The sequence below is a fragment of the Pengzhenrongella frigida genome, from assembly GCF_004168625.1.
Lineage (GTDB): Bacteria > Actinomycetota > Actinomycetes > Actinomycetales > Cellulomonadaceae > Pengzhenrongella > Pengzhenrongella frigida.
The window spans coordinates 1-114,858 of sequence record NZ_SDWW01000002.1 but is presented as its reverse complement, the minus strand read 5'-3'; the positions used below and the strand labels follow the sequence as shown (position 1 = coordinate 114,858).

At 70.7% G+C, this 114,858-nt stretch carries 104 protein-coding genes, 4 tRNA genes and 3 pseudogenes (1 of these 111 only partly in view); 47 read left to right on the top strand and 64 right to left on the bottom strand.

The window, feature by feature from the left end:
• The 11 genes from EUA98_RS01325 to EUA98_RS01275 all read right to left on the bottom strand — a co-directional run.
• Window positions 1-465, bottom strand: partial view of a GspE/PulE family protein gene (locus EUA98_RS01325; RefSeq protein ID WP_130100855.1) — the 5' end (the start) only. 1,215 nt of this gene lie to the left of the window's left edge; the window shows 465 of its 1,680 coding nt (coding positions 1-465); the start codon lies at window positions 463-465; the stop codon falls past the left edge of the window.
• 155 nt (window positions 466-620) lie between these two features.
• Window positions 621-1,076 (bottom strand): hypothetical protein, encoded by a 456-nt coding sequence (locus tag EUA98_RS01320; protein WP_130100854.1) that lies wholly within the window; start codon window positions 1,074-1,076, stop codon window positions 621-623.
• A 110-nt stretch (window positions 1,077-1,186) separates the two neighbouring features.
• Window positions 1,187-2,149, bottom strand: coding sequence for a shikimate dehydrogenase (locus tag EUA98_RS01315; protein WP_242511190.1), 963 nt, complete (start codon window positions 2,147-2,149; stop codon window positions 1,187-1,189).
• Window positions 2,125-3,273 (bottom strand): endolytic transglycosylase MltG, encoded by a 1,149-nt coding sequence (mltG, locus tag EUA98_RS01310; protein WP_242511189.1) that lies wholly within the window; start codon window positions 3,271-3,273, stop codon window positions 2,125-2,127. The genes EUA98_RS01315 and mltG overlap by 25 nt, the downstream gene beginning before the upstream one ends.
• Before the next feature lie 77 nt (window positions 3,274-3,350).
• Window positions 3,351-3,872 carry a Holliday junction resolvase RuvX gene (gene ruvX / locus EUA98_RS01305; protein WP_130100896.1) on the bottom strand — a complete coding sequence of 174 codons (522 nt, stop codon included), beginning with the start codon at window positions 3,870-3,872 and terminating at the stop codon, window positions 3,351-3,353.
• Between the two features lie 49 nt (window positions 3,873-3,921).
• Entirely contained in the window at window positions 3,922-6,600 is a 2,679-nt protein-coding gene (gene alaS, locus EUA98_RS01300; RefSeq protein ID WP_130100852.1) for an alanine--tRNA ligase, read from the bottom strand.
• 53 nt (window positions 6,601-6,653) lie between these two features.
• The gene (locus EUA98_RS01295; protein WP_130100851.1) at window positions 6,654-7,064 is read right to left on the bottom strand and encodes a hypothetical protein; all 411 of its coding nucleotides are present in this window, start codon (window positions 7,062-7,064) and stop codon (window positions 6,654-6,656) included.
• A complete protein-coding gene (locus tag EUA98_RS01290) occupies window positions 7,061-7,429 on the bottom strand; it encodes a DUF948 domain-containing protein (RefSeq protein WP_130100850.1) in 369 nt (122 codons plus the stop codon). Before EUA98_RS01290 ends, EUA98_RS01295 begins: the two co-directional genes overlap by 4 nt.
• A 136-nt stretch (window positions 7,430-7,565) precedes the next feature.
• On the bottom strand, window positions 7,566-8,192 hold the full coding sequence (gene rpsD, locus EUA98_RS01285) for a 30S ribosomal protein S4 (protein WP_130100849.1): 627 nt from the start codon (window positions 8,190-8,192) through the stop codon (window positions 7,566-7,568).
• 197 nt (window positions 8,193-8,389) lie between these two features.
• The gene (locus EUA98_RS01280) at window positions 8,390-10,222 is read right to left on the bottom strand and encodes a putative bifunctional diguanylate cyclase/phosphodiesterase (protein ID WP_130100848.1); all 1,833 of its coding nucleotides are present in this window, start codon (window positions 10,220-10,222) and stop codon (window positions 8,390-8,392) included.
• 81 nt (window positions 10,223-10,303) lie between these two features.
• Window positions 10,304-11,701 (bottom strand): replication-associated recombination protein A, encoded by a 1,398-nt coding sequence (locus EUA98_RS01275; protein WP_130100847.1) that lies wholly within the window; start codon window positions 11,699-11,701, stop codon window positions 10,304-10,306.
• A gap of 143 nt (window positions 11,702-11,844) precedes the next feature.
• Between EUA98_RS01275 and EUA98_RS01270 the strand changes: the two genes are divergently transcribed.
• The 3 genes from EUA98_RS01270 (at window position 11,845) to EUA98_RS01260 (ending at window position 15,980) form a co-directional block, all read left to right on the top strand.
• On the top strand, window positions 11,845-14,031 hold the full coding sequence (locus tag EUA98_RS01270) for an MMPL family transporter (protein ID WP_350339474.1): 2,187 nt from the start codon (window positions 11,845-11,847) through the stop codon (window positions 14,029-14,031).
• A 75-nt stretch (window positions 14,032-14,106) separates the two neighbouring features.
• Entirely contained in the window at window positions 14,107-15,291 is a 1,185-nt protein-coding gene (locus tag EUA98_RS01265; protein ID WP_130100894.1) for an LLM class flavin-dependent oxidoreductase, read from the top strand.
• Between the two features lie 35 nt (window positions 15,292-15,326).
• Window positions 15,327-15,980, top strand: coding sequence for an FMN reductase (locus EUA98_RS01260; protein WP_130100846.1), 654 nt, complete (start codon window positions 15,327-15,329; stop codon window positions 15,978-15,980).
• Between the two features lie 366 nt (window positions 15,981-16,346).
• On the opposite strand, the gene aspS is transcribed toward EUA98_RS01260, so the two are convergent.
• Entirely contained in the window at window positions 16,347-18,137 is a 1,791-nt protein-coding gene (gene aspS / locus EUA98_RS01255; protein WP_130100845.1) for an aspartate--tRNA ligase, read from the bottom strand.
• Between the two features lie 284 nt (window positions 18,138-18,421).
• Between aspS and EUA98_RS01250 the strand changes: the two genes are divergently transcribed.
• The gene (locus EUA98_RS01250; RefSeq protein WP_130100844.1) at window positions 18,422-21,193 is read left to right on the top strand and encodes a cation-translocating P-type ATPase; all 2,772 of its coding nucleotides are present in this window, start codon (window positions 18,422-18,424) and stop codon (window positions 21,191-21,193) included.
• A gap of 1 nt (window position 21,194) precedes the next feature.
• Here EUA98_RS01250 and EUA98_RS01245 read toward each other — a convergent pair whose 3' ends face one another.
• Window positions 21,195-22,952, bottom strand: a complete 1,758-nt coding sequence (locus EUA98_RS01245) for a GMC family oxidoreductase (RefSeq protein ID WP_130100843.1) — start codon at window positions 22,950-22,952, stop codon at window positions 21,195-21,197.
• A 65-nt stretch (window positions 22,953-23,017) separates the two neighbouring features.
• Between EUA98_RS01245 and EUA98_RS01240 the strand changes: the two genes are divergently transcribed.
• A complete protein-coding gene (locus EUA98_RS01240) occupies window positions 23,018-23,584 on the top strand; it encodes a GNAT family N-acetyltransferase (RefSeq protein ID WP_130100842.1) in 567 nt (188 codons plus the stop codon).
• 18 nt (window positions 23,585-23,602) lie between these two features.
• On the opposite strand, the gene hisS is transcribed toward EUA98_RS01240, so the two are convergent.
• Both hisS and EUA98_RS01230 read right to left on the bottom strand, forming a co-directional pair.
• Window positions 23,603-25,030, bottom strand: coding sequence for a histidine--tRNA ligase (gene hisS, locus EUA98_RS01235; protein WP_130100841.1), 1,428 nt, complete (start codon window positions 25,028-25,030; stop codon window positions 23,603-23,605).
• A 6-nt stretch (window positions 25,031-25,036) separates the two neighbouring features.
• Complete coding sequence (locus tag EUA98_RS01230) at window positions 25,037-25,858, bottom strand: MBL fold metallo-hydrolase (RefSeq protein ID WP_130100840.1); 822 nt, start codon at window positions 25,856-25,858, stop codon at window positions 25,037-25,039.
• Window positions 25,859-26,041: 183 nt separating this feature from the next.
• Here EUA98_RS01230 and EUA98_RS01225 point away from each other — a divergent pair, with 183 nt between their 5' ends.
• From EUA98_RS01225 to EUA98_RS01215, 3 genes are all read left to right on the top strand, one after another.
• Window positions 26,042-26,809, top strand: coding sequence for a peptidylprolyl isomerase (locus EUA98_RS01225; protein ID WP_130100839.1), 768 nt, complete (start codon window positions 26,042-26,044; stop codon window positions 26,807-26,809).
• Window positions 26,806-28,494 (top strand): DUF349 domain-containing protein, encoded by a 1,689-nt coding sequence (locus tag EUA98_RS01220; RefSeq protein WP_165372677.1) that lies wholly within the window; start codon window positions 26,806-26,808, stop codon window positions 28,492-28,494. Before EUA98_RS01225 ends, EUA98_RS01220 begins: the two co-directional genes overlap by 4 nt.
• Before the next feature lie 173 nt (window positions 28,495-28,667).
• On the top strand, window positions 28,668-29,324 hold the full coding sequence (locus EUA98_RS01215; RefSeq protein ID WP_130100838.1) for a type IV toxin-antitoxin system AbiEi family antitoxin: 657 nt from the start codon (window positions 28,668-28,670) through the stop codon (window positions 29,322-29,324).
• Between the two features lie 16 nt (window positions 29,325-29,340).
• Here EUA98_RS01215 and EUA98_RS01210 read toward each other — a convergent pair whose 3' ends face one another.
• The 19 genes from EUA98_RS01210 to EUA98_RS01120 form a co-directional block, all read right to left on the bottom strand.
• On the bottom strand, window positions 29,341-31,692 hold the full coding sequence (locus EUA98_RS01210) for a RelA/SpoT family protein (RefSeq protein WP_130100837.1): 2,352 nt from the start codon (window positions 31,690-31,692) through the stop codon (window positions 29,341-29,343).
• Window positions 31,693-31,920: 228 nt separating this feature from the next.
• Window positions 31,921-32,451, bottom strand: a complete 531-nt coding sequence (locus tag EUA98_RS01205; RefSeq protein WP_130100892.1) for an adenine phosphoribosyltransferase — start codon at window positions 32,449-32,451, stop codon at window positions 31,921-31,923.
• A gap of 52 nt (window positions 32,452-32,503) precedes the next feature.
• Window positions 32,504-33,610 carry a protein translocase subunit SecF gene (gene secF / locus EUA98_RS01200; protein WP_130100836.1) on the bottom strand — a complete coding sequence of 369 codons (1,107 nt, stop codon included), beginning with the start codon at window positions 33,608-33,610 and terminating at the stop codon, window positions 32,504-32,506.
• Complete coding sequence (secD, locus tag EUA98_RS01195) at window positions 33,610-35,484, bottom strand: protein translocase subunit SecD (protein WP_434063463.1); 1,875 nt, start codon at window positions 35,482-35,484, stop codon at window positions 33,610-33,612. Before secD ends, secF begins: the two co-directional genes overlap by 1 nt.
• Window positions 35,485-35,588: 104 nt before the next feature.
• On the bottom strand, window positions 35,589-36,068 hold the full coding sequence (yajC, locus tag EUA98_RS01190; protein ID WP_130100834.1) for a preprotein translocase subunit YajC: 480 nt from the start codon (window positions 36,066-36,068) through the stop codon (window positions 35,589-35,591).
• Between the two features lie 139 nt (window positions 36,069-36,207).
• Window positions 36,208-37,254, bottom strand: a complete 1,047-nt coding sequence (ruvB, locus tag EUA98_RS01185) for a Holliday junction branch migration DNA helicase RuvB (RefSeq protein ID WP_130100891.1) — start codon at window positions 37,252-37,254, stop codon at window positions 36,208-36,210.
• A gap of 40 nt (window positions 37,255-37,294) precedes the next feature.
• Window positions 37,295-37,924: a Holliday junction branch migration protein RuvA gene (gene ruvA, locus EUA98_RS01180; protein ID WP_130100833.1), complete on the bottom strand. Its 630-nt coding sequence runs from the start codon at window positions 37,922-37,924 to the stop codon at window positions 37,295-37,297.
• 172 nt (window positions 37,925-38,096) lie between these two features.
• On the bottom strand, window positions 38,097-38,669 hold the full coding sequence (gene ruvC, locus EUA98_RS01175; protein ID WP_130100832.1) for a crossover junction endodeoxyribonuclease RuvC: 573 nt from the start codon (window positions 38,667-38,669) through the stop codon (window positions 38,097-38,099).
• Window positions 38,670-38,760: 91 nt separating this feature from the next.
• A complete protein-coding gene (locus tag EUA98_RS01170; protein ID WP_130100831.1) occupies window positions 38,761-39,516 on the bottom strand; it encodes a YebC/PmpR family DNA-binding transcriptional regulator in 756 nt (251 codons plus the stop codon).
• A gap of 3 nt (window positions 39,517-39,519) precedes the next feature.
• A complete protein-coding gene (pdxT, locus tag EUA98_RS01165) occupies window positions 39,520-40,188 on the bottom strand; it encodes a pyridoxal 5'-phosphate synthase glutaminase subunit PdxT (protein WP_130100830.1) in 669 nt (222 codons plus the stop codon).
• 54 nt (window positions 40,189-40,242) lie between these two features.
• Window positions 40,243-40,848, bottom strand: a complete 606-nt coding sequence (locus EUA98_RS01160) for an NUDIX hydrolase (protein WP_130100829.1) — start codon at window positions 40,846-40,848, stop codon at window positions 40,243-40,245.
• A gap of 37 nt (window positions 40,849-40,885) precedes the next feature.
• Window positions 40,886-41,818: a pyridoxal 5'-phosphate synthase lyase subunit PdxS gene (pdxS, locus tag EUA98_RS01155; protein WP_130100828.1), complete on the bottom strand. Its 933-nt coding sequence runs from the start codon at window positions 41,816-41,818 to the stop codon at window positions 40,886-40,888.
• A gap of 79 nt (window positions 41,819-41,897) precedes the next feature.
• Entirely contained in the window at window positions 41,898-42,611 is a 714-nt protein-coding gene (locus EUA98_RS01150; RefSeq protein WP_130100827.1) for a hypothetical protein, read from the bottom strand.
• Complete coding sequence (locus tag EUA98_RS01145; RefSeq protein WP_130100890.1) at window positions 42,608-43,846, bottom strand: glycosyltransferase family 4 protein; 1,239 nt, start codon at window positions 43,844-43,846, stop codon at window positions 42,608-42,610. The genes EUA98_RS01150 and EUA98_RS01145 overlap by 4 nt, the downstream gene beginning before the upstream one ends.
• Window positions 43,846-44,811: a phosphatidylinositol mannoside acyltransferase gene (locus tag EUA98_RS01140; RefSeq protein WP_130100826.1), complete on the bottom strand. Its 966-nt coding sequence runs from the start codon at window positions 44,809-44,811 to the stop codon at window positions 43,846-43,848. The genes EUA98_RS01145 and EUA98_RS01140 overlap by 1 nt, the downstream gene beginning before the upstream one ends.
• Window positions 44,808-45,416: a phosphatidylinositol phosphate synthase gene (gene pgsA / locus EUA98_RS01135; protein WP_130100825.1), complete on the bottom strand. Its 609-nt coding sequence runs from the start codon at window positions 45,414-45,416 to the stop codon at window positions 44,808-44,810. Before pgsA ends, EUA98_RS01140 begins: the two co-directional genes overlap by 4 nt.
• Before the next feature lie 7 nt (window positions 45,417-45,423).
• Window positions 45,424-46,020 carry an HIT family protein gene (locus tag EUA98_RS01130; protein WP_434063465.1) on the bottom strand — a complete coding sequence of 199 codons (597 nt, stop codon included), beginning with the start codon at window positions 46,018-46,020 and terminating at the stop codon, window positions 45,424-45,426.
• A 10-nt stretch (window positions 46,021-46,030) separates the two neighbouring features.
• Complete coding sequence (gene thrS / locus EUA98_RS01125) at window positions 46,031-48,046, bottom strand: threonine--tRNA ligase (RefSeq protein ID WP_434063462.1); 2,016 nt, start codon at window positions 48,044-48,046, stop codon at window positions 46,031-46,033.
• Window positions 48,047-48,274: 228 nt separating this feature from the next.
• Window positions 48,275-48,349, bottom strand: a tRNA-Val gene (locus EUA98_RS01120).
• Between the two features lie 176 nt (window positions 48,350-48,525).
• On the opposite strand from EUA98_RS01120, the gene EUA98_RS01115 reads away from it, so the two are divergent.
• On the top strand, window positions 48,526-48,954 hold the full coding sequence (locus EUA98_RS01115; RefSeq protein WP_130100823.1) for an SsgA family sporulation/cell division regulator: 429 nt from the start codon (window positions 48,526-48,528) through the stop codon (window positions 48,952-48,954).
• 10 nt (window positions 48,955-48,964) lie between these two features.
• Here the strand turns inward: EUA98_RS01115 and EUA98_RS01110 are convergent, their stop codons facing one another.
• A complete protein-coding gene (locus tag EUA98_RS01110) occupies window positions 48,965-49,840 on the bottom strand; it encodes an aminotransferase class IV (protein WP_130100822.1) in 876 nt (291 codons plus the stop codon).
• 101 nt (window positions 49,841-49,941) lie between these two features.
• Window positions 49,942-51,114: a chorismate-binding protein gene (locus tag EUA98_RS01105; protein WP_434063464.1), complete on the bottom strand. Its 1,173-nt coding sequence runs from the start codon at window positions 51,112-51,114 to the stop codon at window positions 49,942-49,944.
• Between the two features lie 155 nt (window positions 51,115-51,269).
• Between EUA98_RS01105 and EUA98_RS01100 the strand changes: the two genes are divergently transcribed.
• From EUA98_RS01100 to EUA98_RS01080, 5 genes are all read left to right on the top strand, one after another.
• Window positions 51,270-51,341, top strand: a tRNA-Gly gene (locus tag EUA98_RS01100).
• 56 nt (window positions 51,342-51,397) lie between these two features.
• Window positions 51,398-51,468: transfer RNA gene (locus tag EUA98_RS01095), tRNA-Cys, on the top strand.
• A gap of 26 nt (window positions 51,469-51,494) precedes the next feature.
• Window positions 51,495-51,569 (top strand) — tRNA-Val (locus EUA98_RS01090).
• 609 nt (window positions 51,570-52,178) lie between these two features.
• Window positions 52,179-52,631, top strand: a complete 453-nt coding sequence (locus tag EUA98_RS01085; RefSeq protein ID WP_130100821.1) for a GNAT family N-acetyltransferase — start codon at window positions 52,179-52,181, stop codon at window positions 52,629-52,631.
• 273 nt (window positions 52,632-52,904) lie between these two features.
• Window positions 52,905-53,309 (top strand): ribosomal maturation YjgA family protein, encoded by a 405-nt coding sequence (locus EUA98_RS01080; RefSeq protein ID WP_165372676.1) that lies wholly within the window; start codon window positions 52,905-52,907, stop codon window positions 53,307-53,309.
• Window positions 53,310-53,509: 200 nt separating this feature from the next.
• Here the strand turns inward: EUA98_RS01080 and EUA98_RS01075 are convergent, their stop codons facing one another.
• Window positions 53,510-54,190, bottom strand: a complete 681-nt coding sequence (locus EUA98_RS01075; RefSeq protein ID WP_130100819.1) for a TetR/AcrR family transcriptional regulator — start codon at window positions 54,188-54,190, stop codon at window positions 53,510-53,512.
• A 151-nt stretch (window positions 54,191-54,341) separates the two neighbouring features.
• Here EUA98_RS01075 and EUA98_RS01070 point away from each other — a divergent pair, with 151 nt between their 5' ends.
• The 3 genes and pseudogenes from EUA98_RS01070 to EUA98_RS19990 all read left to right on the top strand — a co-directional run bounded on the left by EUA98_RS01070 (window position 54,342) and on the right by EUA98_RS19990 (window position 56,009).
• Window positions 54,342-55,055: a DUF4386 family protein gene (locus EUA98_RS01070; protein ID WP_130100818.1), complete on the top strand. Its 714-nt coding sequence runs from the start codon at window positions 54,342-54,344 to the stop codon at window positions 55,053-55,055.
• Between the two features lie 259 nt (window positions 55,056-55,314).
• Window positions 55,315-55,728: pseudogene (locus EUA98_RS20510) on the top strand (nucleotidyl transferase AbiEii/AbiGii toxin family protein); the annotation flags it as partial.
• A gap of 95 nt (window positions 55,729-55,823) precedes the next feature.
• On the top strand, window positions 55,824-56,009 hold the full coding sequence (locus EUA98_RS19990) for a hypothetical protein (protein WP_207218923.1): 186 nt from the start codon (window positions 55,824-55,826) through the stop codon (window positions 56,007-56,009).
• A gap of 1,233 nt (window positions 56,010-57,242) precedes the next feature.
• On the opposite strand, the gene EUA98_RS01060 is transcribed toward EUA98_RS19990, so the two are convergent.
• Complete coding sequence (locus tag EUA98_RS01060) at window positions 57,243-57,608, bottom strand: VOC family protein (RefSeq protein WP_130100817.1); 366 nt, start codon at window positions 57,606-57,608, stop codon at window positions 57,243-57,245.
• A gap of 76 nt (window positions 57,609-57,684) precedes the next feature.
• Here EUA98_RS01060 and EUA98_RS01055 point away from each other — a divergent pair, with 76 nt between their 5' ends.
• The 5 genes and pseudogenes from EUA98_RS01055 (at window position 57,685) to EUA98_RS01040 (ending at window position 62,694) form a co-directional block, all read left to right on the top strand.
• Window positions 57,685-58,752: a helix-turn-helix transcriptional regulator gene (locus EUA98_RS01055; protein ID WP_350339473.1), complete on the top strand. Its 1,068-nt coding sequence runs from the start codon at window positions 57,685-57,687 to the stop codon at window positions 58,750-58,752.
• Window positions 58,753-58,894: 142 nt separating this feature from the next.
• A pseudogene (locus EUA98_RS20640) lies at window positions 58,895-59,278 on the top strand (putative immunity protein); the annotation flags it as partial.
• Window positions 59,279-59,395: 117 nt separating this feature from the next.
• Window positions 59,396-59,848 (top strand): NAD(+)--rifampin ADP-ribosyltransferase, encoded by a 453-nt coding sequence (gene arr / locus EUA98_RS20635; RefSeq protein ID WP_242511198.1) that lies wholly within the window; start codon window positions 59,396-59,398, stop codon window positions 59,846-59,848.
• A gap of 239 nt (window positions 59,849-60,087) precedes the next feature.
• Complete coding sequence (locus EUA98_RS01045; RefSeq protein WP_165372675.1) at window positions 60,088-61,578, top strand: outer membrane protein assembly factor BamB family protein; 1,491 nt, start codon at window positions 60,088-60,090, stop codon at window positions 61,576-61,578.
• Between the two features lie 360 nt (window positions 61,579-61,938).
• Complete coding sequence (locus EUA98_RS01040) at window positions 61,939-62,694, top strand: class II glutamine amidotransferase (RefSeq protein ID WP_350339472.1); 756 nt, start codon at window positions 61,939-61,941, stop codon at window positions 62,692-62,694.
• A 337-nt stretch (window positions 62,695-63,031) separates the two neighbouring features.
• Here the strand turns inward: EUA98_RS01040 and EUA98_RS01035 are convergent, their stop codons facing one another.
• Both EUA98_RS01035 and EUA98_RS01030 read right to left on the bottom strand, forming a co-directional pair.
• Complete coding sequence (locus tag EUA98_RS01035) at window positions 63,032-63,271, bottom strand: transcriptional regulator (protein WP_207218922.1); 240 nt, start codon at window positions 63,269-63,271, stop codon at window positions 63,032-63,034.
• Between the two features lie 47 nt (window positions 63,272-63,318).
• Window positions 63,319-63,888, bottom strand: coding sequence for a hypothetical protein (locus EUA98_RS01030; RefSeq protein ID WP_130100813.1), 570 nt, complete (start codon window positions 63,886-63,888; stop codon window positions 63,319-63,321).
• A gap of 141 nt (window positions 63,889-64,029) precedes the next feature.
• On the opposite strand from EUA98_RS01030, the gene EUA98_RS01025 reads away from it, so the two are divergent.
• Complete coding sequence (locus EUA98_RS01025) at window positions 64,030-64,857, top strand: VOC family protein (protein WP_130100812.1); 828 nt, start codon at window positions 64,030-64,032, stop codon at window positions 64,855-64,857.
• A 146-nt stretch (window positions 64,858-65,003) separates the two neighbouring features.
• Here EUA98_RS01025 and EUA98_RS01020 read toward each other — a convergent pair.
• A pseudogene (locus EUA98_RS01020) lies at window positions 65,004-65,822 on the bottom strand (EamA family transporter); the annotation flags it as partial.
• Window positions 65,823-65,907: 85 nt separating this feature from the next.
• Here EUA98_RS01020 and EUA98_RS01015 point away from each other — a divergent pair.
• Window positions 65,908-66,405: a MarR family winged helix-turn-helix transcriptional regulator gene (locus tag EUA98_RS01015; protein WP_130100811.1), complete on the top strand. Its 498-nt coding sequence runs from the start codon at window positions 65,908-65,910 to the stop codon at window positions 66,403-66,405.
• A gap of 182 nt (window positions 66,406-66,587) precedes the next feature.
• Window positions 66,588-67,205 carry an FMN-binding negative transcriptional regulator gene (locus EUA98_RS01010; RefSeq protein ID WP_130100810.1) on the top strand — a complete coding sequence of 206 codons (618 nt, stop codon included), beginning with the start codon at window positions 66,588-66,590 and terminating at the stop codon, window positions 67,203-67,205.
• A 58-nt stretch (window positions 67,206-67,263) separates the two neighbouring features.
• Here EUA98_RS01010 and EUA98_RS01005 read toward each other — a convergent pair whose 3' ends face one another.
• From EUA98_RS01005 to EUA98_RS00975, 7 genes are all read right to left on the bottom strand, one after another.
• Window positions 67,264-67,782: a GNAT family N-acetyltransferase gene (locus EUA98_RS01005; RefSeq protein ID WP_130100809.1), complete on the bottom strand. Its 519-nt coding sequence runs from the start codon at window positions 67,780-67,782 to the stop codon at window positions 67,264-67,266.
• Between the two features lie 88 nt (window positions 67,783-67,870).
• Window positions 67,871-68,761 (bottom strand): tetratricopeptide repeat protein, encoded by an 891-nt coding sequence (locus tag EUA98_RS01000; protein ID WP_130100808.1) that lies wholly within the window; start codon window positions 68,759-68,761, stop codon window positions 67,871-67,873.
• The gene (locus tag EUA98_RS00995) at window positions 68,758-69,864 is read right to left on the bottom strand and encodes a VWA domain-containing protein (protein WP_130100807.1); all 1,107 of its coding nucleotides are present in this window, start codon (window positions 69,862-69,864) and stop codon (window positions 68,758-68,760) included. The genes EUA98_RS01000 and EUA98_RS00995 overlap by 4 nt, the downstream gene beginning before the upstream one ends.
• Window positions 69,861-70,877: a vWA domain-containing protein gene (locus tag EUA98_RS00990; RefSeq protein ID WP_130100806.1), complete on the bottom strand. Its 1,017-nt coding sequence runs from the start codon at window positions 70,875-70,877 to the stop codon at window positions 69,861-69,863. Before EUA98_RS00990 ends, EUA98_RS00995 begins: the two co-directional genes overlap by 4 nt.
• A complete protein-coding gene (locus EUA98_RS00985; RefSeq protein ID WP_130100805.1) occupies window positions 70,874-71,368 on the bottom strand; it encodes a hypothetical protein in 495 nt (164 codons plus the stop codon). The genes EUA98_RS00990 and EUA98_RS00985 overlap by 4 nt, the downstream gene beginning before the upstream one ends.
• On the bottom strand, window positions 71,355-72,188 hold the full coding sequence (locus EUA98_RS00980; RefSeq protein ID WP_255424251.1) for a DUF58 domain-containing protein: 834 nt from the start codon (window positions 72,186-72,188) through the stop codon (window positions 71,355-71,357). Before EUA98_RS00980 ends, EUA98_RS00985 begins: the two co-directional genes overlap by 14 nt.
• 62 nt (window positions 72,189-72,250) lie before the next feature.
• Window positions 72,251-73,252, bottom strand: a complete 1,002-nt coding sequence (locus EUA98_RS00975) for an AAA family ATPase (RefSeq protein WP_130100803.1) — start codon at window positions 73,250-73,252, stop codon at window positions 72,251-72,253.
• A 139-nt stretch (window positions 73,253-73,391) separates the two neighbouring features.
• Between EUA98_RS00975 and EUA98_RS00970 the strand changes: the two genes are divergently transcribed.
• Window positions 73,392-73,841 carry a MarR family winged helix-turn-helix transcriptional regulator gene (locus EUA98_RS00970; RefSeq protein WP_130100802.1) on the top strand — a complete coding sequence of 150 codons (450 nt, stop codon included), beginning with the start codon at window positions 73,392-73,394 and terminating at the stop codon, window positions 73,839-73,841.
• Window positions 73,838-74,821 carry an alcohol dehydrogenase catalytic domain-containing protein gene (locus tag EUA98_RS00965; protein WP_130100801.1) on the top strand — a complete coding sequence of 328 codons (984 nt, stop codon included), beginning with the start codon at window positions 73,838-73,840 and terminating at the stop codon, window positions 74,819-74,821. Before EUA98_RS00970 ends, EUA98_RS00965 begins: the two co-directional genes overlap by 4 nt.
• 42 nt (window positions 74,822-74,863) lie before the next feature.
• On the opposite strand, the gene EUA98_RS00960 is transcribed toward EUA98_RS00965, so the two are convergent.
• Entirely contained in the window at window positions 74,864-76,471 is a 1,608-nt protein-coding gene (locus tag EUA98_RS00960; protein WP_165372674.1) for a tetratricopeptide repeat-containing diguanylate cyclase, read from the bottom strand.
• A gap of 62 nt (window positions 76,472-76,533) precedes the next feature.
• The gene (locus EUA98_RS00955) at window positions 76,534-78,390 is read right to left on the bottom strand and encodes a diguanylate cyclase domain-containing protein (RefSeq protein ID WP_130100799.1); all 1,857 of its coding nucleotides are present in this window, start codon (window positions 78,388-78,390) and stop codon (window positions 76,534-76,536) included.
• 405 nt (window positions 78,391-78,795) lie between these two features.
• On the opposite strand from EUA98_RS00955, the gene EUA98_RS00950 reads away from it, so the two are divergent.
• The 11 genes from EUA98_RS00950 to EUA98_RS00905 all read left to right on the top strand — a co-directional run bounded on the left by EUA98_RS00950 (window position 78,796) and on the right by EUA98_RS00905 (window position 90,107).
• Window positions 78,796-81,213, top strand: a complete 2,418-nt coding sequence (locus EUA98_RS00950; RefSeq protein ID WP_130100798.1) for a PAS domain S-box protein — start codon at window positions 78,796-78,798, stop codon at window positions 81,211-81,213.
• 118 nt (window positions 81,214-81,331) lie between these two features.
• A complete protein-coding gene (locus tag EUA98_RS00945; RefSeq protein WP_165372672.1) occupies window positions 81,332-83,146 on the top strand; it encodes a putative bifunctional diguanylate cyclase/phosphodiesterase in 1,815 nt (604 codons plus the stop codon).
• Between the two features lie 54 nt (window positions 83,147-83,200).
• On the top strand, window positions 83,201-83,818 hold the full coding sequence (locus EUA98_RS00940; protein WP_130100796.1) for a dihydrofolate reductase family protein: 618 nt from the start codon (window positions 83,201-83,203) through the stop codon (window positions 83,816-83,818).
• A gap of 63 nt (window positions 83,819-83,881) precedes the next feature.
• Entirely contained in the window at window positions 83,882-84,049 is a 168-nt protein-coding gene (locus EUA98_RS20135) for a hypothetical protein (protein ID WP_350339475.1), read from the top strand.
• A gap of 81 nt (window positions 84,050-84,130) precedes the next feature.
• Window positions 84,131-84,355 (top strand): hypothetical protein, encoded by a 225-nt coding sequence (locus EUA98_RS00935; RefSeq protein WP_130100795.1) that lies wholly within the window; start codon window positions 84,131-84,133, stop codon window positions 84,353-84,355.
• Window positions 84,356-84,644: 289 nt separating this feature from the next.
• A complete protein-coding gene (locus tag EUA98_RS00930; RefSeq protein ID WP_130100794.1) occupies window positions 84,645-85,688 on the top strand; it encodes a serine hydrolase domain-containing protein in 1,044 nt (347 codons plus the stop codon).
• A gap of 123 nt (window positions 85,689-85,811) precedes the next feature.
• Window positions 85,812-86,741, top strand: a complete 930-nt coding sequence (locus EUA98_RS00925; RefSeq protein WP_130100793.1) for an ABC transporter ATP-binding protein — start codon at window positions 85,812-85,814, stop codon at window positions 86,739-86,741.
• Window positions 86,738-88,363 (top strand): ABC transporter permease, encoded by a 1,626-nt coding sequence (locus EUA98_RS00920; RefSeq protein ID WP_130100792.1) that lies wholly within the window; start codon window positions 86,738-86,740, stop codon window positions 88,361-88,363. The genes EUA98_RS00925 and EUA98_RS00920 overlap by 4 nt, the downstream gene beginning before the upstream one ends.
• A gap of 250 nt (window positions 88,364-88,613) precedes the next feature.
• A complete protein-coding gene (locus tag EUA98_RS00915) occupies window positions 88,614-89,120 on the top strand; it encodes a hypothetical protein (RefSeq protein ID WP_130100791.1) in 507 nt (168 codons plus the stop codon).
• 138 nt (window positions 89,121-89,258) lie between these two features.
• Entirely contained in the window at window positions 89,259-89,507 is a 249-nt protein-coding gene (locus EUA98_RS00910) for a WhiB family transcriptional regulator (protein WP_130100790.1), read from the top strand.
• Between the two features lie 174 nt (window positions 89,508-89,681).
• Complete coding sequence (locus tag EUA98_RS00905; RefSeq protein ID WP_130100789.1) at window positions 89,682-90,107, top strand: CBS domain-containing protein; 426 nt, start codon at window positions 89,682-89,684, stop codon at window positions 90,105-90,107.
• A gap of 109 nt (window positions 90,108-90,216) precedes the next feature.
• Here EUA98_RS00905 and EUA98_RS00900 read toward each other — a convergent pair whose 3' ends face one another.
• The 4 genes from EUA98_RS00900 to EUA98_RS00885 all read right to left on the bottom strand — a co-directional run bounded on the left by EUA98_RS00900 (window position 90,217) and on the right by EUA98_RS00885 (window position 96,168).
• Window positions 90,217-90,855, bottom strand: coding sequence for a YrhK family protein (locus EUA98_RS00900; protein ID WP_242511183.1), 639 nt, complete (start codon window positions 90,853-90,855; stop codon window positions 90,217-90,219).
• Window positions 90,852-92,252 (bottom strand): glutamate decarboxylase, encoded by a 1,401-nt coding sequence (gene gad / locus EUA98_RS00895; RefSeq protein ID WP_130100788.1) that lies wholly within the window; start codon window positions 92,250-92,252, stop codon window positions 90,852-90,854. The genes EUA98_RS00900 and gad overlap by 4 nt, the downstream gene beginning before the upstream one ends.
• Complete coding sequence (locus EUA98_RS00890) at window positions 92,239-93,594, bottom strand: anaerobic sulfatase maturase (RefSeq protein WP_207218921.1); 1,356 nt, start codon at window positions 93,592-93,594, stop codon at window positions 92,239-92,241. Before EUA98_RS00890 ends, gad begins: the two co-directional genes overlap by 14 nt.
• 222 nt (window positions 93,595-93,816) lie before the next feature.
• Window positions 93,817-96,168: an arylsulfatase gene (locus EUA98_RS00885; protein ID WP_130100787.1), complete on the bottom strand. Its 2,352-nt coding sequence runs from the start codon at window positions 96,166-96,168 to the stop codon at window positions 93,817-93,819.
• A 250-nt stretch (window positions 96,169-96,418) separates the two neighbouring features.
• Between EUA98_RS00885 and EUA98_RS00880 the strand changes: the two genes are divergently transcribed.
• From EUA98_RS00880 to EUA98_RS00870, 3 genes are read left to right on the top strand one after another with little or no spacing between them, the layout of a single operon-like run.
• Window positions 96,419-97,105 carry a histidine phosphatase family protein gene (locus EUA98_RS00880; protein WP_130100786.1) on the top strand — a complete coding sequence of 229 codons (687 nt, stop codon included), beginning with the start codon at window positions 96,419-96,421 and terminating at the stop codon, window positions 97,103-97,105.
• Window positions 97,102-98,172 carry a serine hydrolase domain-containing protein gene (locus EUA98_RS00875; protein ID WP_130100785.1) on the top strand — a complete coding sequence of 357 codons (1,071 nt, stop codon included), beginning with the start codon at window positions 97,102-97,104 and terminating at the stop codon, window positions 98,170-98,172. The genes EUA98_RS00880 and EUA98_RS00875 overlap by 4 nt, the downstream gene beginning before the upstream one ends.
• A 53-nt stretch (window positions 98,173-98,225) precedes the next feature.
• On the top strand, window positions 98,226-99,113 hold the full coding sequence (locus EUA98_RS00870) for an aminoglycoside phosphotransferase family protein (RefSeq protein WP_130100784.1): 888 nt from the start codon (window positions 98,226-98,228) through the stop codon (window positions 99,111-99,113).
• 69 nt (window positions 99,114-99,182) lie between these two features.
• Here EUA98_RS00870 and EUA98_RS00865 read toward each other — a convergent pair whose 3' ends face one another.
• The gene (locus tag EUA98_RS00865; protein ID WP_130100783.1) at window positions 99,183-99,551 is read right to left on the bottom strand and encodes a VOC family protein; all 369 of its coding nucleotides are present in this window, start codon (window positions 99,549-99,551) and stop codon (window positions 99,183-99,185) included.
• A 60-nt stretch (window positions 99,552-99,611) separates the two neighbouring features.
• On the opposite strand from EUA98_RS00865, the gene EUA98_RS00860 reads away from it, so the two are divergent.
• The gene (locus EUA98_RS00860) at window positions 99,612-100,061 is read left to right on the top strand and encodes a MarR family winged helix-turn-helix transcriptional regulator (RefSeq protein WP_130100782.1); all 450 of its coding nucleotides are present in this window, start codon (window positions 99,612-99,614) and stop codon (window positions 100,059-100,061) included.
• A gap of 9 nt (window positions 100,062-100,070) precedes the next feature.
• Here the strand turns inward: EUA98_RS00860 and EUA98_RS00855 are convergent, their stop codons facing one another.
• Window positions 100,071-100,922 (bottom strand): helix-turn-helix transcriptional regulator, encoded by an 852-nt coding sequence (locus EUA98_RS00855; protein ID WP_130100781.1) that lies wholly within the window; start codon window positions 100,920-100,922, stop codon window positions 100,071-100,073.
• Between the two features lie 100 nt (window positions 100,923-101,022).
• On the opposite strand from EUA98_RS00855, the gene EUA98_RS00850 reads away from it, so the two are divergent.
• Window positions 101,023-101,829: an SDR family oxidoreductase gene (locus tag EUA98_RS00850; protein ID WP_130100780.1), complete on the top strand. Its 807-nt coding sequence runs from the start codon at window positions 101,023-101,025 to the stop codon at window positions 101,827-101,829.
• A 24-nt stretch (window positions 101,830-101,853) separates the two neighbouring features.
• Here EUA98_RS00850 and EUA98_RS00845 read toward each other — a convergent pair whose 3' ends face one another.
• From EUA98_RS00845 to EUA98_RS00830, 4 genes are all read right to left on the bottom strand, one after another.
• Window positions 101,854-102,132: an HPr family phosphocarrier protein gene (locus tag EUA98_RS00845; protein WP_130100779.1), complete on the bottom strand. Its 279-nt coding sequence runs from the start codon at window positions 102,130-102,132 to the stop codon at window positions 101,854-101,856.
• A 45-nt stretch (window positions 102,133-102,177) separates the two neighbouring features.
• On the bottom strand, window positions 102,178-103,860 hold the full coding sequence (ptsP, locus tag EUA98_RS00840; protein ID WP_130100883.1) for a phosphoenolpyruvate--protein phosphotransferase: 1,683 nt from the start codon (window positions 103,858-103,860) through the stop codon (window positions 102,178-102,180).
• A gap of 117 nt (window positions 103,861-103,977) precedes the next feature.
• A complete protein-coding gene (locus EUA98_RS00835) occupies window positions 103,978-104,814 on the bottom strand; it encodes a PRD domain-containing protein (RefSeq protein WP_130100778.1) in 837 nt (278 codons plus the stop codon).
• A gap of 48 nt (window positions 104,815-104,862) precedes the next feature.
• Window positions 104,863-106,905, bottom strand: a complete 2,043-nt coding sequence (locus tag EUA98_RS00830) for a glucose PTS transporter subunit IIA (protein ID WP_130100777.1) — start codon at window positions 106,903-106,905, stop codon at window positions 104,863-104,865.
• A gap of 209 nt (window positions 106,906-107,114) precedes the next feature.
• On the opposite strand from EUA98_RS00830, the gene EUA98_RS00825 reads away from it, so the two are divergent.
• The 3 genes from EUA98_RS00825 to EUA98_RS00815 are packed head-to-tail and all read left to right on the top strand — an operon-like array spanning window position 107,115 to window position 109,080.
• Complete coding sequence (locus EUA98_RS00825; protein ID WP_130100776.1) at window positions 107,115-107,846, top strand: VOC family protein; 732 nt, start codon at window positions 107,115-107,117, stop codon at window positions 107,844-107,846.
• Window positions 107,847-107,849: 3 nt separating this feature from the next.
• The gene (locus tag EUA98_RS00820; RefSeq protein WP_130100775.1) at window positions 107,850-108,122 is read left to right on the top strand and encodes a DUF1272 domain-containing protein; all 273 of its coding nucleotides are present in this window, start codon (window positions 107,850-107,852) and stop codon (window positions 108,120-108,122) included.
• Window positions 108,123-108,168: 46 nt separating this feature from the next.
• Entirely contained in the window at window positions 108,169-109,080 is a 912-nt protein-coding gene (locus EUA98_RS00815; RefSeq protein ID WP_130100774.1) for a carbohydrate kinase family protein, read from the top strand.
• Between the two features lie 44 nt (window positions 109,081-109,124).
• On the opposite strand, the gene EUA98_RS00810 is transcribed toward EUA98_RS00815, so the two are convergent.
• The 3 genes from EUA98_RS00810 to EUA98_RS00800 all read right to left on the bottom strand — a co-directional run bounded on the left by EUA98_RS00810 (window position 109,125) and on the right by EUA98_RS00800 (window position 113,573).
• Window positions 109,125-109,862 carry a GAF and ANTAR domain-containing protein gene (locus EUA98_RS00810; protein ID WP_130100773.1) on the bottom strand — a complete coding sequence of 246 codons (738 nt, stop codon included), beginning with the start codon at window positions 109,860-109,862 and terminating at the stop codon, window positions 109,125-109,127.
• A 57-nt stretch (window positions 109,863-109,919) separates the two neighbouring features.
• Window positions 109,920-110,687 carry a DUF4386 domain-containing protein gene (locus EUA98_RS00805; protein ID WP_242511181.1) on the bottom strand — a complete coding sequence of 256 codons (768 nt, stop codon included), beginning with the start codon at window positions 110,685-110,687 and terminating at the stop codon, window positions 109,920-109,922.
• 102 nt (window positions 110,688-110,789) lie between these two features.
• Window positions 110,790-113,573, bottom strand: coding sequence for a winged helix-turn-helix domain-containing protein (locus EUA98_RS00800; protein ID WP_207218920.1), 2,784 nt, complete (start codon window positions 113,571-113,573; stop codon window positions 110,790-110,792).
• 315 nt (window positions 113,574-113,888) lie between these two features.
• On the opposite strand from EUA98_RS00800, the gene EUA98_RS00795 reads away from it, so the two are divergent.
• Window positions 113,889-114,629: a DUF4386 family protein gene (locus EUA98_RS00795; protein WP_130100772.1), complete on the top strand. Its 741-nt coding sequence runs from the start codon at window positions 113,889-113,891 to the stop codon at window positions 114,627-114,629.
• 25 nt (window positions 114,630-114,654) lie between these two features.
• On the opposite strand, the gene EUA98_RS00790 is transcribed toward EUA98_RS00795, so the two are convergent.
• A partial coding sequence (locus EUA98_RS00790) for an ANTAR domain-containing protein (protein ID WP_130100771.1) occupies window positions 114,655-114,858 on the bottom strand: 204 nt, incomplete at its 5' end.

Genomic DNA, 114,858 nt, shown 5'->3' with positions numbered 1-114,858 from the left:
GGCCTCGCCCTCGAACGCCGAGGACAGGCCCTCCATCTCGTCGTCGGCCCGGCAGAAGCGGTCGATGGCGCGCATGAGGTTCTCGTGTGTGGCCACAACCGTCCGCACCGGCATGCCGGACATGGTCCGCACGTCGTCGACGGCGACGACGTTGCCCGGGTTCGCCGTCGCGAGGACGAGGATCCCGCTCTCGAGCGCGATCGGCAGCACCACGTGGCGCTTGCACAGCGACGCCGGTACCCGGGCCACCGCGAGCCGGTCCACCGCGTACTCGTCGAGGTCGATGAAGTCCATGCCGACCTGGCTCGCGAGTGCTCGGACGAGCTGCCCCTCGGACAGCACGCCGATCTCCACGAGCGTCCGACCGAGGGAGTGCCCGCCGATCTGCTGCTCGTCGAGGGCCGCCATGAGCTGGCCCTCGGTGATGACTCGCTGATCGAGGAGGATCTCGCCGAGCTGCTTCATGAAAGTCCAGTCCTCTCGGTGACACGGTCGTCATTCGTCTCATCGGCAGGATCGGCCGACGAAGTTAGGAAATGAACGGTCCGGACGGCTGCCGAGCGGTCCGTGGACACTCCGTCGATGCCCACCTGGGGCTCACCCGACGCCGCGGTCCACGCTCAGTCGACGGCAGCCAGGAGAGTGAGGGTCGAGCCACTGGTGCGCACCGGCGGGTCCGGCAGCAACGTGGGATTCGCCGAGATCAGCACGACGTCCCCGCGGTACCAGCCGGAGACCGAACAGCTCGGGACGGTCAGCTGCGGGAGCGGCTCCCCGCATCTCTCGGTGAGGTCCTGCACGCCGAGCGCGCCGAGGAGCCCGGCGATGCCGTCGAGCGCGTCCTGACCTTCGGCCGGCGTCGTCCAGCACCGCACGCCGGTGGCGGGCTCACACCCCTCGGTCGCCGGTGGCGGCAGGACAATCGCCTGCGCGAGCTCCCGGGTCGCGGTCCGGGCGGCCTCGTTCCGTGCCGCCATGAACCGCGGCACGGTGAGCGCCAGGACGGCCGCCACCAGCGCGACCGCCAGCGCGATCACGAGCCACGGACGAGCGGTACCGAATCTCCAGGTGGTCACCTGTCCCCCATCGGCAGGTCGCACCCGGTCCTGGACCCATATCCCCTGAGACATCGGAACTTCCCAGAGGAATCCGAGCGAGATCCGCACCAGATCCTTGGGAAACCGAACTACGCCTTGAGCGCCCCAGCGAGCGCGCGCTCCATCGCGTCCACCGGGGCGGGCAGGCCGGTCATCAGGCGCACCTGTTCGACAGCCTGGTGCAGGAGCATCCGCTCGCCGCCGACTGCAACGCCCCCGGCTCGCGTCCACGCGAGCGACAGCGCCGTCGGCCGCGGCTCGTAGGCCACGTCCAGGAGCACGCCGCCGAGCGCCGCAGTCGCGCCGAGCGCCGCCGCCACCTCGTCGGCCGCGTGGGCCGGGAGCGTCGACACCACCAGGTCGAACGTCGCAAGCTCCTCGGCTGCGGTGGGCAGCAGCGCGTACCGCGGCTCCACCCCCATCCGGTGCGCGGCCCGCATCAGGGAACCGATCCGGCCGAGCGAACGAACGTAGACGACCGGCGTCGGGCACCCCAGCTGGGCGAGCGCGGCCAGGGTGGACGCCGCGGTCGCCCCGGCACCGAGCACGGCGGCGGACCGGGCCGGTGCACCCGCCGGGGCGGAGCCGGCGCCCGCTCCCCCACGAACCTCGGGCACCCCGCCCTGCCGATCCAACCCCGCGCGCCGATCCAACCCCTCGCGCAGCGCCGCGACGATCCCGTACACGTCCGTGTTCGCGCCCACCAGCACGCGCCGCACCCCCGTGCCCTGGATCAGCACCGTGTTCACGGCGCCGACCACGTCGGCGAGCGGCTCGATGTGGTCGAGCAGCGGCAGCACGGTCTGCTTGAGCGGCATGGTCAGGCTGAGGCCCGCCCAGGTGCCGTCGAGGCCCGCGACGAACTCCGCGAGCTGGTCGGAGGTGACGTCGACGGCGTCGTACCGCCAGTCGGTCAGCCCCAATGCCGCGTAGGCGGCCCGGTGCAGCGTCGGCGAGAGCGAATGGCCCACCGGGTGCCCGAGCACCGCCGCGCGACGGAGCCCGGCACCACCCCCCCGCGCGTCGCTCACCCGGGGTTCGCGGCCTGCCACGCGCGCAGCTTGGCCACGTTCTCGTCATGGTCGGCGAGGTTGTTCGCGAACAGCGTCTCCCCGGTGTCGAGGTTGATCGCGACCCAGAACAGCCAGTCCCCCGGGGTCGGGTTGAGCACCGCCGTGATCGACTCCTCGCCCGGCGAGGCGATCGGGGTCGGCGGCAGACCGGTGACCCGGTACAGGTTGAACGGGCTGTCGCTCTCCTTGTCGGCGTTCGTCAGGCCGGTCCCGGGCTTGCCGAGGCCGTACGCGAGGGACGCGTCGATGTCGAGCTTCATCTCGCGGCCGAGCCGGTTCTCGATCGCCTGCGCGATCTTGGCGCGGTCCTCGGCGGAGCGACCTTCACGTTCGACCAGCGAGGCCTTGATGAGCACCGCCTGGCGCTGCTCGACGGGCACGCCCGCCGTGTCGAAGACCGCGACCGTCTGGGCGATCATCTGCGTGAGCACGCTCGTCGCGGTGGAGCCGGGCTCGAACGAGTAGGTGGCCGGGAACAACCAGCCCTCGATGTTGCCGCCGGCCTCGGCCGGCAGACCGATCGCGGGATCCGCGGCCGCGGCCGCAAGATCGGCCACCGGGATGGTCGTGATCGCCGAGACCCGCTCATAGATCTGGTCCGCGGTGAGCCCCTCGGGCACGGTCACCTTGTAGGAGACCCGGCGGGCGGGGTCGAGCAGCGCCACGACGGCGTCCGCTCCGCTCATCTCCAGCAGCAGGTCGTAGGAGCCGGGCTGGATCGAGGGCGCATCCACGTTCACGCGGTAGGCGTCGGAGAACGCCTTCTGGGTCGCGACCACGCCCGCCTCGGCCAGCGTGGCGCCGATCGCGGTGCCGGTGTCGCCCGGGTTCACCACGACCTGGACCGAGCCGTGGCCGGGACCCGGGTAGTCGGCGATCTCCTCGGTCGAGTCGCCGGAGAACAGCGGGGCGAGGAAGTCGACCACCACGTACGCGCCCCCGGCGAGCAGGAGCGCCGCGATGACGATCAGCACGGTGCTGCGGCGACGGCGACGACGCTTGGCGGCCTTGCCGGCGGTCCGACGGCGCGACCGCGAGGGCTGTGCCGGGGCAGCGTCGTGGGACTCCCCGGCCGACTCCTCGGCCGCGAAGATCTCGCCCACGGCGGTCCTCCCTCCGACCTGGACAGCCGGCCATTGCATGCCGATCGGCTCGTCGCCCGGTTCCTCGCTGTGCACTCTCACCGCTCCGTTGCCTCGCCGATTCCTGACGGATGACCGTTCGCCCCGGCAGGGTCGCCCGCGACCGGTTCCCCGGCGCGTGCCCCCGTGACGCGTTCCTTCTCCAGCGCGGACTGCAAGATCACGACGGCGGCCGCCTGATCGACGACCTGCCGGTGACTGCGACCCGCTCGGCCCGACTCGTGCAGGGCCCGATGAGCCGAAACGGTACTCATCCGCTCGTCCACGAGCCGCACCGCGACCGGTGCCACAGCCGACGCCAGCGCCCCAGCGTAGTTCCGCGCGGCCTCAGATGCCGAACCTTCCGCTCCGGACAGGTGCACCGGCAGGCCGACATAGACGATGACGGCGCCCCGGTCGGCCACCTCGCGCACGATCCGCGCGAGCGACTTCGGCCGCCGCAGGGTGTCGATCGGGGTGGCGATCATCCCGTCGGGGTCGCTGGTCGCGAGGCCGACGCGGACCGAGCCGACGTCGACCCCGAGCCGCACACCGCGGTCGACCCGCGTCGTCGCGGACACCGACACCGGTGCGAAGTCTGCGGGGCGCGAGGCTGCGTCGTCCGCCAACTCAGGCCCCGACCTCGGCCGCGATCCCCGCCAGCGCCGCGCCGAGGGCCGTCACGTCGGTGCCGCCGCCCTGGGCCATGTCGTCCTTGCCGCCACCGCCGCCGCCGAGCACCTTCGACGCGGTGCGCACGAGCGCCCCGGCCCGGATGCCGGCGGCCCGCGCCGGCGCGTTGGTCACCACGATCACGAGCGGGCGCTCCTTGCTGGCACCGCCGACGGCGACCACCACCGGCGCCTCCTCGCCCAGGCGGCTGCGCAGGTCGAGCGCGAGCGCGCGCAGGTCGTCCGCGGAGGCGACCTCGCCGGCGTCGAACGTGACCACTCGGGTGCCGTCGGACGTCGTCGCTGCGGCAGCCGCGAGCTCCCCTGCGGCGGCGAGCAGCTTGGCCTGGCCGAGCTGCGCGAGCTGCTTTTCGGCGTCGCGCAGCCGGTTCACCAGGGCGCTGACCCGATCGGGCAGCTCGTCGGTGCGCACGTTCAACAGCCCGGTGAGCTGGCCGACCAGGGCGTGCTCCTTCGCCTGGAACCCGTACGCCCCGGCCCCGACCAGCGCGTCGACCCGACGGACCCCCGACCCGATCGACCCCTCGCCGAGCAGCGTCACCAGGCCGAGCTGCCCCGAGCGCGCCACGTGGGTGCCCGCGCACAGCTCACGCGACCACGCCCCGCCGATCGAGACGACCCGGACGCGGTCGCCGTACTTCTCCCCGAACAGCGCCATCGCACCCGAGGCACGGGCGGCGTCGAGCGTCATGATCTCCTCGGTCACCTCGAGGTCCTCGGCGAGCTGGCTGTTGACCCGCTCCTCGATCTCGATCAGCGCGCCGGCGGGCAGGCCGGTGCCGTGACGGAAGTCGAACCGGATCCGGCTCGGCGCGTTCTCCGAGCCGGCCTGGGTCGCGGTCTCGCCGAGCGTCTCGCGCAGCGCCTTGTGCACCATGTGGGTCGCCGAGTGCGCACGGCTGATCGCCTTGCGGCGCGCACCATCGATCTCGCCGATGCCCTTGTCACCGATCGTCACGGTGCCCTCGATCAGGCGGCCGCGGTGCACGGACATGCCCTTGATCGGCGCCTGCACGTCGGCGATCTCGATCGTCGCGCCGGAGTCGAGCAGGATCGTGCCCTGGTCGGCGAGCTGGCCACCGGCCTCGGCGTAGAACGGCGTGCGGTCGAGCACCAGCTCGACGTCGGCCGGTGCGGTCGCGGTGAGTGCCGGGACGCCGTCGACCAGGAGGGCCTCGACGCGCACCTGCGCGGAGGTCTGGGTGTAGCCGAGGAACTCGACCGGCGCGGCGAGCTCGCTCTGGAGCTTGCGGTACGCGTCGGTGCCGGCGACCCCGGTCTTCTTCGCCATCGCGTCCGCGCGGGCCCGCTGGCGCTGCTCCTGCATGAGGGTGCGGAACGCCTTCTCATCGACGGCGACGCCCTGCTCGGCGGCCATCTCGAGGGTGAGGTCGATCGGGAAGCCGTAGGTGTCGTGCAGCGTGAACGCCGCCTCGCCCGACAGGGTCGGCGCGGTAGGCGACGCGGCCTTGACCCCGGCGACGGCCGTGTCGAGGATCGTCGTGCCCGATGCGAGGGTGCGGCGGAACGCCTCCTCCTCCGCGTACGCGACCTTGCTGATCCGCGCGAAGTCGGTGCCGACCTCCGGGTAGGAGCTCTGCATCGCGTCGCGCGAGACCGGGAACAGCTCCGGGAAGGTGCGCGCCTCGACGCCGAGCAGGCGCATGGAGCGCACCGTGCGGCGCAGCAGCCGCCGCAGCACGTAGCCGCGGCCCTCGTTCGACGGCACGATCCCGTCACTGATGAGCATGAGCGCCGAGCGCACGTGGTCGGCCACGACCCGCATGCGCACGTCGTCGTCGTGGTTCTCGCCGTAGGTGCGACCGGAGATCTTCTGCGCGGCGAGGATGACCGGGAAGACCTCGTCGATCTCGTACATGTTGTCGACGCCCTGCAGCAGGAACGCGACCCGCTCGAGGCCCATGCCGGTGTCGATGTTCTTCTGGGTCAGCTCGCGGACGATCCGGAAGTCCTCCTTGCCGCGGACGTCGTCGATCGCGTACTGCATGAACACGAGGTTCCAGATCTCGAGGTACCGCTCCTCGTCGACGATCGGACCGCCGTCGGCCCCGAACTCCGGGCCGCGGTCGATGTAGATCTCCGAGCAGGGGCCCGCGGGGCCGGCCGCACCGGTGTGCCAGAAGTTGTCCTTCTTGCCGCGGCGCTGGATGCGCTCGTCGGGCAGCCCGGCGATCGACTTCCACAGCGCCAGCGCCTCGTCGTCGTCCTGGTAGACGGTGACCCAGATGACCTCGGGGTCGAAGCCGTAGCCGCCCTGGTCCTGCGGGGTGGTGATCAGCTCCCACGCGAACCGGATCGCCCCCTCCTTGAAGTAGTCACCGAAGGAGAAGTTGCCGTTCATCTGGAAGAACGTGCCGTGCCGGGTGGTCTTGCCGACCTCCTCGATGTCGAGGGTGCGCACGCACTTCTGCACGCTGGTGGCGCGCTGCCACGGCGGGGTGCGCTCGCCGACCATGTACGGGATGAACGGCACCATGCCGGCCACCGTGAACAGCAGCGACGGGTCCTCGGAGATCAACGAGGCGGAGGGCACGACGGCGTGGCCTCGGCTCGAGAAGAAGTCGAGCCAACGCTGGCGGATCTCGGCGGTGCGCATCTATACCTCAAGGTCGGTCGGGTCGTGCGTGTTCCGGACGAAGTGCGAAAGGGCTAGAAGAACGAGTAGCCGAGCTCGCCGTCGCTGGGGTCTTGGGCCAGCTCGGAGTCGTCGGCGTGGCGCCCCGGGCGGCCGGCCCGGTCCGACGACTCGGACGACGACGCGGTGCGGTCGGGGCTGGTGGCGCGCTTGGCGTGCCGCTCGGCTCGCCACGACTCGGTCCGGCTGCGGGCCGCGTCGAGGTCGACGTCGCCGAGCAGGTCGCGACGCAGCTCGGCCTCGCGCTCGGCCAGGCCCGCGGAGAACTCGCTGCGGGCGGAGCGCAGCGCGCCGCTCAGACCGCCGACGACGCCGGCTGCCTGCGTCACCCCGGCGGGCACGTGCTCGTCGACGAGGCTGCGAACCTTGCGGATCACGACCACCGTCGCCACGGCGCCCACGCCGATCCAGAACAGACGCCTCATCGGCCGGACTTCCCCTGGCCGCTCAGGCCGCCGAACGCGCGGCGGACCGCGTAGGAGAACGCGGCGACCTTGACCATCGGGCCGCCGACGGTCGCGGCGAACAGCGACGTCAGCGCGGAGACGTTCTCGCTCACGGAGACCGCGGCGGTGGTGATCGTGTCGACCCGGGTCAGCTGGACGTTGGTCGACGCGACGGTCGCGGCGGTCTCGTCGAGGATCGGGACCGAGTGGTCGGTGAGCTCCTTGACGGACAGCCGGGCCTCGTCGAGCACCCGGCCGAGCTTGACGAGCGGTACCGCGAGCACGCCCACGAGCAGGACGAACGCGATCGCCGCGATCAGTCCAGCGATGTCTCCGACGGACATGTTCTGCTCCTCCACCACCGTTGAACGCCGCCGGCCCCGAGCACCGGAGCAAGCCGTCTGAAACCTTACCTGGATACGCAAACACCCCGTTCGCTGCCCGCGAGGGCGGCGAACGGGGCGCTGCGATGGAGGTAGATCAGCGGGCGTAGTACTCGACGACCAGCTGGACCTCGCAGGTCACGGGGACCTCGACGCGCTTCGGGCGACGCGAGAGCACCGAGGTCAGCTTCTCGAGCTGAACCTCCAGGTACCCCGGCACGGCCGGAAGGACGTCGCGGTGCGCGCCGGCGGCGGCAACCTGGAACGGAACCATGCCCTGGCTCTTCGCCTTGACCTGGATCGTCTGGCCGGGCTTCACGCGGAACGACGGGCGGTCCACGATCTCGCCGTCGACGAGGATGTGACGGTGCACGACGTCCTGGCGGGCCTGGAGGATCGTGCGGGCGAAGCCGGAGCGCAGCACGAGAGCGTCGAGACGCATCTCGAGCAGCTCGACCAGCGACTCACCGGTCAGGCCCTTCTCCTTGCGAGCGTCTTCGAACGCACGGGCCATCTGCTTCTCGCGGATGCCGTACTGGGCGCGCAGACGCTGCTTCTCCCGCAGACGGACGGCGTAGTCCGACTCGGTGCGGCGACGAGCGCGGCCGTGCTCGCCGGGCGGGTAGGGGCGCTTCTCGAAGTGCTTGACGGCCTTCGGCGTGAGGGCAAGCCCCAGCGCACGGGAGAGCCGCACCTGACGGCGCGAACGGGTCACACTGCTCACTAGCGATACTTCCTGTCGTTGTAGACGTCACACCCGCATGCGGAGTGGTTCCGGCGGGCGTGGGGCCGACCTGATGCACGATCTCTCGCGCGGCTAAGGCCCCAGGGCGGTCCGTCAGGCCGAACGCGAAACGCGCAGCCTTCCGGACAACCCGAGAATCTTACCGCACCCCCGGCGCACGTCCCGTCGCGGGCCGCTCAGGCGTTGATCCCGCTCAGGCGGGGCTGGGCGAACAGGTCCTGGGTGCTCGTGGGCTCGGCGTACAGGAACCCCTGCCCGAGATCGCATCCGATGCTGACCACCTCGTCGTGCTGCCGACCGGTCTCGATCCCCTCGGCGGTGACCTCCATGTCGAGCAGGTGGGCCAGGTTGGTCACCGACGCCGCGATCGCGGACGCCGTCGTCTGGGGTCCCAGCCTGGACACGAAGGACTGGTCGATCTTCACGATGTCGATCGGGAACCGTTGCAGGTAGCTCAGCGAGCAGTAGCCGGTCCCGAAGTCGTCCAGCGCCAACCGCACCCCGAGCCGTTTGAGGTCGCCGAGCACGCGCATCGCCCGGTCGCCGTCCTCGATCAGGATGCCCTCGGTGACCTCGAGGACCAGTGCGGCCGGGTCCATCGCGGTCACGCCGAGCACGGCCGAGACCGACGTGACGAAGCCCGGTGTCATCAGCTGGCGGGGCGAGACGTTCACCGACAGGTCGAGCGGCTGGCCGGGGTGCTCGACGAGCCAGCTGGTGCGGTCCCGGCACGCCCGTTCCAGCACCCACGCGCCGAGCCGGGTGATCAGCCCGGACTGCTCCGCGACGGCGATCGCGGCCTCCGCCGGCACCGCGCCGCGCGCGGGGTGCGTCCACCGGAGCAGCGCCTCCACCCCGACGACCGACCCGTCCACCATCCGCACGATCGGCTGGTAGGCGAGGTCGAGCTCGCTGCGGGCCAGGGCGACCCGCAGCTCCTGCTCGAGCTCGTGCCGGTCGCGGGAGTCGCCCGCGGTCCGCAGGTCGACGATCTGATGGGTCCCGCCGCCGCGGCGCTTGGCCTGGTACATCGCGATGTCGGCGTCGAGCACGAGACTGTCCGTGACGGCCTCGCCCGGACCCGCGTAGGCGATGCCCACGCTCGCGGTGACCGAGACCTCGGCGCCGGGAAGCACGAACGGCGCGGTGAACGCCTCCCCGATGCGGCTGGCCAGCACCTCGACGTCGGACGAGTGCAGCAGGTCCTCGCACAGGAACGCGAACTCGTCCCCGGAGAGCCGCGCGAGGGTGTCCCCCGGGCGGACCAGCGCGGCCAGCCGGTGCCCGACGGCGATCAAGAGCTCGTCCCCGACCCGGTGGCCGAAGTCGTCGTTCACCCGCTTGAAATGGTCCAGATCGACGAACAGGACCCCCACCGACATGTGCGACCGGCGCGCGCGCTGGGCGGCGTGATCGATCCGCTCCTGCAGCAGGACACGGTTGGCCAGGCCGGTGAGGGGGTCGTGCAGGGCGCGGTCCCGGAACCACTCCGCCGCCTGCAGCGCCTCCTCACGCGCCTGGGCGTTGATCAGGTAGGCGGCCGCGACGTCGGCCAGGGTCTGGGCCACGGACCGGGCCCGCCCGCTGAGCGGACCCGGCACGTCCCGGTACAGGTCGAGCGACCCCAGGCAGCCGTCGCGGTGCCGCAGCGGGAAGGTGAACACCGCGGCCATGCCCTCGGCAACCGCGGCCGGACCGAACGCGGGATACCGCCCGTCGGCTGCGACGTCGGGCATGAAGACCGGCTCGCCGGTGGTGAACGACGTCAGGCACGGCCCCTGGCCGAGGTCCGTCTGGACGCGTTCGAACCGCATCGCGGTCGCATCCGACGCGGCGATGTACCGCGGCGACAGCCCGGGGGCGATGAGGGTGACGCCCGCACCGGTGACCGGCAGGACGTCGACGATCCGCTCGACCAGGTGATCGAGGATCTTCTGGATCGGAAAGTCGGTGAGCATCACCCGAGCGAACTCGCTGAGCACCGAGGACAACGTGCTCTCCTGGACCATCTTCCCTCCCGTTGCCGGCACGCCAACGTGTGATTGCCACGCTACGCGGGGGACGGCCGGCTCGGGGGATGCCGGGGTCACTCAGTTCGAGTCGAGGATCGCGCGGATCTTCTCGAGGCGTTCGGAGACCTGACGTTCGAAGCCGCGGTCGGACGGCTCGTAGTACCGCGTGCCGGCCAGCTCGTCCGGCAGGTACTGCTGCGCGGCCACCGCGGCGGGCTCGTCGTGCGCGTACCGGTACGACTGGCCGTGCCCCAGACCTTTCGCGCCCGCGTAGTGCGCGTCGCGCAGGTGCGGCGGGACCGTGCCGATCTTGCCCGCGCGCACGTCCGCGAGCGCGGCGTCGATCCCCCGGTAGGAAGCGTTCGACTTCGGTGCGGTCGCGACGTGCACCACCGCCTCCGCCAGGATGATCCGTCCCTCGGGCATCCCGATCAGGGCGACCGCCTGCGCGGCGGCCACGGCCGTCTGCAGCGCACTCGGGTCGGCCATGCCGACCTCCTCGGCGGCGGCGATCACGATCCGGCGGGCGATGAACCGCGGGTCCTCGCCCGCGGAGATCATCCGCGCGAGGTAGTGCAGCGACGCATCGACGTCCGATCCCCGCATCGACTTGATGAAGGCGCTGATCACGTCGTAGTGCTGATCGCCATCGCGGTCGTACCGCACCGCGGCGACGTCGATCGCGCGCTCCATGGTCGCCAGCCCGACGACGACCGGGTGCCCGGCCTCGTCGGAGTCGTGGCCGACCGGCTCCGGGACGCCGTCCGACAGCGCCGCGCCGGCGGCCGCCTCGAGGATGGTCAGGGCCTTGCGTGCGTCCCCGCCGGCGAGCCGCAGCAGGTGCGCCTCGGCGGCGTCCTCCAGCACGATCGACCCGGCGAGCCCCCGCTCGTCGGTCACGGCGCGGCGCACCAGGGCGCGCACGTCCTCGATCTCGAGCGAGCGCAGCGTGAGCAGCAACGACCGGGACAGCAGCGGCGAGATCACCGAGAAGCTCGGGTTCTCGGTCGTCGCGGCCACCAGGGTCACCCACCGGTTCTCCACCGCCGGCAGCAGCGCGTCCTGCTGCGCCTTGGTGAACCGGTGCACCTCGTCGATGAACAGCACCGTCTCGCCGCCCGCGGTCGCGAGCCGTCGTCGGGCATCCTCGATCACGAGCCGCAGGTCCTTGACCCCGGCGGTCACGGCCGACAGCTCGACGAACCGTCGACCCGAGGTCGCCGCGATGAGGTAGGCGAGCGTCGTCTTGCCCGTCCCGGGGGGCCCCCAGAGCACGACCGACGTCGGGGCCGCGCGCCGGGAGCCGTCGTCCGCGGGCTCGACCAGGCGGCGCAGCGGGGAGCCGGCCACGAGCAGGTGGGCCTGCCCGGCGACCTCCGACAGGGTCGCCGGTCGCATCCGCACCGCGAGCGGAGCGTTCGAGGGGACGGACGGCAATCCGGCCGCAGTGGTGGTGGCGGCGTCGAACAGGTCCATGCGCCGAGCGTACGCACGCTGGGAGGATCACCCGACCCGCACCGGGCAGCCGATCGCACCCACCCGCGCCACCTGCGATGATCACCCGCGTGTTCGAAAGCCTCGGTCGTCTCATAGTCCGCCATCCCCGCCGAACGATCGGCGTGTGGATCGCCTTGACCGCGCTCGGCTTCGGCCTGGCGATCTTCGGGGTCACCGGGACGAACCTGTTCGACCGCCTGACCACGGGCGAGCCCAACGTGCCCGGCTCCGACAGCCAGCTCGCGAGCCAGCTCGTCAGCGACGCCTCGATCAAGGGCGCGCAGCTCACGCTCGTGCTCGACGGCGTCCCGGTGGACGCGGCTGGCGTCGCCGAGGCGATGGCACCGGCGCACGAGGAGCTCGCCGCGATCCCCGGCGTCGCGACCGTCATCGACCCGCTCGTGCTGCCCGACGGCCCCGCCAACCCGGCCGCGGCCCCGCTGATCGCCACCGACGGCAACGGCTTCCTGGTGATCGTCGAGCTCGACGCCGCGCTCGACGAGGACGCGGAGGCGACCGCCCTGACCGCCGTCGAGCACCGGTTGGCGGACATCCCCGCCGATCTCGCCGACGTGGCGCCGGACGCGCGCGGGATCGTCGGCGGCGAGACGCTCATCATCGAGACCATCACCGAGCAGGTGGAGAAGGACCTCACCACCGGCGAGGCCATCGCCCTGCCGATCGCCCTGCTCGTGATGGTGTTCGTGTTCGGCGGCTTCCTGGCCGCGTCGATCCCGATGGCCGGCGCGATCGCGTCGATCGGCGGCGGGCTCGGCGTGCTGCTCGGCTTCTCCTACTTCATGGACCTCGAGGCCTCGGTCGTCAACATCGTGACGATCCTCGGCCTGGGCCTGTCGATCGACTACGGGCTGCTGATCGTGTCGCGGTTCCGCGAGGAGCTGCACCGGCTCGTGGACGGTGAGGAGGCGCCCGTCGGGAACGGTCGGCGCCGCCGCGGTGACCGCGCGGTCACCACCGCCCTCATGAACACGATGGCCACCGCCGGGCGCACCGTGGCGTTCTCCGCGCTCACCGTCGCGATCGCGATCTCCGGCCTGCTCGTGTTCCAGCCCCAGATCCTGCGCTCGTTCGGGTTGGCGAGCGTCGCGGTCATCCTCATCGCGATCGGGACCGCGCTCACCCTCGTGCCCGCGATGCTCGCGGTCTTCGGGCGCAAGCTCATCAAGCCGGGGTTCATCAGCCGGATCCCGGGGCTGCGATCCGTCCTGGCCCGCACCGCCGACGTGGAGTCCGAGGAGGGGATCTTCTCCTCGCTCACCGCCCGCGTCCAGCGCCGGCCGTGGTGGGTGCTCGGCGGGGTCCTGCTCGCGCTCGGGGTGCTCACGATCCCGCTGACGCACCTGGAGCTGCGCAACTCGACCACCGAGCTGTTGCCCGGGGGCAGCGTGCAGCGCGACTACATCGGCGCCCTGGTGGAGAACTACCCGGCCGCGACGTCCCCCGCCGTCGTCGTCGTGGCGCAGACCACGCTCGAGAACGCCACCGCCTGGTCCGCCGAGCTGGCCACGCTCGACAACGTCGCGTCGGTCGAGGCGCCGATCCCGCTGGGCTCGGACGTGCTGATCGGCATCCGGCCCGACACGCTCGACGCGGGCAGCAAGATCGCGCGCGACGTCGTGCTGGAGGTGCGCGACCTCGACCCGGGTTTCCAGACCCTCGTCGGCGGTCAGGCGGCCGGGCAGATCGACTTCGCCGATGCGCTCGTCGACCGCGCGCCGTGGGCCGCCGGGATCGTCATCCTGGCGACCTTCGTGCTCCTGTTCCTCATGACCGGATCGGTGGTCATCCCGATCAAGGCGCTGCTCACGAACGTGCTGTCGCTCGCCGCGTCGCTCGGCGTGCTGGTGTGGGTGTTCCAGGACGGAAACCTGTCCGGGGTGCTGGGGTTCATCTCGACCGGCGGGATCGAGACGTACGTCGTGGCGCTCGTCATCGCGTTCGCGTTCGGGCTCGCGATGGACTACGAGGTGTTCCTGCTCTCGCGGATCAAGGAGCTGCACGACGCGGGGTACTCGAACAACGACTCCGTGCGGCTCGGCCTGCAGCGCTCGGGCCGGATCATCACGTCGGCCGCCACGATCATCGTCGTGGTGTTCACCGGCTTCGTCTTCGGCGAGCTGCTCGTGATCAAGGAGGTCGGGTTCTCGCTCGCGGTGGCCGTCTTCATCGACGCGACGCTGGTGCGGCTGCTGCTCGTGCCGGCGACCATGACGCTGCTCGGTTCGTGGAACTGGTGGGCGCCGACGTTCATGACGCGCATCTACGAGAAGCTGGCGATCACGCACTGACCGGAATACTGCCGCGACCCCCTCGGTTACGCTCGATGTACATGCAGACGCATGGATCTAGCTGAGGAGCACAACATGCAGTTCGGCATCTTCTCCGTCGGGGACGTGACCACCGATCCCACCACCGGCCGCACACCCACCGAGGTCGAGCGCATCCGGGCGATGGTGACCATCGCGCAGAAGGCCGAGGAGGTCGGGCTCGACGTCTTCGCGACCGGCGAGCACCACAACCCCCCGTTCGTGCCCTCCTCCCCCACGACCCTGCTCGGGTACCTCGCGGCAAAGACCGACCGCATCCTGCTGTCGACCGCCACGACGCTGATCACCACGAACGACCCGGTCAAGATCGCCGAGGACTACGCGATGCTCCAGGTGCTCGCCGACGGCCGCACGGACCTGATGATGGGCCGCGGCAACACCGGCCCGGTCTACCCCTGGTTCGGCAAGGACATCCGCGAGGGGATCAACCTCGCCGTCGAGAACTACGCCCTGCTGCGCCGCCTGTGGGACGAGACCGACGTCAGCTGGCAGGGCAAGTTCCGTACCCCGCTCGAGGGCTTCACGTCCACGCCGCGCCCGCTCGACGGCGTCGCACCGTTCGTGTGGCACGGCTCGATCCGCAGCCCCGAGATCGCCGAGCAGGCCGCCTACTACGGCGACGGGTTCTTCCACAACAACATCTTCTGGCCGATGGAGCACACGGTGCAGATGGTCCAGTACTACCGGCGCCGGTTCGAGCACTACGGCCACGGCCAGGCCGACCAGGCGATCGTCGGGCTCGGCGGGCAGGTCTTCATCCGACCGAGCTCCCAGGCCGCGGTCAAGGAGTTCCGCCCGTACTTCGACAACGCCCCGGTCTACGGCCACGGTCCGTCCCTCGAGGAGTTCACCGCGCAGACCCCGCTCACCGTCGGCAGCCCGCAGGAGGTCATCGACCGGTACGCCGGCATGCGCGACAAGGTCGGTGACTACCAGCGCCAGCTGTTCCTCATGGACCACGCGGGACTGCCCCTCAAGACCGTCCTGGAGCAGCTGGACCTGCTCGGCGGCGAGGTGGTCCCGGTGCTGCGCAAGGAGCTGGCCGCCGGGCGCCCTGCGCACGTGCCCGACGCCCCGACGCACGCCTCGCTCGTGGCCGCCCGACGGGCCGCCGGGATCGGCGCACCCGACCAGCTCGACTCGGCCGGGGACCGGTGGACCGGTCGCCGGGCGGAGGACGACCTCACCGCCGGCGACGCCGCTGCGGCGTCCGCACGCTGACCCCCACCACCGCACCCTGACGAACCGAGGAACCCATGAGTGACCGCACCATCGCCGTGATCTCCGCGGGCCTGTCGCAGCCGTCGTCGACCCGCATGCTGGCCGACCGGCTCGCGGAGGCGACGGTCGCCGAGCTCGGCGCGCGCGGGCTGTCCGCCACGGTCAAGACGTTCGAGCTGCGGGACGTGGCACACGAGCTGATCAATAACCTGCTCACCGGCTTCCCCAGCGGCGACCTGCGCGGCCTGCTGACCGCGGTGACCGGCGCCGACGGCCTGATCGCCGTCACGCCGGTGTTCACCACGTCCTACTCGGGGCTCTTCAAGACGTTCGTCGACATCCTGGACAAGGACTCCCTGGAGGGCATGCCCGTGCTGCTCGGGGCGACCGGCGGGACGCCGCGGCACTCGCTCGCGCTCGAGTACTCGATGCGCCCGCTGTTCACCTACCTGCACGCGGACGTCGCCCGCACGTCGGTGTTCGCTGCGACCGACGACTGGTCGGGCCCGGCCGATGCCCCGGCCGACCGCGGCTCCCGGGCCGCGAGCACCGATCGGAACGCCCTGCACAGCCGCATCCTGCGCGCCGGCCGCGAGCTCGCGGAGATGGCCGCAGCCCAACCGCACGCCGCCCCCGCAGACCCGTACGCGGACGCCCCCTCCTTCACCGACCTCCTGGGCCACCCGTAGCCTCCCAGGCCACCCGCAACCGGCTCCACGCCGCCCTCCCGGTGCCGACAGCCGCCGACCTCCCGGTGCCGATAGCTGACGACCTCCCGGTGCGGACAGCTGACGACCTCCCGGTGCGGACAGCCGCGCCCGTGACGCGCGGTGCTGCTGGGGCCCCTGGGGCGTCCCGCCAGCATCACCGGGACTCACCAGCCCCACGCGCGGCTGTCAGCACCGGGATCCTCCGATGCGCGGCCCGGTGCGGCCCGGTGCGGCCCGGATGAGATCGGTCCGGGCCGCGTCGGGTGTCCCCGCGTCGGGTGTCCCCGCGTCGGGTGTCCCCGCGTCGGGTGTCCCCGCGTCGGGTGTGCCCGCGTCAGGTGTGCGTCAGGACTCGGTCGCCACGGCGGCCGCGGCGACCTTCGGCTTCGGCACGAAGTCCACGCCCGCCTCGCGGCGCTGCTCGATCGTGATCGGCGCGGGGGCACCGGTCAGCGGGTCGAACCCGCCACCGGACTTCGGGAACGCGATGACGTCGCGGATCGACTCCGAACCGGTCAGCAGCGTGAGGATGCGGTCCCAGCCGAGCGCGATCCCGCCGTGCGGCGGCGCGCCGAACCCGAAGGCGTCGAGCAGGAAGCCGAACTTCTCCTGCGCCTCGGCCTCGCCGATGCCCATCACCTCGAACACGCGCTGCTGGACGTCGCGGCGGTGGATACGGATCGAGCCGCCGCCGATCTCGTTGCCGTTGCAGACGATGTCGTAGGCGTACGCGAGCGCGTTGCCCGGGTCCTTCTCGAACGTCTCGAGCCACTCGGGCGTGGGTGACGTGAAGGCGTGGTGCACCGCGGTCCACGACCCGTGGCCGAGGTCGACGTCGTCGTCCTCGCCGGTGGGCTTGAACAGCGGCGCGTCGACGATCCAGACGAAGGCCCACTGGCTCTCGTCGATCAGCTGACAGCGCTTGCCGATCTCCAGCCGGGCCGCGCCGAGCAGTGCGCGCGCCTCGCTGACCTTGCCGGCGGCGAAGAACACGCAGTCGCCGGGCTGGGCGCCCACGGCCGCGACCAGGCCGGCGCGTTCGACGTCGGACAGGTTCTTGGCGACGGGACCGCCGAGCTCGCCGTCCTCCGCGATCGTGACGTACGCCAGGCCGCGAGCGCCGCGCTGCTTGGCCCAGTCCTGCCACGCGTCGAACGTCCGGCGCGGCTGCGAGGCACCGCCGGGCATCACGACGGCGCCGACGTACGGCGCCTGGAAGACGCGGAACGGGGTGTCGGCGAAGAACTCGGTGAGCTCGGTCAGCTCGTGGCCGAAGCGCAGGTCGGGCTTGTCCGAGCCGAACCGGGCCATCGCGTCCGCGAACGTCATCCGCGGGATGGGCGTCGGGATGGTGTAGCCGATCAGGTCCCACAGCGCGACGAGCACGTCCTCGCCGACGGCGATCACGTCGTCCTGCTCGACGAAGCTCATCTCGACGTCGAGCTGGGTGAACTCCGGCTGGCGGTCGGCGCGGAAGTCCTCGTCGCGGTAGCAGCGCGCGATCTGGTAGTACCGCTCCATCCCGGCCACCATGAGCAGCTGCTTGAACAGCTGCGGCGACTGGGGCAGCGCGTACCAGGACCCGGGCGACAGCCGGGCGGGCACCACGAAGTCGCGGGCGCCTTCGGGGGTCGAGCGGGTCAGCGTCGGGGTCTCGATCTCGACGAAGTCCAGCGCGTCCAGCACGCGGTGCGCGGCGGCGTTGGCCTTAGCCCGCAGCCGGAGCGCGGCGGCCGGCGCCGGGCGGCGCAGGTCGAGGTAGCGGTACTTCAGGCGGACCTCTTCGCCGACGGTCTCGTCGGAGGACGCGGACACCTGGAACGGCAGCGGGGCGGCCTCGTTGAGCACGACGACGTCGTTCGCCACGAGCTCGATCGCGCCTGTCGCGAGGTTGGGGTTCTCGTTGCCCTCGGGGCGCAGGCCGACGACGCCGGTCACCTGCAGCACGTACTCGTTGCGCAGCCCGTGGGCCACGGCCTCGTCCCGGATGACCACCTGGGCGATGCCCGAGGCGTCGCGCAGGTCGATGAACGCCACCCCGCCGTGATCCCGCCGCCGGTCGACCCAGCCCGCGAGCGTGATGGTCTGGCCGATGTGCTCGACTCGTAGCGAGCCGGCAATGTGGGTGCGAAGCACGGAGGAGATCCTTCCGGGGGTGGTCGGCGCGGGTCCAGCGCCCCGGCGATCTTAGTCGCAGACGCCCCGGCCCGGGCGGACCGGTGGCGGCGAGGCTCGACAACCGGGCCGTTCGCCTCTACCGCCGTCCGTCGGGTCGTTGCAAGGGTCGGTCCTGCCCGCCGCCTCGACGCCGCACGCCTGCGCATCTCACGACGTCGTGGCGACGTCGCGGCAAGGGACGGCAGAGCATCGACAGGGGCCAGTGACACCTCGCCCCCGGGCGCGGAGGAAAGGGACGTGCGATGACCGAGAAGACCGTGACTCCGGGCACGCCGGCTGCATCGGCAGACTCCACCCCCCAGGGCGCGCGGTGGTACGCCCTCGCGCCCGACGAGGTCGCGCACCGGCTGGCGGTCGATCCGGCCACGGGCCTGTCGGCGGCCAGGGCCGCGGAGCTGCTCGCCAGGAACGGCCCGAACGCGCTCCCGGCCGAGAAGGCGCCGCCACCGTGGCACCAGTTCTTCGCCCAGTACACGTCGTACATGCAGATCATCCTCGTGGGGGCGGCGATCGCCTCGATCCTGATCGGTCAGTTCACCACCGGGGTGGCGGTGCTGGCGATCACCGCCCTGAACGCTCTCGGCGGGATGCGGCAGCAGGGCAAGGCCGAGAGCGCCATGAACGCGCTGCAGTCGATGCTCAAGACCAGCGCCCGGGTCCGCCGGGACGGGTCCGAGGTCACCGTCGATGCCGACCAGGTCGTCGTCGGCGATGTGGTCCTGCTCGCCGCGGGCGACGACGTGTGCGCGGACGGCCGCCTGATCGAGGCCACCTCGCTGCAGATCGACGAGTCCGCGCTGACGGGTGAGAGCGTGCCCGCCTCGAAGAGCGCCGACCCGATCGCCGACGACAACCCGGTGCTGGGCGACCAGTCGAACATGGCGTTCATGAACACCCCCGTCACGCACGGCGGCGGCGTCATGATCATCACCGGCACGGGTGCCGACACCGCGGTGGGAAGCATCTCCGGCATGCTGAAGTCCGAGCCCACCGTGAAGACCCCGCTGACCCAGCAGCTCGACACGCTCACCCTGTGGATCGCGGGCGCGGCCGGGCTGACCATCGCGATCATGTTCGCCCTGGGCATCTCGCGCGGGGAGTCGACCCAGGTCATCTTCACCACGGCCATCGCGCTGGCCCTGGCGGCGGTGCCGATGGCCATGCCGACCGTGCTGCAGGTGATCCTGTCCAGCGGGTCGCGGGAGCTGGCTGCCAACGGTGCTGTCGTCAAGAGCCTCGACTCGGTGGAGACCCTCGGATCGACGTCGGCGATCAACTCCGACAAGACCGGCACCCTCACCATGAACCAGGTCACAGTCGTCGAGGTGATCGACCCGACGGACCGCTACTCGATCACCGGGCGGGGCTACAGCCTGGACGGCGAGGTGCACCACACCGCCGGGAGCTCGCACACGATCGAGCCGGCGATCCTGCCGTTCGTGCTGTCCAACGACGCCAGGCTCGTCGACGGCAAGGTCGTGGGCGATCCGACCGAGGGGGCGCTCCTCGTGCTCGGCCACAAGGTCAAGCTCGACCTCGAGGGCACCCAGGCCGCGTACCCGCGGCTCGCGACCCTGCCGTTCGACCCGACCTACAAGCTCATGGCCGTCTTCTGCGAGGCGACGGACGACGAGGGCAACGCCGTCGTGCGGGTCTTCGTCAAGGGTGCGGCCCCGGCCGTGATCGGTCGGGCCACCTCGGCCCTGTCGAAGGGCCGGAGCGTGCCGTGGGGCGACGAGCTGAACACCCGGTCCGGCCAGGAGATGGCCCGCCTCGGCGACAAGGGCCTGCGCATCATGGCCGCCGCGACGAAAGACCTCAAGCCCCAGGACTTCACGCCCGACGGCGACCTGCTCTCGATGGTCCAGGGGCTGCAGCTGACGGCGATCGTCGGGATGATGGACCCCCCGAGGCCGGAGTCCCTGGACGCCGTCCGGGCCGCCCAGGACGCCAACATCCGCGTCCGGATGGTCACCGGGGACGACGTGGTCACCGGCGCGGCCATCGCCAGACAGCTCGGCATCCCCGGGGAGGCGATCCTGGGGACCGAGCTCGCGGCGATGTCGGAGGCGGAACGGCTCGAGCGCATCGACGCCATCGGCGTGGTCGGACGGGTCGCCCCCGAGCACAAGGTGCTCATGGTCCAGACCCTGCGCCAGGCCGGGGACGTGGTGGCCATGACCGGCGACGGGGTGAACGACGCCCCCGCCATCAAGGCCGCCGACATCGGCATCGCGATGGGCACCGGCACCCAGGTCGCCAAGAACGCCGGTCGCATGATCCTCACCGACGACAACTTCGCCACGATCGTGCGCGCGGTGTCGCAGGGTCGCAAGCTCTACGACAACATGCTCAAGTACATCCGCTTCATGCTGGTCGCCCTCGTCACCTACGTCGTGACCTTCCTGCTGGCCAGCCTGCTCAACATCGCCGACGGGCAGCCCTTCACCGCCCGCCAGATCCTGTGGATCAACTTCGTCATCACCGCGCCCGTCGGGATCGCTCTGGGCCTGGACAGGGAGACGCCCGGGCTGATGAAGCGCCACCCCCGGCCCCGGTCGTCGTCGATCATGTCCGCCGCGGTGATCACGACGGTCGCCGCGGCGGGGCTGTTCATGTCCATGGCCATCGACCTGCTGATCGTCGTCGGCGAGAGCGGCTTCGACCAACCGTCCATCGCCCGCACCATGGGCCTCGTCGCCTTCTCCCTGATGCTCGTGGTCGCCGCGTTCGAGAGCCGCGACGAACGAGCATCCATCCTGACCACGGAGACGTTCGACAACGGGACCCTCAACCTCACCGCCGTCGCCGAGATCGTCCTGGCGGTCCTGATCGCCGAGGGCGCCTTCCTGCCGCCGCTGCTCGAGACCACCCCGCTCACCGGCGGTCAGTGGCTCCTCGGCGCGGCCCCGGCGCTCGTGCTGCTGGTCGGCTGGGAGCTGGGCAAGCTGATCGCCCGCCGCCGCTCGGGCCGCGCCCGGCCGACCACGCCCTCGGGCGTACGCACCCCCTGAGTCAGCGCAGCTCGCCCGGTGCGCCGCGCGGGACGACGGGTCGGCGCGGTCGGACGGGAACGAGCCGCCGGTAGCCCGCCCCCTGCTCGGGCCGGGGATCGGCCTCCCCGGCATTCGGCCACAGCGACACGGCCCGCTCCGCCTGCGCGGTGATCGTCAGGGACGGGTTGACGCCGAGGTTCGCCGTGATCGCGGCGCCGTCGAGCACATGCAGCGTCGGGTAGCCGTGCACGCGCTGGTACGGGTCGAGGACGCCGTCGTCGGGCGTGGCGCCGATCGGGCAGCCCCCGATGAAGTGCGCCGTCATCGGCATGTTGACCAGGTCGCCCCAGCTGCCGCCCGGCACGCCGTCGAGCTCGTCCGCCATGAGGCGGGCCACCCGGTGCCCGGCCGGGATCCAGGTCGGGTTCGGCTCGCCCCGCCCCTGCCGGCTCGTCAGCCGCCCGGTGCCACGCGGCCGACGCAGGCGCACGGGCAGGAACCGGCTCAGCCGCGGGCCCTGCTCGGCGAGCGAGGTCGTGAGCGAGTTGTCGAGCGCCTGCATCACGAGCGCGATCGTCGTCCGCTCGCTCCACCGGTACGGCACCAGCGCCCGCACGGTCGCCACCGGTCGGCGGCGCAGCTGCCGCGCGTACTCCCCCGCGATCGCGCGCCAGCGCACCGAACCCGGCGCCCCGACCGTCAGGACCGTCTGCAGCAGCGCCATCGCGTTGGAGCCCTTGCCGTACCGCACCGGTTCGATGTGGGTGGTGGGGTCGGTGAAGAACGACGAGCTGATCGCCACGCCCCGGCTGAGGTCCCGCGCAGGGTCGACCCGGGGCGCACTGGCCCCCAGCAGCGCCTCCGAGTTCGTGCGCGTGAGCTCGCCGAGCCGCGCCGAGAGCCGGGGCAGCCGGCCCGACGCACGCATCCGGTGCAGCAGCGTCTGGGTCCCGTACGTCCCGGCGGCCACGACCACCTGGTCGGCGCCCCAGACCGTCCGCACGCGCCGGCCGCCCGGACCCGTGCCGCGCGACACGACGGTCCACCCGCCGCCGGGCCGCGGCACCAGCTCCGTGACCGTGGTCATCGGCACGACCCGTGCACCGGCCCGCTCGGCCAGGTGGAGGTAGTTCTTGGTCATCGTGTTCTTGGCCCCGACGCGGCACCCGGTCATGCACTCCCCGCACTCGGTGCACCCGGTCCGGACCGGTCCGGCGCCGCCGAAGAACGGATCGGCCACGGTCACGCCCGGCTCGCCGAACAGCACCCCGACCTCGGCGGGCTTGAACGTGTCTGCGCAGCCCATCTGGCCGGCCACGGTGAGCATCAACCGGTCCGCGGGCGTCGTCGTCGGGTTCGTCGTGACCCCGAGCATCCGCTCGGCCTGGTCGTAGTGCGGGGCGAGCTCGGAGGCCCAGTCGGTGATCGCCGACCATTGCGGATCGGCGAAGAACGGCCGCAGCGGCCGGTAGAGCGTGTTCGCGTACACGAGCGAGCCGCCGCCCACCCCCGCGCCGGCGAGGATCAGGGAGTCCTTGAGCAGGTGGATGCGCTGGATCCCGTAGCACCCGAGCGCGGGCGCCCACAAGAACGTGCGCAGATGCCACGACGACGCGAACTCGTGGTCCGCGAACCGACGCCCGGCCTCGAGGACGGCCACCCGGTAGCCCTTCTCGGTCAGGCGCAGCGCGGCGACCGACCCGCCGAATCCCGACCCGACGACGACCACGTCGTAGTCGCGCGGGCTGTCTTCGGGGGGCGGGGCGACGTCGACCATCCGCGCATGCTGACACACCAGACCTCGGCGTGGTGCCCCAACGCCGCGCCCGGCATGATGGCGCGATGCCTGACGACCCAACGCCGCCCACCCCCGCAGGCCCGCCGCCGGCGATCGAGCTCCGCGTGCTGTCCGCCCTGGCCCTGCGGGCGCTGTACCGGCTCGACCTCGCGACGGCGAGCGACCTCGTCGGCGCCCGGATGCCGGAGTTCTTCACGACCGAGGGCTGGCTGTGGCGGTGGCGGCTGCATCAGATCGAGGCCGACCCCGACTCCGCGCACTGGTACGTGCGGGCGGCCGTCGCGGTCGCGCCCGACGACGCCGCCGCCCCGAGCCTCGTCGTCGGGCACGCCGGCTTCCACGGTCCGCCCGACGCCGGCACGATCGAGATCGGCTACACGGTCGTGCCCGCCCTGCGCGGCCGCGGGTACGGGCACGGGATCGTCGCGGCGCTGCTCGCCGAGGCCGCTCGCGAGGCGAACGTCCGGATCGTGCGCGCGAGCATCTCCCCGACCAACGCTGCCTCGCTCGCGCTGGTCCAGCGGGCCGGCTTCGTCCAGGTCGGTGAACAGTGGGACGACGAGGACGGGCTCGAGCTCGTCTTCGAACGCCCGGTCGTCCTCGTCGAGTAGTCGACTAGTTCCGCCCGCTCAGACCGCCTGCACCCGCGGCCAGAGGTCCTCGGCGGGCGGCGCCCAGGTCGCCGCGTCGGCCTCGACCTGGTCGCCGGACCGGATGTCCTTGACCTGGTCGGGCTTGGCCGGCTCCGGCGTGCCGTCGTCCGCGACGGATGCGGCCGAGCCGGGGAACCACACGAACGGCACCCCGCGCCGGTCCGCGTACTTGATCTGCTTGCCGAACTTGGCCGCGCTCGGGGCGACCTCGACCGGGATCCCGCGTGCCCGCAGCGCGGCGGCGATCCGGTCGGAGACCGCGCGGGTCTCCTCGGAGGTCACCGCGACGACGACGGCGCTGGGCACCGACCGCGACGCGCGCACCAGGTCCGCACCGAGCAGCCGGGACACCAGCCGCGAGACCCCGATCGACAGGCCCACGCCCGGATACGTCGTCGTCCCGTCGGACGCCAGCGTGTCGTACCGCCCGCCCGAGCAGATCGACCCGAGCTGCTCGTGCCCGACGAGCACCGTCTCGTAGACCGACCCCGTGTAGTAGTCGAGCCCACGCGCGATCTTCAGGTCGGCGACCACGACGCCGGGAGCCCGCTCAGCCGCGGCGGCCACGAGGGCGCCGAGCTCGCCGAGGCCGGTCTCGAGCAGCTCGGAGGTGATCGAGTGCCGCTCGGCGAGCGCACGCACGCGGTCCACGACGGTCGAGTCCGAACCCGAGATGGCCGCGAGCTCGAGGCAGGCCGCCGCCTGCTCGGCGGTGGCGCCGGTCTCGGCCACCAGGGCGGCGGCGACCGCGACCGGCCCGATCTTGTCGAGCTTGTCGATGCCCCGCAGCACGCCGTCGATGTCGTCGAGGCCGAGCCCGCGGTAGAACCCCTCGGCGACCTTGCGGTTGTTCACCAGGATGCGCACGGGCGGCACCCCGATCGAGGCGAGCGAGCCGAGCGCCTCGGCGATCACCAACGGCAGCTCGACCTCGTAGTGGTAGGGCAGCGCTCCGGCGCCCACGACGTCGATGTCGGCCTGGACGAACTCGCGGAACCGCCCGTCCTGGGGCCGCTCACCGCGCCACACCTTCTGGATCTGGTACCGCTTGAACGGGAACGCGAGGTGCCCGGCGTTCTCCAGGACGTACCGCGCGAACGGGACGGTCAGGTCGAAGTGCAGCCCGAGCTGGTGGTCGCTCTCGGCGCCCTGTTCCGTGCCCGACGGCGAGGCCCCCGGGTCGGTCGCCGTCGGCGCCTCCTGCAAGCGGCGCAGCACGTAGACCTCCTTCGAGGTCTCACCCTTGCGCAGCAGCTGGTCGAGCGGCTCGACCGCGCGCGTCTCGATCCCGGCGAAGCCGTGGAGCTCGAAGGTGCGCCGCAGCGCATCGAGGATGTGCTGCTCGACGGTGCGACCCGCGGGCAGCCACTCGGGGAAACCTGACAGGGGGGTGGGTCTGGCCATGAGGCCTCATCCTGCCAGGTAGGGGTTCCGCCTCAGTTCCAGGTCCATCCGGGTCGCCGGTCCGTGCCCCGGCAGCAGCAGCGTCGCGGGGTCGATCGCGGCCACGAGCTCACCCAGGGTGTGGCCCATCGACGGGTTGTCCCCGCCCGGCAGGTCCGTGCGTCCGATCGAGCCGGCGAAGAGCACGTCACCGGTCAGAGCGGTCCGGGTGGCACCGGTGAGCAGGGACTCCTCCCCCGGGACGAACGAGAACCCGTCGGCCGAGGCCGGGACGCCGTCGAACAGGAACAACGACGCGCCGGCCGTGTGACCTGGGGCGTACAGGACCGCGAGGGGCGCGCCGGCGAACAGCAGTCCGCCGAGGTCGAGGGTCGTGCCCTCGAGCGGACCGGGGCGGCCGGGCACCTGGTCGTCACCCGCACCGCTGCGCACCTGCCCGAACGTCTCGACCCGGGCCGGGGTCCGGTACGAGCCGGGCGGCAGGCCCACCGCCGTGAGGGCCTGGGCAAGCGGGCCGGCGTCGTCGTGCCCGGCGCTGCCGAGCCCGAGCGTGCCGAACGGGTCCGCGAGCCGGTAGGCGTCGGCCGCGTGCAGCCGCAGCGGCACCCCGAACGCCGCGGAGACCTCCGCGGCACCCCAGGTGTGGTCGACGTGCCCGTGCGTGGCGAGCACCGCGACCGGGACCAGGCCCCGTTCGGCCACGATCGCGCGCACCCGGGACTCGACCCCGGCGCCGACGTCGACCACCACGCACGAGACGCCGTCGTCGGCCACGACGATGTAGCAGTTGGTGCCGAACACGGGAGCGACAGCTGTCAGAACGTCCATCGCGTCAGGCTATCGACTGAGCGGGCGCGGACCGGCGACCGGCCGCCGACCGCCCTTCGATGCCGGACTGTGACCCCGGGCCGACGCCGGGCAGCGTGACCACGCTCAGCGTTGCCTAGACTGTCCCCGATCCCGGCAGCGCGACCAGCCAGGACGCCGCACCACGAGGCACGAGGAGGTCAGTTGTCCCCGAACAAGCGGGAACGCGAAAACGCGCGCCGACGGTACGAGCGGTACCAGCAGCACGTCTCCTCGACGCGGGCGCAGCGACGCCACCGGTGGACCGTGGCCGCCGCGATCGTCGGTGTGCTCGTGCTCGTGCTGGGCGTCTCCCTCGCCGTGAACCTCACCGCCGCCGACGACGTGGACGACGCCGCCGAGCCCGCCGCCGGCACCCAGACCTACACGCTGCCCGACCCGTCCGCCGCGCAGGCGCGGACCTGGACCGGGACCATCGCGACCACCGCGGGTGACATCGGCGTCGAGCTCGATGGCGCCGCGGCGCCGCAGGCGGTCGCGTCGTTCGTGAGCCTGGCCGCACAGGGCTACTTCGACGGCACGACGTGCCACCGGCTCGCGACCGGAATCACCGTGCTGCAGTGCGGCGACCCGACGGCGACCCGCACGGGCGACCTGAGCGCCAACGGCACCGGGGGGCCGGGCTACAGCTTCGGCCCGGTCGAGAACGCCCCCGCCGACGACGCCTATCCGGCCGGGACGATCGCGATGGCGCGCCAGGGCGGCAACGGCAGCTCGATGGGCAGCCAGTTCTTCCTCGTCTACGAGGACACCACCATTCCCGCTGATGAAGCGGGTGGCTACACCGTATTCGGCCGCATGACGTCCGGCCTGGACGTCGTCACGGCAGTCGCGGACGCCGGGGTCCAGGGGGGCGCGGCCGATGGCCTCCCTGTCACCGACGTCACCATCCAGGGAGTTGAGACCCAGTGACCGAGAACTTCACCACCGCCACCGGAGCGGACGACGAGAACGTGTCGTCGCCGGCCGAAGCGAACGAGCCAGTGCAGCCCGAGGTCACGGAAGAGGTCGCGCCCGCCGCGGTCGCGCCAGACGAGTCGACCGTCGCCGCAGTGCCGGCACCGCCCGTCCCGGCCGCGCCCGCCACCGATGTGGTCGAGCCGACCGCCGACGCGGTCGAGCCCGTCGCCGATGTGGTCGAGCCCGTCGCCGAGGTTGCCGCGCCCGTCGCGGAGGCCGCCGAGCCCACTCCCGCACCCACGCCGCGCCCGGTGCCGCGCCCGATCCCCCGGCCCATGCCGCGAGCCCCCCAGGCCCCCGTGCCCGGTACCGCGACGCCGGAAGGTGCCGCTCCCGCGGTTGCCGCGGCTCCGGTCGCTCCCCCCCTGGACGCGGCCGAGGCCGCCGCGGCCGGAGCGTTCGGCCGGGTGGACGACGACGGCACGGTGCACGTCACCGAGGCGGCCGGCGAGCGGATCGTCGGGCAGTACCCCGGCGCCACCGCCGAGGACGCCCTCGCGTTCTACGTCCGCCGCTATGTGGACCTCAAGGCCAAGGTCGTGCTGTTCGAGGCCCGTCTCGGTGCCACGGACCTGCCCGTCAAGGAGATCGACCAGACCCTGGCCAAGCTCACCGAGGAGGCCGCCGAACCGGCCGCCGTCGGGGACCTGGACGGCCTGCGCGCACGCCTGGACGCGCTGCGCGGGATCGCGGCCGAACGCCGCGCCGTCGCCGAGGCCGAGCGCGCCGCGGCGAAGGAGGTCGCCGTCGCCGCTCGCACCCTGATCGTCGAGCAGGCGGAGAAGATCACCGCGACCGACCCGGAGCGCATCCAGTGGCGTCCCGCCGGTGAGCAGCTGCGCATCCTGCTCGACGAGTGGAAGGAAGCCCAGCGCTCCGGTCCGCGCATCGACCGCCCGACGGAGGAAGCGCTCTGGAAGCGGTTCAGCCACGCGCGCACGAGCTTCGACCGCGAGCGTCGCCACTTCTTCGCCGAGCTCGAGACGAAGAACGCCGACGCCCGGGCGACCAAGGAGGCCCTCGTGGCCGAGGCCGAGGCGCTGTCCCAGAGCGCCGACTTCGGCGCGACCGCGGCGGCCTACCGCGAGCTCATGGCCCGCTGGAAGGCAGCCGGCCGCGCCAGCCGCAAGGACGACGACGCCCTCTGGGCCCGGTTCCGCGGGGCGCAGGACGCGTTCTTCGCGGCGCGTGACGCGGCGACCGCGGCCACGGACACCGAGTTCGCGGCCAACCTCGAGGTCAAGGAGGCGCTGCTCACCTCGGCCGAGAAGCTGGTCCCGGTGACCGATCTCAACGCGGCCAAGTCGGCGCTGCGCGACATCCAGGAGAAGTGGGAGTCCGCCGGCAAGGTCCCGCGCGGCGACGTGCAGCGGGTCGAGGGTCGGCTGCGTGCGGTCGAGACCGCGATCCGGGACGCCGACCAGGCCGTGTGGACCCGGGGCAACCCCGAGACCCGCGCCCGGGCCGAGGGCGCCGCGGCGCAGCTCGAGACCGCCATCGCAGGTCTGGAGGCCGACCTGGCCGCCGCACAGGCTGCGGGCAACGAGCGCAAGGTCGCCGAGGCGCAGGTCGCCCTCGACGCCCGACGCGCATGGCTCACCCAGGTGCAGCGCGCGGCGGACGACCACCGCGCCTGAACCATCGCGCCGGAACCATCGGACCGGAACCCGCGTAGCCGATCGGCTACGCGGGTTCCGTCGTCTCAGCGGCACAGGCGCGCCGTCCACAGCCCACGGCCTCCGTCGGCGTCGTCCACAACGACGCGACCGGGCAGCGGCGCCCGGCACCCCTCCACGGGGACGCTGGGCCGGTGGACAGGACGGTGATCGGCGAGACAGCGCGGGGCAGCACCGCGCTGGGTCCGGGCGCGCCGAACCAGACCGTGCCGAACAACACCGCGCTGGCGTGGATCTCGCGACCGCCGCCCGCCGTGCCCGAGTGGTTCGACCTCCGCGAGATCGGCCCGGTCCTGTGGCAGACGCTGCTCCGGGACGGCCTCGCCACGCACGTGTGGGGGGACCTCGCGGTCCCGGCCGATCGCCCCCCGACCCCGCAGATCCGAGCCCGCGCGGTTCGGGGTCTCGTCCCGCCGCGCGGTGCGGTCGGGCGCGCCTCGGCCGTCTGGTTGCACACCGGGGGCGTGCAGCCCGGGCGGATCGACGTGCTCGTCGCACCACAGGCGCGCCGCCCGGGCCCGCACCCGCTGCGGTCGCCGCACGAGTGCGTGCTCCCGGCCGAGGATGTCGTCGTCGTCGGATCGCTGCGGGTGACGACCGTGGAACGCACCGCCATCGACGTCGCGCGGTGGGTGGGCGAACCCGGCGAGCTGATCGAGCGACTCGTGCGGCTCGCGGACCTCGACCCGGCCCGCGCCCTGGACCGACTGGACGCCCTCAGCGGTCACCGCGGCGTCGCTGAGGCGCGCACCGCCCTGCAGGCGGCGCTGCGCGACGTCCGCGGCCGCTGACGGCCCCGACCGTCGCTCAGGTCGGGTCGGACGAGGCCAGAGTCGCCGCGTGCTCGACGTCCGCGCGCGACCCGGTCAGCCGGTAGACGTCGAAGACGCCTTCCACCTTGCGAACCGCGGCGAGCACCGATGCAAGGTGCCCGGGCTCGGCCATCTCGAAGATGAACTTCGACATCGCGACCCGGTCCCGTGAGGTGGACACGCTCGCGGACAGGATGTTGACGTGCGAGTCGGACAGGACCCGCGTCACGTCCGACAGCAGCCGGCTCCGGTCGAGCGCCTCGACCTGGATCTGCACCAGGAACATCGAGGTACCGCCCTGGGTCCACTCGACCTCGACCAGCCGCTCCGGCTGCGCCCGCAGCCCCTCGACGTTCACGCAGTCGGTCCGGTGCACGCTCACGCCGGACCCGCGGGTGACGAACCCCATGATCTCGTCGCCCGGGACCGGCGTGCAGCACCGGGCCAGCTTGACCCAGATGTCGTCGACACCCTTCACGACGACGCCCGGGTCGCCCGTGCGGACCCGGCGGTTGGTGCGGCCCGGTCCGTCGGTCTGGACCAGGTCCTCCTCGTCGCCGGGCTCGATCCCCATCGACTGCACGAGCCGCTGGACGACGGCGGCGGCCGAGACCTGCCCCTCACCGATCGCGGCGTAGAGCGACGAGACGTCCTGCCGGCGCATCTCGTGCGCGAGCGCGACGAGCGAGTCGTGCGAGAGCAGCCGCTGCAGCGGCAGGTTCTGCTTGCGCAGGGCCTTCGTGAGCGCGTCCTTGCCGTGCTCGATGGCCTCCTCGCGGCGCTCCTTGGAGAACCACTGCCGGATCTTGTTCCGCGCGCGCGGGCTCTTGACGAACACGAGCCAGTCGCGGCTGGGGCTGGCGGTCTCGGACTTCGAGGTGAGGACCTCGATGACGTCGCCGTTGTCGAGGGTGGAGTCGAGCGGGACGAGGCGACCGTTGACCCGCGCACCCATCGTGCGGTGGCCCACCTCGGTGTGCACCGCGTAGGCGAAGTCGACCGGGGTGGACCCGGCGGGCAGCGCCATCACCTGCCCCTTCGGGGTGAAGACGTAGACCTCCGCGCCGGCGATCTCGAAACGCAGCGAGTCCAGGAACTCCGACGGGTCGGCGGTCTCCTTCTGCCAGTCGACGAGCTGGCGCAGCCACGCCATGTCGTTGCCCGCAGCGTCCGTCGTCTGCCCGGCGCTCTTGGCCGACTCCTTGTACTTCCAGTGCGCCGCGACGCCGTACTCCGCGCGCCGGTGCATGTCGTGGGTGCGGATCTGGATCTCGACGGGCTTGCCGCCGGGGCCGATCACGGTCGTGTGCAACGACTGGTAGAGGTTGAACTTCGGCATCGCGATGTAGTCCTTGAACCGGCCGGGGACCGGGTTCCACCGCGCGTGCAGGGCGCCGAGCGCCGCGTAACAGTCCCGCACCGAGTCCACCAGAACGCGCACCCCGACGAGGTCGTAGATGTCCGCGAAGTCGCGGCCGCGCACGATCATCTTCTGGTAGATCGAGTAGTAGTGCTTCGGCCGGCCGGTCACGACCGCCTTGATCTTGGCCGTGCGCAGGTCGCTGCCGACCTGGTCACGCACGATCGCGAGGTACTCCTCGCGTGCGGGTGCCCGCTCCGTCACGAGGTGCACGATCTCGTCGTAGACCTTGGGGTAGAGCGTCATGAACGAGAGGTCTTCGAGCTCCCACTTGATCGTGTTCATCCCGAGCCGGTGAGCCAGCGGCGCGTAGATCTCGAGCGTCTCGCGGGCCTTGCGCTCCGCCGACGCCGGGGCGACGAACTTCCAGGTCCGGGCGTTGTGCAGGCGGTCGGCCAGCTTGATGACCAGCACGCGGATGTCGCGGGACATCGCCACGACCATCTTGCGCACGGTCTCGGCCTGGGCCGCGTCGCCGTAGGTCACCTTGTCGAGCTTCGTGACACCGTCGACCAGCATCGCGACCTCGGGCCCGAAGTCCTTGCGGAGCTGGTCCAGGGAGTAGTCGGTGTCCTCGACCGTGTCGTGCAGCAACGCCGCCACGAGGGTCTGCGTCGTCATGCCGAGCTCGGCCAGGATCGTCGCGACGGCGACCGGGTGGGTGATGTAGGGATCGCCGCTCTTGCGCATCTGCCCCCGGTGGGCGCGCTCGGCCACCGCATAGGCCTGCTCGACGGCGGCGAAGTCGGCCTTGGGATAGTTCGTCCGGATGGCCTGCATGAGCGGCTCGAGGGCCGGCGTCGTGCCGCTGTTCCGGGTGCCGAACCGGACCAGGCGCGACCGCACGCGACTCGCCGTCGGGGGCACCTCGACCGGCAGGGCGGGGTCGACAGCGTCCTGCGCCGCTGTCTGCGTGTTCTCGCTCATTCGACCTCCCCCAGCCCGTGACGTGCCAAGTCTCAAGTTTACGGCTGTGGGGGGCCAGAACAGGAAACGGGACACGCGCCCGGCGAGAGCGGTGCACGTCAGCGGAGGGCGGTACCCGTCAGTCGACTGACGATTTCCCGTCAGTCGACTGACTATCTCCCGTCAGTCGACTGACTATCTCCCGTCAGTCGACTGATCATTTCCCGTCAGTCGACTGATCATTTCCCGTCAGTCGACGGAGAGAATGACATCCACCGGTCGGCCCGCGAGCCGCGAACGCCCCGGCAGAAAGGTCAGCTCGAGCAGGAACGCGAGCCCGACGACGATGCCGCCCGCCTGCTCGATCAGCGACGCCGTGGCCGCAGCGGTACCACCGGTGGCAAGCACGTCGTCGACGATCAGCACGCGTGAACCCGGCGCGATCGTGTCCGGGAGCAGCTCGACCGTCGCGGACCCGTACTCCAGGTCGTACGACGCCTCCATCGTGACTCCGGGCAGCTTGCCCGCCTTGCGCACCGGCACGAAGCCGATGCCGAGTTCCGTCGCGACGGGCGCACCGATGATGAACCCGCGCGCCTCCATCCCAGCCACGAGATCGATCCCGCCGGCCGCCCGCGCGATGTCGGCGAGGTGCTTGATCACGGCCGCGAACGCGGGTCCGTTGACCAGCAGCGGGGTGATGTCCTTGAAGACGACCCCGGGTTCCGGATAGTCCGGGACGTCGCGGATGAGCCGCGCGCACAGGTCGCTGAGCACCATCCGCTCGGTCAGCACCGGACCGCCAGTTGTCAGCACGTCATCAGCCACCGGTCTACTTCTTCCCGGACTTGCGGCGCTTCGGCTGCGCCGCCGTGCCCTGGTGCTGACCCGGCAGCAGGTGCGCACCGTACGCCGCGACGCCCGCCAGCGCACCGGCCTCGGTGGGGGTGCCGACGGCCGCGGCCGCGGCCCGCAGCTCGTGGATCTTCTTCGTGTGCGCGAGCATCCGCGGCTCACGCTCACGGAAGGTCACCTCGAGGGGCGTCGCCAGGAAGATCGACGAGAACGTGCCGACGAACATCCCGACGAACAGCGCGAGCGAGATGTCGCGCAACGTACCCGCGCCGAGGATGAACGTCCCGACGAACAGGATCGCGCTGACCGGGAGCAACGCGACGACGGACGTGTTGATCGACCGCACGAGCGTCTGGTTGACCGCAAGGTTGGCCAGCTCGGCGTAGGTGGACCGGGACTGGTCCAGCACCCCGGCCGTGTTCTCGCGCACCTTGTCGAACACCACGACGGTGTCGTAGATCGAGTAGCCGAGGATCGTCAGGAAACCGATCGCCGTCGCGGGCGTGACCTCCCAGCCGATGAGCGCGTACACGCCGACGGTGAGGATGAGGTCGTTGCCCAGCGCGATCAGCGCCGCCGCCGCCATCCGCCAGGCACGGAAGTAGATCGTCATGACGACCGACACCAGGACCAGGAACACGATCAGGCCGGTGATGGCCTTGCTCGACACGTCCGCACCCCAGGACGGTCCGATGAACGAGCTCGCCACGTCCTCCACCGGCACGTCGTAGGCGACCGCGAGGGCGTCCCGGACCGCGGCGACCTCGTCCGTGGTGAGCTCCGCGGTCTGCACCCGCACCGCGGAGCTGCCGATCGAGGAGACCCGCGGCGACTCCGCAGGGGCGATGGACGCGACCGCGTCGATGGCGGGCTGCTGCTCGATCGATGAGGCCCCGGAGATCGTGAACTGCGATCCCCCCCGGAACTCGATGCCCGGGTTGAGCCCCTTCACGCTGAGCAGGAGGACCGAGGCGAGCACCGCCAAGATCGCGATGCCGTACCAGGTACGACGGCGTCCGACGATGTTGTACGACTTGCGACCGGTGTGCAGGTCGTTGCCCCACTGGGCGAATCCGGAGGCCATCAGGACTCGTTCCTCTCGGTGCTCGGATCGGTCGGCGCGGCCGGGTCGCCGGTCGGCGGCCCATCGGCCGACGTCGTACCGGCGCTCGGGCTCGCGTCGGCCGGGTCGGTCGCGCCGTCCTCGGCATCCCCGAGCTCCGCGGCGCGCTGGGCTGCGCGGCGCTCGGCGATCGTCTGCCGCGGGGAGTCGTCCCCGAATCCACCGGCGACGCGCGCGCCGACCGGCACGGGGGCGTCGAGCAGCGTGTCGTGCGGCTGATCGTCCGACGGCGCAGCACCCGGGCTCGCGGCGCTCGAGGGCGCGGAGACCTTACCCCGGCCGGCGTACCGCGGTCCGGTCGCACCGAGCCGGCGCGGGTCGAGCCCGGAGAACTTGTGACCCTCACCGAAGAACTTGGTGCGCGCCAGGAGCAGCATCACCGGATGCGTGAACAGGAACACCACCACGAGGTCGATGATCGTGGTCAGCCCGAGGGTGAACGCGAACCCGCGAACCCCGCCGACGGCGAGGAAGTACAGCACGATCGCCGCGAGGAAGTTGACGGCGTCGGACGCGAGGATCGTGCGGCGCGCACGATCCCAGCCCTTGTCGACGGCACCGACGAGGCTGCGACCGTCGCGCAGCTCGTCCCGGACACGTTCGAAGTAGACGATGAAGGAGTCCGCGATGATCCCGATCGCGACGATCAGGGCCGCGACCCCGGGCAGGCTCAGGCGGTAGCCCTGCAACCAGGAGAGCAGCGTGATCACGCCGTAGACCAGCACGGCGGAGATCACGAGGGACGCGACCGTGACCAGACCGAGGGCGCGGTACTGGAAGAGCGAGTAGACCACCACGAGCAGGAGCCCGATCAGGCCGGCAAGCAGCCCCTTCTGGAGCTGCTCGGACCCCAGGGTCGCCGAGATCTGCTCTTCGCTCTGCACCTGGAAGGTGAGCGGCAGCGCACCGAAGTTGAGCTGGTTGGCGAGCGAGGCAGCGGTCACCCGGGTGAACGTGCCGGAGATCTCCGCCTTGCCGTCCGAGATGATGACGCCGGGAGCCAGGGACGGCGCCGAGATCACGAGGCCGTCGAGCACCATCGCGAACTGGTTCTGCGGCGAGGTCAGGGCCTGCAACCGGGTGGTCACGTCGCGGAAGACCGGGCGACCGTCGCTCGTGAACTCGATGTTCACGACCCACTCGCCGGTGACCGCGCCGGACGGCGACGTGCGCTGCCCCGAGTTGGCCGTGCTGATCTCGTTCCCCTGGATCTCGACCGGACCGAGGATGTACTTGGCGGTGCCGTCGGCGTCGCAGGTGACGAACGCCGCGTCATCCGCGCCGCTCTCCCCGCCCGCGAGGTTCGCCGGGTCAGCGCAGTCGAGCGCGTTGAACTCGGCGAGGACCGCATCGGTGACGTAGTACGCGGCGTCGCTCGGCGAGTCCGGTGCCGCCTTGGGCGTGATCGGCGTGGCGTCGGCGGCCGGTTCGACCACCGCGGGTGCGCCGATGGCGAGCACGGGACGGAACCGCATCTGCGCCGAGGTGCGCACGAGGTCGAGCGTCGCCTTGTCCGGGGTGCCGGGCAGCGCGACGACGATGTTGCTGCCGCCCTGGCTGGTGATCTCCGCCTCGGCCACACCCGACGAGTCGACCCGCTGACGGATGATCCGGATCGCCTCGGCGATCGTCTCGCTCGTGATCTCGGTGTCCCCGGTGGCGACCGGCTTGAGGATCAGCTGCGTCCCGCCCTCGAGGTCGAGGGCAAGCTTCGGCGTCATCGTCGCGTCGGACAGGAACGTCCCCGCGACGAGCGAACCGAACAAGGCGGCGGTGATGACGGCGAACGTCACCAGCGTCCGGATAGGCCTGGACCGGCGGGGTGTGGCAGCCAACGGAGTTTCTCTTCTCATGCGCGCACCACCCGCGAACGGCGGGCGGTGGGGGGACGTGGGCGATGGGCCGTCGTCGTCCCGAGGGACGACGACGGCAGATCAGCTCACAACTTATCGGTGTCGTCGTCCTTGCGGGGTTCGGCGAGGGAGGACAGGTCGTCGGGAACGACGATCGCGTCGTCGTCCGTGGTGGCGCCATCAGCGTCGGCTGCGAGGACGTCGTCGTCGGAGTCGTCCAGGTCGGAGTCGTCCAGGTCGGAGTCGGCCTCGTCCTCGTCGAGGTAGTCCTCGTCGTCGTCCTCGGCGTCTTCGGCGTCTTCGTCGACCGGGGGGAGCTCAACGAGCTTGGCGATCGCGGCGCGGATCCAGCGGCTCTCGTTGCCGGGCGTGGACTCGAGCGTGATCGTGTCGCCATCGATCTCGACGATCGTGCCGAACAGCCCCGAGCCGGTCATGACCTCGTTGCCCACCTCGAGGTTGGCACGGAAGTCACCCGCCGCCCGCTGCTGCTTGCGCGTCCGACTCGACATGAGCCACATCGCACCGAATGCCAGCGCGATGATGATGATGAAGGAAGGGTCCATGGGGTGGTACGTCTCCGGGTCCTTGTGGATGTCGGCGGCAGTCTAGGCGCCATGTCTCGGGAAGCCCAACGACCCCCGGCCGCGCGGCGTTCCCGGACCTGGGCCGGTGTACCCGATTGCCAGGCGAACGAGCACCAGATCAGAACACCAGCGTGCCACTCAATGGCGGCGGAGTCAGCCCCAGGTGCTCCCACGCGGTGGGCATCGCCACCCGACCGCGCGCGGTCCGCCCGATCAGCCCCTCGCGGACGAGGAACGGCTCAGCGACGGTCTCGACCGTCTCCGGCTCCTCGCCGACGGCCACGGCGAGCGTGGTCAGGCCCACGGGTCCCCCACCGAATCGGGTGCACAGCGCGACCAGAACAGACCGGTCGAGCCGATCGAGCCCGAGCGCGTCCACCTCGTACACCGTCAGCGCGGCGTTCGCCGCCGCGAGGTCCAGCCGACCGTCACCGCGCACCTGCGCCCAGTCGCGGACGCGGCGCAGCAGCCGGTTGGCGATCCGGGGTGTGCCCCGCGACCGCGAGGCGATCTCGTAGCCCGCGTCAGCCTTCAGCTCGACGCCGAGCAGCCCCGCCGACCGCACCAGCACGCGCTCGAGCTCGTCGATCGCATAGAAGTCGAGGTGCCCGGTGAACCCGAACCGATCGCGCAGCGGCGCCGGCAGAAGTCCGGCCCGGGTCGTCGCGCCGACGACGGTGAACGGCGGCAGCGCGAGCGGGATGGCGCTGGCGCCCGCCCCCTTGCCGACGATGACGTCGACCCGGAAGTCCTCCATCGCGACGTACAGCAGCTCGGCGGCGGGACGGGCGAGCCGATGGATCTCGTCCAGGAAGAGCACCTCGCCCTCCTCGAGCGAGGACAGCACGGCCGCCAGATCGCCCGCGTGCTGGATCGCCGGCCCCGAGGTCACCCGGAGCGGGGCGCCGAGCTCGGCGGCGATGATCATGGCCAGGGTCGTCTTGCCGAGCCCGGGCGGACCGGACAGCAGCACATGGTCGGGGGCGCGTCCCCGTTGGACCGCGGCCTCGAGCACGAGGGAGAGCTGGTCGCGCACGACCCGCTGCCCGACGAACTCGTCGAACCGGCGCGGCCGCAAGGCAGCCTCGGCCGCCCGCTCGACGTCGTCGGCTCCCGGCCGGACGAGCCGCTCCGTGGTGACCGCGTCGTCCGAGGAGTCCTCCAGGTCGCCGGAGCGATCGAGGTCCACGTGTTCCCGGGGGTGCTCAGCCACGGCCAGATCCTAGGGACCGCAGCGCGGCCCGCAGCACGGCGGCCACCTCGAGATCGCTGACCGGAGCCGCCAGCTCGGGGCTGCTCGCGAGGACGCCCGTCACGGCGTCGTCGGCCGCCTTGGCGTTCCAGCCCAGGCCGACGAGCGCATCGACCACCTCGGTCCGGCGGTCGGCCGGTGCGGCGGCGAGCGGGCTCGAGCTGTCGGCGCCCGGACCGGACGCCGCGCCGAGCCGGTCGCCGAGCTCGAGCACGATCCGCTGGGCCCCCTTGTGCCCGATCCCGGGGACCCGCTTGAGGGCAACCAGGTCCTCGCCCGCGACGGCGCGCCGCAGACCATCCGGACTGTGCACCGCGAGCATCGCCAGCGCGAGGCGAGGTCCGACGCCCGAGACCGTCTGCACGATCTCGAAGACCGCCAGCTCGTCGGGATCGCCGAACCCGTACAGGGTCAGCGAGTCCTCCCGGACGACCAGGGACGTGGACAGCAGCGTCGTGGCGCCCACCCGCAGGCCTGCAAGGGTCGCCGGCGTCGCGTGGACGAGCATGCCGACCCCGCCGACCTCGACGATCACAGCGTCGAGCCGCACCGCCTGCACCGTGCCGCGAACCGAGGCGATCACGCCACACTCCTTCCACCACGAAGACTGCCCAAGACAGAGAGGTCAAAGACCAACAAGAACGAGACCAGGAACAACGAGCCAGGCGAACACCTGTACGAACGGATCCCACCGTAACAAGGAGCACCGACACCGGACCGGCCGACGCGCCGCACGGGCCGTGCCAGCCGGGCTGCTAGCCGCGAGTCGGCCGGCGGGCCGCGTGCTCGGCCGCGGCCCAGGTCCGTTGCGCACTCGTCATGGCCTGCAGGGACCGCTGCGGTGCGGCCAGGGCGCCGGCCGGTCGCCACAGGTGGCAGATCGCCAGCGCCAACGCGTCGGCGGCATCGGCCGGTCGCGGGACCTCGGCGAGCCCGAGGATCTTGGCCACCATCGTCTGGACCTGCGCCTTCTCGGCGCGTCCCGACCCGGTGACCGCGGCCTTGACCTCGCTCGGTGTGTGCAGGGCGACCGGGATCCGGCGTCGGGCAGCCGCGAGCATCGCGATCCCGGCCACCTGGGCGGTGCCCATCACCGTGCTGACGTTGTGCTGGGCGAAGACGCGCTCGACCGCGACGACGTCGGGGGCCTGCAGGTCGATCCACTCGTCGATCTGCTCGGCGATCGCGAGAAGTCGACGGTCGATGTCGTCCTCCGTCGAGGACCGGGCGACGCCCACCGCCACGAGCGCGGCCCGCCGCCCCGGCAGCGAGTCGACCACACCGAGCCCGCAGCGGGTCAGGCCCGGGTCAACTCCAAGAACGCGCACGCGCACATGCTCGCAGGGCAGAGGCGCTCGGCCGTGCCCCCACGCCGCGGCCGGGCGCGCCGGCTCGAACAGACCGGACCGGCCCCGGCCGCTACTCGGCCTGGAGCTCCGCCATGACCTCGTCCGAGGCGTCGAAGTTGGCGAAGACGTTCTGGACGTCGTCGCTGTCCTCGAGCGAGTCGATGAGGCGCAGGATCCGGCGGGCGCCGTCGGCGTCGACCTCGATCTGCAGGGCGGCGACGAACTGGCTGTCGGCGGAGTCGTAGTCGATCTTCGCGGCCTGCAGGGCCGTGCGGACCAGCACCAGATCCTTCGCCTCCGAGACCACCTCGAACACCTCGCCGAGGTCGTTGACCTCGTCGGCGCCGGCGTCGAGCACCGCGTCGAGCACCGCGTCCTCGGTGAGGCCGTTGTCCTTGGGCACGATGATGACGCCCTTGCGGCTGAACAGGTAGGCGACGGACCCGGGATCGGCGAGCGACCCACCGTTGCGGGTGAACGCCACGCGCACGTCGGATGCGGCCCGGTTGCGGTTGTCCGTGAGGCACTCGACCAGCACCGCGATCCCGCCGGGGCCGTAGCCCTCGTACATGATCGACTGGTAGTCGGCGCCGGCCTCCTGGCCGGACCCACGCTTGAGGGCCCGGTCGATGTTCTCGTTCGGGACCGACTGCTTCTTGGCCTTCTGCACCGCGTCGACCAGCGTCGGGTTGCCGGCCATGTCGGGGCCGCCGGTACGTACGGCGACCTCGATGTTCTTGACCAGCTTCGCGAAGAGCTTGCTCCGCTTGGCGTCGACGACGGCCTTCTGGTGCTTGGTGGTGGCCCACTTGGAGTGACCCGACATCGATTAGCTACCCTTCGTTTCCGCTGTGACGACCCCGGTGGCGCCGACCTTCAGGTCGAGCGCTCGCACCTGGAGTGCGTCACGGACGATCTGTACGAACAGTTTGTGGACGCGCGTGTCGCCGGTGACCTCCGGGTGGAACGAGGTCGCCAGCAGTCCGCCCTGCCGCACAGCAACGATCCTACCGGCGGCGGGACCACCGGAGACCGCGGACAGGACCTCGGCGCGCGGGCCGACCTGCTCCACCCACGGCGCCCGGATGAATACCGCGTGCACCGGGTCGCCCGGGATCCCGTCGATGGTGAGGTCGGTCTCGAACGAGTCGACCTGTCGGCCGAACGCGTTCCGTCGCACGGTGATGTCCAGCCCGCCCAGGGTGCGCTGGCCCGCGATGCCCCCGAGCACCCGATCCGCGAGCAGGATCATTCCCGCGCACGAGCCGTAGGCCGGCAGCCCCGCCCGGAGGCGCTCCTGGAGCGGCTCGAACAGCTCGAACGCCCGCAGCAGCTTGTCGATCGTCGTGGACTCCCCACCGGGGATGACGAGCCCGTCGATGTCTTCGAGCTCTCGTGCTCGACGCACCAGGACCGCGTCCGCACCCGACGCCTCGAGGGCGAGCACGTGCTCGCGGACATCGCCCTGCAGGGCCAGGACACCGATCGTGGGCTTCACGACCGTGCACTCTACGGCCGTGCGGCGCACTGCTGCGCGGCCCGCCTCGGCGCGTCAGCCCTCGAGCGACCGGGTGACGCCGTCCCAGCCGCCGAGCAGCTCGCGCACGAGCGTGGGCAGGCGCGCGGGGAAGACCTCTTCGTCGAGCGCCTCCAGCGCGTCCAGATCCCACCAGCGGAGCTCGTCGATGGTATCGACCTCGATCTCGGTCCAGCCGTCGCGGCTGAACCCGAGGTCGACCGGTGCGCCGGCACCGTCGCGACCCACGTCGCCGTCGGCCACCGCGGCCCCACCCACCGCGCCGTGGTACCGGCCGAGGAAGAAGACCTCCTCCTGCCGGCAGCTCTCCCGGAAGAAGTCGAACACCGCCACGCGCGCGTAGACCGGTCCGACAAGAACCGCGGGGTCCAGCGTGATCCCGGTCTCCTCGAACAGCTCGCGCGCAGCCGCGTCGCGCTGGGACTCCCCCGGATCGATCCCGCCGCCGACGGTGAACCACCAGGACCGCTCGCGCTGGTCGACGTCGCACCCGTGCAGCAGCAGGACGCGGTCGTCAGCATCCAGCAGGATCACCCGGGCGGCGAGCCGGAACCGCACCCCGTCGGAGCCCACCTCCCACTCCGGGCCGAGCTGGTGGACCGGGCCGTGCGCACCCGTCACCGGAGGCCGCCCGTTCGCCCGATCCGCCCCTCGATCGTCACCAACCGCGCTCGGCGAGCCGGTGCGGCTCGGGGATGTCGGCGACGTTGATCCCGACCATGGCCTCGCCGAGCCCGCGCGAGACCTTGGCGATCACGCTCGGGTCGTCGAAGAACGTGGTCGCCTTGACGATCGCGACCGCGCGCTCCTCGGGGTTGCCCGACTTGAAGATGCCCGAACCGACGAACACCCCTTCGGCGCCGAGCTGCATCATCATCGCGGCGTCGGACGGCGTGGCGATCCCACCGGCGGTGAAGAGCACGACGGGGAGCTTGCCCGCGCGGGCGACCTCCTTGACGAGCTCGTACGGTGCGCCGAGCTCCTTGGCAGCCAGGTACAGCTCGTCCTCCGGCAGCGAGGTGAGGTGGCGGATCTGGTCGCGCAGCGTGCGCATGTGGGTGGTGGCGTTGGACACGTCGCCGGTGCCGGCCTCGCCCTTGGAGCGGATCATGGCCGCGCCCTCGGTGATCCGGCGCAGCGCCTCGCCGAGGTTCGTCGCCCCGCACACGAACGGGACAGTGAACTTCCACTTGTCGATGTGGTGCGCGTAGTCGGCCGGGGTCAGGACCTCGGACTCGTCGATGTAGTCGACCCCGAGGCTCTGCAGCACCTGGGCCTCGACGAAGTGGCCGATCCGGGCCTTGGCCATGACCGGGATGGAGACCTCGGCGATGATGGCGTCGATCAGGTCGGGGTCGCTCATCCGCGCCACGCCGCCCTGCGCCCGGATGTCCGCCGGAACCCGCTCGAGGGCCATGACCGCGACGGCACCGGCGTCCTCAGCGATCCGGGCCTGCGCAGCGGTGACCACGTCCATGATGACGCCGCCCTTGAGCATCTCAGCCATGCCGCGCTTGACCTTGCCGGTGCCGACCGCACCCGCTGCGGAGGCGGAATCGGCAACAGGGTTCTGGCTGTTCTCGCTGGTCACTGCAGGCCTCACAGAAGGGGATCGGGAAGGGTTCGGGCACATCGACGACGGCGAAACAGGGTTTCGCAACCGGTTCATCCTAGACCGAGGGCGTCGGCGCGGAGGCGCCGGGCCGACCCAGACCCTCCGGCCAGGCGTCGTCGAACTCGAGCGGCTCGGGGACCGGCGCCCGCCCGGCGAGACGGAAGTAGCGGACCACGCGTTGGCGCCGCGCGCGTTGGGTCTGGGCGACCGCCTCGTTGTGGAACCGGCGTGCGAGCTGGACCCGGTACCACGCGGCGGCGAGGGCGTCGACGAGGTCGGACCCGCCCGGTTCCTCGCGCAGGATCGCCACCTCCGTCGCGTCCTCCAGGGCGGCGCGCAGCGTCGAGGACAGCTCGCTCTCGACCAGTCCGCGGTCGACGACGAGCGCGGCCCCGGGCAGGACGCCCGCGCCGTCCGCGCTCACGAGCACTCCGCTCATGCCCAGGTACGACGACGCCTCGGTCGTCTCACGCATCAGCTCGGCCAGGTCGGGGACGCGGAGACTGAGCGTGTCCGTCCCGCGCCCGCTGAGCTCGAGCGCTGCGAGCGCGGCCTCGCCGACCAGCAGCGAGCTGACCGGATCCATCAGGCCGGCCGACGCCAGCTCGACCGCGACGGTCGCCCGCCGCACCAGCTGCCGGTCGAGCACCGCCTGGGACGCGGCCACCTTGCGGTGCAGCCGGTCGAGCCGCGATGCGGCCACCCACGCCGCCCAGCCGAGCAGCAGGATCAGTCCGGCGATGACGAGGAACCACGTGTCGGCGGTCATTCGTCCGCACCGGCGTCACGCCGAACCAGTCGGCCCAGGGCGCCGCGCAGCGACGAGGGATCCTCCCCCACGCGCCGGCGGGGCTTCCCCTCGAGCTCGCCGGAGTCGAGGACCATCTCGTAGACCGTGAGGATCTCGCTCGTCACCGAGGCCCAGTCGTACCGGCGCACCACCTGCAAGCCACGCTCGACGGTCCCGGCCCGGACCTCGTCGTCGGCCAGGACGCGGATCAGCGTGCGTGCCAGGTCGCCCGAGTCGCCCTGGTGGAACAGCGTGCCGGCCGCGCCCTCGTCGAGCACGCGGCGGAACGCGCCGAGGTCGCTGGCGACCACGGCCGCGCCGGCGCTCATGGCCTCGACCAGCACGATCCCGAAGCTCTCCCCGCCGATCTGGGGGGCGCAGTAGATGTCGACGGAACGCAGCAGAGCGGCCTTCTCGTCGTCGGTGATCGCGCCGAGGAACTCCACCGCGGCGGCGTCGTCGCCGAGCAGCTCACGCGCCTGGTCCGGCCCGGTCTCCCCCGTCCCGGCGATGAGGAAGCGCGCACCGGGACAGCTCTTGAGCACCTCGGAGACCGCCCCGAACAGCACCGGCAGGCCCTTGCGGGGCTCGTCCAGACGGCCGAGGAACGCGATCGTCGGCGCCGACGGCGTGCCGGTCCACCGCGGGTCGGGCTCGGCGCTCGTGAACTGGTCCACGTAGACCCCGTTCGGGATCACGACGGCGTCCCCGCCCAGGTGCTCGACCAGCGTGCGGCGAGCATCCTCGGACACGGCGATGCGCGCGGAGATCTTCTCCATGCTCTGCCGGACCAGCGGGTACACCATCTGCAGCGGGCGCGAGCGGATCAGCGCGGTGTGGAACGTCGCGACGATCGGCCCGTCCGCGATCCACAGGGCGAGCATCCCCAGGCTCGGCGTGACCGGCTCGTGCAGGTGCAGGATGTCGAACTCGCCGGCCGCGAGCCAGCGACGCACCCGCGCCGCCGTCACCGGACCGAACGTCATCCGCGCCACCGCGCCGTTGTACCGCACCGGGATCGACCGGCCGGCCGAGGTCATGTACGGCGGGATCGGGGTGTCGTCGTCGGCCGGGGCCAGGACCGAGACGGTGTGCCCGCGGGCGATCAGCGCCTCCGCCAGGTCACGCACGTGGAACTGGACGCCGCCGGGCACGTCGAACGAGTACGGGCACACGATGCCGATGCGCAACGGCCGCAGCTCGACGGGCGCCATCACGAGGCCCCACCCGGAGCCTTCGCCAGCGAAGCGGCATAGCGCGCGGGGTCCAGGTCCGCGATGAAGACCTTCTGCAGCATGTGCCAGTCCTGCGGGTGCGTCGCGATCCCCGCCGCCACGACGTCGACCCAGGCCTGGGTCACCGCGACGATCCGCTCGGCGCGCGGCAGGTCGGTCGGGACGGTCACCGGCGCCCCGAAGTCCAGCACGATCCCCCAGGGCGACCCGGCGGCTCGCCGTCGGGCCCCGGAGAGCCGTTCGTAGTAGACCGTCGTCGGGACCAACATCGCACCGGTCGCCACCGCGAGCGCGGCGGGGCCGGCCGCGACCCGGGCCCGCTCGCCGAACAGGTCGATCTCGACGCCGTGCCGGGTGAGGTCGCGGTCTGCCAGCAGCGGCAGCAGGGTCGGACCGCCGCGTGCGACGCGCACGAGCTGGCGGAACACGTCGCCGCCGCCGGTCTCGTCCAGGGCGATGATCGTCATCCCGAGGCCCTGGCGGAACTCGAGGAACTCCTGGAACAGCTCCTCGGGCTCCAGCCGCTCGGCGACGGTCGTGACCGGCCCGAGGTGCACCGTCGCGTAGGCCCCCGCGAGGTCCCAGTTGCCGAGGTGCCCGAGCGCCATCAGGACGGTGCGGTTCGCCGCGAGGTCGGCGCGGACCGGGTCCGTGCCGACCGTCCGCACGCGCGCGGCGACCTGGGCCGGCGTGAACGAGCGGACCGCGAACGCCTCACCGTAGTAGCGCAGGTACGAGCGCATCCCCGCGCGAACGAGCCGGCGCAGCTCGCGCCGGGACGCGGTGGGGCGCACCCGGGCGAGGTTGCGTTCGAGCTGACGCACGCCCTCGCCCCGCAGGAGCCAGGCGGCGTCGGCCCCGATCGTCGTGACCGCGCGCAGGACGGGGTCGGGCAGGTGCCCGGCCACCCGCCAGGCGAATGCGAAGGCGCGCCCGGCGTTCACGCGCTCGCCCCGGCCTGGCGCCGGACGGTCGCCATCCGCTGCACGATCGTCACGGCGCTCGCGACGGCGAGGAGGGCGAGCGTGACCGTGAGCACGACCGGCGGCAGCCCGAACCCGACCAGCGCGGTGGCGAGCAGGACCGCGAGCAGCCGGTCGGCGCGCTCGGCGATCCCGATCGCGGCGGTCATCCCCAGCCCCTCGGCGCGGGCCCGCGCGTACGGCACGATCGACCCGAGCACGAGGCAGGCCAGCGCGAGCGTGCCCGTGAGCCGGTCGTCACCGGGCCCGAAGAACCACAGCACCAGGCCGGCGAAGATCGCGGCGTCGGCGAACCGGTCGAGCGTCGAGTCGAGGAACGCCCCCCAGCTGCTCGAACGGCCGGACCGACGCGCCATCGTGCCGTCGAGCGAGTCCGTCAGGACGAACACCGCGATCACGAGGGTGCCCGCGAGCAGGTGACCGGTCGGGTAGAGCCACAGCGCGGTCACCACGACGGCGAGCGTGCCGGTGATGGTGACGGCATCGGGCGTGATCCCCCGGCGCAGCAGGAGGTCGGCGATCGGCGTCATGACTTTCGTCATCAGGCCGCGAAAACGGTTCAGCACGACGTGATCATCCCTTCGTTCCCGGCCCAGGGGTGGGCCAGGCCGCCGCGAGGCGGTCGCGCGTGTCGCCGAGCAGCTCGGGCATCGCCTTGGTGCGACCCACGATCGGCAGGAAGTTGGCGTCGCCGGACCACCGGGGCACCACGTGCTGGTGCAGGTGCGCCGCGATGCCCGCGCCGGCGGCCGACCCCTGGTTCATGCCCAGGTTGAAGCCGTGCGGCCCCGCCACGGCGCGCTCGACCCGCATCGCGGTCTGCGTCAGCTCCGCGACGTCGGCGGTCTCCTCGGCGGTGAGGTCGGTGTAGTCGGCGATGTGCCGGTAGGGCACGACCAGCAGGTGGCCGGGGTTGTACGGGTACAGGTTGAGCACCACGTACGCGCTGCGGCCCCGGGCGACGATGAGCCCGTCGACGTCGTCGAGGGTCGGTGCCCGGCAGAACGGGCACTGGTCGACCTCGGCCTGGTCGCCGACCGGGCGGTCCTGACCGCCGATGTAGGCCATCCGGTGCGGTGTCCAGAGTCGCTCGAACCCGTCCGACTCCCCGGGGTGCCCCGCGCTGGCCTCGAACGCAAGGCCCAGCGCGGAGGCGTCGTCCGAGCCGATCACCGCGGCCTCAGACCTGGACGCGGGCGCGCACGGCGCCGACGATCCGTTCGATCGCCTCGGCGATCGGCACGCCGTTGTCCTGGCGGCCGTCGCGGTAGCGGAACGAGACCGCGCCCGCCTCGACGTCCTCGCCACCGGCGATCAGCACGAACGGGATCTTCTGCGTGCTCGCGGTGCGGATCTTCTTGCCGAACCGGTCCTCGCTGAGGTCGAGGTCGGCGCGGATGCCCTGCGCCCGCAGCTGCGCGACGACGTCGGCCAGGTAGTCGTTGAACGGCTCGGCGACAGGCACGGCCACGACCTGGACGGGTGCGAGCCACGCCGGGAAGGCGCCGGCGTAGTGCTCGGTGAGCACGGCGAAGAACCGCTCGACCGAGCCGAACAGGGCGCGGTGGATCATCACCGGGCGCTGGCGCGACCCGTCGCTCGCGGTGTACTCGAGCTCGAACCGCTCGGGCAGGTTGAAGTCGAGCTGGATGGTGGACATCTGCCACGTGCGCCCGATGGCGTCGCGGGCCTGGACCGAGATCTTCGGGCCGTAGAACGCCGCCCCCTCGGGGTCCGGCACGAGCTCCAGGCCCGACGCCGTCGCGACCTCCTCGAGCGTGCGGGTCGCCTCGTCCCAGATCTCCTCGCTCCCCACCGACTTCGCGGGGTCGCGGGTCGACAGCTCGAGGTAGAAGTCGTCGAGCCCGTAGTCCTTGAGCAGGTCCAGCACGAACTGCAGGGTCTTGGTGAGCTCGTCCTTCATCTGATCGCGCGTGCAGTAGATGTGCGCGTCGTCCTGGGTCATGCCCCGCACGCGGGTCAGGCCGTGGATCACGCCGGACTTCTCGTAGCGGTACACCGAGCCGAACTCGAACAGCCGCAGCGGGAGCTCGCGGTAGGACCGGCCGCGGGACGAGAAGATCAGGTTGTGCATCGGGCAGTTCATCGGCTTGAGGTAGTAGTCCTGGCCCGCCTTGCGCACGGTGCCGTCCTCGTTGAGCTCGGCATCGACGTGCATGGGGGGGAACATGCCGTCGCGGTACCAGTCCAGGTGCCCCGAGATCTCGTAGAGGTGGCCCTTGGTGATGTGCGGGGTGTTGACGAACGAGTACCCGGCCTCGAGGTGCTTGGCGCGCGAGTAGTCCTCCATCTCCTTGCGGATGATCCCGCCCTTGGGGTGGAAGACCGGCAGGCCGGAGCCGAGCTCCTCCGGGAAGGAGAACAGGTCCAGCTCGAGGCCGATCCGGCGGTGGTCGCGGCGCTCGGCCTCGGCGATCCGCTCCAGGTGGGCGCGCAGCTCGTCCTTGGTCGGCCACGCCGTGCCGTAGACCCGCTGGAGCTGGGGGTTCTTCTCCGAACCGCGCCAGTAGGCCGCGGCGCTGCGGGTGAGCTGGAAACCGTTCGCGATGAGCTTGGTGCTCGGCAGGTGCGGCCCGCGGCACAGGTCTTGCCACACGACGGCGCCGTCGCGCTTGAGGTTCTGGTAGATGCTCAGGCCCCCGAGGCCGACCTCGACGCTCGAGGCCTCGTCCTCGGCCGTCGTGGACGCCCCGGTCCCCTTGAGGCCGATCAGCTCGAGCTTGTACGGCTCCGCGGCGAGCTCGGCGTGCGCCTGCGCCTCGGTGACGTCCCAGCGGTGGAAGGTCTGGCCGTCCTTGACGATCCGCTGCATGACCTTCTCGAGGGCCTTGAGGTCCTCGGGGGTGAACGGGGTCTCGACGTCGAAGTCGTAGTAGAAGCCGTCGGTGATCGGCGGGCCGATGCCCAGCTTGGCGCTCGGGTGCAGCTGCTGGACGGCCTGCGCGAGCACGTGCGCGGTCGAGTGGCGGAGAACCGCGAGGCCGTCGGGTGAGTCGATCGTCACACCTTCGACGACGGTGCCGGCCTCGACCGGCAGGTGCAGGTCGCGCAGCTCCCCGTCGACCCGCACGACGACGACGTCGCGGCGGCCGGGGTAGAGATCCGCTCCCGTCGTGCCCGCCTCCACCGTGACCGGCGCTCCGTCGACGGTGAGAGACAGGGGCTCTGCGGACACGGCAGACACAGTGGGGCTCCTTGCGGTCGTCATGCGCCCGCTCCGGACGCACCGACGATGCTACCGACGCATTGCGCAGGGCCGTTCGGGTGGTGCGAATCTCGCGGCCGCGTCGCTGTGCGGGGTGCAGCAGGCACTGGCGCGCGGTGGCTGACCTGCGAGGACGACATCGACCGATTTCGTCCCGCCGCTGTCCACCCCTGATCGGGTGACGAGCGGGGGTGGGGGTGGTGGGCGATACTGGGATCGAACCAGTGACCTCCTCGGTGTGAACGAGGCGCTCTACCGCTGAGCCAATCGCCCGTCAGGCTCAGCCACAAGCTCGCTTCGCAGGACGTCTTGCAGAAGGTTATCGAACGAAACTGGATTTTCCGAACTGACGCTCGGTCGCCTCGCGCGACTGGGTGAATCACCTGACCATCAGGACGCTGCGAGCTCGCAGGCATCTATCCTGCGAGGAAGCGAAAAGGAGGCCGCGCATGGCCCCACGGCCGTTCGATGTGGTGGAAGTCGTCACCATGCAGCTGGTTCTGTCCGACGCAACTGTGCTCGGGGTCACAGCCGAACTCGGTTTCCGGGCGTCCGACCCGTACACCGTGCGCGCCGCGTTCACGGGCCCCCACTCCATGTCGACGTGGCTCGTGGGCCGCGAGCTGCTGGCCCAGGGGCTCGCGGCGACCCAGGAGTCGCCCGCGGGCACCGGCGACGTCCGGGTGTGGCGCGACGCCGACCCGACCTACGTCCTGATCTCTCTGAGCGGCGTCGAGGGCGACGCTCTCCTGGCCGCACCGGCCGAACCCGTCGAGCGGTTCGTCGCGACCACCCAGCAGCTCGTGCCGTTCGGCGCCGAGAGCACTCGGATGGACCCGGAGATCAGCCGCCTGATCGCGGCGCTGCTGACCGCCTGACCGTCCGGCCCTACGGGTCGATCCCCTCGGCGACCTTCGCCTGGAACAGGCGCTGCGCCTGGAGGCTGAGCGGTCCGGCCGCGATCTCGACCCCGTCGAGGTTCACCACCGGCACGAGATTGCGCACGCTCGAGCTCAGCGCGAGCCGCGTCCCGCCGTCGCGCCCGTGGTCCAGCACCTCCTCCAGCACCGTGAACGGGAGCTCCCCCGGTCGTGACTCCCGGACGGGCAGCCCCGCCTCGAGGCCCCACTCGAGCATCAGCTCGCGGGTGATCCCGGCCAGGCAACCGCTCGTCAGCATCGGCGTGAGCAGCTCCCCGCCCCGCTCCACGAACACGTTGGAGCCGGTGCCCTCGCACAGGTCACCCACCGTGTTGGCAAGCAGCGCCTCGTCGGCCCCGCGTTCGACGGCGTACGCGAGCGCCACGACGTTCTCGGCGTACGACGTCGTCTTGAGCCCGGCCACCGCGGAGCGCTCGTTGCGCACCCACGGCACGCGCGCCACCCGGACCGTCTCCGGCCGGGGTCCCGGACCCGCGAGCACGAGAACGGTCTGCCGGGCCACCCCTGGCGCCGCGCGGTTCGACCCGAGCGGCCCCGGCCCTGCCGTCACGGTGACGCGCACCCGCCCGAGCTCGGGCCCGCCGGCAACCAGCACGGCGTCGATCCCCGCCCGCACCTCGTCCTCGTCCGGCGGCGCCAGGCCGAGGCCGGCGGCCGAGCGCGCCAGCCGGCGCAGGTGGCGGGTCAACGCGAACGCGCGCCCGTCGATCACCGCGCACGTCTCGAACACGCCGTCCCCGACCGTCAACCCGTGGTCGACGGCGGTCGCCACCGCCTCGCGCTCGTCTCGGAGCTTCCCGTCTGACCAGATCACGACTCCCATGCGGGCCAGTGTGGCCCAGATCGAGCGCGCCGTGCTGCGCAGGTCAGGACCGATCGCCCGCGGCCCGACCCCGGGACGGTGGCCACCTTCTGCGGAGCGGGTCAGCCCGACATCGACGCGAGCGCGATCAGCCGATCCGCCTTGAGCTCGGTCTCGGCCCACTCGGCGGCGGGGTCGCTCCCCCACGTGATCCCCGCCCCCGTGCCGAAGCTCAGCGTGCCGCCCTGAGTCGTGCGCGACCCGGCGGCGGCGTCGGCCCGCCACCAAAACGTCCGGATACCGACCGCCAGCTCGGCCCGGCCCGCGTCCGCGTCGATCCAGCCGACCACGCCGCAATAGGGACCGCGGGGTGCGGTCTCGAGCGCGGCGATCACTCGGAGCGCCGAGCTCTTCGGAGCGCCGGACACCGATCCGGGCGGGAACGTCGCGTCGAGGATCCGGGCCCACCGGTCCGGTGCGCGAGCGATCTCGGGTGACAGGCGCCCCTGGACGGTCGAGACCAGATGGACCAGCCCGGGATGCTGCTCCACCCGGAGCAGGGAGGTGACCTCGACCGTCCCGGGCGCGCAGACCCGCTGCAGGTCGTTGCGCACGAGGTCGGTGATCATCACGTTCTCCGCCCGATCCTTGCCCTGCAGGTCGGTCGCGGTGATGCCGGTGCCCTTGATCGGCGCGGAGGTCACCATGTCGCCGTCCAGCCGGAGGTAGAGCTCGGGCGACGCCGTGACCACCCACACCGGGGGCAGGCCCGTTGCCGCGGGGATGTGCACCCCGCCCGCATACGGCGCGGGGTTCCCCGCGGCCAGGACCCGCCCCAGGGCGGCCGCGTCGGGCTCAGCGCCCCGAGTCCCGTCGGCCCCGCGCGACGCCGCCAGCGGGGCCGTGAGCACCCGACAGATGTTCGCCTGGTAGACCCGGCCGGCCCGGACCTCCTCGCGGACCGCCTCGACGGCGCGCAGGTAGGTGGGGCGATCGAGGGACGTCGACCACGACGACGACGCCGGGCCGCGCCAGGTGCCCGACGCCGGCTGGGCGTCCGCCGGGTGGGCGATCTGATCCCCCGGCCCCGGGTCGCGCGTCACCTCGGCGAACCGCCACGCGCGCACCGGCCCCTCGAAGTCGCCGACGACCGCCCAGAAGCCCCCGGAGGCCACGCGCTCAGACTGAGCGGCGAGATCGACGCACTCGACCACCCGGCGTGCCCGCACCCCCGCGAACCAGGCCGACCCGCCGTCGATCGACCGATCCGCAGACTCAGAAGGTTCGGGGGGGATGGGCACCGGGCAACCGTACCGAGATGCCACGGTCCGATCCGTGGCCGTTCCGGATCGGATCTGGCGGTCCAGTTGGAGTCTCGCCGAACGTCGGCTAATGTCTGTGACGCGCCCTGCGGAGTGAGTCCAGAAACGGACTCGCCTCCTAGGGTCGTGCGGATGTGGCTCAGTGGTAGAGCATCACCTTGCCAAGGTGAGGGTCGCGGGTTCGAATCCCGTCATCCGCTCGGTGGTCGGATTTCTTGGTCGGCTTCCCGGAGCTCGCGAGAGAGTCGGGCCGTACGGTGGAGTGGCCGAGAGGCGAGGCAGCGGCCTGCAAAGCCGTGCACACGGGTTCGAATCCCGTCTCCACCTCGCAATCGATTGATGGGTAAATGCACGGGCGATTGGCGCAGCGGTAGCGCGCTTCCCTGACACGGAAGAGGTCACTGGTTCGATCCCAGTATCGCCCACCACGTTTTCGCAGGTCAAAGGCCATTTCGGAGGGATCCGAGATGGCCTTTTCGGTCGTCCCGAGACGCCGTGTAGCCCGAAAATGTAGCAACGCGGCTCGGGAGCTCGGCCGAGATCACGGCCCGGGCGGGCGGCGGCTGGCCGTCGCAGACTCGACCGAGTGCATGAACATCTCATTTTGAGGTGCCTCAACGCCCCGGTGAGCTCACTCGGCAGGCTCTCATGAGCTAGAACCGTGGCTGAATACAAACAGACTTGCTCACACAGGCCAAGTTTCGGCAAAGTGACTCGTCGGATGGCGGCACGAGCAGTCGAGGCAACGCGAACGCGAGTGATGACCTCTTTCCACTCACGGAAGGGGTCATCACCGGGCCGATCGCAACGGGTGTACACCCCTACGCTCGCGCTGCGGACGACGCATAGGTGGCAGAAGGTGCTGTTGGGCGGCGGGGGTGCCAGGTGCAGCCCGAGGCGGTTCGTCGATGACTCGCGAGCGATGAAGGCGCCGCAAGACGCGCGAGCGTCTCCGTCGTGAGTTCTCGAGAGGCCGATGTCTGCTTCTGTCGTCAGGTCACCTGTGCCGCCACGGTCCAGTGCGGGATCATGGGTACATGCAGGCTGACGTGGTGTTCCGGGTGCGCTGCGACGTCGATGACGAGGTCTTGAGTGACCTGCACAACCGCGCCTTTGCCGTCGCCACGACGTCCGTAAGGCGGTGGTCGCGCCAGTTGGAGCGCAACAGCCTCACCTGGGTCTGCGCCTTCGTCGAGGATGCCGTCGTGGGCTTCGTCAACATCGCCTGGGACGGTGGGGGGCATGCGTTCGTCCTGGACACGACCGTCCATCCCGACTACCAAGGGCGTCGGATCGGTCGCCAGCTCGTGCACATTGCGGCCGCCGAAGCCAAGCGTGCTGGCTGTCAATGGCTTCACGTCGACTACGAGCCGCACCTGCGGTCGTTCTACCGCGACTCCTGCGGGTTCCGGCCCACCACCGCCGGGCTTCTCGACCTGAACGGGGCGACCGAACCTGTCGCCGGACGTCAAGCAATCTCTGACGGCTGACGGCCCAGGCGCGCCTCGGCTCGCGCTGGGCAATCGGGCGCGGCGAGCCGAGAGCAGAACGGCGGGAACGCAGCCCTGCTCTGGTTATCAGACATCAGCGAGAGGCTGCTTTCCTGTCGTCATCAAGTGCCGGGTTGTCGATGGTCGCCGGGGGGACGAACTGGAAAGCTCCCGGCCGTCGGCAATACCTCGCAGATCATGCCGACGAGCGGGCAGGACCGATCCGAGCTTGCGGTAGCCAGCGCCTCACCTGAGAGGACCTACCCTGGCCCCGTGTCCCCTGCACTTGGCGCGTCGCCACGCCGATACCAACTCAGCGCCGCGGCCGCGACGGTCGTCGTCGCGGGCCTGCTGGCGACAAACCTCGGTCACGGCTCGATCTCAAGCGCGATCGGGGACGGCATGTACGCGGCACTGATCTACCTGCTCGTCGCGTTCGCCACGCCACGCTCGCACGCCCGGTTAGTCGCGGCGATCGCGCTCGGACTGTGCGTCGCCGTCGAGCTCACGCAGCTCACCGGAGCCTCCGCCGCCGTGGTCGAGTGGTGGGGACCAGCGCGCTACCTGCTCGGGACCACCTTCGAGCCCGTGGACCTCGCGGCGTACACAGCTGGAGTCGTTGTCACGGCGCTCGTCGACCGCGGACGCTCCACGCAGGCACTCACCACGACGAGCTAGGACGCCCGCGTCAAGCGCCACGTCGGGTGACAACAAGACGCCTGTCCGGAAGCCCAGCGCGACATAACGGTCGTGAGTACTGGAACCTCCGCAACCTTAGAGGTCGTGCGTGAGGGTGTGTTGTCGGTCGCGGTAGATTCCGAGAGTTGCCGGGTAGCGCAACCATCCATGTCGGCCGAGTTGAGTGCGGCTGGGAGCTGTCAGGCGTTGCGCTGGGAGGACAGCACCTGCGCAAGTCCGCCGAGGATGATGTCGAGGCCGAAGGCGAAGTCGGCCTCCGCGTCATAGCCCACGTCCATGGCCCGCAAGACCATTCGGTGCAGGTGCGGGAAGTCGGCGGCGGGAACCGCCGAGAGCATCTCTTCGGCCTTCTCCTGCGGCGGTGCCTCGCCGGCAGTCGTGCTGAGCTGCTGTCGTCCGAACCCGTAGATGTAGCTGTCGAGGACGGAGAAGCAGCGGATGGCGACGTCGAGTGAGAACCCGGCGTCCACCAGCACGCCCAGCACCCAGTCGAAGTAGCGCAGCCTGGCCGGGCCGCTGGTCGTGCGCGAGTCCATCAGTGGTGGCGCCCACGGATGGCGCGCAAAGACTCGTTGGGCCGAGATTGCGCGGCGCCGCATCGCCTCGCGCCAGTCACCGGCGTCGGCGGGCAGCTCGATCTCGTCCACGACGATGTCCACCATGCCGTCGAGGATCGCGTCCTTGTTCTTCACGTGGTTGTAGAGCGACATGGCCTCGACCCCGAGCTGGGTAGCGACAGCGCGCATGGTCACCGCGCCAGCCCCGTGCTCGTCGGCGACACCGATCGCCGCGCGCAGGACCCGTTCCCTGGTGAGCCGAACACGGGCCTCGGGCGCGCCCTGCAGTTCGCTTGATGACATTCCCCTTCGCCTCCCCACTAGCAGGCTTCACGAACTTCGACCGGACACCAGCCATTGACAGACTTACTGCGTAAGTATCACACTACTTACTAAGTACGTACACCCACGACGCGGCCTCCTCGCGACGTCGAGGCCCAAGGAAGGAGATCCCATGTTCCCCGTAACTCAGCAAGGCGCCCCGCATGACAAGGCGGGCGGACTGGCCGCGCTCTACCTGGCGTTGGCGTACATCGCCGCGATGCCGTTCTTCCTGCTCGTCGTGGACTACCCCGCGGCGACGACCGCGGCTGAGAAGGTCACCTCGATCGTGCGCAACTACCCGAGCATGTACGCGATGTACCTGGTCAGTTATGTCTTCCTCGGCGTCGTCCTGGCAGTTCTGGTGCTGTCGTTGTTCGAGCGCCTTCGCCACGGCAGTGACCTGGGCGCCCGGGTCGCGACCGTCCTGGGGCTGATGTGGGCGACCGCGCTCGTCCTGAGCGGACTCATCTTCAACCACGGCATGGGAACAGTTGTCTCTCTTGCCGAGAAGAGCCCCGAGCAGGCAGCCGTGGTCTGGCAAGCGATCGAGCCCGTCACCGACAGCCTCAGCGGAGCCGGCGGAGAGACCCTCGCCGGCCTGTGGTTGCTGGTAGTGAGTTGGACCGCGCTGCGCGGCCGGGCACTGCCCACGACGCTGGTTTGGTTCGGCGCAGCGACCGGGCTCATCGGCCTGGTCTCCACCGTTCCGGCGCTGCACGAGGCGAGCTACGCGTTCGGACTGCTGCAGATCATCTGGTTCGCCTGGCTCGCCACGGTGCTCCTCACGCACCGAGCGAACGCCCTAGGACAGATCGACCGTCAGCTGGCGCTCGGCGCGGTGTGAGCTTCCACCCCACCGGAGGCAACCGACGTCAACAAGGGCCAGGGAGACTCCGGGCGGCCCACGGTGGTGACGACTGACCACGATCGCCTTGAGATGCATCGCTTGGTTCGTCGTCACCAGGTCTCTCGGCAGTGAGGTGACATCCACCCTGGGGACCGTCGGTGCGGTCGTGCTCAGTTGGGAACGGGCAACGAGCCGATTGGCCTATCGGGCCACCAAGCTCCTTGAGGAGGTCGCCGATCTGCCGGGTCGTCAAGATATGCCAGAGCCAGCCCGCCGCTGGAGAGATTGCGACGAGTGTCCAGATCGCGAGGATCCCCGCCCCGAGGGTCACTGCGATGGCCACGCCCTCGCTGGGCAGGATCGTGCCTGGTTCATCGCCCTACCTGCCTCGGCCAGCTTCCTGCTCGCAGGCGGCGCCGCGCTGCTCGCGCAACACCTGACCACGCGCCCCACCCAGGACCTGGACTTCTTCACCCGAACCGGAGCCCGCAACGTGCCCGCAGCCAGAGACGCCCTCGAGGACGCCGCCAGCGAGCGAGGCTGGACGGTCAAGCGCCACACCGACACCGCCACCTTCTGCCGACTCGTCCCGCACGGTCCCGAAGACCTCCTCGTCGACCTCGCCCTCGACGCAGCACCCGGACGCCCGCCGACCGCCGGCTTCATCGGACCCACGTTCGCGCCCGACGAGCTCGCCGGCCGTAAACTCATCGCCCTGTTCGACCGGCAGCAGCTCGCGACTTCGCCGACGTCGACGTCCTGGCGTTGCACTACACCAAACGGCAACTGCTCGACGAGGCCGCCGCGCTCGACGCCGGATTCGACCCGCATGTCCTGGCCCAGATGGTGGCCGCGCTCGACCGCTACCGCGACAGCGACATCGCCGTCGCGCCCGAACAGATCCCACTCCTGCGCCAGTTCTTCCTCGACTGGCGCCACGAACTCCAGTAGCCACCATTGGCCGCGTTTGAGACGATCGAGTCAACGATCGCGGCTGGCCGTCCCCGGCCGCTCACGTTCAGAGTCTGATCCGAATGGATCGTCATGCACCGCTCCTGCATGAATGTCGCGTTCCGATTCCCTCGGGAGTTTGGCCGTCGTGTAGCAACGGGTGTAGCAACCCGGCCGAATCCACCGACAATCGGCACCGGTCGCGGGTGGTCGCGCAGCGGCCTGAACTGCGCAAAAAGGTCGCTGACGGTTCCTGGCGGACCCCGTGCTGAATCCTGACACGGAAGAGGTCACTGGTTCGATCCCAGTATCGCCCACCACGTTTTCGCAGGTCAGAGGCCATTTTGGAGAGATCCGAGATGGCCTCTTCTGTGCCCGTACCCCAACGCTTACCCCAACGCCGCCGGTCACCGGACGGAGGCGAACGTCGGCGAACGTCGGACCCCACCTACGGGCGCTCGCATCGTTCGCGGCGCGGAGTGTTCGCGCGGACGACAGCGAACGTCTGCGGCGTGCCGCGGACGCAGGACCCCAGCCTGTTCCACCGCTCCGACCTCTTCCGTGCAAGACGACACGGAAGAGGTCATGAACGCACTCGACGTCGTCGCGTGCGTCGGGGTTCAGAGCAGACCCGACGACGACTGCCCGGACGGACGCAGCGCTCCTCCGCGCCCTCCCCCAACATCACTTAGGTGGCAGAAAGTGGTGTTCGTGCGATGGCCATCAGGCGCACGATTCCGCGGTAGTCGAGCACCAGTAGCGCCCAGAGATCCTGGCGGTCCTTGGCGGGCTGCCGGTCCGGCTTCCGGACCTGGTTTCTAGAGGAATCTGAGCGCGGAATGGACAAGTTCCTCTGGAAACTCGGCCTTGCCCGCAGGAGACGGGGCCACCGGGGCCCCGGCGGGCGGCCCTGGGCGGGTTCGCCGTCGACGACCGCGAGCAGCTCGCCGATGCGGGTGGCCTCGACCAGAACCGTGGCGGCGTCGGTGGGAGGCGTTCCCGCGGGAACGCCTCCCACCGGGGTCGATCCGCGAAGCCAGGAGGTGAACGTTTCTGTCTCAATTACCGAGATGAAACGTTCCCGCGGGAACGCCTCGCCCCGCCCCGCAGGTTGGCGAGGACGAGACGCCGCTTACGGTCGTCAAGTGGCGATGAATGGGCGCTTGCGCGCACGCCGGGGCGTGGGGTGTCGTCAGCAGCGGGCGGTCGCTCGGTCGATGGTCGAGTCCGGGATCAGTCTGCGGGTGAGACGCGGATGAGGTTGCCGTCGGGGTCGGCGATGACGAAGGTACGGCCAAAGACGTCGTCGCGGGGTTCCTCCACGACGGTCACACCCTTGGCCGCCCACGTGGCATAGATGTCGTCGACGGCTGCCTCCGAGCGGGACATCATGAGCCCGACCTCGAACGCGCGCGGCAGCTCGGACGTGACACGGTCGCTGCGGCCGTTCCAGAGGGCGAACAGCACGCCGGGGGCGACCTCGAAGGGCACGTAGCGGGGCGTGAGCATGACGGGCTCGATCTCAAACAGATCACGGTAGAACGTCGTCGCACGCTCGATATCGGTGACATAGACGAGGAAGAGGTTGGGCGCGGCCATGGGGTTCTCCTTTCCGAAGCGCAGGTGCGGATCACCTACGACGCCACGATGACGCGATAATCAGACAAGTTCTGTCATGTTCAACTCGGAGGGCGGGACCATGAGCCGACCGCAACGGGTCATCGGCATCCTCGCCGCGCTCCAGACCCGGCAGCACACGACCGCGGACGCACTCGCAGCTGAGTTCGGCGTCTCGACCCGGACGATCCTGCGCGACATCCGGTCGCTGGTGCAGGCCGAGATCCCGATCCTCACCGAACGTGGGAGGTACGGCGGTATCAGTCTTCTTCCCGGGGATCAGGTCGATCTTTCCAAGCTGACCGCGTCGGAAGTCGACGTATTTCGTGCGGTTGGTCTGGACCTGGGCCGGGCCCGGCAGCTCGGTGCGGAGGCTGCGGCCAGAGGAGCACTGGGCAAGCTGGCAACCCGGCGTCGCACACCGCGACCGCGACACGAGGTCATGCCGTTGTCCCTGGCCGAGGTTGTCACGGTCGACAACCGGCGCTGGTTCGGCGCGCAGGAGACCGTGGATGTCGCCGGCGTCGCCCGTGACCTCCGGCAAACCCGGCGACTGCGCATCCACTACCGGCGAAGCGACGCTCCCCAACCCCAGACCCTGGTTGTCGACCCCTACGGGTTGCTGCTTCGAGCCGACCGCTGGTACCTCATCGCCGACGTCGACGCCGCGCCGCGAATGTTCGCCCTCACCCGCCTTGAACGCTGGGCCGTGCTCGACGAGCCGCGTCGGCTGCGGGCCGGAGCCACGCTCGAGGGAGTCGCCCAAACCCTCGGCAAAGCGCTCGAAGGGCGCAACGAGGTCACGGTCACCGCACTCCTGGACGCCGACCGCGTCGATCTCGCACGCAGAGTCCTCGGCGGCAGGCTGCGATCGATCGACCAGACCGCTCGTTCACGACGAGCGACCATCACGATCGGCTACGACCAGATCGACGGCGTCCGGCAACTGCTCCAGTTCGCTGACCACATCGAGGTCATTGCACCAACCGCTGCCCGCGAGCTCATGCAACGCCTCGCACGAGAAATAGCACTCGCCCACACCCGACCGCGCCGTCGCGAGAGAATCGCGCCCATCCCCTCCATGCGGACTAGGACGAGCCACGAGAACCGCATACGCACCACTTGATCGGTGCAAGTCCTCGGCTAGCCGCACGCATCTTGGCTGTCGATAGGCACCGGTCGCGTGCAACCGTCGACGGCGCGTGTGTGCGCCGTGGTCGGGCTGGCGCTCGGGCGTGAGCCGACGCCGTTGTGCGAAACTCGCGAAGATGCAGACACGCTCGGGTGACTTCGAGTTGACGATGGACGAGTTACGGGCGATCGCAAGGTATGCCGTCGAGTGCGCCGAACCAGCACTCGTTCTGTTCCACAGAGACCGCCCCGATGACCCTCGCCCGGCGGCGGCCCTCCGTGCCGCGAGAGTCTTCGCTGAGGGGGCACCCCGGTCGCGCCTCCAACGGACTGCCGCGGCCGACGCGCACAGCGCAGCCAAAGACGCCAAGACCGACGTCGCACGGCACGCAGCGACCGCTGCAGGAGACGCCGCCGCGGCGGCATACCTCCATCCGCTTGCGAAGGCGACGCAGGTGCGCCACATCCTGGGGTCGGCCGCCCATGCCGCCCGGGCGGCCGAGCTCGCGCGGGGCGATGACCCGGTGGTCGCCGAATATGTGATCACCGCAGCCGCCAAGAGAGCCGGGCCGGTCGTCCTGGACGTCCTGACCCGTTATCCGCGGGTGCCGAACGGGCGCACCCGGGTCGCGGTCCTCATGGGACGGCTCGACGGCCTGCTTCGGGACCCACCTCCGACGCCGCGCGTGGTCGACGACCCCGGGCCGTTCTTCCACGGGACGAGAGCCGACCTGCGTCCGGGAGACCTGCTCACACCAGGCTGGCGCTCGAACTACGGTCCGGGACGTCAGGCCAAACACATCTACCTGACCGCTGCGCGCGAGGGTGCACCACTGGCTGCCGAGCTAGCGCGCGGCGAGGGGCCCGGGCGGGTGTACCGGGTCGAGCCACTGGGCACGATCGAGGACGATCCGAACGTCACCGACAAGCGCTTCCCCGGGAATCCGACCCGGTCCTACCGAACGACCGAACCACTGCGGGTCGTCGAGGAGGTCGCCGGCTGGAAGCGCCCTCCGGCGGAGATGGTCCACCACTTGCGCGAGCGCATGGCGGAACTGGCTGAGCTCGGGATCGAAGCGATGGACGACTGACGACGGCGGATCCACCGCCCGTCGGCCTCGGGCAATTGTGGCGCGGCAACAGTCACGGAGCGGCGTGCCTGCGCTCACCGCACACGGGCACTCGCGTGCAGGTAAGTGAGCATTGCCACGACCGGGTTGGTGGTCCCCGGCATGGCGTCGATGCTCGTACCGCTCAGCGACGTCCACGCCGGCGACGGGCTCTTTCAGGTCCGGGCCGGAGTAATGTCCGGAGAATGTCGCGCGACCGGATGCGTGATGTCGAACTCGCAGACGACGGCGAGCAGGGTGCCGCCAATGAAGTGGCGCGCGCACGCGGGAACCCGAGCCACGGACGGCGGGAGGCAGGTTCGGTCGTCCCCTCCGGCGGTGAGGTCAGACCGGTACGGCGGGCTCGTCGTCGATGGCTTCTCCTCGGAGGCGCGCTGGCACTGCTGCTCGCGGCGGTCGTCGTTGTCGACGGCCTCCGGACCCGCGCGCGGGCCGCGCACCTCGCCGCCGTGGCGGGCCTGCTCGAGCCGGTGGACGACTCGCTGAGCGAGGTGTGGAGCCAGTCGGGCGGCTGGCACACGTTCGAGTGGGTGTACGGCCCCGATCTGATGGTCACCATCTTCTCCGACCTCCGGCTCGTGGCGAACGACATCGTGACGGGCGAGCAGCGGTGGGACGTCGCGCTTGCCGAGGTCGCCGTGTTCGACTTCGAGGCCGTCAAGTGCCACGCTCTTGGTGCCGACGTTGACGTGAGCACGCACATCGCCTGCCGCTTCGAGGACAACGCGCCCCCGGGGGCCGAGCTCCCGGCGTACGGCCCCCTATCCGCAGCCCGCCTGGTGGTGTTCGACGCGCAGACCGGCGAGACGGTCGGTAGTCGAAGCCTCGGCTACGGGTTCGGCACCGTGACGGCGCTCGGCTCCGACATCCTGGTCACGACCGTGCTCGCGGACGGACGCGTGCAGGTGACACGCGAGGACCCGCCGACCGGTCGGGCGCGGTGGACCGTCCAGAGTGAGCGGCCACTGCCCGGCGCCGGGTCCGGAGCGGGGCCGCGGGCGCCCGAGGTGCAGACCGGGCACGGTGTCATCACGTTGAGCGGTCCCATCGCGATGGCCCTGTCCGAGGAAGGTGAGGTCCTGGGTGAGTGGACGGCGCAGGGCGTCGAGGCTGACGCCGGCCCGGTGGAACTTGCCGCGCTCGCCGACGGCAGATTCGTCGTGGGCACCCCGAACGCTCAGGCCGACGTCCCGTACGGCACCGTCTCGGCGACCGACGCCCGGGACGGCTTCCCGATCGTCGGCCCGCTCCTCGCGCTCGACGTCGACGACGGCTCGGCGAGTGACCTGCTGCTCACCACCAGTGCGGCGAGGGACGAGATCGTCGCGGTCGACGCGCGAACCGGTGAGCCCGAGTGGAGCGCGAAGGCGACGCCCCGCGCCGGAGCCCTCCTGCTGGACCGCCGCCTGATCACCACCGCCGGGAACGACCTAATCGCGCTGGACACCCGCAACGGCAGACGCCTGTGGACCGCGGCGAACGGTCCACCGGAGGACCAGGACCTGCTCACCGATGGTCGCGTCGTACTCGTCCCGGACGTGGACAACGAGGAGTCGATCCTCACTGCGGTCGACATCACTGACGGCCGTGTCCTCTGGAGGACAACCGGACCGCCGGAAGTCATCAGGTTCTACGAAGTCGGCCGCCGACTTATCGCCCTGCAGCAGGAGCAGATGATCCAGCTGGGCTGAATGCCCCGACCTTCTGAGCTCGCCGTCTTCCAGGCGTCGCGGCTGCGCGACTACCTGAGTTCGAGACTCTCGATATCGGTACCGGCAGCTGGCGGTGCGCCGATTCGGCCATCTGCATGAACAGGCGCCTTGAGACGCCGCCAGACAACCACCGGATGACCGCCCTACAGCCCGACGCGACCGGCCGACCGCGTGCCACCGGATCACCCCCTACGGGTGAACCGGCGATCAGGGCAACGGTGTGAAATGGCGTCGACCGATCGGAGACCTCTCATGTGTCGTTGGCTGGCGTACTCAGGCGCACCGGTGCTCCTTCAGGACCTGCTGTACAGGCCTGAGCACTCGTTGATCGTCCAGAGCATGCACTCCACGCTGGGCGCGGAGGCCACGAACGGCGATGGGTTCGGCGTCGGCTGGTACGGAGACGGCGACGTTCCCGGTGTCTTCCGAAGCATCGAGCCTGCCTGGAACGACCGCAACCTCAGCGAACTGGCTGCCCACCTGCACTCCCCGCGCGTCTTCGCTCATATCCGCGCGGCGATTGGCTCGCCGGTCCAGCAGACCAACTGCCACCCGTTCCGCTCCGGCGTGTGGCTGTTCATGCACAACGGGTACATCGACGGCTTTCACGCGATGAAGCGCGACCTCGCGATGATGGTGGACCCCGCGTTCTTCAGTGACATCGAAGGCACGACGGACACCGAGATGCTCTTCTTCCTCGCGAGGACGTTCGGCCTCGAGGAGGACCCGCAGGCGGCCATGGCTCGAGCGGTAGGAGCCGTCGAGGAGGCGGCGAGGCACCACTCGATCGCCTTCCCGGTGCAGGGGACGTTCGCCACCACGGACGGGGAGACCACCTGGGCCTTCCGGTACTCCAGCGAAGGGCGATCACGATCGCTGTTCGTCAGCACCGACGTCTCGACGCTGCGGGAGCAGCACCCGGACAACCCGATGCTGCGGGAGCTCTCGGACGACGCCCGTCTCATCGTGTCCGAACCCCTCGGCGGCCTGCGCGGAGCCTGGCGCGAGGTCCCGGAGTCGAACTGCATCCTCGTCCGCGGCGGCGACCTGGAGATGTCCCCGTTCGAGCCGGAGCTGGCCGCCCCAGTCCGGTGACCGACGGCGCCCACCGGCGGACCGCGCATGGTCGCAGTGCTCAGCGGCGACCATTGAAGGAGTGATTGCCGATGCTGGTAGCCCGCGCTGCGCCGCCCCGGGCGATCACCGCTGAGGACGACGCGTCTCGGTGAGGCGCGTCGTCGACCAGGCCAGCGAGGTGGGCCTCGCCGCGCGCACCACGTTCACCGCCGTCGGCGATTCGGCCGGTCAGGGCACTCCTCATGTCGCCGCATGCACCCGGGCGATGTCCCTAGTCGCGCTCCTCGCCCTGCCCACCGATGACCGGGCACGAAGGCAAACGTGGATGCCCGTAGCCGGTTCGCAGCCAGTTGCTCTACTCCACCCCCGCGATCAGCTCCCGGAGCACCGCAACGTGCTCACTGAGCGCCTTTCCGCCTGTGGAGGTCAACGAGATCCAGGTTGTCCGCCGACCGAGATGAACGCCCTTGCGGCTGTTGATGTAGTGAATTTCCGCCAGCGCCGCCAGATGCTTGGAGAGTACCGAGTCGCTCACGTTGAGGTTGTCGCGAAGGGTCGAGAACTCGACCTCGGACACCGCGGTCAGCGTCGTCATCAGCCTCAGCCTGGCCGGCGACTGAAGGTGCGCGTCAAGATCGGGCATCAGCGGCCGATCATCAAGAACACCAGACCGGCGAGCGCGAGCACGCCCACAGCGGCCAGCCAGGCGGCTGACTCGCCCCGGGCGTGCGCCGCGGGCTCTCCGCGGTAGATCCGCACCCAGCGGCGACCGCTCATCGCATACGCCATCCCCCCGACGACCGAACACAGGCCCACCAGCCACCACGCTCCAGCGAAGGCCGCCCAGATCGCAGCACCGAAGGTCAGCGCGTACGAGAGGGATGCAGCCGCCGCGGTTCCGCCGACGACGCGGCTGGCGAAGCCGCCGAGCCACAGGCCGTTCAGCCGGCGGAACCGGATCAGCTGGATCGTCGCCACTGCGGCCAATGCGACCAGACCGCTTGCCATCAGCCAGCCTGCGGGGTTCCACACCCCCCGGTGACCGACGTCGGCCACCCCGACGGCGGTCGTGGCGATCTGCACCGCGATGGCCGTCCCGATCGAGATGGAGAAGAACGAGGGCACGACAAGACGACGGGCCAGCGACGTGCGTGACGCCTCGGCGCCGGCCAGCGCGGCTGCGGCCTCTTCCGGAGTGGGGGAACCGCTCATGTTTTCCATATTGGAAAGTATCGTTCGGACTTTCCAATATGGCAAGTAGCCGCATGGGTGTGCGTCCGCTCGTAGTCCTCTCGTTGCATGGTCACCGGCAGGTAGTAGCGTCCGAAGCCTGGATCGAGACAGGAGAGGGACATGAGCGAGCAGGACAGGTTCGTCCCCGGGGTGCCCAACTGGGTCGAGCTCACGACGCCGGATCTGCAATCGGCGCAGGACTTCTACGGCGCGCTCTTCGGCTGGACGTACGTCGATGCTGGCCCAGCGCCCGGCGGCGGGCGCTATCTGCTGGCCCAGCTCAGCGGCGGTGCGGTCGGCGCGTTGGTGCAGGGCGAGCCGGGCGGTTGGCACAGCTACGTGCTGGTCGACAGCGTCGACGAGACGGCCAAGCGCGTGCGCGCCGCGGGCGGGCTGGTCCTCGGAGAGCCGACCGATGTGGAGCAAGGCCGTGTCCTGGCCTTCACCGACCCAGAGGGCGCGCAGCTGCGGGCCTGGGAGTCGCGGGGCCGGCGCGGCGCCGACGTCGTCAACGCTCACGGGTCCGTCAACTTCAACGACCTGCACACCCGCGACACGGCGGCGGCGGCTGAGTTCTACGCCGCAGTCTTCGGCTGGCGCGTCCTCGACCTGGGCGGCGGGATGGTGACGTGGGCTCTCCGTGCCTACGGTGACCACCTGGAGCGCCGCAGTCCCGGCACGCGCGAGTCCTACGCCTCGATGGGCGGGCCGGAGGGCTTCGAGGACGTCGTGGCCTCGATCGCGCCGGTCGACGGCGACGGTGCCCCTGCGTTTTGGGGAGTGACATTCGCGGTCGAGGACGCCGATAGCTGCGCGGCCCGCGCCTCCGAGCTGGGTGGCCGGGTCCTGAGCGGTCCGATCGACGCCCCATGGGTGCGCACGACGGTGCTGCAGGACCCGCACGGTGCGTCCTTCGTCGCCAGCCAGTACGTACCGCCGAGCGAGTAGTTCCAGAGATCAGGCATCGAGGACCGGGCTGCTGCGCCGTCCCAGCTCGGCCGCGGGCAGGGCGACAGGCCTGGGGCGAGGGCTGCGCGTCGCCCCAGGTGTGCTGGTGCGGCGGTGGGGTTTCGTTGAGTCGCGACGAGACTGCCGAGGGCGAGGCCGACGCCGAGCAGCTGCCAACCCGTCAGCCGCTGGTCGAGCACGAGCCAGCCGGCGACTGCAGCGACCACGGGGCTGAGCAGACCGAGGAACGACACGCTCGCGGCCGGAAGGTGCTCCAGCCCGCGGAACCACAGCACGTACCCGAGCGCGGTGTTCACCACGGCGAGGTACGCGAAGCCCCCGAGACTGACGGCGGACAGGCCGGGTGGCAGGCCCTCGACGACCAGGGTCAGCGGCGCGAGCAGGAGCCCGCCGACGGTCAGCTGCCAACCCGTGAAGGTCAGCAGCGGTACCGGCCGGCCCCACCGCTTGGTGAGCACGACCCCGAGCGCCATCGCGGCGGTCGCCACCAGCCCGGCCACGACGCCGGCCGGGTCCAGCCGGGCGGACGCGCGCAGCACCAGCAGGGCCACGCCGAGCACCGCGACCAGCCCTGCCACGACGGTCCGGACCCGCAGCCTCTCCCCCAGCAGCCGGATCGACAGCCCAGCCACGACCAGCGGCTGCACCGCCCCGAGGGTCGCGGCGACCCCGCCGGGCAGCCGGTAGGCGGCGAAGAACAGCAGGGCGAAGAAGACGCCGATGTTCAGCGCCCCCAGCATGCCGGCCTTCCACCACCACGCACCGCGCGGCAGGCGGCGGCCGACGGCGATCAGGAGCAGCCCCGCCGGCAGCGCGCGCAATGTGCCCGCCAGCAGGGGGCGGTCCGGCGGCAACAGCTGCGTGGTGAGCAGGTAGGTGGTGCCCCACAGCGCCGGGGCGAGCGCCGTGAGAAACGTCAGTCGTACCGAGGTCGTGCGGGGCATGTCGGGTCCTCTCAAATTACCTTAGAACCTAAGATAGCGAGCGGTAAGCAAGTGTCAAGAAGGTCACTGGTGACATACTTTGGCCATGGCTGACGACGGCGTGGACCGCATCCTCGAGCAGTGGGCGCGCGAACGACCCGACCTCGACACCGAGGCGATGGGCGTCTTCGGACGCATCCTGCGCATCGCCAAGGCCGCCGGTGACGCGGCCACCGCGACCTACGCCCGGTTCGGCATCACCCGCGGCGACTTCGATGTCCTGGCCACGCTGCGCCGCGCCGGCGAGCCGTACGCGCTGTCGCCGTCGGCCCTGAGCGCGTCCCTGATGCTGACCTCCGGCGGGATCACCCAACGGGTGGACCGGCTCGACCGGGCCGCCCTGGTGAACCGGGTCCCGGACCCGTCCGACCGGCGCGGCCAGATCGTGGCCCTGACCCCCCATGGCCGCGAGGTCATCGACGCGGCGGTGGCCGCCGGCCTGGAGACGCAGCAGCGACTCCTCGCCCCCTTGCCGCCCGGAACCCGCCGTGAGCTCGACGCCCACCTGCGCCAGCTCCTCGCAGCGATGGCCACCACCCCCTGAGCGCCAGGACGCGGCCGTTGCGCTACCTCAGCCTGATGATCGCCTTCCAGCGGCACGATGCAGCCGGACCGATTGATCGCAATGGTGACCATCGCGGCCTGCTGGGGGCCGCTTGGACTGCGACGGGCCGCCGTCCGTGACCGTGACCACCCTCACCCGATGGGTTTGGCATGCTTGCGGGTATGCGCCACACACCCCGCTTCGTCGTCGAGGACACGGACGAGGTCAAGCGCCTCATCCGCGAGAACCCGTGGGCGACCTTCGTGTCGCACACGGCCGCGGGGTTGGTTGCCTCGCACTATCCGGTGATCCTCGAGGAGGACACGGGCGATGAGATCAGCATCGTGAGCCACTTCGGGCGCCCGGACGAGCAGGCGCACGAGCTGGGCCAACACGAGGTGCTCGTCATCATCCAGGGCCCGCACGGCTACATCTCGCCCAGCTGGTACCCGGCCGGGCAGCTCGTCCCCACCTGGAACCACGTCACGGCCGACCTGTGGGGAACGCCCGAGATCCTCTCCGCGAGCGAGAACTTCCGGGTCCTCGGGGAACTGGTCGACACCTTCGAGGCCCGCATGCCGGTGCCCGTGAGCCTGCAGACCGATGAAGCGGCCGCCCGCGGTGCGGCGCGTGGGACGGTGGGGCTACGCCTGCGGGTCACCCGCTTCGATGCTCGGCTCAAGCTCAGTCAGAACAAGCCGCGCGAGGTGGTCGATCGCATCGTTGATGAGCTGGAGAACGGTGAGCACTACGCGAACCCGTCGCTGGCTCGCGAGATGCAGCGCATCCGCGGGCAATAGCCCGCGGTCAGATCCGCGGCGCACCCGCACGCGAGCGGGACGAGCAGGACGCCTGGTTTCAGCCTTCGCCGCGCAGGACCGAGTACAGGACCTGGTCGTGCCACTGCCCGGCGCGCCACTGGCCGCTGCGGATCACGCCCTCGCGCTGGAATCCCGCAGCGTCCAGGGCCCGTTGCTCGGCGACGTTGCCGACGTCGGTCCAGGCCTGCACACGCTCCGCCCGGGTATGGGCAAACAGGTACTCCACTACCTGCCGTTGCGCCAGGCGCCCCACACCGCGGCCACGGGAGTCGGCCCGGAGGCCGATGGCGATGGTCCAGCACCACGACGTGTCGGGCCGTCCCCACCCCGACGTGAACCACTCCACGCTGCCGGCCAAGGCGCCTTCGTGCTCGACGGCGAGGATGCCGCCGTCGGGGGTGACCAACTCGTCGGCCTCGGCCCGGTCCCGCATCCGCTTGCCGGACGTGAGACCGAACCACTGGAACGCGCCCGCACCATCCTCGCCGGAACGCTCGGCCAGCAGGACCTGGACGTCCGCGCTGGTCATCGGCCGGAGGACTACGAGACTGGACATCAAGCAACCTTAGGGACCTGCGCGGCCGGGCGTGCCCGCCTCCCCGACGCCAGCCCCTGCGAAGTCGGTACGGAGCGATGTCCGCAGGTCACCAGTTCTGGCTCGATCCGCCGCCGCGGTCGCCATCGCCCTCGCCGTCCTCGTCCGCACCCTCCTGGAGAGTCTGCTCGCGCCCGTTCGCCGCCTCGGCGTTGCGCTCGGCGAGATCGGCCTGGCGCGCCGCCGCCAGCTCCGCGGGCGACCCGGTCGGTGCGGGCTCGGTTCCGAGCTGGTCCTCCGGGTCGGCGGCGGCGGTCGCCTCCTGCTCCTTCTCGTCGAGCCGGCCCCGCGCCTCGTCGCTCGCAGCCGCGGCCGCCGACGACTGGCTCTCGCAGCCCGGCAGTGCGCGCAGGTCCGTGGCGTCGGAGTACAGGAGCCCCGCGAACTCGAAGTCGCTGCGCGCCCCGTCCTCGATCTCGTCGGGGTCCTGCTCGGTGCCGTCCCCGTAGGGGTCGAGGACCTCCTCGTCGTAGGGCTCGCCGGCGTCGCGTGCGGCCAGGGCGACGCGCACCTCGGCTGCCTCGGCGAGCCTGCGCTCGGCACCCTCGACGACGCTGTCCCCCGCCGCCTCGTTCGCGAGCGCCAGGTTCGTCTGGACCATGCACAGCGCGTCGTCGGGCGCGAGCTCGAGCGCCCTGCCGAGGTCGTCGAGCGCCGACCAGCTCTGCTCCGAACGGTGGTACGCGGTCCCGGCGTCGAAGTACGCCTTCCAGCGCTCGACGGGCGGGAAGCCCTGGAGGCGTGCGTAGTGCGGCGCCGCGAGCTGGAACTGACCGTCGTCGTACTCGGCGCGAGCCGCCGAGATGGTCGCCGGCGCCGTGATGAGGCGCAGGCCGAGCACCAGCGCAGCGCCCCACAGCGGGCTGGTCATCAGCAGCAGGCGCCGGCGTCGGCGGCGCCGGAGCGCGTCGGGCGTGCGCGCTGACGTGCGTCGGCTCACGGCGCTGACCTCCGGGTGCGCGGGCCCCGGCGGGTCGCGGTGCCCCACGCCTCGCCGGCGAGCAGCAGCACACCCAGCGCGGCGAACGGCCACGTCAGGTCCGAGTAGGTCGTCACATCGCGACGGCCATCCGCCGCGAGCTGGTCGGGATCGACGTCCGCGACGATCGAGGCCGTCTCGTCCGGGCCGGTGCGGTGCACGTACGCCACCCCGAGCTGGTCGGCGGTCGCTCGCAGCGAGGCCTCATCGAGGCGGGAGACGGCGTCACTCGAACCGTCCTGGATGTACGGCGCGTCCGGGTCGAGGACGAACGCGCCGTCGTAGGACCGCATGCGTGCGCCCGCCTCGGTGCCGTACCCGAGGACCGCGCCGCCGTCGACGAGCGGGGCCAGGTCCGCGTACGACGCGGGCTCGCCGTCGGCCGTCTGCTCGCCGTCGGACAGGAAGAACACGAGCCGCACGTGCGACGGGTGGCGTTCGGCGGCACCCGCGAGGGCCGATCTGAGAGCCTCGAGCGGCCGGTCGGTCAGCGAGCCCTGCGAGTACGCCGTGATCTCCTGCCGCACGGTCTGCGCCCAGGTCCCGACCGCTCGCGCGTCGCTCGTGAGCGGCAGCTGGCGGCTCGCCTGGCTGTCGAACGTCAGCACCGAGTAGCGCGCGCCGGGGATGTCGGCGACGAGGCCGACGACGTCGTGGCGCGCGCCGTCGAGCCGCGTGCCGCCCGACGCGAGCTCATCGGCGCCCGCGTCCGAACCGGCACCGCCGGTGTCCGTCTCCGCGCCGGTATCCGTGCCCGCGTCTGAGTCGGTTCCGGTGCCCCAGTCCGCGGCCGCCATCGACCCGGTCCGGTCGACGACGAAGAACATCTCGACGTCGACGCCCGCCGCGTCCTTCTGGCTCGTCGTCGTCGCGGGGCACAGCCCGATGACGCCGACGACGACGACGATCGCGGCGCGGCGAACCCAGGCCGGCCGGGTCGCGCCGTCGGACGCGCCCGCCACGTCCGAGCCCCCGGCGCGGACCGCCTGCACGACCGCCAGCACGAGCACGGGCCCGAGCACCACCACGAGCGCCCAGAGCGGCCAGGTCATCCGCAGCGTCATGAGCGCAACCGCCACTGCAGCAGCACGAGCGCGACGACCGCGACGGCGAGGATGCCGAACCAGGGCTTCGGACGGTCCGTGTCGACGACCTCGGGTGCGGCGTCGAGGTCGACGGCCTGCTGGGACTGGACGTCGGCGACGATCCCCTCGATCGCGGCGGGGTCGTCCGCGGTGAAGTACAAGCCGTCCACGGCGAGGACCTCCTCGCGGTACTCGGACTCCTGCGGTCCGCCCCGCAGGTCGACCTCGCCGCCGAACAGCCCGACGAGCGAGACGTCGCGACCGTCGACGAGCTCGACGGCCTGCGCAAGCGTGTACAGCGGCTCGCCGGACACGTAGTTGTCGGTCGCGAGGATGATCGAGCGCGACCGGTCCGTGGCCTGCTCGTCGAACTGCAGCGCGCACGCCGCGAGACCGTCGCCGATCAGCGACGACTGGTCGGGGACGCCCTCGGTCCCCGCGAGGAACGTCAGCAGCCGCTCGAACTCGGCCACCTGATCGGCGTCCTCGTAGTCGAACGACTCGTAGTCGAACGCGAGCGCCCCGGACGCCTCGTCGAGCTCCTCGAGCGCGAGGGTGTAGTCGTCGGTCAGGGGGAAGACCGTGCGGGACGTCGAGTTGAACACCGACAACGCGATGCGCTCGCCCGCGAAGCTGTCGACGAGCCGGGCGAAGGTCTCCACGATCGCGGAGTCGAACGGGGTCATCGAGCCGGACACGTCGAGGCACAGGACGATGTCGCGGCTCCCGAGCCGTTCGACGCGGACCTCACGCTCGACCGGCCGCGAGGCGAGCACCGCGGCGCTCACGGCGGCCGCGACCAGCGTGACGGCCGTGGCGACCCGCAGCGCGCGGTAGCGGCGCAGCCACCGACGCACCTGCGGCACCCGCGCGACCCAGGCCGATCCCGAGATCGGGAGCGCTCCGGGGCGCGGGGCCCGGCGGCGGGCGAGGAGCCAGGCGACGCCGACGATCACGAGCAGACCGAGTGCGGCCGGCCACACGAGCCTCACCACGTGTCGATCACCGCCCGGGCCCGCCCGATCGACGTGCTCACCGTGCGCTTCGAGCGCGGCGCGAACGCGCCCGGGGAGAGCCGTTCGAGCAGCGCGCTCATCCGGATCGCACCGCCGAGCGCTCGCACCTCGCGCACGGTCAGCACGGTCATGTCGATCCCCGTGCGGGCGGTGCCGAACGACCGTGCGATCGCGCTGAGCTCGAGGTGCGCCTCGCGGCTCGAGATCTCGCCCGCGTTGCGGCGGCGCGCGACGTCGTCGAGGCGGGCGAGATGCGCGTCGCGCAGGGCGCGGTACGGGTCGATGCGCGCACGGGAGGGCCCGTTGGCGTGCCGCGGGGCGTCGACGACCCCGTCGGTCGGCGCCACCCGGCGGGTGCGCCAGAGCACCACGATGAACCACGCGACGACGAGCAGCACGAGCAGCACACCGAGCGCGGGCACCCACCACGAGTACGCGACGGGTGGGTACAGCTCATCGGAGGGCATGGCGCCGCTGTCCGAGCATCGCGATGAGCTGGGTGAGCGCGTCGTCGGTCCCGGCCATGACGACGCCGAGGACCCGCGCGTCCCGCAGCACCTGCGCGGCACGTGCCCGGCGCTCGGCGCGCGCATCGGTCACGGCACGGTCGAGGCCGGCGCGTCCACGCAGGAACGCGGGCCAGGTGCGGCCGTCCTCGACGTCGTGCGCGCGCGCGCCGGTCGGATCGACGTTCGCCACCGCGAGGACGAGCACCTCGTGCCGCGTGCGCAAGAGCCGCAGCATGTGCGCGTGCTCGGGACCGGGCCGCTCCTCATCGGTGACGAGCACCACGAGCGCACGCCGGGGGAAGAGCGTGAGCACGCGCTCGACGAGCCGGTCGAGGTCGCCCGCGGGCGCCGCGCCGTCGTAGGCCGCCTCGAGGCGGCGCAGGACGAGCTCGAGGTGCGCGCTGCCACCGCGCGCGGGCAGGAGCACGGTGCGCTCCGCGTCGACTGCCACCAGGCCGACGCGGTCGCCGCGGTCGTGCGCGACGAACGCGAGGACCGCTGCCGCGAAGCCCGCGACCTCGGCCTTGGGCTCGCCGCTCGCCGCGGTCGCCGACATCGCGATCCCGGTGTCGACCGCGAGGATCACGTCGAGGTTGTTCTGCCGGACGTACCGCTTGATCACCGGGATGCCGGAGCGTGCGCTCGACTTCCAGTCGATGTCGCCCACGTCGTCGCCCGGCGAGTACAGCGACAGGTCGTCGAAGTCCTGGCCCTGGCCCCGGTAGATCGACAGGTGCCGACCGTCGAGCAGGCCGACCGCGCGCTGGTTGAACGGCAGTTCGAGCCGGGCGCGGATCTGCGCGAGCCGCGAGACGTCGGGCCGGCGCCCGGGCGCGGTGGCTATGGGGTCGGGACTGCGGCGAAGACGGCGTCGACGAGCGACTCCGTGCTGATGTTCTGCGCGAGCGCGTCGAACGTGCGCACGATCCGGTGCCGCAGCACCGCGTACCGGCAGTCCTTGACATCGTCGGGTGTGACGTAGCCGCGTCCGTCCTGCAGCGCGCGCGCCTGCGCGACCCGCATGAGCGCGATGCTGCCGCGTGGGCTCGCTCCGACCCGGATGTGCTGGCCGAGGCCCGCGACCGGTTGCGGACCGCTGAGCCGGGTCGTCGCGATCAGGTCGACGACGTACCGCTTGATCGGCTCCGACACGTAGACCGTGTCGACGAGCCGCTGGAGTGCCGCGACCTCGTCGAGCGACACGGGCGTGCCCGTGATCGGGGCCGTCTGGCGGCCCGACTGGATGCGGCCGAGGATCTCGATCTCCTGCTCGGGCGTCGGGTACCCGACAACCTCCTTGATCAGGAACCGGTCCATCTGCGCCTCGGGGAGGACGTACGTTCCCTCCTCCTCGATCGGGTTCTGGGTCGCGAGCACCATGAACGGCGACGGGAGCGGGTAGACCGTCCCGCCGATGGTCGTCTGACGCTCCTGCATCGCCTCGAGCATCGCCGACTGCGTCTTGGCGCTCGACCGGTTGATCTCGTCGAGCAGCACGACGTTCGCGTGCACCGGCCCGAGCTGCGTCGTGAAGGTGCCCGTGCCGTAGTTGAAGATCTGCGTCCCTACGATGTCGTTAGGCATGAGGTCGGGTGTGCACTGGATGCGGTGGAACGAGCCCGACACCGCCGCGGCCAGCGTCTGTGCGGCCGTGGTCTTCGCGAGTCCCGGCACCGACTCGATGAGGATGTGCCCGCCGCACAGCAGCGCGCTCACGAGCGCGGTGCGCAGGGCCTCCTGCCCGACGACGCGCTGGGCGAAGATCGCGTCGATCCGGTCCAGCTCGTGCCGCGCTCGCTCATGCTGGGCGTCGGTGATCGTGTCCTGCGTGGCCGTGGTCATCGAAGCCCTTCGATCGAGGGTGTGAGTATGTCAGCCCACGTCAGCGGCTCGACCGTCCAGACCGACGACACCTGCTGAGCGTTCGGGCCGTGGCGCAGCTCACCCCGACTATCCATCACCGGGAATACACTTCCTGGTGATGGAGTTGACGACGGACATGGACTTCTTCGACGTGCTGGTGCGCTACGAGACGCAGCTGTGGAACCACCTCGACGACCGGCTGCAGACCGCCGGTGCGGTCTCGTTGGCGACGCTCTCCGCTCTGCGGGTGGTGCGCCGGCGCACCGGCGGGTGCCGGGTGCAGGAGATCCGCACGGACCTCGGGATCACCGTGGGCGCGGCCAGCAAGCTGGTCGACCGGTTGGAGCGGGACGGGCTCGCGGTCCGCAGCGCCCACCCGCAGGACCGTCGCTCGTCCCTGATCGCGCTGACCCCGGCCGGCGACGCCGCCCATGACACGGGGGTCGCGTTGCTCGACTCGGCGCTCACCGACCACCTCGCCGGGGAGAGGTCCGCGGCAGCGACGACGGTGGTGCTGCAGCGCCTGATGTCCAGGCTGGGCGCGACCAGCCCGGAGGTGCCGCGATGACCGCCCCCACGATGCGCGCCGTCGTGGTGGCCCGCCCGGGCGGACCCGAGGTCCTGCAGGTGCGGGACGTTCCGGTGCCCCGCGCCGCGCCCGGCCAGGTGCTGATCCGCGTGCACGCGTTCGGGCTGAACCGCTCCGAGCTGCACTTCCGGCGCGGCCAGGCGACCTCCGGATCGTTCCCGCGCATCCCGGGCATCGAGGCGACGGGCGTGGTCGCCGACGCCCCGGGTGGCGAGCTCGCCCCGGGGACCCAGGTCGTGACGCTGATGGGTGGGATGGGCCGCACGTTCGACGGCGGGTACGCCGAGTACGTCGTCGTCCCGGCGGCGCAGGTCATCGCGTTCACCAGCGATCTGCCGTGGGACGTGCTCGGGGCGGTCCCCGAGATGCTGCAGACCGCGCACGGCTCGCTGGAGGTCGGCGTGCGCCCGACCGCCGGGCAGACGCTGCTCGTACGTGGCGGCACGTCGTCGGTGGGCCTCGCGCTGGCCACGCTCGGCAGGCTCCGCGGGCTCACCGTCCTGTCGACCACCCGATCGCCGCAGCGGCGCGCCCTGCTCGAGCAGGCCGGCGTCGACCACGTCCTGATCGACGACGGTGACGTCGCCGCCCAGGTCCGCGACCTCGTCCCGGACGGAGTCGACGGCGCAGTCGAGCTCGTCGGGGTGAACGTGCTGCGCGACACCCTGGCCGCGGTACGCAGCGGCGGGACCGTCTGCTTCACCGGGATGCTGTCGGACCAGTGGACGATCCCGGAGTTCTACCCGATGGACTGGCTCCCGAACGGGGTGCGCCTGACCGCGTACTCCGGTGGTGCGGCCGACCTTCCCGCCCCGGTGCTGCAGTCCTTCCTCGACGACGTCGCCCGCGGCCGCGCCCGCGTCCCGGTCGGGCGGGTCTACCGCCTCGAGGACATCGCCGCGGCGCACCGCGACATGGAGGCCGGCGTGGTGGGCGGCAAGGGCGTCGTGCTCCTGTAACCGCCCACCCACTCCCCCGTCGCCGGTCGAGAGCCGACCAGCTCAGGGGGCGAGCTTCACGCGGTTTCGGCCGGCGTGCTTCGCCTCGTACAGAGCCGCATCCGCGCGGGCGAGCAGGGCATCGACGGCGTCTCCTTCGCGGTGCAGCGTCAGACCGATGCTGATCGTGATCAGGCCACCGGGGATGAGGTCGTCCCACTCGCGGGACGCGACGGCGGCCCGGATGCGCTCGCACGCCTCTGCCCCCGTCCTGGCGTCGACCCCGTCGAGCAGGACCGCAAACTCCTCACCTCCGTAGCGCGCAGCAAAGTCGCTCGCTCGCACCGCATCACCCAGCACGACGGCAAGCCGGGTCAGGACGCGGTCCCCCGCCTGGTGTGACCATCGGTCGTTGACCCGCTTGAAGTGGTCGATGTCGATGAGCGCGCACCCGAAGCCGCGGGGATGACCCGTGGCCCACGACGTGAGGGCCGTGTCGAGCGACCGGCGGTTCGCGAGACCCGTGAGGGCGTCGTGGGAGGACTCGTGCTCGAGGCGCGAGATGCTCTGCTCGAGCGCTGTGGCCCGCAAGATCGCGGCCTGAGCGGTGCGCTGCGCTCGTTCGACGTCCATCCGTGAGCTGAGCAGGACCGCCCGCCGCTCAGCGACTGCCCGCTCCTGTTGGATGGTGAGGTCGTAGACCTCGTGCAGCGTGCTGAGTGCCGCGGACGTCTCGCGACGGCCCTCGTGCGCCTCGACGAGAGACTTCAGCAGCTCGATGCGCTCGGCCGGCCGGGTCAGCTCGTCGCAGATGTCAAGACCGCCGCACAGCTCGAGGACGGCGGCGTCGTACTGACCGGTGTCCACGAGCCACCGGCCGCGCACGACTCGGTAGGCGAGCTCTTGGCGCACCGTCGGGAAGCGGTCCAGCATCGACCGGGTCAACTCCAGCGCCCGGCTGGTGGCGTCGCGGTCGCTGCCGACCATGAGGGCACCGATCACGACGAGCCGAGCGTCGATGCAGGTGCGACCGAGGCCCACTGCATCCGCTTCCGCCACGGCCTGCCTGGCGATATCCAGCGCATGCCGCCCGGCGGCCAGGGCACCGCGGGGGTTCGCCTCCGCCAGCCGGCCGCTCGTCACCACGTACATCTTCGCGAGGTTCGTCAGGGCCATCGATGCCAGGTCGGGCTCACCCGTCGCAAGCCAGAGGCGACGGGCCTCCGTGAGAACCTGCGCGGCCTGCGGGGCGAAGTGCACCATGTCCGTGTATGCCGCACCCAGGCTGTTGAGCACCGAGGCCGTGCCGGCGGCGTCGTCGGCCTCCCGGCACAACGCAAGGGCTTCACCGAGCAGGTCGACCGCGTCCTCAAGATCACCGAGGTCGTAGTGGACGTGCGCGCGGCACACGAGAGCGCGGGCTCGCCACACGTGCTCACCGCGGGCGCGGGCGATCTGCTCCGCCCGCGCTGCCGCCGTCATCGCGGCGGTGTCCTCCGCGAGCAGGTGATGGGCGAGCGCGGCGACATAGGACAACCGCATCTCGACGTCCGGGTCGGTGGGCGACTGTGCCAGCGCTCGGGTCGCCCGATCGGCACATGCACGCGCATCCGAGTCGAGAAGCTGCTCGAGCTCAGCGATGAGGAGATCCCAGTCGGGGAGCTCAGGCAACACAGGGCGCGTCTCCACCGTGCGCGGCGACCCGGTCGCGAAGGCCGGCAATCCGGTCCCGGTCATCGCCCGGGGCCGGACTGGCTCGAACGTCCGTCGGACTTACCCGCACCTGTCAGCGGAGGTTCAAAGAACTCGTAGCGATCGCCGCCGCGCTCCTTGGCGCGGTACATGGCCACGTCGGCGCGGCGCAGCAGCTCATCGGGCAGGGCGTCGGGTTCGCGAACGAGGTCGATCCGCGCGATGCCGACACTCGCCGAGACGACCAACCGGAGGCCACCGGCGGGGACGTCGCGTCGAACGGCGGCCGCGACGCGGTCCGCGATCTTGTCCAGGCAACGCAGATCCTGTGCCTGGTCGATCAGGACCACGAACTCGTCGCCACCGACCCGCGCAACGGTGTCGGTCGTTCGCAGCGCGACCAGCAGCTCACCCGCGATGGCGACCAGGAGCCGATCGCCGGCATCGTGGCCGGCCTGGTCGTTCACGGGCTTGAAACCATCGAGGTCGATGAAGAGCGCCGCAACGCTCGTGTTCGGGGTCCGGCCCGTCCTGGCGACCGCGAAGGCAAGGTCGCAGCGCTCCAGCAGCAGCCGACGGTTGGGCAAGCCGGTCAACTCGTCGTGCAGGCTGAGCTCGGTCAGCCGCCGCTCGGCATCACGACGGGCCGTGACGTCTTCAATCTGGGCCAGGAGCACCCGCTCGCCGTCGAGCTCACGCATCCACGACAGCGCGACCAGACCCCGCAACGGCCGGCCGTCGGCGTCGCTCAGGTTCATCTCGGCCTTGAGCTCGCCGTCACCGGCCTCGATCAGGTCGACGATGCGACGCCGGTCGACGTCGTCAGCGAAGACCGCCGCGAGGGGCAGTCCGACGAGTTGGTCCGGCTCTCGGCCCAGCACCTCGATCAAGGTCGAGTTCACCCGGATGACGCGTCCGTCGCGGTCCACCAGGAGCTGGCCCGTGAGGGCCTGATCAAAGAGGCGGCGGAAGCGGTCCTCCGCGCCACGCACCGCGGCATGCTCGCCGGCGCGGCGACGAGCGGATCGCGAGGTGAGGAACGCGACGACCAGCACGAGAAAGAGCGTGACGCCCAAGGCGCCGCCCAAGCGGCGAGTCGCGGCGCGCGCCGGCGCAAGCGCAGCGGATGTGGGCAGAGTGGCCGTGACGGTCCATCCGAGCCCCGGGACGGGCGCCGCCTCTTCGAGCCGCCCGTCGACGATCACGCTGACGGTATCGCCGGCCAGGGCACGCTCCGTCGTCGCCGAGATCTCGACCGGGAGAGCTTGGCCGTCCACGTCGACGATGACCGTGCCCGCGAGCGGCTGGCCGCCCTGGTCGGTGACGATCAGGGTCACGCCGTCATCGACGCGGGCACCGTCGCTGACGGCGCGCACGGAGTCCAGCTGCCACAGGATGGCGACCGACCCGCGCACACGGAAGCCGTCGAGCACCGGTGCGGCCACCGCGACGACCAGGGGATTGCCCGATGCGGCCGTGCGGTAGGCGGTCGACACGTACGGCGCCGCGGTGCCGGACATGCCGTGGTACCAGTCCCGGAAGGCAAAGTCCTGCCCGATCAGCTCGGGTTGGGCGGGATAGATCAACAGCAGACGCCCCTGGGCGTCGCTGACGAAGGCGGTCGGTGCGTCGGTGCTGCGGGCCAGCATCGCCAGCTGATCCGGCACCCCGCCCACGACCCCAGGGGTAGAAGCCTCGAGGCTGTCGATGAGTCGCAGGTCGGACGCCCCGACGGCCACCGCGCGCTTGAGCTCGTCGCTCTGGTGCTCGAGCGCACGGACCGCCGCATCGCGGTTCGACCGCAGGCGCTGCTGCGCGTCACGCAGAGCAGTCGCTCGTGCCTCATGCACCGCGACGCCGGCGACACCTCCCAGCAAGGCGACCGTCAGCAGGGCCATCCCGACCGGAAGCGCAACCGCGCGCCGGAACGAGGAACGCCTCGCGGCCGATCCTGGCTCCCCGCCCCACAGCGCGGTCGGTCTCACGCCCGTGCCGCGGGCGACTGAGCGCCGCGACCGCCCTCTGCCACCCCGGAAACGTCCACACCATCTCTATCGACCCGTCAGGTGGGTTCATGAACGGGTCGGCGGGAGGCTCCCTCTCGTGCCGCCAGATCGCCCGGTCCAAACCCCGGGCGTCGTCGTATCCTGGCCGAAGTACGCCGCCTCAGTGAGTGTCCCCTTGGGGGTGCAGACCATGGGACGAGACCGCATCTGGACCAGCGAGTCGGTCGCCGTGATGCTGGCGCTGGATCGCAGTTCCGCCGCGCAGGCGGTTCGTGTCGTTCACGGATCGGCTGTGTGATGGCGGCGACGGACCGGCCGGACCAGGAGCAGTCCGCAACGTTGCGCGGTGACGTGGATGCAGACCTCTACCGGGTCCTCGTCGAGAACTCGATGGACGTCATGATCCACACGGTCGCCGGCGTCGTGCAATGGGTATCACCGGCCGTGACCGGGATGCTCGGGTGGGCGCCGCACGAACTCGTGGGCCGGACCACCGCGCACCTGTGGCACCCGGACGATCGCGAGGCGGCGTCAGCGCTGAGGGACCAGGTGTACGCCGGACGTCCCGGACGGGGAGTGTTCCGGCTAAGGACCAGGGATGGCCGATACCTGTGGGTCGAGTCGTCGATGCAGCCGTTCACCAATGAGCTCGGAACCGTCGGCGCGGTCGGGTCGATGAGGGACCTCACCGCGCAGATCGAGTCGGAGAACGCCCGACTTCGCTCCGAAGAACGGTTCCGCCTCCTGACCGAGAACGCGACCATCGGGATGTGCCTGGAGTCCGCCGACGGGCGATTCCTGCTCGTCAATCCCGCGATGTGTCAGATGCTGGGTCGCGACACCGAACGCATGCTGAGCTCGACGTGGCAGGAACTGACCCATCCGGACGACGTCGCCGTCGGCGAGGGTCTTTTCGCCGACGTCGCCGCTGGGCGAATTCCGTCCTTCCACCTGCGCAAGCGCTACCTCAAGCCCGACGGCTCCGTGCTCTGGGGCGATCTGTCGGTGTCATGCGTGCGCAACGACGACATGACCGTGCAGTACTTCATCGCGCAGATCGTGGATGTCACCGACCGTGTGCGGGTCGAGAAGGCACTGGCCGACTCCGAGCGCCACTACCGCTCGCTGGTGGAGGGGGCATCCGAGGCCTTGCTCGAGGTGGGGCCCGACCACCACGCGACCTGGATCTCCCCCGCAATCAAGGGCGTCCTCGGATGGGCGCCCGAGGAGCTCGTCGGCACCGTGTTGTCCGACCTCGTGCACCCAGAAGACCGAGAGCGCACCGAGGCCCAGCGCACCGGGGTGTTCCACGGCAAGGACGTGTTCCAGCGGGGCGACGTGATGCGGATGCGGACGAACTCCGGAACCTATAGGTGGGTCATTGGCCGTGCCCGACCCGTCTTCGACGCGGCGGGAACCCTCCTCGGCGTGGTGGGAGGCGTGCAGGACATCGACGAGCTGATGGCCGCCCGGCTCCGGTTGCAGGCCACGCTGGACACGGAGTTCGACCCGCACGTGCTGCTCGAGGTCGTCCGCGACGAGGCCCGTCAGATCGCCGACTTCGTCTTCGTGGAGGTCAACCCGGCCGCCTGCGACTACCTCGGGATGTCCCGGGAGGAGCTGGTCGGGGCGCGACTTCTGGACGTGCAGCCGGGCCACCTCCACTCCGGCATCCTGGAGATGTTCCGGCGGGTCATGGAAACGGGTGAACCGCTGCGGGTCGAGGACTTCGCCTACGAACAGGAGCTCATGGGCGGCGCGCAGCGCAGATACGACTTCCAGGCGGTGCGGACCGACAACGGTGTGTCCTCTACCTGGCGAGATGTCACCGACCGGCATGCCATGGTCGAGGCACTTGCGGTTTCCGAGGAGATGCATCGCCTCCTGGCGGAGAACCTCTCCGACGTCGTGGTGCACCTGCGCGACGGAGTCGTGAAATGGGTCACGCCGTCGCTCACGTCGACCCTCGGTTGGTCGCAGGAGGACTGGCTGAGCCGCCAGATCGCCGACTTCGTCCACGAGGATGACCGCACCAGCTGCGAGGCGGGTCTCTACACCGGCGATGACAACCTCTTCCGCGCGCGCATCCAAGCCGTCGACCTCAGCCACCACTGGGTCCAGGTGCACACGCGGCGGTTCTTCGACCAGGACGGCGCCCAGAACGGCATCGTGGCGTCCCTGCGCATCATCGACGCCGAGGTCGCCGCCGAGGCTGAGCTCGAGACCCGGGCGCGGTTCGACCAGCTCACCGGGCTACTGAACCGCCACGAGGTGCTTGAGCGGGTCGCGACCGTGATCAGCCATCCCCGTCGCACGGGCATTGAGGCCGCGGTCCTGTTCTGCGATATCGACGGATTCAAGAACATCAACGACGAGTACGGCCACGCCTGCGGCGATACCGTCCTGCACACCGTCGCCGACCGCGTCACCTCGTGCCTGCGCAGCGGGGACCTCGCCGCTCGCATCGGCGGGGACGAGCTGCTCGTTCTGCTCGACGGCGTTCACGATCTCGCGGACGCGGCGACGATCGCCGAGAAGATCCGCCGAGCGGTCGCCCAACCCATCCACACCGACGCAGCGACGGTCACCGCAACGATGAGTATCGGCGTGACGCTCGCGGTTCCCGGGGAGAACGTGGACGAAACGATCGCTCGCGCCGACAAGGTCATGTACCAGGCCAAACGCGGAGGCGGTGACCGAGTCATCGGGACATAGCCGGTCCGGCTGGCTCGTGCGACGGACGCCAACGAGACCCTGGTCATGGAACGGGCCGCTGCTTACCATGAAAGTGTCCAGGCCAGGGCGCAGCGGGGCACGGCTGCCGGGAGGAGACATGGTCCACCAGGAGGGTCTGTCATCGGTGCTCAGCGACTTCGCCCGGACCATGCTGACGTCGTTCCCGATCCAGGCCATCCTGGAACACCTGGTGGAGCGGATCGTGGACGTTCTGCCGGTGTCGGGGGCGGGGGTCACGCTGATCGCCACCGGGTTGGGTCCGCGATACGTCGCGGCATCCAGCGGCGACGCGTTGGCTTTCGAACGGTTGCAGACCGAGCTCGGCGAGGGTCCGTGCCTGACTGCGTTCGAGCGAGGCACCGCGATCGCCGTCCCGGACCTCGCGGCGGATGACCGCTATCCACGGTTCGGTCCCGCGGCGAGGGCAGCGAACCTGGCAGCGGTGTTCACATTCCCGCTGCGCCACGACGACGGACGCCTGGGGGCGCTCGATCTGTACCGCGACGTCCCGGGCTCACTCGATTTGGAGTCCGAGGTCGCCGCGCAGACGCTCGCAGACGTGGCCGCGGCCTATCTGCTCAACGCACAAGCGCGGGAGGAGGCACTGCAGGCCGCAGAGTGGCTCCGCGACAAATCACTGCACGATGCGCTGACCGGACTGGCGAACCGAACGCTGCTGCAGGAGCGCCTGGAGCATGCCAGTCAGCGCAGCCAACGCTGGCACCGACCGGCGGCCGTGCTCTTCGTGGATCTCGACCGTTTCCGGGCCGTCGAAGACGCCTACGGGGACAGTACCGGCGACCAGCTGCTCAAGTCCGTCGCGGAGCGGCTTTCGGCGCTGCTGCGCCCCGGCGACACGTTGGCCCGCGTGTCAGCGGACGAGTTCGTCTTCCTCTGCGAGGACCTGTCGCACACCTCCGATGCCGACGTGCTCGTCAGCCGAATCATCGAGGCGTTCGCTGCACCGTTCACCGTCCCGGGTGGGCAGCTCGCCCTGACCGCCAGCGTGGGCATCGCCTACGACGGTCCGGCGGAGGCGATGGCCGACGCATTGGTGCTCGACGCCTCCATGTCGATGTACCAGACCAAGCGCCTGCCGGGCGCAGCCAACCAGGTGATCGACCTGAGAGTCACCGACCCGGCTCACGTGCGGAACCAGCTGGAGCGGGACCTGCAACTGGCGCTATCTCAGGGCGAGCTGGATGTGGCGTACCAGCCGATCGTCCGGGCCGCGGACGCGGTGGTGACCGGAGCCGAGGCGTTGCTGCGATGGACGAGCCCCAGCCGGGGCGCCGTTCCAGCTTTGACGACGGTGGCCGTCGCCGAGCAATGCGGACTCATCACGGAGATCGGCGCCTGGGTGCTGGAACGCGCCTGCCGGGAACGGGGTCGATGGTTGGCCGAGTACACCGACCAACCGCTCGACCTGTCCGTGAACGTCTCGCCCCGTCAGCTGATGGGACCGGGCTTCGTCGCCATGGTCGCCAAGGTGCTGGCCGAGACGGCGATGGAGCCCGCCGCCTTGGTGCTTGAGGTGACCGAGTCCGTCTTCATCGACGAAGGCGACCGCGCGCGCCGGGTGCTCGGTGAGCTGAAAGCACTCGGTGTGCGCCTCGCCCTGGATGACTTCGGGACCGGCTACTGCTCGTTGAACTACCTTCAGCAGTTCCCCGTCGACATCGTCAAGATCGACCAGAGCTTCGTTGCGAACCTGGGACGTGACGCGCCCGCATCCGCGATCGTGACAGCCGTCACGCATCTGACCCACGTCCTGGGCATGACAGTGACCGCCGAAGGCGTCGAGACCGCCGAACAACGCGAGGAAGTCGTCGGCATCGGCTGCGAGCACGCCCAAGGCTTCCTCTTTGCCCGCCCCCTGACCGCCCGTGAGTTTGCCGCGCAGATCATCTGAAGATGCACGCCATGCCGCGACCCGGCTCGGTGCTATCTCACTGAGGAGACCAATGTGGGGACGATCGTGATGCAAGCGTTCATCACCCTCGATGGAGTCGTCCAGGCGGGGGGCGGCCCGAACGAGGACCGCGAAGGTGGCTTCGAGCACGCCGGCTGGGCAGCCGACTACGACGCCAAGTACGGCGACGAGGAGGGCGCCAAGATCATCGGGGACTGGGAGAGCAGGGCCGAGGCGCTGCTGCTCGGCCGCAAGACCTACGAGATCTTCGCCAGATCCTGGGGCGTATGGGACGAGAACGCCAAGGGCCTCGCTGGGGAACTGGCCAGGAGGTACAACCGCATCCCCAAGTACGTAGCGTCGCGGACGCTGACCGAAGTCGGCTGGCAGAACTCGCAGCTCCTCGGCCCCGACGTGCCGGCCGCGGTGAAGAAGCTGCGAGCGGAGGCGAGCGGGGAGATCCGCGTGTGGGGAAGCACCAGGCTGATCAGGACGCTGGCCGCGCACGACCTGGTCGACGAATACCGGCTCGCCGTCTACCCGCTCGTGCTGGGTACCGGCAAGAGGTTGTTCTCGGACGGGTTCCCGCTCGCCAGACTCACCCTGGCCGACACCCGCGCCCTGCCATCCGGAGTCCTGGTCAACACGTATCGGCGCTCCGACGCGGGCTGAGCGTGGTCGCCCCGTCCGGATCAGGCGGGCGGTCGAGTCGACGCCTGGGGTTGCCGGGTTCCTATCGCGCTGCTGATCGCGGGCACCACCTTGTTCGTGTTCGACGTCGTGGTGGGTCCTGCTGGGGCGTTGATCGCGGGCGGGGCGGTACTCGTCCTGCTCCTGAGCTACTGGCTGGTCGTCCCGCTTCGCCTGACGCGCCGCGCCGAGAACGCAGCCAGCCCGAGCTAGCCCACAGTTGACACCACCGACGGCGCTGCGCACGGTAGGTATGGCGATCGTCGCGAGCCCGTCGACCGGAAGGGCGGCACCATGAGCACCGAGGCCGTGCAGGACGGGAAGGTCGTGGACCCGACAGTCCTTGCGGACGTCGACGACCCGCGTGAGGCCATCGAGGTGGGCGTCCTGATGGCGAACGGGCGACTCGTGGGTCGCCACTTCGCAACGCGAGCCGAAGCGACGGCGTGGGCCAGGCCCGAGGAGGGCGACCGAGTGGTGGAGTTCAACGTGCTGTGCGAATGCGACTTCACGTCCTGAGGTGATCGCCGTCCGGCACCCGATCCGGCGAGGTCAGGCGTCGACCGACCCCCACACGCACCAGGCCAGGGGGTCACTCGCGTGCCTTCCATGTCCGAATTCACGGCCAGACGGACGCCGGATGCACGAGGGTTGACGCGGGCGGGATCGCGCCGTCTGCCTGCTCCCCTGGTCCCTTTTCGTCATCCGAACAGAGAGATCGCGTCATGGACTTGGCCCTGCACCCGAACGCCGTGATCGACGTCGCAGCACCTGTTCCAGCGAGCCGACGAACGGAGGAGAGCGCGTGATGGACCGTGGCGCACTCGATGAGGCCGTCGAGCGCATCGCCGCCCGGCACGGCCAGCAGCACGTCGGGCTGGTGGTGGGGGCGGTGACGTCTGCGGGCGCGCGGTCCGTCGTGCCGATCGGGCGCGTCCGCGCACCTGACGGCCCGCCGCCCACCGCGGACAGCCTGTTCGAGATCGGCTCGGTCACCAAGGTGTTCACCGCGTTGCTGCTCGCCGAGGCCGTCACTCGCGGCGAGCTGTCGCTGGACACGCCGGTCGGCGACCTGCTGCCGGAGGTGGACGTCCCGACCCGCGACGGCGCCGCGATCACCGTCGAGCACCTGGCGACCCACACCGCGGGATTGCCCAGGAACCCGATGCCGCTCCCCGCCGCGGTCCGGACCCAGTGGAAGGCCCGCGACGGCGACCCGTGGGAGGCGATCGACCGCGCCGCGCTGCTCACGGCGCTGGCCCGCACGAGGCTGCGCCGCACCCCCGGCACCGGCCGCATCGCCTACTCCAACTTCGGCGCTGGCGTGCTGGGCCACGCGCTGGTCGCCGCAGCCGACAGCCGCGACTTCGGCGAACTGGTGCGCTCACGGGTCTGCGAACCGCTCGGGATGGCAGACACGGTGCTCCTCCCCGACCGGGAGCAGACCGAGCACGAGGCCGTCGGCCACCGCCGGCGCCGCCGGACCACCGGCCACTGGGAGGTCGCCGGCCTCCCCGGCGCTGGTGCGCTGCGCTCCACCGCCACCGATCTGCTCACCTTCCTGCAGGCCCAGCTTCGCCCGGAGGACACGCCCCTCGGACCGGCGATCGCACTCACCCACCAGGAGCGCCGCCCCGGCAAGCGACTCGGCATCGGGCTCGGCTGGCTGCGGGTGCGGGTGCGGGGCGACGACGTCGTGCTCTGGCACAACGGCGGCACCGGGGGCTTCCGCGCGTTCGCCGGGTTCGTGCCGGCCGTCGGTGTCGGCACGGTCGCCCTGGCCAACGACCTGCGCAGCGTCGACCGAGTCGGCCTCAACCTGCTCACCGCGCTCACCGCGCTCAGCTCCTAGCTGCGCGTTCAGGTGGCGGTCGCCTGGTGACGTTCGGCCCTGTTCGATCCACGCGCGGGCGCGGTCTTCTGAAGGTGGAGTCGTCGGACCTCCAGGACCCAGGCATGGAAGGAAGTGGACTCGGTGCGCACGGCGATCGCGGTCTCGGGACTTGTGAAGGACTTCGGGCCCAGGACGCGGGCCCTCGACCACCTCGACCTTCAGGTCGAGACATGCGAGGTGCACGGCTTCCTCGGGCCGAACGGCGCCGGGAAGACCACCACCATCCGCGTCCTGCTCGGGTTGCTGCGCGCCGACGACGGTCACGTCGACCTGCTCGGTGGTGACCCGTGGCGCGACGCGGTGGCGTTGCATCGGCGTCTTGCCTACGTCCCCGGTGAGGTGAACCTCTGGCCCAACCTCACCGGCGGTGAGGTGATCGACCTGCTCGGCGAACTTCGGGGAGGGATCGACCCGTCCCGCCGCGAGGAGCTGCTCGAACGCTTCCAGCTCGACCCGACCAAGAAGATCCGCGCCTACTCCAAAGGCAACCGGCAGAAGGTCGCCCTCGTGGCGGCGTTCTCCTCCGACGTGGAGCTCTACCTGCTGGACGAGCCGACCTCCGGGCTGGACCCCCTGATGGAGGCGGTGTTCCAGGACGTCGTCCAGGAGCTTCGTACCGCCGGGAGGAGCATCCTGCTGTCCAGCCACATCCTGTCCGAGGTCGAGGCGCTGTGCGACCGCGTCACGATCATCCGCGCCGGTCGGGCCGCCGAGAGCGGGACCTTCGACGAGCTCCGCCATCTCACCCGCACGTCGGTGGTGGTCGACACGGCCAAGCCGCTGGCGTCGGTGACCCGGTGGACCGGGGTGCACGACGCCCGGGTGCAGGACACGCACGCGCAGTTCAGCGTCGACCCGGGCGAGCTGAACCACGTGCTCGAGCACCTCGTCGACCTCGAGGTGCGGTCCATGGTCACCTCGCCCCCCACGCTGGAGGAGCTGTTCCTGCGCCACTACGACGAGGACATCTCCGGTGCCGGCGCGGCTGCCGAGGTGGTGAGGGCGCGATGAGCGGCTTCACCGGCACGACGCGGCTGGTCCGCCTCGCACTGCGGCGCGACCGGTTCACCCTGCCGGCATGGATCCTCGGCATGACCTTCTTCCTGGCTGCCACGACCGCCATGTTCGAGAACAACTACGCAGAGCATCCCGAGCTCCTGATGCCCGACACCCAGGTCGTCATCGAGAACCCGGGGATGCGGGTCCTGGGCCTGGTGACAGGTCCGACCATCGGCGGCTACACCCTGCACCGGGATGCGCTCACACTGGCGGCGCTCGCCGCCCTCATGAGTGTCTTCGCCGTCGTCCGCCATACCCGTCAGGCCGAGGAGCTCGGTCGCGAGGAGATGCTGGGCGCAGGCGTCGTCGGCCGCTACGCCTCGCTGGGCGCGGCTGTCATCGTCGCGCTCGCTGCGAACGTCGTACTGGCCGGGCTGCTCGGGCTCGCCATGTTCGCCACGGGACAGCCCCTCACCGGTTCGCTGGTGGCCGGCACGTCGATCGCACTGGTGGGCGTGGCGTTCACGGGGGTCGCCGCTGTGACCTCGCAGCTGGCGTCGACGACGCGCGGGGCGACCGGTCTCGCCGGTGCGGCGCTGGGGGTCTCGTTCCTGCTCGCGGCCCTGGGCAACATGCTCGGCGCGGTTGACTCCGCCGCACTGCGGGTCACCAGCGCGTGGCCGGCCTGGTCCTCACCGATCGGCTGGGGCCAGCAGATGCGGCCATTCGCGGACGACCTGTGGTGGCCCGCGGGTCTCTCCCTGCTCGCCCTCGGGCTGTTGTCCTGGGTGGCCGTCGTCCTCGTCGGTAGGCGCGACGTCGGCCGGGGCATGTGGCCCGAGCGCCGGGGTGCCGCCCACGCGCGATCGAGCCTGCTGAGCCCGACTGGTCTGGTCTTTCGGCTGCAGCGCGGAGCGTTGCTCGGCTGGGGAGTCGGGCTGGTCGGATTCGGCCTGGTCTTCGGAGCGCTGAGCGAACAGATCACGGGGACCGAGGGAGAGGCGACCGAGTGGTACGCCACGTTCGGCGGTGATGCGGACCTGCTCGGGGCCTACTGGGCGTCGATGATGCAGATGGCCGGTATGGCTGTGGCCGCCTACGTCGTCACTCTTCTGCTTCGCCTGCACCACGACGAGGCGCAGGGCACGCTCGAGCCCGTGCTCGGAACCGCCGTCTCCCGTGTTCGCTGGCTCGCTGCGTACGCCGTCAACGCGTTGGTCGGTGCCACGTTGCTGATCCTGCTCTTCGCGGGTGCCATGGTCGTCACCGGTGGGCCAGCTCTGGGGCACCCCGCCTCGCTGCTCCGCGACCTCGTCGGGGCTGCGCTGGTCCAGCTCCCCGCCATCGCGGTCCTCGGTGCTGCGGTCCTCGCGCTCGTGACGCTGTGGCCGCGGTGGTCGGTGGGGCTGTCCTGGGCGCTGGTGGTGTCCGCCATCTTCCTGGGGCCGATGTTCGGTCCCTCACTGGGCCTGTCGACGTGGCTGCTCGACCTGTCGCCGTTCACGCATGTGCCCAACGCTCCCGCCGTCGCCATCAGCCTGGCGCCCGTGCTTGGCCTGCTCGCGGCCTGCGCGTTGCTTGCCAGTGCCGGCGTCGTGGCCATGCGCCGCAGGAACCTCGCCCTGCCTGCCTGAGGCTCGCGGGCTGAAGCGCGCCTCGGGCGGCAGAACCGGAATGACCGAGGCGAGCCCCGCGATGCCGATCAGGATCCCGAGCCAGTTCAGGACCTTGGGCAGACCGCCGCCACGCAAAGCTGCCACGCTGACGAGCAGATAGTGTCGAGGAGCTTCGCGAGAAGGGTCGACGTCAGCAGTGGATCGCACCCGATCGACAACGGCCGCCACGGCAATCGTCGTCGGCGGCGTCGTCGCGAGCGTCGTTTTTGTGCCCTTCACCCTTGCCCACGGCCCGACTTCGTACAACCTTGAGGGCGAGGTCCTGGGCTGGGACATGCACCGCTGGGGGTTCCTCATGGGGACGGTCCCCCCGCTGCTGGTCGGAGCCGGGCTCTGGCCGCTCCGGGTGCTGGTCGCCGGCGGACGTCGCGCCGCCCTGCGCGCCCTCAGCGCCATATGCGTGGCGATGTTCCTCTTTGCTGCGATGAACTTCGCCTATCGGGCGCTGGGGCCGCCGTTCGATCTCTTGGTCTTAGCTCCGGCCAGCGTGGTCGCGGCGCTGACAGCCCGGAAGGGGCCGATCCGCGCGCTCCTCGGACTGCTGGCCGCCGCCTACTGCTGCGCCCTTGCGATGTTGTTGATCCCGCTGGAGACCTCCGACAGCTTCGGAGGTTTCCGGACCTTTGGGGTCATCGCCTACGCGGGCGTCGGCGTGCTGTGGGCAGCGCTCGGGGTGACCCTCCTCACCGGACCCGACGATTCCCGAGCCACGTAGGTCCCCCTGCCGGGACCTTTGTCCCTCGCGAGACGGGTGAGCGACTGTGAATCTGTTCCAGTTGCCTTTTTGTCCCACATTCATCCCTGAGCTGTGCTCCGTACCCCGGGCACGTTCGAATCATGCCCTGGAGAAGTCATGGACTGGCGCCACCGTGCCGCATGCCTGAATGAGGATCCGGAACTGTTCTTCCCGATCGGAACCACAGGCCCGGCCCTGCATCAAGTCGACCAGGCGAAGGCCGTCTGTCATCGCTGTCCGGTGATCGACACCTGCCTGGCGTGGTCGCTCGAGTCTGGGCAGGACGCCGGCGTGTCGGGGGGCTTGACCGAGGACGAGCGGCGCTCCCTTCGGCGCCGCGCCGCGCGCCAGCGTCACCGGAACTGAACGCACGGCCCCGGCCCGGCCCCCGAGCGCGGGTGGGGCCTGCGCCGCGGCGGCGTTCACCTTGACCACCCTCAGCCTCGAAAGTGATCCGCCTCACACCGGTGGCGTACCGTCGTCTGCGGAGCCCGTGACGACGCCTGGTTGCGGCACATGAGTGGTGGAGGTCCTTCGACCATGCGAATCACCGAGGTGCTGCGACGCAAGGGCGCGTCAGTCGTCACCATCTCCCCGGAGCAGACGGTGCGCGAGCTGCTCGCCCTCCTGAGCGAGCACCGGATCGGCGCGCTCGTCGTCTCACGGGACGGTCTGCACGTCGACGGCATCGTCAGCGAGCGCGACGTCGTCCGGCGCCTCAACGAGAACACGAACGTCCTCGACGAGCCCGTGTCCGCGATCATGACCGCCAAGGTGCACACCTGCGGGCCCCAGGACAGCGTGGAGGACCTGATGGCGGCCATGACCGACCTCCGCATCCGGCACGTGCCGGTTCTCGTGGACGGCCGTCTGACCGGGATCGTGAGCATCGGCGACATGGTCAAGCACCGGCTCACCGAGCTCCAGGCGGAGCGTGACCAGCTCACGACCTACATCACCGGGTAGAGGGCCTCCCGCTTCCTCGAGCGCGACGTCGTCGTCGTCACACCCGAGGCGCTGCAACCGAAGTCATCTTCGCCGGGTGATGTCTGAGTTCGCCGGTGGCGGAGCCGGGTCAGCGGTCCACGTCTCCGGCGTCGTGCGGGCCGGGGAGAAGGAGCACGCCGCCTACGAGGAAGCACAGCGCACCGACGAAGGTCCCGAGATTCGCCCGCTCGGCGTCCCGCAGCGTGTCGGTGCTCAGAACCACCCGGGACGCCACCGCCGAGACGCCGAACGCGATCGAACCGACCATGTTGGCCGCGGCGATGGTCCATGGCCGGTCACGCGGCCGCCAGGTCAGCCACGGTCGGGGGACGTCGGCGAACGCGAGCGCGCTGGCCACGAGGAACGCGACCGAGCCCCACACGTCGGGCGTCCAGACCAGGCGGTCGGCCTGGGGGGCAGTGAGACCCTGCCGCAGCGCCGCGAACGTGCTGACGTTGAAGAACAGCGTCCCGGCGAGCTGGACGAGCCCTGCAGCTCGGGTCGCCCGGTCGCTCGACGGGCCGGAGTCGAGAGCCTGGAGCGCCGCCGCGGAAGTGAAGAACAGCGAGCCGACGAAGAAGGTGACGCCCGCCGCCTGCGACCCCACCCGGTCCACGTAGACCGGCAGCGCGCCGAGCGCGAAGCAGGCCGAGCCGACCACGAACAGCGCGGCAATCCACCACAGGGTCCGCCAGGGCGACCACCACCGCATCGGTGAGCCGGTCATAGGTGATTGAAGCCGCTGGACTCTTCCTTCGTCATCGGCACGGTCACAGGGTGCGTGTGCAAGTGCCGGATGGCGTCGCGGAGGTCGTCGACGAGCGTCAGGGCCATGTCCCGGCTCACGCCTTGGCGGACCAGGATGCGCTGGACCGCGATGTTCGATGCCGTGCCCGTGAGCGTGTACGCAGGCACCTGCCAGCCACGCATGCGGACCCGGTCCGCCAGGTCGAACAGCGTGTAGCCCGGGTCCTCGCCCTCCCGGATCCGCCAGGTCACCGTGGGGATCGCCGTCGCCGGGTCGCTGGCGCACAGGATCTCGAACGGACCCAGCTCCCCGACAGCCTCGGCGATCAGCTGTCCCGTGGCGTAGCAGGAGTCGTGGATCTGTCGGTATCCCTCGCGGCCGAGACGCACGAAGTCGTAGTACTGCGCGACGACCGGCCCGGCGGACCGGGAGAAGTTGATCTGGAACACCGGCATGTCACCGCCGAGGTAGTTCACGTGGAAGATCAGGTCCTCGGGCAGCTCGACCGCGTCGCGCCACACCACCCAGCCGACGCCGAGGGGCGCCAGACCGAACTTGTGGCCCGACGAGCTGATCGACTTCACCCGCGGGAGCCGGAAGTCCCACTCCAGGTCCGGTGCGCAGAACGGGGCGAGAAACCCACCGCTGGCGGCGTCGACGTGGATGTCGATATCGAGCCCGGTCTCGGCCTGGAGCCGGTCGAGCGCCTCGGCGATCTCCTTCACAGGTTCGTAGACCCCGGTGTAGGTCAGGCCGAGCGTCGGCACGACGAAGATCGTGTTCTCGTCGACCCGCTCGAGCACCTGCTCGGCGGTCATGGCGTAGGAGCCGGGCGCCATCGGGACCTCACGCATCTCGATGTCCCAGTAGCGGGCGAACTTGTGCCAGACGACCTGCACCGGACCGCACACCATGTTGGGCCGGTCGGTGGGCAGGCCGGCCGCCCGCCGTCGGGCACGCCAGCGCCACTTGGCCGCCATCCCGCCGAGCATGCAGGCCTCGGACGACCCGATCGCCGACGCACCGACGGGGTTGGCACCCTGGGGTGCGTTCCACAGGTCGGCCATCATGTGCACGCAGCGGCGTTCGATCTCCGCCGTCTGCGGGTACTCGTCCTTGTCGATCATGTTCTTGTCGATCGAGAGCTCCATGAGCCGGTGGACCTCCGGCTCGACCCACGTCTGGCAGAACGTGGCCAGGTTCTGGCGGCTGTTGCCGTCGAGCATCAGCTCGTCGGCCACCAGCTGGAACGCGTCGTCGGCCCGAGCTCCCCCGGGCGGGAAGGTGTACTTGGGGATCTGGCCGCGCAGCGCACCGCTGCCGAACACCGGCTCAGACATCGACTCACGGATCTCGTCACGCTCATGGAGTGGCATCTCTCGAAGGTGTCCGTCCCACCCCGATCCCACGTCCTCCGCCGAGGATGAGCGGGTCGTCACCGTGGCAGTGCGTCCACTTCTTGCCGCTGCCGCAGGTGCAGGGGTCGTCGCGGCCGCGGTCCGCGTCGCCCTGCGCATAGGTGGCCATCAGGTCCGACGGCGCGCGGCCGGCGCGCAAGAGCGCACTCATGGCCGCCATGGGACCTTGCACGTGGTGGAAGAACCCCTTGTAGCCGGGGCACAGGTAGTGCTGCCCGGGCTCGCCATACGGGGAGGTGGCGAACCGGTCCTTGGGACAGCCTCCGTTGCAGGCAAACCGGACGTCGCAGTCGAGGCAGAAGCGGGTGAGCGTGTCGCGCTTGTCCTGACCGAACTTGCTCTGCTGCGGCAGCGCGACGAGCTCGAGCATGGTCCGGTCGCCGATGTTGCCGAGCAGGTAGCCGGGCTCGACGTAGTGGTCGCAGGAGTACAGGTCGCCATTGTGCTCGAGCGCGAGCTGCTGTCCGCATGTCTCGGCGTGCACGCACATGCCGCCCGGCTCGCCCAGCCAGTTGGCCAGCGCGCTGTCGAACGCCTGGACAAACACGGTCCCGATGTCGTGGCGCACCCACTCCTCGAACACGTCGACCATGAACCGGCCGTACTGCTCCGGCCCGACGGAACGGTGGGTGACCAGGGAGCCGTCCTGGACGTACAGGGGTCGGCCATGCACCCCGCTGCCCCAGCCGGCGTCGGCGATCGCCAGGGTGGCCGGCGTTGCCCGCTCGACGATCGGGATGTACTGGATGAACGTCGCGCCGAGGTCGTCGCGCAGGAACCTGTACACCTGCCGGCCGTGGTCACCGTTGACGGCGTGGACGGTGGTCAGGACGTTCCAGTCGACCTGGTGCCGCTTGAGCACGTCGAGTCCGCGCATCACACGGTCGAAGGTGGGTTTGCCGCCCTTGTCGACCCGGTAGGCATCATGCATCTCGCGCGGCCCGTCGATGGAGATGCCGACGAGGAAGTCGTTCTGCCGCAGGAACGTCCCCCACTCGTCATCGAGCAGGGTGCCGTTGGTCTGCAGCGTGTTCAGGATCCGCTGCCCGGGCCGGGCGTGCTTCTGCTGGAGCTCGATCGAGCGTCGGAAGAAGTCGATCCCCATCATCGTGGGTTCACCGCCCTGCCAGGCGACGACCACCTCGGGCACTCGGGCGTGCGCCTCCAGCAGCTGCTTGAGGTAGACCTCCTGCAGCTCCTCGGCCATCCGGAACCGGCTGCCCGGGTACAGCATCTCCTTGGACAAGAAGAAGCAGTATTCACAGTCGAGGTTGCACACCGCCCCTGTCGGCTTCGCCATCACATGGAAGGCAACAGGAGCGCCTGCCATCGTCAGGACGGGATGCGGGGACTCGCCGGGTGCTTCCATCCGCTCATTCCTGTTCGGTCGGGTCCTGCGCGGAGACGGCTCGAGCGATCGGCAGCACGCGTGGCGGCGCTCCGAGCTCGACCGGGCGGCCCAGCGGTCGGCCCCTGGCTTCGGCGAGCGTCAGCGGCGCCCGGGGCCGACCACCGGTGCCGGCTATTGGCGGGCCATGTGCATACGCAGCTCGGCTTCGGGGTCGTGGATGAGCTCGCCGCCGACATCGACGCTCACCTCGTGGAGGGTCCCGGTGAACTTGAACGGACTCGCATAGTCCGAGGTGACGGGCGAACCCGGGTTGGCACCGCAGCTCAGGGCTCCGGGATTGAGGATGAACGGCGTCGTCACCGGCGCGTCGGCATTGGCGACGAGGTCACCGTCGATGTAGAGCTGCAGTCGCCCAGGGGTCCCTCGCCCGTGCGGCAGGTCGGGCTTCCCGGTCGGCTCGAACTCGAACCGGAGCTCGTGCGCCCCCGCCGGGACGACGTCGGGGGACGTGACGGTGTGCTGCTCGCGGCCGACGTAGTTGTGGACGTAGTGCAGGTGCCCGTCCTTGAGGTAGAACGAGTAGCCACCGGCGGCCGTGCCCTGGCACAGCAGGACACCTTCGGCCCCGCCGTCCGGGATGTCGACGCTGGCGGTGATGGAGTGCGGCCGGTTCAGGACGTGCGGGCTCGCGAAGTACGGGATCGACTGGGTGTTCGGTCGGTACGTGTAGTGATCACGGGGCAGGGCAACCTGCGGCTTCTCCGAGACCATCCGCGCGAGTCCGCTGCCGTCGATCGGCATCACCCCGTACTTCCCCGCCTCCACGTACCAGGCCGCGATCATCGCGATGAGCCGCTCCCGGTGGTCGGCCGCGAGATCGTGGTTCTCCGCCGGGTCCTGCGCGACGTGGTAGAGCTCCCACCCGGTCGCATCCAGCTCGGAGAGCTTCGCGGACGAGATCGGCTGGCCGAACCCCACCCCCGCCTCGGTGAACGAGGGCCCCGGCCACGGGCAGACGGCCCGCCAGCCGTCCTTGTAGATCGCGCGGTGACCGAGCATCTCGAAGTACTGGGTGTGGTGCCGGCTGGGTGCCGTGGAATCGCCGAGCGCGCTCGCGAAGCTGACGCCGTGCAGCGGCGCTTGGACCACTCCGCGAATCGCCGTCGGCGACTCGATTCCGAGCAGCTCGAGCACCGTCGGGACCATGTCGATGATGTGGGCGTACTGGTCGCGGACCACGCCCTTCGAGGCGATCCCGGCGGGCCAGGACACGATGAACGGGTCGGTCGACCCACCCCGGTAGGTCTCCCGCTTCCACCGCCGGAACGGCGTGTTTCCTGCCCACGTCCAGCCCCACGGGTAGTGGTTGAAGTGCTCCGGGCCGCCGAGCTCGTCGATGGCCTTGAGGGACTCCTCAAGCGGTTCCTGGGCGTTGTTGAAGAACTGCGCCTCGTTGGTGGTGCCGGTGGGGCCGCCCTCGGCACTCGCGCCGTTGTCGGAGATGACCATCACGATCGTGTTGTCGAGCTGGCCCGTCGCGCGCAGGAAGTCGAGCAACCGTCCCAGGTGGTGGTCGGTGTGGTCGAGGAAGCCCGCGAAGACCTCCATCATCCGGCTGAAGAGCCTGCGAGCGTCCTGCGGCAGGGCGTCCCAGTCGGGCACGTCCGGGTCGTGACGCGACAGCTCGGCGTCCGCGGGCATGATGCCGAGCTGCTTCTGCCGGGAGAACACCTTCTCCCGGTACGCGTCCCAGCCGTCGTCGAAGGCACCGGCGTACTTGTCCGCGAACTCCTTCGGCACGTGGTGCGGGGCGTGGGTGGCACCGAAGCACAGGTGCAGGTAGAACGGCTTCGCCGGGTCGATCTGCTTGGCGTCGGCGATGAACTCCATCGACTTGTCGATCAGGTCCTCGGTCAGGTGGTAGCCCTCCTCCGGCCTGCGCGGCGGCTCGACCTGGTGGTTGTCGTAGACCAGATCGGGGTACCACTGACTCGTGTCGCCGCCAAGGAAGCCGTAGAAGCGCTCAAAGCCGCGCCCCAGCGGCCACCTCGTGTACGGGCCGGCGGCGGTCTCCTGATTGCTCGGGACCAGGTGCCATTTGCCGACCATGAACGTGTTGTAGCCGTGCTCGAGCAGCGCCTCCGAGAGGAGTCCGTTCTCGAACGGCATGACGCCGTTGTAGCCCGGGAAGCCGGTTGCGAGCTCGGTGATGGCCGCCATGCCGTTGCTGTGATGATTGCGGCCGGTGACGATGCACGCCCGGCTCGGCGAACACAGGGCCGTCGTGTGCATGTTCGTGAACCGGAGTCCGCTGGCGGCGAGCGAGTCGAAGTTCGGGGTGGCGATCGGGCTCCCGTAGCAGCCGAGATGGCCGAATCCGGTGTCGTCGAGCACCACCATCACGACGTTGGGGGCTCCGGCCCGGGCGCGGACGGGCGCTGGCCACGCCGGGCTCGACTCATCGGTCGTGCCGCCGATCACACCGGGAAATGGGGTTCCTTGCGGGTATTCCACAATGGCCATGACAACGTTCCCTTCGGTCAGATCCAAGAAATCCGCTAGAGCAACCCGCCCCCGACGTCCGGCCCGCACCGACGAACGGCGCAATCGACGCTGCTTCCCACGGTCGGACAGGAGCGACCCGGCGGCCTCACCCGGGACGGATGACTGGGAAGCGGCAGACCCGCCCAGGCGAAAGTGTCGCCAGAACGACACCGGTAGACCCCGGACCGCACCGCGTCCAGCTCGCCTCGGGTGCGTAAAATCGGGCCTCATGCCCGAGAAATCGCCCCTCCCCCGCGCGCCCCTCACGATGCATCTGGTGCGGCACGGGCGCACCGAGTACAACGCGGCTGGTCGGCTGCAGGGCTGGTGCGACTCGCCGTTGACGGCAGACGGCCTGGTCGGGGTGCAGGCCACAGCCGAGCACCTGCGGACGCTGGACCTCGCCGGCGCGTACGCCAGCCCGTCCGGGCGCACGACGGCGACGGCGTCGGCCATCCTGGTGCACCACCGGGAAACCGCCCTGACCTGCGACCCCGGCCTGCGGGAGTTCAACTTCGGTGATTTCGAAGCCCGCCCGGAGGCCGAGCTCTTCGACCAGGTCGACCCGGCCGTCCTGTTCCGCGGGATCGTGGAGGGGACGTTTCCCGGACTTCCCGGCGGCGAGCCGGTTGCGGTGTTTCTCGCCCGGGTCGCCGCGTCGTTCGACGCGATCGTGCGGGCCCACCCGGACGGCGGGTCGGTCCTCGTCGTCAGCCACGGGGTGACGCTGCTGGCGTACCTCGCGATGGTGGCCGGAGAGCTCCACAACCCCGTGGCCAACGCCAGCGTGACGACGGTGCAGGTCGATCCGGACGGGACGACCTGGATCCGGTCCCTGGGCGTGGACCCGTCCGGGGTGGCGGTGCCCGCGGGCGCGCTGCTCCCGGTCGAGGATCCACGCGCGACGGTCGCATGACGTCGCTCGTCGACGACCTGCGCACCTACTTCGCCGACCTCGACGTCCGTGACGGGTTCCCCGGCGTCGTTCTGGTCACCGACGGCGCCACCACGGTCTACGAGGGGGCATTCGGTCTGGCGAGCCGCGCGTGGGGGGTGCCCAACGGGATCGACACCCGGTTCGACACGGCCTCGATCACCAAGCTGTTCACCGCGACCGCCGTGCTGCAGATGATCGACGCGGGTCGCCTGGCGTTCGACACCCCGGTCGTGGCCTACCTCGGCCTGAGCGACACCACGATCGCTCCTGACGTCACGGTGCGCCACCTGCTCACCCACACCTCAGGGATCGGCGACGACGCCGACGAGGAGGCCGGAGAGCAGTACGAAGACCTGTGGCGAGACACGCCGAACTACTCGGTGATCAGCACCGCTGACTTCCTCCCCCAGTTCGCGACGAAGCCCGCCAACTTTGCCCCCGGAGCCGGCTGCCGCTACAACAACGTCGGCTACGTGCTGCTCGGGCTGTGCATCGAACGCGCCAGCGGCATGAGCTACCGCGACTACGTGCGATCCCGCGTCTTCGCGCCCGCCGGGATGGACCGGTCCGACTTCTTCCGGATGGACGACGTCGCTCCCGATGTCGCAGAAGGCGCCGATCCCGTCCTGGACGCCGACGGGAACATCGCGTCCTGGCGCCGGAACATCTACTCCTACCCACCGGTCGGCTCGCCCGACGGCGGCGCGCACACCACTGCCCGCGACCTCGAGAGGTTCCTGCGCGCCGCCCGATCCGGCAGACTGTTCTCGGCGCGCCTGACCGAGCAGTTCCTCACACCCCATGCCCTGCACTCGACCACCGAGACCGCCATCAGCAGGTTCGGGCTCGGACTGGAGTTCGTCTCCGACCCGAACGACGACCTCATGTTCGTCCAGAAGGATGGAATCAATGCCGGTACGAGCGCCCTCCTGAGGTACTACCCGGGCACCGACCTCACGATCGTGCTGCTGTCGAACACCTCCGGCGGTGTGTGGGCACCGGGTCGCGCGATAGACGCGATGGTTCGCGCCCGACGTGCCCGTTAGGCTCGGCCGCCCCGGTCGTCGATCCGGGCTGACGGGCTGATACGGGAGGCGGCATGGCGAACAGACCTGCCGCCGAGGTCGAGGTGACCCCCGCCCTGGTGCGGCGACTTCTGATCGAGCAGCACCCGGACCTCGCGGACCTGCCGCTGAGCGCCGGTCCGCACGGCTGGGACAACGCGATCGTGCGCCTGGGCGACGATCTCGCGGTCCGCCTCCCGCGACGCGAGGTCGCGGCGGTGCTCGTGGGCCATGAGCAACGCTGGCTGCCAGTGCTCGGGCCGCGCCTCGGCGTCGGCGTTCCCGCTCCCGTCCGGGTCGGTGTCCCGTCGCCCGCGTTCCCGTGGGCGTGGAGCGTTGTGCCCTGGTTCGCCGGCCGACCGGCCATCGCACTCACGCCGGCCGCTCGGGCGACGCTGGCGCACCCGCTGGCCGATGTCGTCGCCCGCCTGCACGTCGTGGCGCCCGCGGACGCCCCGGCGAACCCGGTCCGAGGGGTACCGCTGGCGGCCCGGGACGCCGCGGTCCACGAGCGGATCGCGAGCGGGTCGGTCCCCGAGCCCGGGCTCGTCCGTCGTCTCTGGGAGGAGCTGCTCGAAGTCCCGACCTGGACCGGCCCGCCGCTCTGGGTGCACGGGGATCTGCATCCGGCCAACCTGCTCGTGACGGCCGACGGCACGCTGCAGGCTGTGCTGGACTTCGGCGACGTCACCGCCGGCGACCCGGCGGTGGACCTCGCCACCGCGTGGCTGACCTTTGACGAGGCTGGGCGGCGAAGGTTCCGAGACCGAGTCACCCGCCTGTGCGGTACCGATGGCGACACGTGGCGGCGGGCGCGCGGGTGGGCGCTGGTCCTCGCGGTCGCGCTCCTTGCGCATTCCGACGACGACCCACCGTTCGCGGCCCTCGGCGCCCATGCTCTCTCACAGGTGCTCGCCGACTGATCAGGCAGCAGTATCAAACGAGCCCCGCGGCCCGCCCGACCGGGACCCTGGCCACCAGGTGTGAGGCGGTCACTGCTTGTCGTGGATCGTCACGGCATACCCGTCGAGATCGGCGAAGGCGAACGTCCGCCCGAACGGGCCGTCGAACGGCGGCATGACGATGGGCACGCCTGCGGCGTCGAGCGAGTCGTGCAGGGCCTGCGCGTCGGTGCTGTGCAGCCACAACGCCACGCCGAGGCCAGGGCGCCCGACTGCATCCAGATCGACGTCGGGCAACGCGTCCCGCACGGCGAACGGGACGGGCGTCGTAGCGAACACCACCGCGTGCGGCGGGCTGAACGGAGCGCGCCGCAGGCCGAGGTGGTCCTCGTAGAACGCGGCGGCACGCTCCAGGTCGCGTACCTGTAGGGCGATGAAGTCGGGTCCGGTGACGGTCATGGCACTCTCCCTGGGTATGTCAATGTCCTGACATTGCGCACTGTATGTCAGGATACTGACATGGAGCAACAGGAGACCCTCGGCCCGGTGGAGAACGCGGTCGGCTACGTGCTCAAGCAGGCCGCCGTGGCACTGCGGAACGCCATGGACCTGGCGCTGCGCCCGCTGCACCTGACCGTGCCGCAGTACGCCTGCCTGGAGCTGCTCGGGCAACGTCCGGGGCTGTCGAACGCCGAGCTGGCTCGCGGGGTCTTCGTCACCCGCCAGTCGATGAACGTCGTGCTCCGCGGTCTCGACGAGCGCGGGCTCGTCACCCGTGCCGCAGTCGCACCGCACGGCCGAGAGCTGCCCACCGAGCTGACCACCGCCGGCCGCGAACACCTGGATGCGGCCAGCGCGGCCGTGCTCGCTGTCCAGACCACGATGTGCGCCGGGCTGACCCCCGCCCGCCAGCAGGCCCTGCTCGAGACTCTTGCCGTCTGCATCCGCAACCTCAACGACGGCTCCTGAGCTGTCGGCTCAGCCCTGACCGGCGGCGAACTCCTGGGTGCCGAGGACCGCCAGGAGCGTGAGCTTGCTCGCCGCCTCGCTGCGCGGCGGCGCCGTCAGCACGAGGAGGACCTGCGACTCGTCCTCGGTGAACAGCGCCTGGCAGTCGACCTCGATCTGCCCGATCTCGGGGTGGATGAGCACCTTGTGATCCTCGAAGCGACGGCTCACCTCGTGGGCTTCCCAGAGCTGAGTGAACTCCTGGCTCAGGCCGGTGAGCTCACGCACCAGCTCGCCGGCGCGCGAACGCGGGCCCATTCGTCCGTAGGCGGCGCGGAGCGAGGCGACCTGCGCCCGGCTCTGCCGGTCGCGGTCGTCCTCCGGGTAGCGCCACCGCTCCTGCTCAGCGTGCAGGAACCAGCGGTAGATGCCGCTGCGCTCCCAGCCCGTGAGCCCGCTGGCGTCGCCGAGCAGCGCGCGAGCGGGGTCGTTCTGCACGAGGGTCTGCCCGAGCGCGTCGATGATGAACGCCGGGGTGTCGGTGAGCCGGTCGAGCACCCGCAGCAGACCCGGCGCGACGTAGTCGGTCATCGCGGCGCGGTCCGGCGCGCTGTGTCCGGCCACCCGATACAGGTAGTCGCGCTCGTCGGGCGTCAGCCTCAGGGCGCGGGAGATCGAGCCGAGCATCTGGGTGCTCGGCTGCGGTCCGCGTCGCTGCTCGAGGCGGGTGTAGTAGTCGGTGGACATCACCGCGAGCTGGGCGACCTCCTCGCGGCGCAGCCCTGGCGCACGACGGCGCACACCCGCGCTCAGTCCGACGTCACCGGGCCTGAGCGCTTCGCGGTGACGGACGAGGAAATCGGCGAGCGCATCACGGTTCACCCGGCAAGTATCGGTCCGGCCGACGACGCCAACCAGGGATCGCCGCTCCCCCGACAACCGCTCCCTGGTGCAGCCATGGCTGCGCACCAAGACTCGCACCATGCAGATCACCGGAAACACCGTCTTCATCCCTGGCGCGACCAGCGGCATCGGCCTGGCGCTCGCCCTCGCTCTCCAGGCCAAGGGCAACGAGGTCATCATCGGCGGCCGCCGCACCGAGCTGCTCGAGCGGCTCACCGCCGAGCACCTCGGCCTCCACTCCTACCAGATCGACACGACCGACCCGGAGAACGTCGCCACGCAGGCGAAGCGGATCGTCGCCGAGCACCCCGAGCTCAACGTGCTCATCCCGATGGCCGGAATCATGCGGGTCGAGGACTGGACCGATCCCGCGGCGTTCCTCGCCTCCGCCGAGCAGACCATCAGCACCAACGTGCTCGGGCCGATCCGGCTCATCGCCGCCTTCATCGAGCACCTGCAGAGCCGACCCGATGCCACGATCGTCACCGTGTCCTCCGGACTGGCGTTCGCTCCGCTGCGGTCCACGCCCAGCTACAACGCCAGCAAGGCCGCCATCCACATGCTCAGCGAGTCGATCCGCCTCCAGCTCGCAGCCACGAGCGTCCGCGTTCTCGAGCTCGTGCCACCGTCGGTGGCGACCGACCTGCTGCCGGGCCAGAAGGACAGCGCCATCGCCATGCCGCTCGACGAGTTCATCGCCGAGGTCGTCGGCCTCATCGAGTCTCAGCCCGACGCGACCGAGCTCCAGGTCGAGAACGTCAAGTTCCTGCGCTACGGCGAGGCCCGCGGCGACTACGACCAGGTCGTCGCGGCGATCAACCAGCACGATCCGCACGGCAAGGAAGACGACGGGCCGGGCCTAGCCGCAGGTCAGAGTCGCTCGTAGGAACCGGGAGCGACGAGTGAGGGCCTACTCGGCGTCGAGATCGGTCTCGAGGATCTTCGCGAGAGACTCGAGCACCTCGTCGGCACCCGCACCCTCGGCGCGCAAGACCACGACGTCCCCGTGGGCAGCCCCGAGGCTCATCAGCGACAGGATGCTCGACGCGTCCATCGCGTCGTCGACAGGCTCTGCGTCCATGGCGATGGTGACCTCGACCGGCACCCGGCCTACCGCGTCCGCGAAGATCGCGGCGGGGCGGGCATGCAGGCCGACTCGGCTCGCGATGATGACCTTGCGTTCGAACATGTGTTCCTCCTGCTGGATGGCTGGATGGTTTGACGACGGGGGCTGCTAGAGGCCGAGCTCGGCGAGGATGGGCAGCTCGGAGCGAACCCGCTCCTTGGCCGCCGCCGCGCTGGGCGCGGCCAGGGCGAGCTGCGCCAGGTGCTTGGCCTGGTCGAGCGTGACGCTCGCCAGCACCGCTGCCACAGCGGCGAGCGCCCGGGGGGTCATCGACAACGTCGAGACCCCGAGGCCGGTGAGCACGACCGCCAGGGCCGGGTCCGCCGCGGCCTCGCCGCAGACGCCCACGGGCTTGTCGTGCCCCTCGGCCACTGCCCCGGCGACCGTCATCCCGATGAGCTGGAGCACGGCGGGCTGCCACGGACTGTTCAGCGCGGCGAGCGGCCCGAGCTGACGGTCAGCCGCCATCGTGTACTGCGTAAGGTCGTTCGTGCCCAGGCTGGCGAACTCCACGTGCCCGAGGATGAACTCAGAACGCAGGGCGGCGGAGGGGACCTCGACCATGACGCCCGGGGTCGTCAGCCCCGCGGCCGCACACATCGACGCGAAGTGTGCCGCCTCCTCGACCGTGGCGATCATCGGCGCCATCACCCAGACCTGGCAGGTCGAGCCCTCGGCCGCGGTGGCGATGGCCGCGAGCTGGCGCTCGAGGACGCCGGGGGTGGTCCAGTCGGTCCGGTAGCCGCGAACGCCGAGGGCGGGGTTGGGCTCGGTCGCATCAGTCAGGAAGGGCAGCGGCTTGTCCGCGCCCGCGTCCAGGGTCCGGACCACGACCTTCTTGTCCGGGAACGCGTCGAACACCCCGCGATAGGCCTCAACCTGCTCCGTGATCGAGGGCTCCGAGTCGCGCCCCAGGAAGCAGAACTCGGTGCGGAGCAGGCCGACGCCCTGGGCGCCCGCGGCCGCCGCTTTCACGGCATCCTTCGCCCCGCCGACGTTCGCCAGCAGGGGCACGAGGTGCCCGTCAGCCGTGCGGCCGTTGCCGTCGAAGTCGACGAGGCGAGAGGCCGTGGTGGCCCACGCGTCGGCAGCGGCGACCTCCTCGGCGCCGGGGTCGACGACGACCGTCCCTGCGGTCCCGTCGACGTAGACCTCCGCACCGTCGGCGATGCCGTCGGCGCCGACGGCGGCCACCACAGCCGGCAGCCCGAGGGCGCGCGCGATGATCGCCGTGTGCGACTGAGGGCCGCCGCCAGAGGTCACCAGAGCGATGACCTGGGCGGGGTCGAGCGTCGCGGTGTCCGCGGGCGCGAGGTCCTCGGCGACGAGGATGAACGGCGTCGCTGAGGCGGGGATCCCGGGAGCCGCCACCCCGCGCAGCTCGGCGACGATCCGGGAGCGCACGTCGAAGAGGTCGGTCGCCCGCTCAGCCATGTAGCCCCCGAGGTTGAGCAGCATCTCCGCGACCGAGGCGCTCGCCTCCCAGATCGCGCGTTCGGCCGACAGTCCGGCGTTGATGTGCTTGACGGCCGACTTGATCAGCATCGAGTCCGTGGCCATCTGCGCGGTCGCCTCCAGGACGGCCTTCGCATCGCCGTGCGCGCGCTCGGCGCGGGACTTCAGCTCCGCCTGCACCGCCTTCGACGCGGCTCGAAGGGCGGCCACCGCGTCGTCCGCGGACGTCGAGGCGGCGAGGCGCTCGCCCGCGGGCGGCTCGCTGACCGGGGCCGGCATCTGCCGAACCGTCCCGAGGACTCGCCCGGGGCTGACGCCCACTCCGGTGAATGGCACTGCGCGATCTGTGAATGTCACTTCATGTCCTCAATCTTCTTGTGCCGGGGTCAGGGCGCGACGGAGTACCTCGTACCTCGTGCGCGTCGACGCGGTCAGGTCACGTTCGATGCCGGATCAGGCCTGGTCGGCGGCCACTCGGGCGACGTGCAGGGCCAGGTAGGAGACCTCGTCGTCGGTAAGGGGCGATCCGAGGCGTAGCTCGACCAGAGCGGCCAGCCGCAGGGCACATTCGGCCTCGTCCGGGTAGGTCGCCCGGATGGCGACGCCGATGGGCGAGTGCTTCTGGTCGAGCTGCTTGAACTGGTGGATGCGGACGAAGAGGTACCGCAGGTGCGTGATGAACCGTCCGACGCTGACGCTGCCCGGGTCGAGGTCCAGGCCGAAGGTCTGCTCGATCACCGCCACCATCTGCTGGATCGCGCCGGTCATCGTGTAGGTGTAGGAGAGGTCTCCGGTGGCGAAACCTGCGTTCACCAGGTGCAACGCCAGTCCGACCGCCTCGGCTTCGGGGAGCTGGGTCTCGCTGCGGCCGTTGATCGCGGACAGGAGCGCCGCGGCCTCGCGGTACTCCTCGGCGTAGAGGTTCTGCACCTCGGCGAGGAACGGGTACTCCAGGACCATTCCCACCGCGATGCGCTTCAGGGCGAAGCTCACGTGGTCGGCCAGGGCGATGAGCAGCGCAGGATTCCGGGAGAGCTTGTCCAACCCGACGTCCGCCAGCGCCGAACCGACCAGCGCGATGTGCTCCGGAGGGATGCCCGCGAGGAGCTGGGCCAGGTGGTCGGGGTCGCGCCCGTCCGTCGGCACGAAGACTCGTACGATCTGGGCCGGGTCGACAACCCCTCCCGGCCGGGCCTGGAAACCCAGGCCACGGCCGGTCAGGATCACGTCGCGTCCAGCGTCGTCCAAGGCGAGGACGACGTTGTTGTTGAAGACGCGCACAACCTCCATGTCAGGCCCGTCTCGCTTCGCTCGACGAAGCGATCACGGTCGCTCCTTTCAGGGGGCCACAGCAATGATCGGGTCACCAGGGACGACGTCGTCGCCCGTCTTGGGTGTGACCGACGTCAGCGTCTTGCTGTTGATGACGACCACGATGGTGGTCGGATCGTAGCCCGCGTCCCGAATGCCCTCGAAGTCCGCCGTGGCGAGCAGGTCACCGATCGCGACCCGCTGGCGCTTCTTCACGGCCACGTCGAAGCACTTGCCCTGGAGCTGGACGGTGTCGATACCGATGTGCACCAGCACCTCCACGCCGTCATCGGTCTTGATCCCGAAGGCGTGCCCGCTCGCCGGCACGGTGACCAGCACACCGGCCACGGGCGAGGTCACCCGACCGTCGGTGGGCAGGATGCCGACCCCCTCACCGAGCGCCCGCGACGCGAAGACCTTGTCGGCCACCTCGTCCAGCGACACGACGTGGCCCGCGACCGGAGCCACGATGACGGCGGTGGGTGTGCTGACGGCCGCGGGGGCGTCCGTCGGCACGTCCGCCGAAGCGTCCGTCGGTGCGGCGGCCCGGGCCGCTTCGAGTGCCAGGTCCGACTCGGCCTGCTGGCGGTTCTCGAAGGACTCAGCCTTCTGCTCCGGCGTGCGGTAGTCGGAGATGATGACCAGCACCATGGCGGTCACGAAGGCCGCCGCGATGGAGATCGCGTACAACGGCAACGGAGAGAAGACCGGGATGGTCAGCAGGGACGTGAACGCGAACGCACTGGTCTGAACCCCACCGAAGATGCCCGTGATCAGGCCGCCGACGAGGCAACCCACGAGCATGCGCGGGTAGATGCGCTTGAAGCGGAGGTGGATGCCGTACAGGGACGGCTCGGAGATACCGCCCAAGAGGCCTGCGGCCAGCGCGCCGGTAGCCGTGGCGCGCATCTCCACTTCCTTGTCACGCATGGCGATGAAGAGCACGCCGGCCGTCGCGCCGAAGCACGCGAAGTTCCACGCGCCCATCGGGCCCTGGATGAAGTCGTAGCCGAGGGTCTGGATGTTCACCAGCATCAGCGCGTTCAGGGGCCAGTGCAGGCCCAGCGGAACCAGGAACGGGTACACCAGCGGGATGATGATCGCGAACAGGATGGGGGCGTGGCCGTTCATCCAGGCCATCCCGCTACCCAGCCCGTTACCCATCCAGATGCCCATCGGGCCGATGAAGAAGGCCGTCACGGGAATCATGATGACCATGGAGAAGAAGGGCACGAACACCATCTGGATGTTCGCGGGGAAGATCCTCACCAGACCCTTGTAGACCAGAGCCAGCACCGCGACCATGATCAGCGGCACGAACACCTGGCCGCCGTAGCCGTTGAGCTGCATCGGCAGGCCGAAGATCTGGGCCACGCAGGAATCGGTGCCGAGGGTCGCGTTCGTCGTGCAGACGGTGTCCGCGAACCTCGTGGTGTCGGAGAGACTGATGAACTCCGGGGTCATGAGGGCGCCCATCACGGTCGCCCCGACCCACGGGTCGATGTTCAGCTTCTTGGCGGCGTTGTACGCCACCATGATCGGCAGGAAGTAGAACACCGAGCGCCACATGGCGTCGACGAAGATCCAGGACGCCGACTTGTCCGTGGCGCGGAAGTCGATGACGTGGAACGCGTCGAGGACCGCGGCGAACGCGATGATCAGCGAGGCGCCCAGCAGCACGCCCAGCAACGGGCGGAACGAGTCCGACAGGTACTCGAAGAAGCCGTCGACCCAGGCGGCCTTGCCGCGGGCCTTGCCGCGGGCCGCCGCCTTGACGTCGGCGTCGCTGAGCTGACTCTTGCCGATGCCGGCCATCTCGGGCAGGTTCATGATCTGGTTGAACGTGGTCTGGACCGCGCCGCCGATGACGACCTGGAACCGGTCACCCGACTGCGGAACCGCGCCCATGACGCCAGGGATCGCCTCCACGGCCTTCTGGTCGACCAGTCCCGCATCGTTGAGCACGAAGCGCAGGCGCGTCGCGCAGTGCGTCAGGCTCACGATGTTTCCCGGACCGCCGATCTCGGCGACGATCCCCTCGGCTGTACTTCGTTGTGTGGTGGACCCCATTGTCAATCCTTCCGCGCTTGCGCCGCATGATGGGCACAAAAAAAGACCCGAGACGCACCTAGGTGCATCTCAGGTCTTGCCCCATGATGGGTAACAATCCTGTTGAGCGTTTGCTCGCAAAAGACCCTACCACCGTCGGACCCTGCCCGGTCTCCGTAGGGACGCTTCCTTCCGCGCGATCGACGGCTCGTCCTGCGTAGGCTGGCGCCGTGCCGACCTGGATCACCGCCTTCCTCGACGCGACGCCCGACCGATGGGACGTCGCGCGAGCGTTCTGGACGTCCGTCACGGGCTACGGGCTGTCGTCCCACCGCGGCGCCGATCAGCAGTTCGTCACCCTGGTCCCGACGGAGGGTGATGCGTTCCTGCGCCTGCAGCGCCTCGACTCGGGGCCGGCGCGGATCCACCTCGACCTGCACGTGCCCGACCCGCGCGCAGCTGCGGACGGCGCGGTCGCACTGGGCGCGACGGAACTCGACGACCTCGGTCACGTGGTCATGGCCTCGCCCGGAGGGTTGACCTTCTGCTTCGTCGGCCCGGACGGGTCCCACCGCCCGCCCGCGACGCGATGGCCCGGCGTCGGTGCGGGTGAGGGGCACTCGAGCCTCGTGGACCAGGTCGCCCTGGACATCCCCATGGAGCACTGGGCACGCGAGACCCGGTTCTGGTCTGAGCTGACCGGCTGGGCGGCGCGCCCGTCGACGGACGAGTTCTCCCCGCTCGAACGGCCCGCCGACCAGCCGCTGCGGCTCCTGCCGCACCGGCTCGAGGAGCCGACGGGTGCCGTGCGGGCGCACCTTGACCTGGCGACCTCGGACCGTGCGGCGGAGACCGCGCGGCACGTCGCCCTCGGTGCGGCGGTCGAGCGTGTGACCGACGAGTGGACCGTGCTCCGCGGCCCGGACGGCAGCCGGTACTGCGTCACCGACCGGAGCCCGTGAGACATGCTGGAGCTGCGACCGAACTGCGAGTGCTGTGACCGGGACCTGCCCCCTACAAGTGCCGACGCCTGGATCTGCAGCTTCGAGTGCACGTTCTGCGCGACGTGCGTCCTCGACGTCCTGCACGGGGTCTGCCCGAACTGTGGCGGGAACTTCGCGCCGCGACCGATCCGGCCAGACCGTGCTCTCGCCGCCAATCCGCCGTCGGGCGTGCGTGTGACGAGTGTCAGCACTCGATCGGGGAGCCCGAGAGCCCCTCGGGCGACTCCTGGGTGAAGCAGACTGGCGCGATGATCTCGCCTGCTGCGCCACCGCCGCACCGATGAGCGCCACCGCGGGCACCCCAGCCGCGAGGGTGGTCGTCGTCGGACCGACATCGTGGAACACCAACGTCTTGCTCGACACCTTGCCCGAACCCCGGCCCCACACCGTGCACGCACGGTCCGCCCGCGACACCCTCGGCGGAACGTCGGCAGGCAAGGTGCTCCACCTGGCCGACCTCGGCATCCCGGTCACGTGCGTCACCGTGCTGGGCGACGACGACCCGGCGGCACGGATACGCACGGCGTTGACGCACCCCGGCGTGGAGCTCCTGGTCGAGGTCGTGAGCGGGCCTTCCGAGCGGCACATCAACCTCATGACGGACCGCGGCGAGCGGGTCTCGCTCTACCTCAGCACGCCGGAGCCACCCCCGACCCCGGTGCCCAGCGCGGTCGCTACCGCGATCGCGGCGGCAACCGACGTCGTGCTGGACCTGGCCCAGCGCACCGTGGACCTCCTCTCCTCCGACGTCCCCAGACAGGCCCGCGCCCGCGGCACCCGAACCTGGACCGACCTGCACGACTACGACGGCAGCGCGACGTTCCATCGCCCCTTCCTGGCGGCCGCGGACCACGTGTTCCTCAACGCTGACGGGCTGGGCGACCCGCTGCCGTTCCTGCACGCCTGCGTTCGCTCGGGCGCCCGGCTCGCGGTGTGCACCCTCGGGGCAGACGGCGCCGTCGCCGTCGACGCCGGCGGTCGGGAGCACCGGGTCGCGGCGACGCCCACCGAGGTGGTCGACACCAACGGCGCCGGTGACGCGTTCCTGGCCGGATATCTGGCGGCCGCCGTCGGCGGCGCCGACGTGCCCGAGGCGCTCAAGGCCGCGACCCGGCAGGCCGTGCGGGCACTGGCGAGCGTGCACCTCAGCCCGCTGCTCGATGACCCGTCAGCCGGTCGGTCCGGTGCGTGATTCTGCGCTGAGGTGCGTGCTCGCCCGCCGACGGTGCCCGTCCGTCAGTGCCGCGCCTGCCGACTTCGCTGGTGCGCCGGCTGGTCGCCAGCGAGGACCGGGAGGGTGCGGGTCCGGACGAGCTCTGCGGCGACGAGGTGCAGACGAACGTTGCTGTCCTGGGAGATCCGGGTGAGCACGGCGAATGCCTGAGCTGGTTGGAGATTGAACCGCTCCATCAGAATTCCCTCTGCCTGCCCGATCGCCGTGCGGGTGCCGATGGCGGTGTGCAGCTGCTCAGCGGTCTTGGCTTCGGCGATCGCGACCGCGAGGTGCGCCGCGAGGTAGTAGCCCGTACTGATGTCATCGGCATCGAACGCGTCGAGGCTTCGTGAGTACAGGTTCAGCGCACCGATCGTCTCCCCGGTGGTGAAGAGTCGGTAGCACAGCATGCTCGCGACGCCGAGCTCGGCCACCACACCCGGGCCCCACCGTGGCCATCTGGAGTCCTTGGCCAGGTCCGGTGACAGGACCGTCTCTCCGGACCAGAGGGCATCGAAGCAGGGCCCCTCGTTCAGTGTGAACTGCAGCTCGTCCAGGACCCGCAGCTTCTCATTCGTCGCTGCCGGGGTATCGATGACGTCTCCGCGGTGGAGTATCGAGACACAGGCCAACTGGCATCCGTCGATGATCTCCGTCGCGATCGAGAAGCCCTTCTCCATGAGCTCTTGCTTGCCCGACTCGGCCTGGAATGAGCGCGCGGCTGCGGCCAGCTGCTGGTTGAGCACCTGCGAATCTCCCATGCCCCATCGTCGCACCGGCTCGCCGGGATCGCACCGGACGCACTGCGCGCCTGAACGTCAGGGCACGTCAGCGAAGGACGACGGCTGCCGGTCGCCGTCCACGCCCGTGATGGTCGGCGGGGGTGTGAAGCCCTTGACGATGAGGTAGATGCCGAGCGTCAGCTCCCAGAAGAAGATCCCGGGCACGGCGACCAGCGACAGGACAGAGAGCTGCTCGTTGATGCCGAACATCGTGCCGAGGTTGGACGCGAGGAGCAGGGGCGCTCCGATCAGGCCCATGAGCGGGATCACCCGAGGCACCAGTCGGGACCGGTACATGAACGTGCCGAGCAGCAGGGCGTTGGCGACCGCCAGGCCCGGTCCGAAGAGGAAGCTCCAGTCCCTGACTGCGATCAGCGCAGCGCCGACGGTCAGCAGCGAGTCCGCATCCGCTCCGGGGTCACCGGCGACATCCCTGCGCAGCGTCACGACGGCAAGCAGGGCCATGACGCCGGCAACGATGATCGCGGCCTCAAGGATGCGGGAGGCGAGGAAGCCGAGCGCGAGCACTGGGCTCGTGCGTCTGACGACGGGGTACAGCACGACCGCTGTGCCGATGCAGGCGAGCGCGTTGATGATGTCGAGGAGCGCGCCGATGGTGACGCGGGCGTCCTGGCCGGGCCCGAGGATGTAGCGGGGGTCGTCGAGGACGGGAAGCAGGAAGTAGGCCGCCGCGGGGATCGAGGCCAGGAAGGTGATCAGGTACAGCGCGCCGGCGAGCAGCGCGGTCCTGCGGATCGGGGCCATCGGGGGCTTGGTCGTGGGGTGGAACGCGGTCGAGACCATGTGCGGGTCCTTTCGGGGCAGAGGGAGGCCGACGTCGGGGTGAGGTCCAGAAGGCGCTCCTGGTTCGATACGGACCGTAGAAGGAGACGTGGTGAGCGCAGATCACCACATGTGGTGATCTTGGTGGGTGAGGGTCGCGGCCCAGGCGGGTTGACCTCGTCGTCGGTTCGCCTCAGCGGAGGAGGTCGAGCTCCCGGGCTCGGCGCACCGCTGCTGGCGGCTGGTGACGCCGAGCTTCGCGTAGATGCTCTTGATGTGGGTCCGAGCGGTGTTGACCGAGACCACGAGCGCGCGGGCGATTCCGGGACCGTCCAGGTCGCTCCCGAGAAGCTGCAGCACATCCAGCTCCCGGGGACTGAGTGGGTCGACGAGGCCCTGGCGCGAGGGCTTCGCTCGGGCAGGACGGCTCGTCGACGCGAGGACCCGTCGGAGGTGAGCCGGGCTGCCGGGTCGCCTCGCGGCCGCGCTGAGCATCGCGGACAGGGGTGCTCCGTGGTCCGCGAACAGCCGGACGTAACCTTCCGGTTCCGCCGCGACCAGAGCACGATCGAGTACCGACAGTGCCTCGTCGCGCTCACCCCGCGCCTGGCGGACGAGGGCCTTGAGGACCAGGATCTCGACGATGCTGCCCGCCCGCTCCCCCTGTGTCGCTGCACGCAGCAGGCGATCAAGCAGCTGGTCCGCCTCGCACAGCGGGCCTTGCGAACGCTCGGCGGCGCCCTGGGCGAGCAGCGCCGCGGCCAGCGTGATGTGCGCGTACTCGAGCAGGAAGGACAGGTCGTCCGTCGCGGAGATGCCGTGCTCCCGGGTCGACGTCAGCGCGTCGTCGTACCGGCCTTGCGCCAGGAGCACCCGGGCGCGCAACGCCCAGATCGGCCGCACGTCAGGGAAGAAGTCGGCCACGTAGAGGCGGGCCGCGTCGTCGAGCAGCGCGAGCGCGCCGTCGAGGTCGCCCATCGTCCACCGCACCCCGGCCATGGCGATGCACCAGCGGTGCGCATTCTGCGGCAGGCCGGCGCGCTCCCCCAGCTCCCGTGCCGCGAGCAGGTGCTGAACGGCGGCGTCCGGATCGTCGCGCTCACGGAGCACCTGGCTCATGCCCACGAACATGTCCGCCGCACCGCGCAGGGGTGGCCCGCCGTCCACCGTCGCGAGCTGAAGTCCCCGCTCGTAGCTGCTCATGGCCTCGCGCAGCCGACCCTGCGCGATGCGGATGTCCGCCACGGCGCCGCAGCCCGCGATGACGTCGGAGCGGTGCCCGGCACGCTCGAAGCTGACCATGGACTCGGACCACGACCGGTGCGCCGTCGGCAGCTCGCCCGTGGCCCAGTACGCGAGCCCCAGAAGTGCGGCCGAGGCACCCCGACCCACATGGTCGTCGTCGTGGGCGAGCTCGAGCGCCCGGCGCGCAGAGCACATCGTCCCCGTCACGTCGCCGAGCGCATGGGCCCGCCCGGCCCGGTAGAGGGCGATCGCGCTGGGCAAGCGCGCGAAGGCGAGGTGGTCCGCGACCACCATCCCCGCCGGGAGGGTCCCTGCCGCGCCGTCAGCGGCCGTTGCGTCCAGCCATCGCTCGGCCTGCTCGAGACGCTCCTCCACGCCGGCGGTCTCCCCCCTGGACATCAGCGCGGACGCATACCCGACGGTCAGGACCGGACGGGCTCGGATCGCCTCGTCGGGGAGCGCCTCCAGCCAGCCGAGCAACGTGGCCTCCTGCCTGGTCTGCCGGGTGGCCGGGATCGCGAGCTCGACCAGGTCCGCCGCCCGCTCCACGTCCTGCGCCGCGAGCGCGTGGCGGATCGCCTCGGCGCGGTCCCCCTGCACCTCCCACCAGTCGCTCGCACGTCGGTGCAGGTCGCGGACGCGCGCGGGCTCCTCGTCGAGGAGTCGGGCGTGCAGCACGTCGGCGAAGAGGTGGTGGTACCGGTACCAGCTGCGACGGTCGTCGAGCGGGACGACGAACAGGTTGGCCCGCTCGAGCGCCTCGAGGCTGGCCCGGCCCCCTGGGAGCCCGGTCACCGCTTCGCACAGGGCGCCGGTGAGCCGACCGAGGACGGAGGTCGCGAGCAAGAACGCTCGGACGTCGTCGGGCTGACGGGCCAGGACCTCTTCGACGAGGTAGTCCACGATGTAGCGGTCGTCGCCGGCGAAGTCGGCGATGAAGGCGGCGGCGTCCTGGCGCCCCTGCAACGACAGCACCGCCAGCTGCAGCGCCGCGATCCACCCCTCCGTCCGGACCTCGAGCGCGATGATGTCGGCCCCGGTGAGGGCGGGTGCGGTCGCCTGGCGCAGATACGACGCCACCTCCGCGGACGTGAACCGCAGGTCGGCAGCGCGGATCTCGACCAGCTCGCCGTTTCCACGCATCCGGGCGAGCGGCAGCCCCGGGTCGACCCGGCCCGCGAGCACCAGCTGCACGTGGTCCGGCAGGTGCTCCAGCAGGAACGCGATGCCGTTCCGGATCTCCGGAGAGTCGATGACGTGAAAGTCGTCGAGCACCAGGACGAGCTCGCGCGCCATCGCATGGAGATCGTTCAGCAGGGCGCCGAGAACACCCTCGAGCGAGGACTGCGGCGTCTCCAGGAGGGACAGTCCGACCGCGCCGACGCCGGGCACGGACCTCTCCAGAGCTGCGACGAGGTATCGGGCGAAGACGGCGGGATCGTTGTCTCGTGGGTCCAGTGACAGCCACGCAACCGCTCGGGCGGGTGTCGCCGACTGGAGCCACTGGGTGAGCAGGGTCGTCTTGCCGAACCCGGCGGGTGCCGACACGAGGACGAGCGTGGCACCCGTGGCGCGGCTGAGGCGGTCGGACAGCCGTGGACGTGCCACCAGACTGGGCCGCTCACGTGGCACGTGGATCTTGGTCTCGAGCAACGGGCCCACGACCTGTCTCCTGTCCCGGACGGGCGGCTGTACCCGAGGCGGGCGAGCGCTGGGCGGTTCGCCCGACGAGGGCACCACGAGCGTAGGACGCGCACCGGGAACGTGCGGCAGACACCACGACCGTATCCGTCGCGGCTGTTCCACCACGTGCTCGTCGTTCCGCGGGCCGCGGCCGGACCGGGCAGGCAGCGGCGGGACGACAGCGCGGGACCTCCGGCCCTGGGGTGCGCGTTCCATCGCGAGCCATCGTGGACACGACGGCAGCGGTTGACGAGGGCAGCCGTCCGTGCCGGAGGAGAAGGGGACGGGCAACCCATGAACGTCGAAGTGTCGTCACGACCTGCTCGAGTCGGCGGCGGGCCAGATCCGTCCTGGCGGCGGCTGTACGTGATCGGCGCGGCGTCGGCCTGGATCTTCGTCGGCCTGCTCATCGCCGCCATCGTCCTGTCCATCGTGACACCCCCACCACCCACGGCACAGGGGACGGCCACGCTCGACTACATCGCCGCGCACCGCACGCTGTACGTCGTCCATCAGCAGCTGTGGCTGGTGCCGGGCGTCTTCGCCATGGTCACCTACCTGTCCCTGTACCCGGCGCTGAAGCATCTGGACCGGAGCACCGCCGCCGTGGGCACCGTGGTGGGCGCGAGCGCCTGGGCGTTGACGTTGGCCATCCCGACGTCGAGCACCGGAGCACCGGCCCTGGTCTACCTCAGCGACCAGTACATGGCCACGGCCGACGCCGCTCGGCGTGCGTCGCTCACCGCGGCCGCTGAGACGCTGATCGCCCAGAACCGCACCCCGGGAGTCGTGGGCGTGCTGACGACCGTCGGGCTGCTGATCGTCTCCGTCGTGATGCTCCGTGGCGTCTTCCCCAGAGCCGTGGCGTTTCTGGGCATAGTCGTCGGTGTCCTGGGCATTGCCAGTGAGGCGCTGCGGCCGGTGATCGAGGGCGCCTACGGCATCTACGGAGTGCTCATGCTCGTCTGGATGGCCGCCGTCGGTTGGTCGCTCGTCCGCCTTGGCTCGAACGGTGGGCGGTCCACGGCGACCTGAGGGGCAGCGGTCGCTCGGGCGCCCGTCAGTTCTGGGCCGGGCGCCCGCCGCTGCCCGGTGCGGTGCTCACCGCGCGGAGGATCTGGGCAGCCCGCGCGAGAAGGGCAACATCACGGTCGAGCGAGTCGGCGCTCAGGATCGCCATCGCCGCGTCGGCGTCGCACAACCGCTGACTCATGATGATCCCGAGCGTCTGGTCGATCAGGGTCCGCGACCTCAGCGCGGCACG

Coding starts and splice junctions, on each gene's coding strand:
- EUA98_RS00875 (WP_130100785.1), top strand. CDS start 97,102: ATGACGTCGCTCGTCGACGACCTGCGCACCTACTTCGCCGACCTCGAC.
- EUA98_RS00860 (WP_130100782.1), top strand. CDS start 99,612: ATGGAGCAACAGGAGACCCTCGGCCCGGTGGAGAACGCGGTCGGCTAC.
- EUA98_RS00810 (WP_130100773.1), bottom strand. CDS start 109,862: ATGGGAGATTCGCAGGTGCTCAACCAGCAGCTGGCCGCAGCCGCGCGC.
- EUA98_RS01260 (WP_130100846.1), top strand. CDS start 15,327: ATGAGTGACCGCACCATCGCCGTGATCTCCGCGGGCCTGTCGCAGCCG.
- alaS (WP_130100852.1), bottom strand. CDS start 6,600: ATGCGCACCGCCGAGATCCGCCAGCGTTGGCTCGACTTCTTCTCGAGC.
- EUA98_RS00835 (WP_130100778.1), bottom strand. CDS start 104,814: ATGGAGGTTGTGCGCGTCTTCAACAACAACGTCGTCCTCGCCTTGGAC.
- EUA98_RS01070 (WP_130100818.1), top strand. CDS start 54,342: ATGTTCCCCGTAACTCAGCAAGGCGCCCCGCATGACAAGGCGGGCGGA.
- EUA98_RS00885 (WP_130100787.1), bottom strand. CDS start 96,168: ATGGCCATTGTGGAATACCCGCAAGGAACCCCATTTCCCGGTGTGATC.
- EUA98_RS01230 (WP_130100840.1), bottom strand. CDS start 25,858: ATGGACGTTCTGACAGCTGTCGCTCCCGTGTTCGGCACCAACTGCTAC.
- EUA98_RS00890 (WP_207218921.1), bottom strand. CDS start 93,594: ATGGCGAAGCCGACAGGGGCGGTGTGCAACCTCGACTGTGAATACTGC.
- EUA98_RS00950 (WP_130100798.1), top strand. CDS start 78,796: ATGGCGGCGACGGACCGGCCGGACCAGGAGCAGTCCGCAACGTTGCGC.
- EUA98_RS00905 (WP_130100789.1), top strand. CDS start 89,682: ATGCGAATCACCGAGGTGCTGCGACGCAAGGGCGCGTCAGTCGTCACC.
- EUA98_RS00815 (WP_130100774.1), top strand. CDS start 108,169: ATGAGCGCCACCGCGGGCACCCCAGCCGCGAGGGTGGTCGTCGTCGGA.
- EUA98_RS01210 (WP_130100837.1), bottom strand. CDS start 31,692: ATGAGCGAGAACACGCAGACAGCGGCGCAGGACGCTGTCGACCCCGCC.
- EUA98_RS00870 (WP_130100784.1), top strand. CDS start 98,226: ATGGCGAACAGACCTGCCGCCGAGGTCGAGGTGACCCCCGCCCTGGTG.
- EUA98_RS01030 (WP_130100813.1), bottom strand. CDS start 63,888: ATGAGCGGTTCCCCCACTCCGGAAGAGGCCGCAGCCGCGCTGGCCGGC.
- EUA98_RS00935 (WP_130100795.1), top strand. CDS start 84,131: ATGAGCACCGAGGCCGTGCAGGACGGGAAGGTCGTGGACCCGACAGTC.
- EUA98_RS01170 (WP_130100831.1), bottom strand. CDS start 39,516: ATGTCGGGTCACTCCAAGTGGGCCACCACCAAGCACCAGAAGGCCGTC.
- EUA98_RS01035 (WP_207218922.1), bottom strand. CDS start 63,271: ATGACGACGCTGACCGCGGTGTCCGAGGTCGAGTTCTCGACCCTTCGC.
- EUA98_RS01250 (WP_130100844.1), top strand. CDS start 18,422: ATGACCGAGAAGACCGTGACTCCGGGCACGCCGGCTGCATCGGCAGAC.
- gad (WP_130100788.1), bottom strand. CDS start 92,252: ATGCCACTCCATGAGCGTGACGAGATCCGTGAGTCGATGTCTGAGCCG.
- EUA98_RS01295 (WP_130100851.1), bottom strand. CDS start 7,064: ATGAGGCGTCTGTTCTGGATCGGCGTGGGCGCCGTGGCGACGGTGGTC.
- EUA98_RS00910 (WP_130100790.1), top strand. CDS start 89,259: ATGGACTGGCGCCACCGTGCCGCATGCCTGAATGAGGATCCGGAACTG.
- EUA98_RS00820 (WP_130100775.1), top strand. CDS start 107,850: ATGCTGGAGCTGCGACCGAACTGCGAGTGCTGTGACCGGGACCTGCCC.
- EUA98_RS01005 (WP_130100809.1), bottom strand. CDS start 67,782: ATGTCCAGTCTCGTAGTCCTCCGGCCGATGACCAGCGCGGACGTCCAG.
- EUA98_RS01145 (WP_130100890.1), bottom strand. CDS start 43,846: ATGGCGCCCGTCGAGCTGCGGCCGTTGCGCATCGGCATCGTGTGCCCG.
- EUA98_RS01085 (WP_130100821.1), top strand. CDS start 52,179: ATGCAGGCTGACGTGGTGTTCCGGGTGCGCTGCGACGTCGATGACGAG.
- EUA98_RS01110 (WP_130100822.1), bottom strand. CDS start 49,840: ATGGGAGTCGTGATCTGGTCAGACGGGAAGCTCCGAGACGAGCGCGAG.
- EUA98_RS01280 (WP_130100848.1), bottom strand. CDS start 10,222: ATGGTCCAGGAGAGCACGTTGTCCTCGGTGCTCAGCGAGTTCGCTCGG.
- EUA98_RS00995 (WP_130100807.1), bottom strand. CDS start 69,864: ATGACGCTGCGGATGACCTGGCCGCTCTGGGCGCTCGTGGTGGTGCTC.
- EUA98_RS01275 (WP_130100847.1), bottom strand. CDS start 11,701: ATGGACCTGTTCGACGCCGCCACCACCACTGCGGCCGGATTGCCGTCC.
- EUA98_RS00830 (WP_130100777.1), bottom strand. CDS start 106,905: ATGGGGTCCACCACACAACGAAGTACAGCCGAGGGGATCGTCGCCGAG.
- EUA98_RS00845 (WP_130100779.1), bottom strand. CDS start 102,132: ATGTTCGAACGCAAGGTCATCATCGCGAGCCGAGTCGGCCTGCATGCC.
- EUA98_RS00850 (WP_130100780.1), top strand. CDS start 101,023: ATGCAGATCACCGGAAACACCGTCTTCATCCCTGGCGCGACCAGCGGC.
- EUA98_RS01045 (WP_165372675.1), top strand. CDS start 60,088: ATGCGTGATGTCGAACTCGCAGACGACGGCGAGCAGGGTGCCGCCAAT.
- EUA98_RS00985 (WP_130100805.1), bottom strand. CDS start 71,368: ATGCCCTCCGATGAGCTGTACCCACCCGTCGCGTACTCGTGGTGGGTG.
- EUA98_RS00975 (WP_130100803.1), bottom strand. CDS start 73,252: ATGACCACGGCCACGCAGGACACGATCACCGACGCCCAGCATGAGCGA.
- EUA98_RS01150 (WP_130100827.1), bottom strand. CDS start 42,611: ATGACCGCCGACACGTGGTTCCTCGTCATCGCCGGACTGATCCTGCTG.
- EUA98_RS00970 (WP_130100802.1), top strand. CDS start 73,392: ATGGAGTTGACGACGGACATGGACTTCTTCGACGTGCTGGTGCGCTAC.
- arr (WP_242511198.1), top strand. CDS start 59,396: ATGGGACGGCTCGACGGCCTGCTTCGGGACCCACCTCCGACGCCGCGC.
- secF (WP_130100836.1), bottom strand. CDS start 33,610: ATGGCCTCCGGATTCGCCCAGTGGGGCAACGACCTGCACACCGGTCGC.
- EUA98_RS00880 (WP_130100786.1), top strand. CDS start 96,419: ATGCCCGAGAAATCGCCCCTCCCCCGCGCGCCCCTCACGATGCATCTG.
- EUA98_RS00920 (WP_130100792.1), top strand. CDS start 86,738: ATGAGCGGCTTCACCGGCACGACGCGGCTGGTCCGCCTCGCACTGCGG.
- EUA98_RS00930 (WP_130100794.1), top strand. CDS start 84,645: ATGGACCGTGGCGCACTCGATGAGGCCGTCGAGCGCATCGCCGCCCGG.
- EUA98_RS00795 (WP_130100772.1), top strand. CDS start 113,889: ATGAACGTCGAAGTGTCGTCACGACCTGCTCGAGTCGGCGGCGGGCCA.
- EUA98_RS01055 (WP_350339473.1), top strand. CDS start 57,685: ATGTTCAACTCGGAGGGCGGGACCATGAGCCGACCGCAACGGGTCATC.
- EUA98_RS01015 (WP_130100811.1), top strand. CDS start 65,908: ATGGCTGACGACGGCGTGGACCGCATCCTCGAGCAGTGGGCGCGCGAA.
- EUA98_RS01205 (WP_130100892.1), bottom strand. CDS start 32,451: ATGGTGCTCAGCGACCTGTGCGCGCGGCTCATCCGCGACGTCCCGGAC.
- EUA98_RS00945 (WP_165372672.1), top strand. CDS start 81,332: ATGGTCCACCAGGAGGGTCTGTCATCGGTGCTCAGCGACTTCGCCCGG.
- EUA98_RS01040 (WP_350339472.1), top strand. CDS start 61,939: ATGCACTCCACGCTGGGCGCGGAGGCCACGAACGGCGATGGGTTCGGC.
- EUA98_RS01265 (WP_130100894.1), top strand. CDS start 14,107: ATGCAGTTCGGCATCTTCTCCGTCGGGGACGTGACCACCGATCCCACC.
- EUA98_RS01075 (WP_130100819.1), bottom strand. CDS start 54,190: ATGTCATCAAGCGAACTGCAGGGCGCGCCCGAGGCCCGTGTTCGGCTC.
- EUA98_RS01240 (WP_130100842.1), top strand. CDS start 23,018: ATGCCTGACGACCCAACGCCGCCCACCCCCGCAGGCCCGCCGCCGGCG.
- EUA98_RS00805 (WP_242511181.1), bottom strand. CDS start 110,687: ATGGTCTCGACCGCGTTCCACCCCACGACCAAGCCCCCGATGGCCCCG.
- hisS (WP_130100841.1), bottom strand. CDS start 25,030: ATGGCCAGACCCACCCCCCTGTCAGGTTTCCCCGAGTGGCTGCCCGCG.
- EUA98_RS01245 (WP_130100843.1), bottom strand. CDS start 22,952: ATGGTCGACGTCGCCCCGCCCCCCGAAGACAGCCCGCGCGACTACGAC.
- EUA98_RS01115 (WP_130100823.1), top strand. CDS start 48,526: ATGGCCCCACGGCCGTTCGATGTGGTGGAAGTCGTCACCATGCAGCTG.
- yajC (WP_130100834.1), bottom strand. CDS start 36,068: ATGGACCCTTCCTTCATCATCATCATCGCGCTGGCATTCGGTGCGATG.
- EUA98_RS00900 (WP_242511183.1), bottom strand. CDS start 90,855: ATGACCGGCTCACCGATGCGGTGGTGGTCGCCCTGGCGGACCCTGTGG.
- EUA98_RS00955 (WP_130100799.1), bottom strand. CDS start 78,390: ATGGCCCTGCTGACGGTCGCCTTGCTGGGAGGTGTCGCCGGCGTCGCG.
- EUA98_RS00865 (WP_130100783.1), bottom strand. CDS start 99,551: ATGACCGTCACCGGACCCGACTTCATCGCCCTACAGGTACGCGACCTG.
- EUA98_RS00965 (WP_130100801.1), top strand. CDS start 73,838: ATGACCGCCCCCACGATGCGCGCCGTCGTGGTGGCCCGCCCGGGCGGA.
- EUA98_RS01060 (WP_130100817.1), bottom strand. CDS start 57,608: ATGGCCGCGCCCAACCTCTTCCTCGTCTATGTCACCGATATCGAGCGT.
- EUA98_RS01010 (WP_130100810.1), top strand. CDS start 66,588: ATGCGCCACACACCCCGCTTCGTCGTCGAGGACACGGACGAGGTCAAG.
- EUA98_RS01290 (WP_130100850.1), bottom strand. CDS start 7,429: ATGTCCGTCGGAGACATCGCTGGACTGATCGCGGCGATCGCGTTCGTC.
- EUA98_RS01025 (WP_130100812.1), top strand. CDS start 64,030: ATGAGCGAGCAGGACAGGTTCGTCCCCGGGGTGCCCAACTGGGTCGAG.